This window comes from Proteiniphilum propionicum, assembly GCF_022267555.1.
Classification (GTDB): Bacteria; Bacteroidota; Bacteroidia; order Bacteroidales; family Dysgonomonadaceae; genus Proteiniphilum; species Proteiniphilum propionicum.
In genome coordinates, this window is the sequence record NZ_CP073586.1 from 57,672 (window position 1) to 173,014 (window position 115,343).

General features: G+C 43.3%; 70 protein-coding genes and 2 pseudogenes (1 of these 72 only partly in view). 34 read left to right on the forward strand and 38 right to left on the reverse strand.

What is annotated here, in order from left to right; all coding sequences use genetic code 11:
• The 12 genes from KDN43_RS00230 to KDN43_RS00285 all read left to right on the forward strand — a co-directional run.
• Positions 1-748: the 3' portion of a PorP/SprF family type IX secretion system membrane protein gene (locus tag KDN43_RS00230; protein WP_256448715.1), read on the forward strand. It extends 296 nt beyond the left edge of the window; only the last 748 of its 1,044 coding nucleotides appear in the window; its start codon lies off the left edge, out of view; it ends in the stop codon at positions 746-748.
• Positions 749-928: 180 nt separating this feature from the next.
• On the forward strand, positions 929-2,347 hold the full coding sequence (porK, locus tag KDN43_RS00235) for a T9SS ring complex lipoprotein PorK/GldK (RefSeq protein WP_238867699.1): 1,419 nt from the start codon (positions 929-931) through the stop codon (positions 2,345-2,347).
• Positions 2,348-2,372: 25 nt separating this feature from the next.
• A complete protein-coding gene (porL, locus tag KDN43_RS00240; protein WP_238867700.1) occupies positions 2,373-3,155 on the forward strand; it encodes a type IX secretion system motor protein PorL/GldL in 783 nt (260 codons plus the stop codon).
• Between the two features lie 11 nt (positions 3,156-3,166).
• On the forward strand, positions 3,167-4,717 hold the full coding sequence (porM, locus tag KDN43_RS00245) for a type IX secretion system motor protein PorM/GldM (RefSeq protein WP_238867701.1): 1,551 nt from the start codon (positions 3,167-3,169) through the stop codon (positions 4,715-4,717).
• Between the two features lie 49 nt (positions 4,718-4,766).
• Positions 4,767-5,741 (forward strand): type IX secretion system ring subunit PorN/GldN, encoded by a 975-nt coding sequence (gene porN, locus KDN43_RS00250; RefSeq protein ID WP_238867702.1) that lies wholly within the window; start codon positions 4,767-4,769, stop codon positions 5,739-5,741.
• A gap of 343 nt (positions 5,742-6,084) precedes the next feature.
• Positions 6,085-7,728, forward strand: coding sequence for a tetratricopeptide repeat protein (locus KDN43_RS00255; RefSeq protein ID WP_238867703.1), 1,644 nt, complete (start codon positions 6,085-6,087; stop codon positions 7,726-7,728).
• A 218-nt stretch (positions 7,729-7,946) separates the two neighbouring features.
• On the forward strand, positions 7,947-11,117 hold the full coding sequence (locus KDN43_RS00260; protein WP_238867704.1) for a SusC/RagA family TonB-linked outer membrane protein: 3,171 nt from the start codon (positions 7,947-7,949) through the stop codon (positions 11,115-11,117).
• A 15-nt stretch (positions 11,118-11,132) separates the two neighbouring features.
• Positions 11,133-12,656, forward strand: coding sequence for a RagB/SusD family nutrient uptake outer membrane protein (locus tag KDN43_RS00265; protein ID WP_238867705.1), 1,524 nt, complete (start codon positions 11,133-11,135; stop codon positions 12,654-12,656).
• Positions 12,657-12,972: 316 nt separating this feature from the next.
• Positions 12,973-13,257 (forward strand): LysO family transporter, encoded by a 285-nt coding sequence (locus KDN43_RS00270; RefSeq protein ID WP_238867706.1) that lies wholly within the window; start codon positions 12,973-12,975, stop codon positions 13,255-13,257.
• Positions 13,254-13,856 carry a lysine exporter LysO family protein gene (locus KDN43_RS00275; protein ID WP_238867707.1) on the forward strand — a complete coding sequence of 201 codons (603 nt, stop codon included), beginning with the start codon at positions 13,254-13,256 and terminating at the stop codon, positions 13,854-13,856. The genes KDN43_RS00270 and KDN43_RS00275 overlap by 4 nt, the downstream gene beginning before the upstream one ends.
• Before the next feature lie 15 nt (positions 13,857-13,871).
• Positions 13,872-17,033 carry a glycoside hydrolase family 2 TIM barrel-domain containing protein gene (locus tag KDN43_RS00280; protein ID WP_238867708.1) on the forward strand — a complete coding sequence of 1,054 codons (3,162 nt, stop codon included), beginning with the start codon at positions 13,872-13,874 and terminating at the stop codon, positions 17,031-17,033.
• A 32-nt stretch (positions 17,034-17,065) separates the two neighbouring features.
• Positions 17,066-19,051 carry an MGH1-like glycoside hydrolase domain-containing protein gene (locus KDN43_RS00285; RefSeq protein WP_238867709.1) on the forward strand — a complete coding sequence of 662 codons (1,986 nt, stop codon included), beginning with the start codon at positions 17,066-17,068 and terminating at the stop codon, positions 19,049-19,051.
• A 367-nt stretch (positions 19,052-19,418) separates the two neighbouring features.
• On the opposite strand, the pseudogene KDN43_RS00290 reads toward KDN43_RS00285, so the two are convergent.
• A pseudogene (locus KDN43_RS00290) lies at positions 19,419-19,592 on the reverse strand (IS1595 family transposase); the annotation flags it as partial.
• A gap of 570 nt (positions 19,593-20,162) precedes the next feature.
• On the opposite strand from KDN43_RS00290, the gene KDN43_RS00295 reads away from it, so the two are divergent.
• The gene (locus KDN43_RS00295; RefSeq protein WP_238867710.1) at positions 20,163-21,152 is read left to right on the forward strand and encodes a hypothetical protein; all 990 of its coding nucleotides are present in this window, start codon (positions 20,163-20,165) and stop codon (positions 21,150-21,152) included.
• Between the two features lie 78 nt (positions 21,153-21,230).
• A complete protein-coding gene (locus tag KDN43_RS00300) occupies positions 21,231-21,848 on the forward strand; it encodes an outer membrane beta-barrel protein (protein ID WP_238867711.1) in 618 nt (205 codons plus the stop codon).
• Positions 21,849-22,008: 160 nt separating this feature from the next.
• On the opposite strand, the gene KDN43_RS00305 is transcribed toward KDN43_RS00300, so the two are convergent.
• From KDN43_RS00305 to nifJ, 10 genes and pseudogenes are all read right to left on the reverse strand, one after another.
• A complete protein-coding gene (locus tag KDN43_RS00305) occupies positions 22,009-23,004 on the reverse strand; it encodes a DUF4249 domain-containing protein (RefSeq protein ID WP_238867712.1) in 996 nt (331 codons plus the stop codon).
• A gap of 5 nt (positions 23,005-23,009) precedes the next feature.
• Positions 23,010-25,460 (reverse strand): TonB-dependent receptor, encoded by a 2,451-nt coding sequence (locus KDN43_RS00310; RefSeq protein WP_238867713.1) that lies wholly within the window; start codon positions 25,458-25,460, stop codon positions 23,010-23,012.
• 195 nt (positions 25,461-25,655) lie between these two features.
• Positions 25,656-25,827, reverse strand: a pseudogene (locus tag KDN43_RS00315) (IS1595 family transposase); the annotation flags it as partial.
• 49 nt (positions 25,828-25,876) lie between these two features.
• A complete protein-coding gene (locus KDN43_RS00320; RefSeq protein WP_238867714.1) occupies positions 25,877-27,196 on the reverse strand; it encodes a UDP-glucose dehydrogenase family protein in 1,320 nt (439 codons plus the stop codon).
• A 13-nt stretch (positions 27,197-27,209) separates the two neighbouring features.
• Positions 27,210-28,442, reverse strand: a complete 1,233-nt coding sequence (locus KDN43_RS00325) for an FtsX-like permease family protein (RefSeq protein ID WP_238867715.1) — start codon at positions 28,440-28,442, stop codon at positions 27,210-27,212.
• 14 nt (positions 28,443-28,456) lie between these two features.
• Positions 28,457-28,795, reverse strand: coding sequence for a 30S ribosome-binding factor RbfA (gene rbfA, locus KDN43_RS00330; protein ID WP_238867716.1), 339 nt, complete (start codon positions 28,793-28,795; stop codon positions 28,457-28,459).
• Between the two features lie 6 nt (positions 28,796-28,801).
• Positions 28,802-29,437 carry an O-methyltransferase gene (locus KDN43_RS00335; protein WP_238867717.1) on the reverse strand — a complete coding sequence of 212 codons (636 nt, stop codon included), beginning with the start codon at positions 29,435-29,437 and terminating at the stop codon, positions 28,802-28,804.
• A gap of 46 nt (positions 29,438-29,483) precedes the next feature.
• On the reverse strand, positions 29,484-30,956 hold the full coding sequence (gene pyk, locus KDN43_RS00340; RefSeq protein ID WP_238867718.1) for a pyruvate kinase: 1,473 nt from the start codon (positions 30,954-30,956) through the stop codon (positions 29,484-29,486).
• Between the two features lie 43 nt (positions 30,957-30,999).
• On the reverse strand, positions 31,000-31,428 hold the full coding sequence (aroQ, locus tag KDN43_RS00345; protein ID WP_238867719.1) for a type II 3-dehydroquinate dehydratase: 429 nt from the start codon (positions 31,426-31,428) through the stop codon (positions 31,000-31,002).
• A gap of 138 nt (positions 31,429-31,566) precedes the next feature.
• Positions 31,567-35,151 carry a pyruvate:ferredoxin (flavodoxin) oxidoreductase gene (gene nifJ / locus KDN43_RS00350; protein ID WP_238867720.1) on the reverse strand — a complete coding sequence of 1,195 codons (3,585 nt, stop codon included), beginning with the start codon at positions 35,149-35,151 and terminating at the stop codon, positions 31,567-31,569.
• A gap of 302 nt (positions 35,152-35,453) precedes the next feature.
• Between nifJ and KDN43_RS00355 the strand changes: the two genes are divergently transcribed.
• Positions 35,454-37,622 carry a bifunctional alpha,alpha-trehalose-phosphate synthase (UDP-forming)/trehalose-phosphatase gene (locus KDN43_RS00355; RefSeq protein WP_238867721.1) on the forward strand — a complete coding sequence of 723 codons (2,169 nt, stop codon included), beginning with the start codon at positions 35,454-35,456 and terminating at the stop codon, positions 37,620-37,622.
• A gap of 12 nt (positions 37,623-37,634) precedes the next feature.
• Positions 37,635-38,738, forward strand: coding sequence for a mechanosensitive ion channel family protein (locus KDN43_RS00360; RefSeq protein WP_238867722.1), 1,104 nt, complete (start codon positions 37,635-37,637; stop codon positions 38,736-38,738).
• A 68-nt stretch (positions 38,739-38,806) separates the two neighbouring features.
• Here the strand turns inward: KDN43_RS00360 and KDN43_RS00365 are convergent, their stop codons facing one another.
• The 5 genes from KDN43_RS00365 to KDN43_RS00385 all read right to left on the reverse strand — a co-directional run bounded on the left by KDN43_RS00365 (position 38,807) and on the right by KDN43_RS00385 (position 46,308).
• A complete protein-coding gene (locus tag KDN43_RS00365; RefSeq protein ID WP_238867723.1) occupies positions 38,807-40,600 on the reverse strand; it encodes a glycoside hydrolase family 15 protein in 1,794 nt (597 codons plus the stop codon).
• Between the two features lie 343 nt (positions 40,601-40,943).
• Positions 40,944-41,678: a YebC/PmpR family DNA-binding transcriptional regulator gene (locus tag KDN43_RS00370; RefSeq protein ID WP_238867724.1), complete on the reverse strand. Its 735-nt coding sequence runs from the start codon at positions 41,676-41,678 to the stop codon at positions 40,944-40,946.
• Between the two features lie 57 nt (positions 41,679-41,735).
• Entirely contained in the window at positions 41,736-44,198 is a 2,463-nt protein-coding gene (gene pheT, locus KDN43_RS00375) for a phenylalanine--tRNA ligase subunit beta (protein WP_238867725.1), read from the reverse strand.
• A 320-nt stretch (positions 44,199-44,518) separates the two neighbouring features.
• A complete protein-coding gene (locus KDN43_RS00380) occupies positions 44,519-45,781 on the reverse strand; it encodes a phosphoglycerate kinase (RefSeq protein WP_238867726.1) in 1,263 nt (420 codons plus the stop codon).
• 104 nt (positions 45,782-45,885) lie between these two features.
• Positions 45,886-46,308 carry an OsmC family protein gene (locus KDN43_RS00385; protein ID WP_238867727.1) on the reverse strand — a complete coding sequence of 141 codons (423 nt, stop codon included), beginning with the start codon at positions 46,306-46,308 and terminating at the stop codon, positions 45,886-45,888.
• Between the two features lie 178 nt (positions 46,309-46,486).
• Here KDN43_RS00385 and KDN43_RS00390 point away from each other — a divergent pair, with 178 nt between their 5' ends.
• On the forward strand, positions 46,487-47,530 hold the full coding sequence (locus tag KDN43_RS00390; RefSeq protein ID WP_238867728.1) for an asparaginase: 1,044 nt from the start codon (positions 46,487-46,489) through the stop codon (positions 47,528-47,530).
• Positions 47,531-47,637: 107 nt separating this feature from the next.
• Here KDN43_RS00390 and KDN43_RS00395 read toward each other — a convergent pair whose 3' ends face one another.
• From KDN43_RS00395 to KDN43_RS00430, 8 genes are all read right to left on the reverse strand, one after another.
• Complete coding sequence (locus tag KDN43_RS00395; RefSeq protein ID WP_238867729.1) at positions 47,638-49,212, reverse strand: DUF6850 family outer membrane beta-barrel protein; 1,575 nt, start codon at positions 49,210-49,212, stop codon at positions 47,638-47,640.
• Between the two features lie 18 nt (positions 49,213-49,230).
• Positions 49,231-50,451: a DUF4876 domain-containing protein gene (locus KDN43_RS00400; RefSeq protein ID WP_238867730.1), complete on the reverse strand. Its 1,221-nt coding sequence runs from the start codon at positions 50,449-50,451 to the stop codon at positions 49,231-49,233.
• Positions 50,452-50,510: 59 nt separating this feature from the next.
• Positions 50,511-53,402, reverse strand: coding sequence for a TonB-dependent receptor (locus KDN43_RS00405; RefSeq protein WP_238867731.1), 2,892 nt, complete (start codon positions 53,400-53,402; stop codon positions 50,511-50,513).
• Positions 53,403-53,439: 37 nt separating this feature from the next.
• Positions 53,440-55,596 (reverse strand): hypothetical protein, encoded by a 2,157-nt coding sequence (locus tag KDN43_RS00410; protein ID WP_238867732.1) that lies wholly within the window; start codon positions 55,594-55,596, stop codon positions 53,440-53,442.
• Between the two features lie 495 nt (positions 55,597-56,091).
• Positions 56,092-57,183 (reverse strand): methylmalonyl Co-A mutase-associated GTPase MeaB, encoded by a 1,092-nt coding sequence (meaB, locus tag KDN43_RS00415; RefSeq protein WP_238867733.1) that lies wholly within the window; start codon positions 57,181-57,183, stop codon positions 56,092-56,094.
• An 89-nt stretch (positions 57,184-57,272) separates the two neighbouring features.
• Positions 57,273-57,659, reverse strand: coding sequence for a DUF1573 domain-containing protein (locus KDN43_RS00420; protein WP_238867734.1), 387 nt, complete (start codon positions 57,657-57,659; stop codon positions 57,273-57,275).
• A 71-nt stretch (positions 57,660-57,730) separates the two neighbouring features.
• Positions 57,731-63,637 carry an alpha-2-macroglobulin family protein gene (locus KDN43_RS00425; RefSeq protein ID WP_238867735.1) on the reverse strand — a complete coding sequence of 1,969 codons (5,907 nt, stop codon included), beginning with the start codon at positions 63,635-63,637 and terminating at the stop codon, positions 57,731-57,733.
• A gap of 447 nt (positions 63,638-64,084) precedes the next feature.
• The gene (locus KDN43_RS00430; RefSeq protein ID WP_238867736.1) at positions 64,085-67,063 is read right to left on the reverse strand and encodes a PEP/pyruvate-binding domain-containing protein; all 2,979 of its coding nucleotides are present in this window, start codon (positions 67,061-67,063) and stop codon (positions 64,085-64,087) included.
• A gap of 1,042 nt (positions 67,064-68,105) precedes the next feature.
• On the opposite strand from KDN43_RS00430, the gene KDN43_RS00435 reads away from it, so the two are divergent.
• From KDN43_RS00435 to KDN43_RS00475, 9 genes are all read left to right on the forward strand, one after another.
• Positions 68,106-71,450: a SusC/RagA family TonB-linked outer membrane protein gene (locus KDN43_RS00435; protein WP_238867737.1), complete on the forward strand. Its 3,345-nt coding sequence runs from the start codon at positions 68,106-68,108 to the stop codon at positions 71,448-71,450.
• A gap of 186 nt (positions 71,451-71,636) precedes the next feature.
• Positions 71,637-73,391, forward strand: coding sequence for a RagB/SusD family nutrient uptake outer membrane protein (locus tag KDN43_RS00440; RefSeq protein ID WP_238867738.1), 1,755 nt, complete (start codon positions 71,637-71,639; stop codon positions 73,389-73,391).
• Between the two features lie 458 nt (positions 73,392-73,849).
• Positions 73,850-74,827 (forward strand): lytic transglycosylase domain-containing protein, encoded by a 978-nt coding sequence (locus KDN43_RS00445; RefSeq protein WP_238867739.1) that lies wholly within the window; start codon positions 73,850-73,852, stop codon positions 74,825-74,827.
• Positions 74,828-74,859: 32 nt separating this feature from the next.
• Positions 74,860-77,709, forward strand: coding sequence for an excinuclease ABC subunit UvrA (gene uvrA / locus KDN43_RS00450; RefSeq protein WP_238867740.1), 2,850 nt, complete (start codon positions 74,860-74,862; stop codon positions 77,707-77,709).
• A 118-nt stretch (positions 77,710-77,827) separates the two neighbouring features.
• Entirely contained in the window at positions 77,828-78,328 is a 501-nt protein-coding gene (gene tpx, locus KDN43_RS00455; protein ID WP_238867741.1) for a thiol peroxidase, read from the forward strand.
• Positions 78,329-78,560: 232 nt separating this feature from the next.
• Positions 78,561-81,059, forward strand: coding sequence for an FtsK/SpoIIIE family DNA translocase (locus KDN43_RS00460; protein WP_238867742.1), 2,499 nt, complete (start codon positions 78,561-78,563; stop codon positions 81,057-81,059).
• Between the two features lie 262 nt (positions 81,060-81,321).
• Positions 81,322-81,966 (forward strand): LolA family protein, encoded by a 645-nt coding sequence (locus tag KDN43_RS00465; protein ID WP_238867743.1) that lies wholly within the window; start codon positions 81,322-81,324, stop codon positions 81,964-81,966.
• 147 nt (positions 81,967-82,113) lie between these two features.
• Positions 82,114-83,055 carry a thioredoxin-disulfide reductase gene (gene trxB / locus KDN43_RS00470; protein WP_238867744.1) on the forward strand — a complete coding sequence of 314 codons (942 nt, stop codon included), beginning with the start codon at positions 82,114-82,116 and terminating at the stop codon, positions 83,053-83,055.
• A gap of 67 nt (positions 83,056-83,122) precedes the next feature.
• Positions 83,123-83,830, forward strand: coding sequence for a hypothetical protein (locus KDN43_RS00475; RefSeq protein ID WP_238867745.1), 708 nt, complete (start codon positions 83,123-83,125; stop codon positions 83,828-83,830).
• Here KDN43_RS00475 and KDN43_RS00480 read toward each other — a convergent pair whose 3' ends face one another.
• The 14 genes from KDN43_RS00480 to KDN43_RS00545 form a co-directional block, all read right to left on the reverse strand.
• Entirely contained in the window at positions 83,831-84,280 is a 450-nt protein-coding gene (locus tag KDN43_RS00480) for a GatB/YqeY domain-containing protein (protein ID WP_238867746.1), read from the reverse strand. It abuts the gene before it with no gap.
• A 61-nt stretch (positions 84,281-84,341) separates the two neighbouring features.
• Positions 84,342-85,634, reverse strand: coding sequence for a cell division protein FtsZ (gene ftsZ / locus KDN43_RS00485; protein ID WP_238867747.1), 1,293 nt, complete (start codon positions 85,632-85,634; stop codon positions 84,342-84,344).
• A 19-nt stretch (positions 85,635-85,653) separates the two neighbouring features.
• Positions 85,654-86,982 (reverse strand): cell division protein FtsA, encoded by a 1,329-nt coding sequence (gene ftsA / locus KDN43_RS00490; RefSeq protein ID WP_238867748.1) that lies wholly within the window; start codon positions 86,980-86,982, stop codon positions 85,654-85,656.
• Positions 86,983-87,186: 204 nt separating this feature from the next.
• A complete protein-coding gene (locus tag KDN43_RS00495; RefSeq protein ID WP_238867749.1) occupies positions 87,187-87,918 on the reverse strand; it encodes a cell division protein FtsQ/DivIB in 732 nt (243 codons plus the stop codon).
• 192 nt (positions 87,919-88,110) lie between these two features.
• On the reverse strand, positions 88,111-89,490 hold the full coding sequence (gene murC, locus KDN43_RS00500; RefSeq protein ID WP_238867750.1) for a UDP-N-acetylmuramate--L-alanine ligase: 1,380 nt from the start codon (positions 89,488-89,490) through the stop codon (positions 88,111-88,113).
• A 78-nt stretch (positions 89,491-89,568) separates the two neighbouring features.
• Positions 89,569-90,762: an undecaprenyldiphospho-muramoylpentapeptide beta-N-acetylglucosaminyltransferase gene (murG, locus tag KDN43_RS00505; RefSeq protein ID WP_238867751.1), complete on the reverse strand. Its 1,194-nt coding sequence runs from the start codon at positions 90,760-90,762 to the stop codon at positions 89,569-89,571.
• A 75-nt stretch (positions 90,763-90,837) separates the two neighbouring features.
• Complete coding sequence (locus tag KDN43_RS00510; RefSeq protein ID WP_238867752.1) at positions 90,838-92,229, reverse strand: FtsW/RodA/SpoVE family cell cycle protein; 1,392 nt, start codon at positions 92,227-92,229, stop codon at positions 90,838-90,840.
• A gap of 139 nt (positions 92,230-92,368) precedes the next feature.
• Positions 92,369-93,709, reverse strand: coding sequence for a UDP-N-acetylmuramoyl-L-alanine--D-glutamate ligase (gene murD / locus KDN43_RS00515; RefSeq protein WP_238867753.1), 1,341 nt, complete (start codon positions 93,707-93,709; stop codon positions 92,369-92,371).
• A 2-nt stretch (positions 93,710-93,711) separates the two neighbouring features.
• Positions 93,712-94,971 (reverse strand): phospho-N-acetylmuramoyl-pentapeptide-transferase, encoded by a 1,260-nt coding sequence (mraY, locus tag KDN43_RS00520; protein ID WP_238867754.1) that lies wholly within the window; start codon positions 94,969-94,971, stop codon positions 93,712-93,714.
• Between the two features lie 29 nt (positions 94,972-95,000).
• On the reverse strand, positions 95,001-96,461 hold the full coding sequence (locus KDN43_RS00525; RefSeq protein ID WP_238867755.1) for a UDP-N-acetylmuramoyl-L-alanyl-D-glutamate--2,6-diaminopimelate ligase: 1,461 nt from the start codon (positions 96,459-96,461) through the stop codon (positions 95,001-95,003).
• 15 nt (positions 96,462-96,476) lie between these two features.
• Positions 96,477-98,675, reverse strand: coding sequence for a penicillin-binding protein (locus KDN43_RS00530; RefSeq protein ID WP_238867756.1), 2,199 nt, complete (start codon positions 98,673-98,675; stop codon positions 96,477-96,479).
• A 20-nt stretch (positions 98,676-98,695) separates the two neighbouring features.
• Positions 98,696-99,028, reverse strand: coding sequence for an FtsL-like putative cell division protein (locus KDN43_RS00535; RefSeq protein ID WP_238867757.1), 333 nt, complete (start codon positions 99,026-99,028; stop codon positions 98,696-98,698).
• Positions 99,029-99,211: 183 nt separating this feature from the next.
• Positions 99,212-100,120, reverse strand: coding sequence for a 16S rRNA (cytosine(1402)-N(4))-methyltransferase RsmH (rsmH, locus tag KDN43_RS00540; protein ID WP_238867758.1), 909 nt, complete (start codon positions 100,118-100,120; stop codon positions 99,212-99,214).
• A gap of 20 nt (positions 100,121-100,140) precedes the next feature.
• Positions 100,141-100,593, reverse strand: a complete 453-nt coding sequence (locus KDN43_RS00545) for a division/cell wall cluster transcriptional repressor MraZ (RefSeq protein WP_238867759.1) — start codon at positions 100,591-100,593, stop codon at positions 100,141-100,143.
• A 273-nt stretch (positions 100,594-100,866) separates the two neighbouring features.
• Here KDN43_RS00545 and KDN43_RS00550 point away from each other — a divergent pair, with 273 nt between their 5' ends.
• From KDN43_RS00550 to KDN43_RS00585, 8 genes are all read left to right on the forward strand, one after another.
• Positions 100,867-101,691, forward strand: a complete 825-nt coding sequence (locus KDN43_RS00550) for a 1-acyl-sn-glycerol-3-phosphate acyltransferase (protein ID WP_238867760.1) — start codon at positions 100,867-100,869, stop codon at positions 101,689-101,691.
• Positions 101,692-101,713: 22 nt separating this feature from the next.
• On the forward strand, positions 101,714-102,754 hold the full coding sequence (locus KDN43_RS00555) for a GNAT family N-acetyltransferase (RefSeq protein WP_238867761.1): 1,041 nt from the start codon (positions 101,714-101,716) through the stop codon (positions 102,752-102,754).
• A gap of 501 nt (positions 102,755-103,255) precedes the next feature.
• Complete coding sequence (locus KDN43_RS00560; RefSeq protein WP_238867762.1) at positions 103,256-106,213, forward strand: SusC/RagA family TonB-linked outer membrane protein; 2,958 nt, start codon at positions 103,256-103,258, stop codon at positions 106,211-106,213.
• 13 nt (positions 106,214-106,226) lie between these two features.
• Positions 106,227-107,813 (forward strand): RagB/SusD family nutrient uptake outer membrane protein, encoded by a 1,587-nt coding sequence (locus KDN43_RS00565; protein WP_238867763.1) that lies wholly within the window; start codon positions 106,227-106,229, stop codon positions 107,811-107,813.
• 15 nt (positions 107,814-107,828) lie between these two features.
• Complete coding sequence (locus KDN43_RS00570) at positions 107,829-108,866, forward strand: SusF/SusE family outer membrane protein (protein ID WP_238867764.1); 1,038 nt, start codon at positions 107,829-107,831, stop codon at positions 108,864-108,866.
• Between the two features lie 92 nt (positions 108,867-108,958).
• Positions 108,959-111,058 (forward strand): alpha-amylase domain-containing protein, encoded by a 2,100-nt coding sequence (locus KDN43_RS00575; protein WP_238867765.1) that lies wholly within the window; start codon positions 108,959-108,961, stop codon positions 111,056-111,058.
• Between the two features lie 5 nt (positions 111,059-111,063).
• Complete coding sequence (locus KDN43_RS00580) at positions 111,064-112,893, forward strand: glycoside hydrolase family 13 protein (protein WP_238867766.1); 1,830 nt, start codon at positions 111,064-111,066, stop codon at positions 112,891-112,893.
• A gap of 74 nt (positions 112,894-112,967) precedes the next feature.
• Positions 112,968-115,304, forward strand: coding sequence for an alpha-amylase family glycosyl hydrolase (locus tag KDN43_RS00585; RefSeq protein WP_238867767.1), 2,337 nt, complete (start codon positions 112,968-112,970; stop codon positions 115,302-115,304).
• The last annotated feature ends 39 nt before the right edge of the window (positions 115,305-115,343 follow it).

Sequence of the window (115,343 nt, forward strand, 5' to 3'; positions counted from 1 at the left end):
CAACTCACTGCTGGCAGCTCAGTACTGCCTCAGGCAGCCTGCAGGCAAAGGATTTCTAAACATAGGTTTACAGGCAGGGGTATACAACCTTGCCTTCGATCCGGGAAGCATCAGTATTACCGGCGATCACACCCAACAGGATATGAGGGGCACAGTGGAAGTTTATCGTGCCTCCGGAAAAGTGTTCGACCTAAATGCAGGTATCTCCTGGATAGGGGATAACAGCTTCGCAGGCATATCAGCCATGCACACCGGTCGTCCACGGTTTTCCGTTTTCAGCGACTCCATCACCGGCAATACTCCCATTGCCTCAAATACAGCTAGTATAACCGACGCATCCCCAGGCAACACTAACTACAATGACCTGCAACCCAATTCTAATGACTCTTTTGTTCCGCGCTCCTATATTTTTATTGCCGGATGCAATATAAGACTGTTTTATCCGTTAGAAATAAAACCTATAGTGTTGCTTGAAACCGAACCCGGCGATACACAGGTGCTGACAACAATTCGTCTGGAATATGATAAAAAATACTCCGGCGGAATCTCGTGGCGGAAAGGCGACGGGTATGCCATTTTTACAGGGGCCAACCTTGAAGATCTGGAGTTTGGTTATGCCTGCTCCTTTCATTCTAAGGGAATGGGAAAAGACAGCCGGGGCAGCCACGAATTGTATCTGCGGTACAACATCTCATCCTGCATTTTTAAGTCGGCCCGTCAGCCACATAAAAGCATCAGGCTTTTGTAGAGAAGTGATTTGGCGTAAAGCAAAATCGTTTACTACCCGAATGATACTTCAGATTTGTTGCATAAAAGTGATGTGATGTAAAGAACGTGAAAATAAGGTGAAAACCAGGGTAGCACCGATTTGAGAAGAAACAAAAAGATCTATAAAGGAATTTATAATTGATTTTTAAAAAGATATTGCATGAGAAGATCCATCTTATTATTACTGCTATTCACCACGGTCATTTCCTGTGGAAGGCGCTGGACCTGGAGCAGCACGGGGGGAGAGCTCACAGGCGTACCCGTGGGAAAGGTGTGGAATGAACCCACTCCCTACAACATGGTGCTGGTATCTCGCGGTGCATACAACATGGGCCCGGGTGAGATCGATTCGCTATGGGGGATCACCATTTCCACCAGGGGTGTTTCGGTAGATAACTTCTGGATGGACGAAACCGAAATCACCAATTCACAATACAAGCAGTTTGTTTATTGGGTGCGCGATTCCATTATACGTGAACGGCTGGCCGATCCGGCATGGGCGGGTGATGATTTCTACAAGATTAGCGAAGATGAATATGGAGACCCTGTCACACCCCGCCTCAACTGGTCACTCCCCATTCCATGGACAAGAAATACTGAAGAGGAAGAAGCAGCCATAAACAGCATTTACAAAATACACCCCATCACCGGAAAACGAATGCTCGATGCCAGTCAGCTGAACTTCCGTTATGAGTGGTTCGATGAGGCAGAAGCGGCCAAGCGTGAGCATCGTCTGAATCCGGCTGAAAGGACACTCAACACCGATATTTCAATTAACCCTGATGAGGTGGTATTGATCTCGAAAGATACGGCATACATAGCACCCGACGGACGCATAGTGAATGAGACCATCACTCGTCCGCTGAGCAGCCTCTACGATTTTGTTCACACTCGCATCGTAAATATCTATCCCGACACCACCTGTTGGGTTAACGATTTTCCAAATGCCAAAAACGATTACTATATGCGCAACTACTTTGCCAGCCCTGCATATGCACACCATCCCGTGGTAGGAGTTTCATGGGAACAGGCAACCGCCTTTTGTGAGTGGCGTACTATGTTTTTGAGGAGAAGTATAAACCGGGAAGACATTAAGATTGAAAAATACCGTCTCCCCACCGAAGCAGAATGGGAGATGGCTGCAAGGAATGCCAATTCCGGGAACAGTTATCCTTGGGAAAGCGACGGCACAACAAGCGAAAGCGGCTGCTACCAGGCTAACTTCAAGCCAGGTGACGGAGCTTATGCTGCCGATAATCACCTTATACCGGCAAAGGTAAGAAGTTTTAGCCCAAACAATCTGGGTTTATATGATATGGCGGGAAATGTAGCCGAATGGACATCTACTGCTTATACTGGTTCAGGAAATGAACTGATGGGCGACCTGAATCCCGAATACAGCTACAATGCCACTACAGAAGACCCTTACATGATGAAACAAAAAGTGGTAAAGGGAGGCTCCTGGAAGGATATATCCACCTTTATCCGCTCCGATATGCGCGACAGTGAGTTCCAGAACCGCGGGCGCTCTTTTATAGGATTCCGTTGTGTCAGAACACAGGTGGGAGGAAGCAGATAAAACAGAACATCAACAAAAAAAAGATATGATCGCATACAAAAAATATAAAAACAGGCTAGAAAAGTTCCTTCAAGGTGAACAGGGAAAACGGTTCATCAATTTCGCCTACAGCTTTGGCGCAGCTATCGTTATACTGGGAGCGATGTTCAATCTGCTGCACTTCCCTTTCGGCAACGAGATTTTCTTTTTTGGTATGATCACCGAAGTGGTTGTCTTTATCCTTTCGGCATTCGACACCCCGGTACGCGACTACCGCTGGGAGCAGGTGTTCCCTGCCCTCTCTAATCATAAACCGGAAAAGTATCCCGGCCTTTCTTCACAAACAACAGGCCTTAACGATTCAACAACTGCACCATCACAAACTGGAGTATCAAATCCCCTTGGGTACACCACTAAAGCCAGTGTCCGTCAGAATAAAGATGATGGCAGCGGCATGACTCCCCGAGAACCTGTTTCACAACCTTTTACCCGGGATGCCGAAACAGAGATAACACAAAATCTATCCCTGCATGCCCGTGAGTACAGTAATCAGATAGAAAACCTCAACCGTACCCTGTCGGGGCTAAACTCCATCTATGAGATCCATTTAAGGAGCATCAGCGGGCAAATCGATACCATTGAGCAGATCAATAGAGGGTTGGCCCGTATCAAAACAATGTACAACGATACTATACCCGATGGGTCTGTTATCAGTGAGGAGACAGAAAAAATGGCCGGCAGGCTCAAAGAACTGAACGAAGTATATGCCAGGATGCTGAATGCCATAACCCTAAACAGGAGCAATAACACTGCAAACAACAATCCATAATAACCAACTCCATGGCAGTAAACAGTCCCAATTCCCCTCGCCAGAAGATGATCAACCTGATGTACCTGGTTTTTATAGCCATGCTTGCCCTCAACGTCTCTGTTGAAGTACTTGACGGGTTTAAGCTGGTGGATAACAGCCTTAAAAACTCCTCTGCCACAATGCTAGAGCGGAACCAGCTTATTATGAACAAGTTGTCAGTTTACAATCAGCAAAACCCGGAAAAGGCGGGAGAGTGGTACCGGAAAGGAGTACAGGTGCGTACAATGAGCGACTCACTCACAAGCTATATCAATGAGCTAAAATACCGTATGGTAAGGAAGGCCGATGGAAAGAGAGCAGATATCAGTAATATCAAACACAAAGAAGATCAGGAAGCTGCATCAGTAGTGATGCTGTCCCCTGTTAACGGAGAAGGGAAAAAACTTAGGAGAGCCATCGACAGCTATCGTGAAACGATCGCACTTTTAGTTCCGGACCCCGGCTACAAAGCGATTATCAAAAAAAACCTCAGCACACAATACAAAACTGGGAACAAAAGCTGGGAGGCCTCCCTTTTTGAGCATATGCCCCTGACAGCGGCAATAACCATGTTAACGAAGATTGAGAATGACATCCGCTCATCTGAAGGGGAAGCCCTCACCAACATCCTTAATAGTGTGGATGTAGGTGACATCGGTGTAAATCGGCTAAACGCATATATAATTCCCGAGTCCGGCATAGTGATACGTGGCAGCGCCTACAACGCCAGAGTCATCCTTTCCGCTGAAGATTCTACCAGGCATCCGCGCGTTTTTGTGAACGGCAAGCTGCTGGATGATGCAGATAAAGGATTTGTTTCCATCCCGGCAAACAACGCCGGCACCTTTCCAGTGGAAGGATACCTGGAGATAACCGGTGGCAACGGTCACGTTATTCGCCGCAATTTTTCGGGAAGTTACACTGTGGTCGAACCGTCCGCCACCATTGCCCCTGCAATGATGAACGTTTTGTACGCAGGTATCGGCAACGAGATAGATATCTCCGTTCCTGGAATCGCACCTCAGGATGTAAGCGCTACAATGACCAACGGAACGCTTGCGCGGCGGGGGAACAGCTGGATTGCACATCCAGCGGCAGCAGGACAAAACACCGCCATCACCGTCTCCGCACGTACTGCTGGCGGAGAGCATCGCCGGGTGGCTACCCGGGAGTTCAGGGTACGCACTCTCCCCGACCCCTCCCCATATATCGAGCAGAGCGATGCCAAAGGGAATCTGATAATGTTTAAAGGAGGGAACCTGCCTAAAGCATCCCTGATGAAGGCCGATGGCATAAAAGCTGCTATAGACGATGGCATTCTTTCCGTACCCTTTCAGGTGAGAACCTTCCGTACTGTTTTTTTCGACTCCATGGGCAACGCCATACCCGAGGTCTCCAACGGAAGCCTATTTTCGGAAAGACAGAAAGAGCAGATACGGCGTCTCTCACGTGGAAGCTACTTCTATATATCCGGTGTGAAAGCTACCGGCCCCGACGGTACCGAACGAGAGATAGCGGTAATGGAAGTGAGAGTACAATAAAAAAATGGAGAGTAAATAGAATGACTACAAAGCGTTAGAATAGAATCATATGAGAACAATAACCATTATACTGATCATGCTGCTGGTAGGGGGAATAGAAGCAATATACCCTCAGGAAACGGCAAGGGAGAGGATAGAGCGGAAACAGCAGAGTGAGTCACTGATACAGAGTTCCGCCACAAGTATCCGCATGGAACAGATGAACCGAGGGCAGGATAAAGAGATTGAAAATGCAAAATGGTCGCGTGTCATTTACCGCTATCTCGACCTCTCCCACGAGGCCAACGCACCGCTCTATTATACGGGAGCACATTCAGAAGGCAGAATAGACCTTTTCTCCATGATCTTCCGCCTGCTGCAAGCACAACGTATCCAGGCCTATGAATACCTCGATGGCCGTGAGGAGTTCACGGAGGAGTACCTGACCGATTTTTCGGAACTATTAAGACGGTTCGATATATATCACGATACAGTCAATGGTACAATTGTGGTAAACGATGCCGATGTGCCCTCCAAAGAGGTGCTGGGCTACTATCTGAAGGAGGCATACTACTTCGACAATACAACATCCACACTACGGGTGAAGCCCCTCGCCCTCTGCCCCATCCTTTTCCGGCATGAAGAAGTTGCATCCTCCGCTACCCGCTACCCCCTGTTCTGGATACCATACAGTGAACTTGAACCCTACACCCGCCGTATACCCGTGATGTCTTCAGCCTTCAATAATAGTATAAGCGGCACCATTGACGATTTTTTCAGAAAACGAAGCTACTATGGTGAGATTTACAAGACCATGAACCCCCGTAACCTGGCCATCTCGCAATACACTTCCACGCCAGAAGAGATGAAAGCCGAACAGGAAAGGATAGAAAAAGAGCTGATAGATTTTGAAAAACTCATCCGCAGTGAAGAAAAGGCTGTTACCCTGCCCCGCCAAACAAGCCGCCGCGGCAGCAAGCGTATCTCTGCCGGCACTCCAAGCTCCTCGGGAAACAAACACTCCATGCGCGGCCATAGGTACTGACAAAATCCTTAAGTACATGCTACAAGTCCTGACCGTATCCATGAGACGGAATGACAGCTGCCTCATTAGTTTATTTTCATTTGATTTCAATACCCTGTAGTTTCCTGGAAAATTCCTTATATACAAGATTGGTTCAAGTGAGATACCATCATAAAGTCTCTTGTAATATCTTTGTAGGCAACAGATCAACAGAAAATCGACTGTCCAGTGCGATACCAATGTTCATTGAGGCGGATTTAATCAAATTTCCTGATCTTACTGAAAACGGAAACATTCTAAACCGGATAAAGATAAATATCTCAATATTAATAACTATTTTTGCTGGAATAGTAAATGTATCAGCATGAAACCTTATATTTTTCTAATTGTTATCAATTTTTTTGTTGTACTACATTTAAGTTCTGCTCCAAATGTTTTTGTAAATGACGAAGTGGAAAAGTTGATCGATAAATCAAAGGAGATACTTTTTACAAACCCCGAACAGGCTGTTCTGTATGCGGCAAAAGCAATTAAGCTTGGAGCATCGTACGAAAAAGAGGGGCAAAATAACGACCAAAAGGTTGAGGCGATGCTGGCTTATAGCCTGGCAGAGAAATTATTGGGGAATTTTGATTCAAGCATAAGAATGCTATATGATGCCCTGGAATCAGTTACACCATCCAATAGTACACTGCAGGGTAGAATATATGCACTTATGGGGGGACTCTATTGCAGTCTGACTGATTACAATAAGGCAATTGAATTCAACGACAAAGCTACTTCAATTTTTAAAACTACAGGTGACTCCGCCTCAATTGCATTGTGCTATAATAACCGTGGAATAATACACTACAACCTGGATGAATTTAATATTGCCGAGCAGTTTTTTTTACAAGCATTAAGCATTAACCGCTCGCTAAAGCTTATGAAAGAAGTTGCAGGGAATCTTAACAACCTGACTTTATATAAGGGTGATAATGAAAAGAAAATTGAATATATCAAAGAGGCTATCGTCATCAATAAAAATCTGAACGCTCAATGGTCGTTAGGAGAAAACTACAATAACCTGGGAAAGCAATATTTTTATGCTAATCAATACGATAATGCGTTAAAAGCATTGTCGAAAGCCTTTGAAATTGCCACATCAATTGGAGCAAAAGAACTTATTTGCGACAACTACGAATATTCCTCATGGGTGTATGCTGCCATGGGGGATTATAAAACAGCTTATCAATCGTTCGAAAAACTATACTTGTTAAGTAATGAACTGCAAAGTAGCAACAAACTGCGAAGTGTGGAGCAGGATATTTCAAACAAACGATATTTGAATCAAAAAAGAGCTGCGGAAAATAAAGAGCAAAACTATAAAATAGAATTACTTAAGCGCAATATTTTTATTTTGATAGTACTGATTATTTTGCTGGTAACAATAAGTTTATTTTTCTCAAAATGGTATAAACGAAAGAAATTCATTGAGTTGATGGAGGCACGTTATATGCTGGAGCAATCTAATCGTCAGCTTGCAGAATTGAAATTGAGACAACAGAAAACAGAACTGGAGAATGCTCAAAAATCTCTAAATAACACAAGAAAAGAACTTACAACATTTGCAGTCTTCCTCCAGAGCAAGAATGATCTTTTAGTAAAGTTACGCAATATGATCAGGCAAGGATACAAAATGACCGGCGATGAACTAAGCAATCATTTAAAAAGCCTCAATCTTTTCATTGCCCAATACCAAAGCATGGACAAAGAGAGAAACAATATTTTAATGAACGTAGAGGAGAAAAACATGGAGTTTCTGCAACGGTTAACAAAGCTTCATCCCGACCTAACACAAGGAGAAAAGGACCTGGCATTGTTGCTTTTTATAAATCTATCAACCAAAGAAATTGCATTACTTACCGGGAAAATACCAAAAACCATCAACATGAATCGTTATCGTTTAAGAAAATCTCTTAACTTATCTTCAAGTGACAATATAACCGAATACCTTCAAAACTTGTAAAGTTGTTTTTTGATTATTTCATATTACCAGTTGTAGACATCTGTATTCTCTCATTACACTATATTACAGCCATATATCTTCACTTGATGTAGACAAGTTAATTGGTCTACAAGTCTGGTCTGTAGTTAATTTGTAGTGTTTGATTATTTGCCGACGGTTTTCATCTTTGTTAATTTTACTCAGTGTAAATTTTATATATTTCTAAAAAATTAATTTATATGGGTAAAAAATACTGTTTTTGGAGTTGGACTATGCAGATTATTTTCTTCATACTGTTTATTACTCCTTTTAGTGGAATGGCGCAGAATATTCAACTAAGCGGCTCTGTTTTTGACACAAACAATGAGCCTGTAGTTGCGGCCAGTGTAATAGAAAAAGGAACTGCAAAGGGAGTGGTTACGGATTTTGACGGTAATTTCAGTCTAAATGTTTCGCCAAATGCTACTATTGTAATTTCTTATGTTGGATACATCACTCAAGAAATTAAACTGAATGGAAGAGAAACACTGTATATTATCCTGGAAGAAGATGTTGAGATGTTGGAAGAATTGGTTGTTGTGGGTTATGGATCACTAAAAAAGAGTGATATGACCGGAGCAATTTCATCTGTTAATGTTGAAGAACTTTCAAAACGCACCACGACCAATCCTGCAGAAGCTTTACAAGGAAAAATTGCAGGTGTCAACATTATGAAGTCCGGTGGAAATGCAGGTGCAGGTGTGGAAGTGAAAATACGTGGTGTAAAAACTTTTGGGAACAACCAGCCTTTATATATTATTGACGGGTTTCCCGGTGATATTGAGAATGTTAATCCCCAGGATATTGAGTCGATGGAAGTTTTAAAAGATGGTGCTGCTGCAGCAATTTATGGATCGGTTGCGGCCAATGGTGTAATTATTATAACTACCAAGAATGGTAAAAAAGGGGAAACAAAAATTGATTTCAGCACATATGTAAGTATGGTTGATATCTCAAAACAACTAAAGTTGCTGAATGCTGAGGAATATAAATCCAAACACAAAGAGATGTATGAAAACTGGAACAACCATGTTGAAAATCACCAGGATATTTATGATCCCCAGGGCAATGGATCTTGGAGAAACAGATTGGCAAACCTTCCTGATTATGTGACTAAAAATACAGGAATTGACACAGACTGGCAAGATGCTGTATTGCGCACAGGTTTATCACAAAACTACATGCTGAGCGTTAGAGGTGGGGGAGATGGGTCCTTATATTCAATTTCATACAACCGTGCCAATGATAAGGGGATTTTCCTGGGTAACAAATTCCGTCAAGATAATGCACGTATGAAAATAGAAGCCAAAAAGAACATATTTGATATTGATGCTAATCTTTCTTTTAAATTTACAGATAGCAAACAGCCTGAATATCAGATAAAGGAGATGTATATGATATCACCATTGGTACCAGTTTATAACGAAAATGAAGAATATGGATTTGGCCTTACTAATTTTGATGGATTGCCTAACAACAGGAATATAGTTGCTGACCAGCATTACGAAAAGTCGACAAGTAAACAGTATTATACATCGGGTAATGTGTCTGTCGGGGTTAATTTCACCAATTGGCTCAGTTTTAAAACGGCCTATTCGTATCGTGGTGTAAACGAACGTCAAACGTATCATACTCCCCCTTATATTGCTGATGAAAAATCGAAACGTGATTATACTTTCTATAACGAAACAACTGCTTATTGGGAAGAGAATGTCTGGGATAATGTATTGAATTTCAATAAAGAGTTCAAAGCGCATAGTATTAATGCTATGGCAGGTACATCGATGACTGCACGCAAATATACTTGGAACACAGTAGCTGCAGAAGGTAAAACAACACTATACAAAGTAGAAAATGGCAGCCTGGTCGTTAATGAAATACCAGGCGGATTTCTAGATCCCAATTTTTCAACAATAGGTGCAGGAACAGGAGGGACCTATAGTGGTGATGGATCGAAGTGGGAATACAATCGTGCTTCATTTTTCAGCCGATTGAATTATAACTATGACAACCGTTATTTATTGCAAGCAACTGTCAGGCGTGACGGGTCTTCAAAGTTCGGAGCTGACAGCCGCTGGGGCTATTTCCCATCTGTTGCCCTGGGTTGGAGGATAACCGAAGAGTCTTTTTTCCCTAAGAACGAAATCATTGACAATTTAAAATTAAGAGCCAGCTGGGGGCGACTTGGTAATGAAAATGCTTTGGGCTATTATGATTTTCAGGCTTTAATCAGCACATATAACACTATGTATCAGGGATATGTAAAAGGCAACGGTGATAACGCCTGGGCAGGGAGCATTGCGCGCGGGCTGGAAAACCGTTCGCTGAAATGGGAGACCACCGATACAAAAAATATTGGACTGGATTATGGTTTACTAAATAACAGGCTGTCAGGTTCTTTAAATTATTACTACAATCAGACAGAAGATTTGTTAATCATCAAAGCACTCCCGCCATCGGCAGGATTGACAAACCCTATACTCAATGTTGGCAAAATGCGTAATATGGGGGTAGAATTTGAAGCTAACTGGAGAGAACAAAAAGGGGAGTTCAACTATAACATAGGGTTGAACTTCAGCACGACGAACAATAAAGTTATTTCATTGGCAGACGAAGGTCAAGTGCTCTATGGGGAAGGATTGAAATATGGTACCGAGCACTTCCCTACTCAGACACGGGAAGGTAAACCAATCGGCGCTTTTTATCTCTACAAAACCGATGGTCTTTTCCAAAGTGATGCTGAGGCACGTTCTTATGTAAATGCAGACGGCGAAAAGTACCAGCCATATGCTGATGCAGGCGATATAAAATTTGTAGATACAAATGAAGATGGCACAATTAATGATGATGATAAAATATATTGCGGTTCGGGAATTCCTACCTTTGAAGTAAACCTAAATCTTTCTCTTGATTACAATAGATTCGATCTTTCGGCAGTACTTGGAAGCGCCTGGGGACATAAAATCTATAACGGCAACAAATATTTCTATGAAGGGATGAACTCAGGATCAAACTTTTTATCTTCTTCCCTTCAGTCCTGGAGGCCTGACAATACTAATACTGATGTGCCCCGTGCTATCTATAACGACCCGAACGGCAACCTAAAAGAATCGGACAGATTTATAGAAAAAGGTGATTTTATCCGTCTCCGCCTGTTGCAATTGGGATATTCTTTTCCAAAGAAAACTGTAAATTATTTACATCTTAGCAACTTGCGTTTTTTTGTAAGTGGTGAAAATATATTTACTATTACAGGTTATAAAGGGATTGATCCTGAATTCTCACGCTCAAGCGTTTTAAATGCAGGGATCGATAAATTAATTTTCCCTTTTACCCGCCAATTTTCAGTTGGTGCTCAACTTTCATTCTAAATAAAAAAACATAATATGAAGAAATATATTTATATATCCGCACTCATACTCATGTCGCACATGCTAAGCTCATGTGAAGACTTTTTAACGGTAGAGTCTCCCGATCAATTAACTTCAAGTAGCTTCTGGAGAGGTGAAGATGATGCAGAAGCCGGTATAGCAGCAGCTTATTCTCAACTGGAATATTACATCGATGTATGGGAGTTTGCCGAGGTAAAATGGCCGGTTGAAGCCTATCGCGAAGATATAATTCTTATGGGTAATGACGCACGAAACTATCCTAACTGGGTAGATCTTTATAATTTCACCAACACAAACGGTAATTCACAGGTTAGTAGCTATTGGTGGAATAATTATAAGGGTATAAGCTTTTCAAATCAGGTAATTGAAAAAGTATCACTTATCCCTGATGATAAAATAAATACAGGTGTTCGAGAACAGATAGTGAACGAAGCACACTTCTTGCGGGCTTACTATCATCTGAAACTAATCCTTAACTGGAAAGAGATAATTATTCGTGACAAGTATATTACCAATCAGGAAGATTTAAATAAAGGACTTTCATCACGTTCAGACGCATGGGATTTTATTATATCAGACTTGAAAAAAGCCACTGCCCTTCCGGCCTCTTACAATGCCGATAATCTGGGACGGGCAACCAGGGGTGCTGCCTATGCTTACCTGGGATTTGCCTACCTTACACGTGCATATGAAGAGGAGAGCAATAAAACTGACTTTTTGAAAGAAGCACTTAATGCATTTAACAAAGTGGAGGGTTATGAACTTGAGAAAAATTTCTCAAGTATGTTTGATGGGAGTAATAAAAACTGCAAAGAGTCTGTTTTCGAGCTGCAAACATCAATGAGTACCGCAAATGGAGCTAGCTACCGCACTCAGTTACATCGCTGGATAGGTGTTGAAGAGCTATGGGGATGGGACGAAATACTTCCCTCCAATAAACTTATGGAAACCTACTTTAAGGAGGGGGAGATTGCAACAACCGGTCGCTATGATTCGCGTTTATATGAAACAATTTTCTTTCAATGTGACTATTACAATGATGGAACCGGTCGTGTCTATGGCTATAACTACGACGACTGGTTCAGCGATAGCGATGGAAATGCATATAACCGCCCGGCTTTCAGAAAATTCATGCCTGTTGATATGGACGCTCTTTCAAAAAGCAGATGTGCAATCAACATTCCTCTCATGCGCTATTCCAACGTACTGCTTATGAAAGCTGAAGTATTGAATGAACAGGGAAAACCCACAGAAGCCATTCCCTTGATCAATCAGGTTAGAAGTGTTCACGGCGATATGCCTGGAATGTCGGGCACATCGCAGGAAGATGTACGCAATCAGATAGAACATGAACGAATTGTTGAATTCCCACTGGAGAACTGGCGATGGTATGATCTGCGCCGATGGGGTAAATTAAAAGAAGCAATGACAGCAGTTGGGAGAACGTTCGATACAGAGAAAAACTCATTCTACCCTGTTCCTCTCACAGAGATAAATGCCAACGATCAAATCGACTAACAACTGAACTTTCGTATGAAACAGATGAGTCTCCTCCGATAAGTCTTTTTTCTTGAAAATTTCACAAGATGAACATTGATTTTCAATAAGTTGCAAACCGATAAAATTGGGTTTTGAGGTTTTCGGAGAGAACTCAACAGATATATCTCTAAACAAATAGAGATCTAATGTTTAGCTAATTGCCTTTTAATTAATGGATGCGAAAGTTAAACTAATTACGATTAATTTAAATAGATAGGTCAAGGCGGCATAAATTTTAATAAGTGCCGCCTTGTATATAATCTGAATTATTTGTCAATTCTAAAGCGAAACAACTATGTTTTTAATTATTACACTGATGCTCTCTGGCATTCTCTTTGGGTATATGTTTAGGAAGAAGAGGATAACATGCACAAGCAGAGTGATAACAGTCTTTATATGGATATTGCTCTTTCTGCTTGGAATAGACGTAGGGAGCGACCAGGCTATAATGAACGGGCTTCACACTATTGGGCTGGAAGCACTCGTAATTACTATTGGTGCTGTTTTGGGCAGCGTTGTGGGAGCTCGCTATTTATGGAAATGGATTAATAGGGACACAAAAGGGGAGGCTCATCAATGAAAGGGAGCTTAGTAATAGTGGCTTTCTTTATCTTAGGCACTCTTACAGGGGTGTTCAAACTTATTCCTTACGATTTTGCCCAGAGCAAACTGAGTTATTATGCTCTGGCAGCACTTATGTTTTTTGTTGGCTTTAGTATAGGTAATGATTCCAAAACATTAAAAAGCTTTCGTTCGCTAAATCCCCGTCTGGTGATGTTACCGGTAACTACTATCCTGGGCACTCTAACAGGCAGCGCATTAACAAGTCTTATGCTGCCACATCGTACTCTAACAGATTGTTTAGCTGTTGGGGCAGGATTCGGCTATTATTCGTTATCAAGTATCTTCATAACCGAGTATAAAGGTGCTGAGTTGGGAACAATTGCATTGCTTTCAAATATTTCACGTGAAATAATCACCCTGCTTTTTGCACCGCTACTAGTGAAATACTTTGGCAAATTAGCTCCAATATCGGCAGGTGGTGCAACAACTATGGATACTACTTTGCCTATAATTGCCCGCTTCTCGGGACAAAGCTTTGTCATTGTTTCAATTTTTCATGGTTTTACAGTAGATTTAAGTGTACCCTTCCTAGTAGTCCTTTTCTGTTCAATATAAATATTTCAATTAATTATGAAACTCTCCAATTATATCTTATTTATTTTCATTATCGTCTCTTTTTTGTCAAAAGCCGATAATGTACCCTGGCAAAATCCACTTATCAATGAAATAAATCGCGAGCCAGCTCATGCACATTTTGTACCATACATAAATGAGGCAAATGCATTATTTCAACAATCACTGCATGCATCAAAGCGGTTTGAAATAAACAAAAAGGGAGAACGGAGAGTTTCATTAAATGGCATCTGGAAGTTCTTTTATTCAAAAAACAACGATACCGCACCGACAGATTTCTATAAACCCGAATATAACACAAAAGAATGGGATAATATAAAAGTTCCGGGAAGTTGGGAATTACAGGGATTTGACGCACCGATCTATACCGATGTCGATTATCCTTTCCCCGCAAATCCTCCATATGTACCGGAAGATTATAATCCCGTGGGTGCGTATGTTCGTGAATTTACTATACCCCAAGGATGGAAAGGAATGAATATATTTCTTGACTTCGAAGGAGTGGAATCTGCATTTTACTGCTGGGTAAACGGTGAACTGGCAGGTTATAGCGAAGATAGTCGTCTGCCTGCACGTTTCAATATAACAAAGCTTCTAAAAAAGGGCACCAACAAGCTCGCTATCAAAGTCTTCAGGTATAGTGATGGATCTTACCTCGAGGACCAGGACTATTGGAAATATAGTGGCATTGAGCGTGATGTATATTTGTATGCACGCCCATCAATTCGCGTAAAAGACTTCATATTGACTGCAGGATTGGTAAACAGATATAAAGATGGAGAGTTCAACCTGGATATCAAGTTAAATCAACCTAAAGCGGGAGCGACAGTAGAAGTAAAGGTGATGGATAAAGATAAAGTAATTTATCAACACACCAAGAGAATTAAATCTTCATCAGACACGACTCTGAATGCCCGAAATCTCTTTCCTGCCGTTCACCCCTGGAGTGCAGAAACACCTTATTTATACAAATTGGTTGTTAATACTTTTGATACCAATGGTGAGGCATTGGAATCATTTGTTCATCCGTTTGGCTTCAGATCTGTTGAGATGAAAAATGGCATGCAGTTAATAAATGGTGTATCTATTTTATTTAAAGGGGTCAACCGTCACGAACATGATAAAAACAACGGACGTTCAATCACCGTTGAAAGCATAATAGAAGATATTAGGCTGATGAAGCAATTCAATATCAATGCGGTAAGGACAAGTCATTATCCAAACCGCTATGAATGGTACTCTCTGTGTGATGAGTTTGGATTATACCTTATAGATGAAGCCAACATCGAAAGTCATGGTATGATGAACCACAAAGACAAAACCCTGGCAAACAATCCTGACTGGGAAATGCCGTTTATGCAACGTATGAGTCGAATGGTTCTTCGCGATCGAAATTTTACATCAATAGTTACCTGGTCACTTGGGAATGAATCGGGTTACGGCAAACATTTAGAAACAATTTATGACTGGACCAAAGCCACTGATCCATCCAGGCCTGTGCAATACGAAGGTGGGGGGTATGATTCAAAATCTGACATCTACTGCCCAATGTATGCCCGTATTTGGGCACTGCAACGACATGTAAACCAGCGCGACAGCCGGCCGTTGATATTGTGTGAATATGCACACGCCATGGGTAACAGCGTTGGAAATCTTAAGGACTACTGGGACCTGATCTATAAATACGACCAGCTGCAGGGCGGATTTATATGGGATTGGGTGGATGCTACTTTTGCCATTAAAGATGAGAAAGAAAATAGTATATGGGGCTACGGAGGAGATATGGGCTTTGTGGAAGTACCTAACGATTCAAACTTCTGCGCCAACGGCCTGGTTGCAGCAGACCGTTCACTGCATCCCCACATCCATGAAGTAAAGAAGGTGTATCAATATATTCATTTTGAACCTTCCCCTTTTACATCAGATAAAATAAAAATAACAAACAGACACGACTTTATAAATTTAGACAACTATGTGCTGAGATGGAATATTGAAGCTGATGGTATATGCATAGAAAACGGAGAGATGGAATTTCCTGATATCGCACCACGTTCTTTTGGACTGATATCTTTGCCGATTAAATCAACTCAGATTAATGGGAGAGAGTATTTTCTTAAATTAGAAGCCTATACAAAAGAGGCATCACTGCTTATTCCCAAAAATTACTTATCAGCAATGGAGCAGTGGGCAATGCCTATAATTAATACGGAGGTCCCTGTAAAGGAGGTAAAAGGAGTGCTTAACTCAGAGACTACAACAGATAATTTCATTTTAAACGGGTTAGATTTTCGTATTGTATTTTCTAAAAGTACAGGAGAGATGACAGAGTTGACTTATAATAATAAAAACATCATTAAGGAAGGACTCAGGCCTAACTTCTGGCGCCCTCTAACCGATAATGATGTGGCAAATGGACATTTAAACCGCTGCGCAACCTGGAGACATGCAGCCAGGGACATGCAGCTTAAAGAGATAAATTGTACTGTAGACAGAGACAAAAAGCTTGCAACAATAACAGTTAACTATAAAATGCCTGAACAGGAATCAACCTTTCAGACCACTTATCTGGTCCGTTCTGATGGAGCTGTCAAAGTGTTACTTCACTTTACACCAGGTAGCAAGGAATTACCGGAGATGCCACGTTTAGGAATGAGGATGATACTCAATTCTGAGTATGATATTATGACCTGGTTTGGGCGGGGCCCTCATGAGAACTATGCTGATCGTAAAACAAGTTCTTTGATAGGGCTTTACACAGCTTCAGTCTGGGATCAATTTCATCCTTATGTCAGGGCACAGGAGACAGCAAATAAAACAGATGTACGCTGGGTCGCTCTTCGCAATAATAATGGCGAGGGTGTGCTAATAAGAGGTACCGAGCCTCTGAACGTAAGCGCATGGAATTTTCCGCAAGAGGATATTGATTATGTTCCTTTTAATGTGGAACGGCGCCATGGGGGTAGCATTGAAAAGAAAGATATGGTTTGGTTGAATATCGACCACCGGTTGATGGGAGTAGGAGGCGACAATACCTGGGGAGCTCAGGTACATCCAGAATATACTATTACACCCAAAGAGTGGAAATATAGTTTCACGCTTCAGCCATTAAATGCAAAAGACGATGCAGTACAAGAGGCAAATAATAGTTGGTTTAAATAATAACATTCATCAAGCTACAATAATTCAGAGATATGTTCAATAATAACTTTCTATCTTTTCTTTTTCCAATTTTAATTGCTTGTTTTATAACTTGCAAACCTTGCTCTCACAGGGCTGAAGAGAGGAAAAGATATCAATTCGAAAATATTTTCGATATTGCCTATACCCCTGATTCACTGAAGAATGCTATTGGCTGGTTCACCGATGCCGGCTCCTGGATGGGCTTTACCATTCCCGAGGACAAAAAGTGGGTCAATGGTTTTTGTGGACCTTTCAGCCTCGATATGAATCGACGTCAGTGGCTCGCAAAATCAGCCGTTAAGGTCAGTTTTGCAGACTTTGAAAACGACGTGTTCACTCCAGATTCAACGAATTATTATCCCGGTGAAATCTATTTGTCGGCACTCTCAGCAAATGGCAGAATCAGTCAGACACTACATTTTATAGATGCATCAAATGCACTGTTGACCATTGTTACTGATAAAGACAGGACACTGGCGTTCAGTGGTGATGAGTGGAACGATGAGATGGAAATAGAAACAAACAAGAACTTTGTCGTGGCGCGTCATCACTCAGGCGAAATTGTTTTGCTCACTTTCGGACCAGATATCCTTATCAAAAAAAGTGAAAACAACTACAAGGCTGTCTGCAACGATGCTAACAAGGAAGCACAGGTTGTTATCTCATTTTTTACTTCCGATAAAGAGTTGGCTGTAGGGCTACAGAAGAGTTTGAAAATTTTGAACGATAAGCATATCTGTTTGCTTGAAAATGAGAAAAGATGGAACAGATATCTTACAAAGGTTCTTAGAACCGATATGAAACCGGAATATGATCGCATTGCTGTAAAATCGATTGTTACACTTATATCAAATTGGCGGACTCATCGTGGAGGTTTGTTGCATGAAGGAGTTGTACCAAGTCACGCAGTTGGTTACTTTGTAGGATTTTGGGCATGGGACTCATGGCGCTTTGCTGCAGCACTGGCTAAGTTCAATCCTGAGTTGGCCAGGAATAACATACGGGCTATGTTTGATTATCAACTACCGGATGGAATGATTATTGATTGTATCTATACCAATCCTTCTGAAAATAATGGAAGGAATAGCAAACCACCTCTTGCTTGCTGGGCTGTTGATGAAATTTTCACGAATACAAATGACACTGCTTTTGTCAGGGAGATGTTTCCGCAGCTTATGGCATATTATAACTGGTGGTACGTTAAACGCGACCATGATAATAACGGTATATGCGAATATGGTTCCTCAGACGGTACTCTGGAGGCTGCAGCATGGGAGAGCGGAATGGACAATGCCATCCGATTTGATGATACTGCAATGCTGAAAAATATTCCTTTCGATGATGCATGGAGTATGGATCAGGAAAGTGTAGATCTGAATGCATTCCTTGCTCTGGAATCAAAATTATTAAAGAAATTTGCAATTATTCTGGGTATTCCTTTCGAAGGAGAGATATGCTCAGATAATGTTGCAAACTATTTTTTCGACAAAAGGAATAAGTTTTTCTTTGATCGTCGCCTGCCCGATGGAGAATTCATTGAAGAGTATGGATGTGAGGCTTATGCGACTTTATGGACAAAAGTGGCAACTAAGGATCAGGTGGCTCAAATGCTGCCATTGCTGGAAGACTCAACTAAGTTCTCAACTTATATTCCATTTCCAACAGTTGCAGCCGATAATCCAAAATATAATTCTGAAGGATATTGGCGAGGGCCCGTATGGCTCGATCAGACCTACTTTGCTATTCGTGGTTTGCGTAATTACGGCTACAGCAAAAAGGCAGATGAATATACATTACAGGTATTCGACCGATTGGAGGGCCTAAAAGATAATGCTCCTATTCACGAAAACTATGGTACTAATAACGGTGAAAGATTAAAAGCCCCTCATTTCAGTTGGAGTGCCTCACACTTATTGATGCTGTATGACGACTATGGGAGGGTGCTGAATGAGGATTTTTTTTATCCTCATTTAACAGACTTTCTAAAAAAGGAATGATTGTTTTTTGAAAAACATAACCCATTACTGTGTCTGATTCAATACTTCGGTAATTTTTTTAAAACAGTTCTTATAATTTACTGAATATCAATCGAGTATGACGCTTTTTAAGGATGTGACATAAATTATTGACTGTCAGTATTATAAATGAAGTTTTAACGAAGCATTAATTGAAAAAGCCTCAAAATAAAAGATATGACGTAATAATCACCTGAAAATATAATATCATTTTTTCATAAAAGACTTTTTAAAGTGGACTCATTACTAAATTGTATCTAATGATTATCCGCATCTGTTCCTATTAAAAATTTTTGACTTGAAATAGAGGGTATAGTTTACAGCAGCTATCAATAGCCTATGCCCCCCCTTTGGCCTTTTTTTGACTCCAGCGGCCGCTTTTTAACAGTTTATCTAAGTCCTCAAGGGATATTACGGTGGAAAAGAACGCGTTGTCCAACTCACTGGACACTTCAAGCTTGTACTCATCGTCGCGTTTGCCCATAACGTCGCGCAATTTATTGTCAATTTTCCATATGCTCTGTAATGTATCGTTAATTATATTTATCAAAGCGTAAATTAATTCTTAATAGGTAGTATGTAAGAAAAATATCTTATATTTGTTACAAAACAAAATTTAAAAAGCTGATCAGTCAAATTAAATTTATCAGTAAATCAGAACAATTAAACAGTCGCCATCAAAGGAGGTGGATTTTGTAGAAAAACGGAGGCATTATCTTCAAACGTATTATAAAATGTAGTGGGATTTGTCCAATAACCGAGGTGTTGACTATTTTTATTCTCATTTGTCTTGCATTTTCTGATACTGAAAGGATTTCAAGGAAAGTAAACTACAAACTAATTACCCTTTAACACTACATGACTCTGCTGCTTTTATTCACATAATGTAAAGTTATGTATTACAGGTAAATCCATAAAGCACATTTCCATCTCCAAAGGAGTTGAATTTTTAAATTAGATGAGTCCCCTCCGATAAGTCTTTTTTGCTGAAAATCCCATAAAAAACACCATCGATTTTCAGCGAGTTGCGACCTCTTGAAATCGGGTTTTGGGGTTTTCGGAGCAGACTCAATTAGATTAAATACTAGAAACAATGAAAAAATTATTTTTATTAGAATTAGTGTTAGTAGGGATTTTATTTGCTTCATGCAATAATAATTTAGAAGAAATACAAATTCCCAATCAGGATGTAGAACAAGCAATTATCGGACTTGACAAGGGAATTCTCTCATTCGAAAATGAAACTGCTTTCCAGGAAGCTGTTGAAAAAGTACGTAACAATCAAATACCCTTGACATCCTTAACTCGTTCAGCCGACGGTAGTGGCTTCGAATCTTTGTATGCAGAATTTGTGCAGGCAATGAAAGAAGCCGAATCATATTATGATCGTATTGAAGGATATGAAGAATTTAAAGTGAAATTTCCTGATCTATATTATCCGGAACATGGCGATGACTACTCAGCATACTTGCCAGTTAGTGATGAAGCAATTGCTAAACTTACAAATAGAGAAGGAAAAGTTATTATAGCCGGAGAAGTGAGAGATATGCGTGATGTTTTTACGTATGAAAAATTGGTAGAGCTAAATCTAACTTTAAATGATGGTGATTTTGAAGTAGTATATTTAGATGAATTACCTCAAACTCGTAAAGCAGATTTTGAAGGTGCGATACCAATTCGGGTAACTCCAGGAGTAAGCTATGTAATGAATAAACGAAAGATAAAAGCAGTTACAGGCCGTAATCTGGGTTATAAAGATCAGTATTCTCCATTAACAGGGGAAGTTCACTTGGTTTTCAGAAAAAGAGGAGCACTGAATATTTGGTATAACCATTGGGCATTAACTCGAATTAGAATTTATGCTGGCATTTATAATACACTGTTGCATTCTGGCACCAAGGATGGATATTCTTCTCATAATCATCTATTCGAAGTTCCATATGGTTTTCTCTCTGTTGATCAGGTGAATCCTAACCTATGGCGTAAATGGATAATTACACAAGTCCATTTTACTTATGATGCCATGGATGGATATGTGTTCCTTGTAGATTTAGAACATTTTATGCTTCAAGGTTGGGCATAATGAATTCATATTACATAAATAACTCCTTTTGTACAAATAACTAATTTAAATTAGATGCATAATTTATCAATACAGGAAATGAATACAAAGAATTATTTAACAGTTTTATCAGTGTTATTATTGTTATTATCTAACTACCCTTCCGTTGTAAATGCACAGGGGAACAAAGACTTAAACCTACATTTGGAAACAGGTTATGGAATAAAGTTAGATAAAGGTGATTACAATTCATTTCAAATTTATCTCTCACCTTCATACGGTATTAACAATGTTGTTAATGCAGGAGTCGGTACCGGACTCGTTTTTATGCATAGAAATATATATCATGAAAAAGCGAGGAAGTTGACTTTTGTTCCCGTGTATTTACATGCTAACGTCTCGTTAAACAAACGGAACACTATTACTCCATACGCCGGAGTAAAACTGGGCTATGGAATTTCTTCTAAAAAGTTTAGCGGGCCCTCCGAACAGTCTTCTGCGTGGAATGGAGAGGACATCAATTCTGAAATAAAAGGCGGTGCATTCTTTTCTGTATCATTGGGTATTTTACACACATTGTCAAACAGACATGACTTGTCTTTTTCTCTTGCATATGATTTGCAACGTTCCCATTTGAAAATGGGAAGAGACAATCGAATTCACGAACAGACTTATAATTTGACAGCATTAGCTTTTAAAGTTGGGTACGTTTTTTAGTTCTTTATTTACAGGTTTGCTCCTTTTTTACTTCTACTAAACTTAGTGATGTTGGAGTAAATATTTGGATCAAAGTTTTAAAAAAAATATTTCTTTCTATTATAAGTTTGTCTGATTCTTTCTAATGTAATAAATCAGACAAATTTTTTAAATACCTCAACTAATAACTGTATGAAAAGTATAAATCATAGGGTAAGAATTTCGTTTTAAAACGAGTTTTCAACCTGTAAGAATTGTAGGAACCGAAGATACCAATACCATTTTCAATATTCGTGTACACTCTAAATGGTTCAAAAAAAGGCATATCCTCATTAACCAATGCTTTGTTGACTGAGATTAGATAGTGGTACAGTTCTACCGATATTTCTCCAATCTCTATGATATATTCTATACTCATATCATCATCCAATTCATCGCCGTTAACAGATGTAATAGAGCCTATTATGTCAGATAAGTGAAAATCAAAGAGAATATTTTCACCATCAATTAAGAGATCTGAAAAAAGGTTGGCTGATCTGTTTTTATCCAAATCATTCCCAATAATCTCATTAAAAATGTCCTCATCAATCACATTATTTTTCAATACACTACTGAGATCTAAAGAAATAGGCAATGATAACAAAAGTTTATCTTCCCAATAGTAATTTCGCGCCCCTTTAATGTAATAGTAATTTTCTTCGTTAAATATATCATTCAATTTTAATTGTAACTTTAAAGTTCTGTAGACTGTTTCATTGGCAACAACAGTTCGTGTAGAAACAGTTGAATCAGTCACAGTGATAATGGGTTTATGGGGGATAACGGTTTGGGAGAATATCCGGTTATAACCATCTACTATCACTTCGACTTTAATTTCATCTTTTGGTACTGGGGAATATTCACCCATATAAATACCATCAGACTGGTGGATAAGTTTCTCTTTCATTTCACCATTTACGAAAAGAGTGACATCAGCATCCCTGACAGTGGGGAACGGTTTAAATTCCCCTAGAACGAATTGGCTTTGGGTAAGTTGAATAGAAACTATGGAGTCTGGAGTAAGTGTAGCATTCAGCACCAGCAATGGGTCTGATATGGTTCCTTTGAAATCGATATCCTTTTCGCAGGACATTAAAAATATTGTTACGATGAACAATGGATATATTTTTCGTTTCATTTCATTTAAAATTTAATGGAATAACTTACTGAAGGAATAATGGGAAAAAGAGTAGACTGCCTCAGGAGGTTTATTGTTTTCTGTTCTCCTGTTTCCGGATTTACGGTAGTTTCATCCCAAACATACACATAGAACGGGTTCATTCGGCTGTACGCATTGAAAATACTGATATTCCAGGTGCGCAGGTTCCCACGTTTGGTCTTTTTGTGAAAATTCACGCCAAGATCAAGCCGGTGGTAGTTGCCGTAACGAAAATTGTTTCGTCCTTCAACATGGGGAATCGACTCTGTATAATAACTGTAATTCAGATAAGTTGGGAAACTAGCCGGAGACTCAGCAGGCGCATACCGATGAAGGGCAAAAGTAGCAGCGTTCCCGGTAGCAAATACCCATGAAGCGGATACGTCTATTTTCTCAGAGAGCCTGTGAGAGACGGTAAGACTCACGTCGTGCCTGCGGTCATATTTGGAAGGAAACATTTTTCCGTTATTGACGATATTACCGGACTTATTGAATATCCTGTTGGATTTAGACCAAGTATAACCCAACCATCCGGTTGTATTGCCGAATGATCGCTGGGCAAGGAATTCAATGCCATAGGCAAAGCCTCGCCCCATACTCACCTTCTTTTCCCACTCAGTAGACACACCCGTAAATGAAGCTCCGTCTTTGTATTCAAGCAGGTTATCCATCGTCTTGTAGTAGCCTTCAACGGAAAAGTCTGCTATATTATCGATCGAATAGAAAACTCCAGCAGCATACTGCCAGGACTTCATCGGTTGGATGCTGCCGGTACTTGGAACCCATAAATCTGTCGGCAGGTTGATCGCATTGCTCGACAGCATATGAATATACTGGCTCATGGAGGCGAAACCCGCTTTTACCGAAAAATTATCTTTGAGCAGTAAGCTCAATCCGATACGGGGCTGTAACGAAGTATAGTGTTTGTTTTGGACATGGAACATTGAAAAATGCATTCCAAGGTTGGCCTTAAGTCGTTTTCCAATGGATACATTGTCTTCAATGTATACACTGGCATCGTGTGCGTATACTTTCGGGCTGCCCATGATCGTATCGATATTTTGATCGAATTGTTGAGAATCGGCGATTTTTATCGATTTTACATCAGGACTGAATATATGATACACATAGCCAACCCCAAATTTTACATCGTTATACACATTTGATGTGAAATCGAAATCCGCTTTCAACGTCCAGTCCTGTATGCCAGAACTATAATTCATTCGTGATTCGTCTGATGTTTGTCTATGTTCCTGTTCGGTAAAATCTGAGGTCAATCTTTCATAGACGTTACTTAAATTAGAACGATAACGTGTAAATGTAGCGGTTGTATTCAAAAATAATTTATTATTTAAGATACGGCTCCAACGGAGTGCGGCAATAGCATTACCCCAATTCCAGTCCAGTCTGGAGTAATCCTTTGTCATAAAATTATTTCCATATGTGCGACCATCATCCATTTTATTATATATGGCATCATCACCGATATAGGCGCTTAAATACAGTTTATCCTTATCCGATATTTTATGCGTTAATTTAGTGTTTACATCATAAAAGTAATATCCTGCATTCGCACCATCATCACCTAGTTCTTTAATGAGAGGCTTCGCAATAATATCCAGATAGGTACGTCGTAACGACATGTTTAATGTCGTCTTTTCCTGGATGATAGGGCCTTCCAGTTGAATTTTTGAAGCGATCAGCCCAATGCTTGCTGTTCCATGTATCTTCCTGTCGTCGCCATCCTTCATACGCACATCTACCACCGAAGAGAGGCGGCCGCCAAACCGTGCCGGGAAACTACCCTTATACAGGGTTAAATTCTTGATAGCATCACTATTGAACACTGAAAAGAAACCGAACATATGATTCACATTATATATCGGGACACCATCCAGCAAAAGGAGGTTTTCGTCCGGTCCACCTCCGCGTACATACAATCCGGCTGAGCCTTCTGTCCCTGACTGTATTCCGGGCAATAGTTGCAACGCCTTGATAAGGTCATTCTCACCGAATAAGGTAGGAACATTTTTTATCTGGTTGACAGGAATTTCAATAGCACTCATTTGTGAACTCTTGACTCCCATTCTCGAGAAATCACCGGTAACTGTAACCTCCTGCAAAACAGCATCTTGGAAGAGGCGAATGTTCAACGCCGTATCGGACTGCAAATAAAACGTTTGTTCCGATGTACTATAGCCTACATAAGAATACTTGAGCGATATTTGCCCTGCGGGAATCGTTAGCGAATAGTAACCGAAATTATTCGTTACCGTTCCTTTGGACGAACCGATTTCGAAAATGGATGAAGAAATCAGCGACTCCCCGTTTTCTCCGTCTGTAACATAGCCGCTGATCGTATAATGTTGTGCAGTAAGTTGAAATGATACAATAAAAAACAGCAGCATCAAAAAAGGGAATGTTTGCATTCTCATATAACACGGAAGAATTTGATGTTTACAGTTATTTTTCATAATATGATTATCCGCATCTGTTCCTATTAAAAATTTTTGACTTGAAATAGAGGGTATAGTTTACAGCAGCTATCAATAGCCTATGCCCCCCTTTGGCCTTTTTTGACTCCAGCGGCCGCTTTTTAACAGTTTATCTCAGTCCTCAAGGGATATTACGGTGGAAAAGAACGCGTTGTCCAACTCACTGGACACTTCAAGCTTGTACTCATCGTCGCGTTTGCCCATAACGTCGCGCAATTTATTGTCCATTTTCCATATGGATTGATATCGCTTGTATCCTTCCCATTTGGCCCCTTAGTTCTTTGAGTTTTTTTCTACAGGCTTCCACATCGGGGTAATTTATATCAAAATCCAGGGTATTTAGTGTTTTTGTTGACTTATTTCTGCCCTATACCACTGTAAATAAATCCGAAGGAAGAGAGCTCCTCTCTGTTGTAGATGTTTCTACCGTCTATCACGACATGGTTGTTCATGATTTTCTTCAGTATATCCCAGTTGGGCATGCGAAACTCTTTCCATTCGGTGGGCACAATCAGCGCATCTGTTCCGTTGGCAGCATCGTATATATCCGTGGCGTAATAGACCGATTCGTTAAGATATTGACGTGCCTCCTGCATAGCAGCAGGGTCGTAGGCACGTACAAACACACCTGCATCAATCAGGCTCCTTATGAGTGTGAGCGATGGAGCATCGCGCATATCATCGGTTTCGGGTTTGAATGATAATCCCCATACTGCAACAGTTTTCCCCTTCATATCGCCATTGTAGTGAAGTCTGAACTTCTCAAACAGAATATTTTTTTGCCTGTTATTCACCGCTTCTACGGCTTTCAGTACACCCATTTCATATCCCGCATCTTCTGCCACCTTGATGATTGCGCGTATATCCTTGGGAAAACAACTTCCCCCGTAACCACAGCCGGGATAAAGAAAGCTTCTGCCTATGCGGGAATCGCTTCCCATACCGCGGCGCACCATGTTCACATCGGCCCCTACCCGTTCACACAGGTTCGCAATATCATTCATAAAGCTGATTCGTGTTGCGAGCATTGCGTTGGAGGCATATTTGGTCATCTCCGACGAGAGAATATCCATAAAGATAACACGGAAGTTGTTCAACAGGAAAGGTCGATACAGCCTGGTCATCAACTCCTTCGCCTCTTCGCTCTCAACGCCCACGATAACCCTGTCGGGGCTCATAAAATCGTTCACAGCAGCGCCCTCTTTCAGAAATTCGGGATTGGAGGCCACATGAAACTTCAAATCCTTCAGCCCGCGTTCATCAAGCCGCTTCCTCACCAGATCGCTTACACGATGAGAAGTTCCTACGGGAACAGTACTTTTGGTGACAATCAGCAACGGTTTAACCATATTATCAGCAATGGTGTTTGCTACAGTCATCACATATGAAAGGTCGGCATTCCCGTCTTCATCTGAGGGAGTACCTACGGCAATAAAAACAATCTGCATATCGTTCAGCACCGAAGGAAGATCGGTAGTGAAATGAAGTCGCTCGGCCTCGTAATTTCGTATTACAATACTTCTCAATCCTGGCTCGTAGATGGGTATAGATCCCTTTTTAAGCCCTTCAATCTTTGCACTGTCAATATCTACACAAGTAACATCAACACCCATCTCTGCAAAACAAGCTCCAGAGACCAGCCCCACATAACCTGTTCCTACAATGGCTATCTTCATATAAATGATTTTTTTAATTTGAATTTGAATTGAGTTTATCTTTCAAGCTGTTTACCGGATAAAGCACTGTCAGCAATCCTATAGCACCTACAACAGTAAAAACAACCAATATATCGGCAGGTTGTACAATCACAGGATAGGCATCTATAATGTAAGCACCGGGTATATCACTCAGTCGCAGCAGGCCGAAGTGCTGTTGCAACAGGCATAAAATCAAACCAGTCACAATACCTGCAACAATCCCGATAAAAGTAATGAGCCACCCTTCATACAAAAAGATGCGGGAAATCATCCTGTCGGAGGCCCCCATATTCCTGAGGCTTCTGATATCTTCGAGTTTCTCTACGATAAGCATAGACAAAGAGCCTACCACGTTAAACACAGCTATGAGCAAGATAAATGCCAGAATAAGGAATGTTACCCATTTCTCTATTTGCAGCATTCTGTACGACTCTTTCTGTTGCTCAAATCGATCCTCAACAAGAAAGTCATCTCCCAGTATATGTTCTATCTCCCGCTTTATTCTTTTCACCTGGGTGTTGGGAAGAAGATTCACTTCGAGTGATGTCACCTCGTTTTCGTAGTCGAAAAGGGTTCGTGCAAGCTCAATAGGAATGATGGCCATCTGTTCATCATATTCCGGTGAGTTAAGGCTGAAAACGCCGCCTATCTGCGCATACCCGGAGGTGAATGCTGCAGTAGGATTTGCCAGATTCACCCTTACATTGCGCTTTGGAGAATAGATCTCTATGGGGTTGATAAAACCAGGGCGGGCACCTAACGTCACAGCCAGCCCAGCTCCCAACGTAGCGTAATCCACCACATCCTCACGAAGCTTAAATGAGCCGTCCACTATGAGTTTCTCCATGCCGGCCATCAGTTTAAAGTCTTCCGAAACCCCTTTCACAAGTACGGGCACTTGCCGCCCTTCGAAAACAAAAAGCGCATTCTCTTCCAGAGACTCTGATACTGTCCTCACCCCTTTTATTTCAAGGGCTTTACTAAACTTAGTTGTATGCCAGTCAAAAACCTTTCCCTCCTTTACAGTGATCTTCAGATCGGGATCAAATGCGTTGAACATACCCTCCACTATTCCTCCAAAACCGTTGAAAACCGAGAGCACACATACCATAGCCATAGTGGCTATGGCAATACCGCACACCGATATAAAGGAAATAACGTTGATGGCGTTATGCGACTTCTTGGAAAAGAGATACCTGCGTGCTATGTAAAATGATATGTTCAACGGAGATAGTTTTTTTACAGGTCTTTCAACAATCTATCGATATTCTCTATATAATCGAGTGAATCGTCCACATGAAACATCAGTTCAGGAATGACCCGAAGCTGATTTCTCAAACGCTTACCTAATTCATAGCGGACAGATTTCACATTATCACCGATATTTGTAACCAGTTCCTTAGCCCTTTCTGACGGGAAAACACTTAAATAGATATGTGCTAGCCCCAAATCGGGCGATACGCGAACGGTTGTCACCGAGATCAATACGCCGTTCATCTTCCTGGTTTCGACTAAAAATATTTCACTGAGTTCTTTCTGTATAAGTCGATTTACCTTCTGTTGTCTGTTTGAGTCCATATTCTTCTATTTTTTTCTTATGAGTGTTAGCCCGTCGCGGACAGGCAAAATCACTTTCTCTACTCTCTGGTCTGATGAAAGCCTTTCATTAAAGTTCAAAACACCTTTGGTCGACCAATCGTTGCTTTTCACTTTTTCCACCACTTTACCGTACCATAGCGTGTTATCAGCAAGGATAAAACCACCCTTTCTGATTTTTGGAACAATTGCCTCAAAATAGTCCCAATATAGTTTCTTATCAGCATCAATAAAAGCCATATCGAAGCTTTCATCTTCGAAGCCGGGAATTATCACCATGGCATCGCCAATGTAGAGCTTTATCTTGTGACCGTGCTCTGAAAGTGCAAAATTCTGACGGATATAGTCCTCCAGTTCGTCATCTATTTCGATGGTATGCAGTTCACCTATCTCACCAAGCCCCTCGGCAAAGCACAATGCCGAGTACCCGACAAAGGTCCCGATTTCGAGGATCCGCTGCGGCTGGATCATCTGAGTAATCATTTTCAATAGCCTCCCCTGCAAATGCCCGGCGTTCATATTCGTCTGCAGCATCTTCACATGCGTGTCGCGGTCGATATTTTTAAGCAGGTCCGGTTCTGCATCTATATGGGATAGAATATATTCCTCTAACTTGTTATTCATTGTAACCCTTTGTCTTTATGTTGACGTTCATTGCACAATAGAATCATCACATTGTATAGTCAGGCAAAATATATTTCTCTTTCGCTTCCAGAATTTTCCAAGCCTCGCTTATCTCAAGATATGTTGTACCGCCTGTTTCGCCGAAACTACCTCCCAGGTAAGCAACCCGGTCTTTTGATTCTATCATTTTCTTATCTATCAGCTTACGGATAGCATCAGTAAAATAGGCTCTACGGCTCTCTTTGGTATTACCGTCTCCTTTACCCTGCTGGTACTCTGCCCAAATGCCATATGACAGTGCCAGCTCACGTGCAAGCCTTTTACTTGTGGCAATGGCATAGATGGGACTTCTTCCACGGAAGGCGGCCAGCACTCTGGCTGTTCTGCCAGTATGGCTGTCAGTTACAATAGCTTTAACATTAAGCCGAGCTGAAGATTTCACTGCCTGTTTTGCCAGGAATTCAGTCACTTCACGGTCGTCATCAGTATTGTATGGGACACGTATATCGTTTTCCTCCAGTTTTGTCAACTCCGCTTCATATGCCGTTTTCGCCATAGTACTGACAGCTTCAACAGGATATTTCCCGTAAGCGGTCTCTCCGCTGAGCATCACTGCATCGGTACGATAGTATATGGCGTTTGCTATATCTGTTATCTCGGCACGTGTGGGACGCGGGTGATCAATCATAGAGTGCAACATCTGCGTTGCTACTATCACCGGCTTCTTGTGGTGAATAGCTTGTCTGATAAGTACACGCTGAATGCCTGGAATCTTCTCCTGTGCCACCTCTATACCCAGATCGCCGCGAGCCACCATGATACCATAGGCAACCTCCAATATCTCGTCGGCGTTATCCACACCCTCCTGATTCTCTATCTTGGCTATGATCTTGATAGGGCTCTTCAGCTCATCAAGTATATCCTGCACTGCCAGCACATCCTCCCTGTTTCTGACAAAAGAGTGTGCAATAAAGTCCACCTCGTGCTTCTCTGCCAGTGCAATAAATTTCCTGTCCCTATCAGTAATGGCCGGCAGGTTAATTCTCACACCCGGGATATTTACGCTTTTACGGCTGCCGATGATACCGTCATTCATCACTCGACAGAGGAGATGATCGGTTTTCACCTCAAGAACTTGAAGGTCTATTTCACCGTCATCAATCAGTATATCATCGCCCTCCCGCATTTCTCCGGCTATATTATTATATGTTATACAGATAGAATCGTTAGTAGATACACCGGCGGAATTTCCAACTATTTTTATTTTATCGCCAGTTTTTAGTTTGATTGGATTTTCAGCCACCGTAGTCCTTATCTCAGGCCCTTTTGTGTCGACCAATATAGCAATCCGCTCAGATACTTCCCTTACGTTTCGGATAATCTTTAAAAAACCATCTTCGTCAAGATGAGCCGAGTTAAGCCGAACCACATTCATTCCGGCTTTGAATAGTTGTTCCAGGAAAGCCACATCGCACCTTTTATCGGATATGGTAGCTATAATTTTAGTATGTTTATGCATATTTTTGGCCGTAAGCTTAGTATGTATTATTTAACGTTTATATCTATTTATTGTTTGCCAAAATAATTGCATCAACAGCCAACCGGTAAGAATCGGTTCCAAATCCGGCAATCACCCCTAAACAAACGGGCGAAAGCATTGAATGGTGGCGGAACTCCTCCCGTGCATAAACATTGGAGATATGCACTTCAACCACCGGCGCAACAACCGATTTTATAGCATCACGTATTGCCACCGATGTGTGTGTATAGCCTCCTGCATTAAGAATAATACCTTGGCAAACAAAGCCTGCCTCATGTATCTTATCGATAATTTCGCCTTCGATATTCGACTGGAAATAGTCAATTTCTATCTCAGGATACTCTTCTTCCAGTTCGCTGAGGAAGTCGTCAAACGTTTTGTTGCCATATATACTGGGTTCACGGGACCCAAGCAGATTGAGATTTGGCCCGTTAATGATTTGAATCTTCATACGATCACTATGTTTTGAAAAACAAAGATACAACTATTTATTTTACCATATAGAGAGATGAAACCTCTTTGTGGATCAATGAAGAGAGGGTACCACATAATGTGGCACCCTCAAAAAAAATATAAAAACAATTGATTTTTAATTTTCTCCACCTGCCGGTTCTTCTTCCGCTTCACTTCCTGCGGTAGTATCTGCGAAAGATGCTGCAGCCATACGTTTATAAGAGCGATAGCGCCACTGTGCATTTTCTTTTGCGGCATCGAACAACTCTCCTGCTTGCTGTGGGAAAGATTTTGTCAACTGCGTATATCGCACTTCGCCCATAAGGAAGTCTTTGAATTTGCTCCAGTCAGGCTCCTTGCTGTCGAGCTGGAACGGGTTCTTACCCTCTTTTTCCAGACGGGGATCATATCGCCACAGATGCCAGTAACCACATTCAACAGCAGCTTTCTGTTCGGCCTGAGAAAATCCCATACCCCTTCTCAACCCATGACTGATACAGGGTGAATAGGCAATAACGATTGAAGGGCCGTTGTACGACTCTGCCTCTTTAAAAGCTTTCAGTGTTTGCGACTGGTTGGCTCCCATAGCTACCTGCGCTACATATACATATCCGTAAGTAGTTGCAATCATGCCGAGATCTTTCTTGCGGATACGCTTTCCTGCTGCAGCAAACTTAGCCACTGCCGCAATGGGCGTGGACTTTGACGACTGTCCCCCGGTATTGGAATATACCTCGGTATCAAGCACAAGCACGTTGATATCCTGTCCGCTTGCCAGCACATGGTCGAGTCCGCCGAAACCTATGTCGTATGCCCATCCGTCGCCTCCAAACACCCAGATGGATTTTTTGGCAAGATACTTTTCAAGAGAGAGTATCTCTAGAGCAATCTTTTCAGTAGAACCAGACAGTGATGCCTTTATCTCTTCTGACACTTTTTTCGATTCATCTGTATCATTTTTAAATTCAATCCACCGACCGAACAAACCCTTCTGCTCATCCGTGAATGCATCAGACTGTAGTGCTTTCTGCATAAGGTCCTGGATATGATTACGCATACTTGTGTGAGCAATCACAAACCCGTAACCGAACTCTGCATTATCTTCAAAAAGTGAGTTTGCCCATGCCGGCCCTTTACCTTCTTCATTTTTGGTGTAAGGCGTAGCAGGAGCCGATGCTCCATATATAGACGAACAGCCGGTAGCATTGGCGATCATCATTCTATCGCCGTAAAGCTGTGTAATCAGCTTTATATAGGGTGTTTCACCGCAACCAGAGCATGCGCCTGAGAATTCAAACAGAGGCTTCGCGAACTGCGAGTTTTTCACGTTAAGCTTAACGTCAACCAAGTGTGCTTTACTGGAAACGTTATTAACCATATAATCCCAGTTTTTCTGGTTCTCATATTGCGTTAAAATGGGCACCATCTCGAGAGCTTTCTCTCCCTTTTTACCGGGACATACATCAGCGCAGTTGCCGCAGCCCAGACAGTCGAGCACGTCCACCTGGACACGGAATCCCATTCCTGCAAACTGTTTACCCTGTGCCTTAAGAATATCCACATCTTCGTCCAAACCTTTCTGCTCATCCTCATCCAGGACAAACGGGCGAATAGTTGCGTGCGGGCATACATATGCACACTGGTTACACTGAATACATGATTCGGGCTTCCAAACTGGTACATTCACGGCAACGCCGCGCTTTTCATATTTGGTTGTACCCTGTTCCCATGTACCGTCTTCACGACCACTGAAAGCAGATACGGGAAGGCTGTAGCCTCGCTGAGCATTTACCGTGCGCACCACTTTCCTGATGAATTCCGGTGCATCATCCGGCGTTTCTGCAACAACCTGAATATCGGCCCATTCTTTTGGTATTTCTACCTCTTCCACATCGCCTCCGCGATCGACGGCTGAGTAGTTCATCTTCACCACATCCTCACCCTTCCGGCCGTATGACTTCACTATGAATTTCTTCATCTGATCAACAGCCTGGTCGTAAGGTATTACATTGGATATCTTAAAGAATGCAGATTGCAGTATGGTGTTTGTACGATTGCCCAGTCCAATCTCCTCAGCAATTTCAGTAGCGTTGATAATATATAGCCTGATGTTATTTTTAGCAAAATACTTTTTCACATTATCAGGCAAGTGATTGGGCACCTCTTCCTTAGTCCACAGTGAGTTAAGCAGGAATGTTCCATTTTTCTTAAGTCCTGCGGTCACATCATACAGGTGCAGGTATGCCGGAACGTGACATGCTACAAAGTTGGGCGTATTTACCAGATAGGTTGAACGTATTGGGTTATCGCCGAATCGAAGGTGTGAGCAGGTGAATCCACCGGATTTTTTGGAATCGTAGGCGAAATATGCCTGCACATATTTATCTGTATTATCTCCGATAATCTTTATTGAGTTTTTGTTGGCCCCGACCGTACCGTCTGATCCCAGCCCGTAGAATTTGGCTTCGTAGGTTGTCTCATCCATAGACACCTCCTCTTTAACAGGGAGTGACTTGAATGTAACATCATCCACGATACCGATAGTGAAATCATTTTTCGGCAGCTTCATTGAAAGGTTTTCGAATACCGAGATAATCTGTGACGGAGTGGTGTCTTTAGAAGAGAGCCCATAAATACCTCCAACAATCTCAGGAGCATTCTCTTTGCCATAAAAACTGTCTTTCACATCGAGGTAGAGAGGTTGTCCGGGAGCACCCGGTTCTTTGGTCTTATCCAGTACTCCAATCCGTTTAACCGTTTCAGGAATAACCGACAGGAAAGCATCAGCCTTGAAAGGACGATAGAGATGAACAGCCACCATTCCCACTTTTTCACCGTTGGCATTCAGGTGATCTACAACCTCACGTATGGTTTCGGTTACCGACCCCATAGCAATAATTACTCTTTCGGCCTTCGGATCTCCGTAATAGTTGAACAAACCATATTTACGGCCAGTCACGCCAGCCAGTTTCTCAAGATATTTTTCAACCACCTCAGGAACGGCATCATAAAAGGGGTTGGAAGCTTCACGTGCCTGGAAATAGATATCATCGTTCTGAGCCGTTCCTCTTGTAACAGGATTGTCAGGATTCAAAGCCCTGTCACGGAAAGCCTTCAATGCATCCATGTTGATAAGCGGAGCCAGATCATCGTTTGATAATGCCTCTATCTTCTGGATTTCGTGTGATGTACGGAATCCGTCGAAGAAATGCATAAATGGAACCCTGGATTCAATAGCTGCCAGATGTGCTACTGCAGCTAGATCCATTACCTCCTGTACCGACCCTGTTGCAAAAAGGGCAACACCCGTAGGCCTTGCAGCCATCACGTCCTGTTGATCGCCAAAAATTGACAATGCATGTGATGCGAGTGCCCGTGCCGACACGTGAAATACCCCCGGTAGCAATTCGCCCGCCATTTTATACATATTGGGCAGCATCAGCAACAATCCTTGTGATGCTGTAAATGTTGAAGTAAGTGCCCCTGCCTGAAGCGAGCCGTGCATGGCACCGGCAGCACCGGCTTCCGACTGCATCTCCTGCACCAGTACAGGTTGTCCGAAGATGTTCTTTCTTCCTGCAGCCGCCCACTCATCCACATATTCAGCCATCGTTGATGATGGTGTGATCGGGTAGATAGCGGCCACCTCGCTAAACATATAGGCGATGTGCGCTGCTGCCTGATTACCGTCGCAGGTTAAATAGTTTTTTTGTTTTGCCATAATAATTATATGATTGCTAAAAATTTGAAATTTTAGTTAAGAAATTCCCTGTACAGACTCTTTGAGACCACGAAATTACTACAAAAAAGTGGAAGCTACAAACGATAACCTCTTTTTGTTCACTAACATCAAATTTGGCAAAACAGCAATTGTGAAAATATATTAAACACTAATCTTTCATTTGATTATGACGTTATAGGTATATGTTACGTCAGCAGACAGTTCCTTTTAAACATATCAATTATAAAATTGAATACAGTGTTTATTTCACTTAAAAAGGAATGTCCATAAAAAAATAATAAATGAAAATAATAATCATTGCCAACAGACTACCGGTTAAAATTGAGAGAAAAGAGAAAGAATTCTGTATTACCAGAAGTGAGGGAGGTTTGGCTACCGGCCTCGGTTCACTTGAGACAGAGTCGGAATTATACTGGGTTGGCTGGCCTGGGATTCATACTGAAGATGAAAATGAGAAGCTGGAGATAAGGGAAAAATTGCATGAACTAAACTTCCATCCTGTTTTTTTATCTTCCGAACAAATAGAAAACTATTATGAAGGTTACAGCAACGGCACAATATGGCCGCTGTGTCATTACTTTTTCTCGTTTATTGAATACAGAGGGGAGTACTGGGAGACATATCGCGAAGTGAATGCTCTGTTCTGTAGCGAGGTAATGCCATTCATCGAAAAAGATGATATAATCTGGGTACAGGATTACCAGTTGATGCTTTTGCCTAAAATGATTCGAGACGAAAAGCCAAAAGCCAGCATCGGTTACTTCCACCATATTCCGTTTCCATCATACGAGCTTTTCAGGGTTCTCCCTGAACGTGAAGAGGTACTGGAAGGTTTACTGGGCGCCGACCTTATAGGTTTCCATACACATGAGTACATGAGACATTTTATCAGCGCCATTTACCGGGTACTCGATCTGAATTGCAACCTCGATGAAATAAACCTGCAAGACAGGATTGTTCACGTTGATGCTTTCCCCATGGGCATAAATTATGAACAGTACCACAATGCACCCACACTGCCTGAGGTAAAGGAGAAATCGGAGATGTTAAGGAAGGAGTTAGGCAACAATACCGTAATTCTTTCAGTTGACCGGCTGGATTACAGTAAGGGCATTCTGCACCGTCTTCAGGGGTTTTCCAAGTTCTTGCAACACCATCCCGAATTCCACGAAAAGGTGTCACTAACAATGATAGTGGTCCCTTCCCGCGACACTGTTGATATATATGCAGACCTGAAGACAAAGATAGATCAGGCTATTGGTGAGATAAACGGCAAATACTCAAGGCTGGGTTGGACTCCCATATACTACTTTTACCGCAGCTTTTCGTTTGAAGAGCTTATTGCAATGTATGATATTGCAGGGATTGCCCTAGTTACACCGCTTCGCGACGGAATGAACCTTGTAGCAAAGGAGTACCTTGCTACCAAACGCGAGAAGGCTGGAGTACTCATTCTCAGTGAAATGGCAGGCGCCTCCATTGAGCTGCAGGATGCTATAACAATAAATCCCAATGACACGGTTGAGATTGAGGAGGCCATCTTGGAGGCTTTGAGTATGCCTGAAAATGAGAAAATAGACAGGCTGCAAAATATGCAAAAACGTATCTCAACAGAGACGGTAAAAAAATGGGCAAACGACTTTGTTAAAGAGCTGCGGTCTATCAAAACACAGAACAGAGAGATTTTGCAGAAGATAGTAGGGAAAAGGCAACTCAACCAGATAAAGAGCGCTTATGATGACGCATCTTCCCGTTTAATACTTCTAGATTACGATGGCACACTCGCTCCATTCGTAAAAAACCCCGATGATGCCCAACCTTCGTCCATGCTAATAGATCTATTAAGTAAGATGACTGCCGACAGAAAGAACAAGGTGGTAATAAACAGTGGCAGAAACAGGAGGGTTCTCGACAACTGGTTTAAGCTATCGCATCTCGATTTTGCTGCTGAACACGGCATGTTCTATAAAGAAAACGGAAAGTGGCACAACAACTTGCTTGAAAAAGTGATTTGGGATGATGAGATAATTGATATCATACGGCACACAATTGAAAAGACTCCAAGATCATATATGGAGGAGAAAGATGCAGCCCTTGTGTGGCACTACCGCAATGTTGACATATGGCTTGCCGAACTTCGTGCCCAGCAGCTAATCAACGCCCTTATGGGACCCTGTACAAGATTGAACCTGCAGATAGTGCCTGGTAACAAAGTAGTTGAGGTAAAGCCACCTGATTTCAACAAGGGGAGTGAAGTAGTTCGCAGGCTGGAACAGGACAGCTACGATTTTATAATGGCTATAGGCGATGACACTACCGATGAGGATATGTTCCGGGCACTGCCACCGAGCGGCATCAGCATTAAGGTAGGCAACTTCTCTCCGGCAGCCAAGTACCGCATCCCACTACAATCGTCTGTTATTCCTTTCCTCATCAAACTAATCCAATAAAATCCGAGAAAAATGACATTTATCGATCATCTTCTTTCACCGGAGAACCCCCTCCGACACCCCTTTATTGCGCTGCTGTTCCTGGCACTGTTCGGCATTCTCACAGCCGTATACCGTCAAATCATCAGGCGGTGGCGCAGTCGAGCCCGCAAAAGCAGAAGCCGGATAGACGATTTCATGGTGCGGCTCTTCACCCTGCCAGGCATCTGGTTTATCTTCGCCCTGCTGCTCAACCTGTTCAGCGGCCTGCTCAGTGAAGATAAACAGGTCTACGGTGTATTGCGCAAGATCAGCCAGATCATGCTGATCCTCACTGTCGGCTGGATCGTGGTACAGGTGGTCAGGGCGCTCTTCCACCACTGGCAAAAACAGCTCGACATCCAAAATCCCGACAACCTGGAAGCTAGGAAACGGCTCACGCAGATGAGCATGATCGAGCGCATCACAGTGATTGCCATCATTTTCATCTTCACGGCCATCGCACTGATGACCATTGAGCAGGTGCGCCAGCTGGGGATGAGCCTGCTGGCATCGGCCGGCGTGGCAGGGATTATCATCGGTTTTGCCGCACAACGCAGCTTCGGTCAGATCTTCTCAGGCATACAGATCGCCTTCACCCAACCCATACGGCTGGATGACGTGGTGGTGATCGAGGGGGAGTGGGGACGCATCGAAGAGATACATATCACCTATGCAGTGGTGAAGATATGGGATGAGCGACGGCTGATCGTGCCCATCGACTACTTTCTCAACAACCCGATACAGAACTGGACACGCAGCAGCTCGCAAATACTGGGCACCCTCTTTCTCCCTGTCTCCTACGACCTGCCACTGGAACCGTTGCGCGAGGAGCTGACCCGCATTGTGCAAGGGGATCCCAACTGGGACGGACGGGTGCAGAACATACAGGTGACCGACAGCAGGGAGTGGTATAAGCAACTGCGGGTGCTGGTGAGCAGTGCCGACTCCTCCCGCAACTGGGACCTGCGGGTCTCGGTACGGGAGAAGCTGATTGACTTTATCAATACAAACTATCCCGGCTCATTTGCGAAGATCAACACTTTCGGGACTGCCCTACCGAACACAAACATCCGGAGGAAACAGGGCAATCAGTAAAGAAAGAGGTTTGCAGAAACACAAACTCTCCCCCGGTAACCCTGCCATCCATCCTCCTGCCACAGGTTTTAGGGACGGATAAATTTGGAAAGCTGTTTTTCTTCGGAAAATAGCACTGCCGTATTGATAAATGCCAGGTGGGAATAAGCCTGTGGAAAATTACCCAGCTGCCGCTTGGTCTTAAAATCCAGATCTTCACTGTAGAGCCCCACATGATTGGAGTATGATATCATTTTCTCAAAAATTGCACGTGCCTCTTTCTTTTCACCAATCATAAAAAGTGCTTCTATCAGCCAAAAGGTGCATATGGTGAAAGAGGAGGAAGGCAGTCCGAAATCATCCTCAGACTTATAGCGGTACATCAGCCCCTCGTGATAGAGGTTCTCCTTGATTGCCTTTACTGTTTTCACGTAACGTTCGTTTCCTGGTTCAATAAAATCGTAGAACTGCATCAGGAGTAAAGATGAGTCGTAATCGGTGTTATCATAAGCCTGGGTGAAACATTGCAGTTCTTGGTTCCACCCTTTTTCATGTACTTCGGACTTAATCAGATCGGCCTCGTGGCGCCATTTCGCAGCATAGCTGTCTCTCTGCAGAAGGTTGGCAATAAGAGAAGCTCTATCTAAAGCCACCCAGCTCATCACTTTTGAAAACACAAAATGTTTCTCCCTGGTACGGAACTCCCAAATACTTCTGTCCGGCTTGCGCCAGGAGGCCATTACCGACCGGACAAGGTTCTTTATTATCTCCCATATCTCTTCCACTTCATCAAGAGTACCCGGGAAATAGAGGTAGTATTTATATATCACATCTAGCAGATAGCCTATAGAGTCGTTCTGTTCCTGATAATAAGCGGCATTTCCAATACGTACCGGGCGGGAGTTTTCATAACCACTCAAATGATCCAGTGTCTCCTCAGTCAGCTCTCTTTCGCCCCGAATGCCATACATGATCTGAATTTTCTCTTCACGTGACTTCATAATATGCTTCACAAAGCCGATAAAACGCTCCGCCGCGGTCTTCTGCTTCATAAAGAGCAAGGTATCTATAGACATGGATGCATCGCGGAGCCAGCAAAACCGGTAATCCCAGTTCCGTGTTTCACCGATGCTCTCCGGCAGGCTTGTGGTTACTGCAGCCAGCATTGCTCCCGAGCTCTGATATGATAAAAGCTTTAATACCAGTAGGCTGCGCTTAATCATCGCATCATATTGCAGATAATCTCTGGAACGATTCACAAAATTAAACCAATAAACTTTCGTACGCTCATATTCCAGGAGGATACGGTTGGTATCTACCGTAATAAGCTTCTGGTTATATGACAACAGGAAAAAATGGTGTTCCGTAAGCTCTATCTCCTCTCGGTTGAGCACTTTTTCGAAATCCATGCTGGAATAAAGGTATATCTTATCTTCAGAGTCTTCTGCAGAATAGGTCTTGATGTAGTTCCCTGAAATTTCGTGCTTCACCTCCTCGCGGGCATAATTGATTTTCGGGTCGTAAATTACCCTTACCACAGGTTTTCCCTTTATTACGCGAATATACCTGTGAATCTCAGGCGGCATGTAATGACGCAGTTCAGATGTTCTGTAGCGGGGCATATAGTCAAAAACTATGAATCCGTTTTCCGGCGACTCAAACCTTGTAAGGAGAATATTGGTGTTGCCGTGATACTCTTGCCTTATTGAGTACTCATCCGAAACCTCGAAATGGAAGCTGCCACCCTTTTCTTTATCAAGCAACTTTGCAAAAATGGAAGGAGAGTCGAAATCGGGCAAACACAACCAATCGATGCTCCCCCCTTTAGAAACCAATGCTGCGGTACGGCAATTCCCTATTATCCCGTAATCTAAGTTCTTCATATAAAATCAATCTTATAGATTCCCTGCAATGCCACTATAAAATACAATTAGTACAGGCCAATTATCCAAGGAGACCGTTATTAACGATCCTCTTTTCAGAGCAACAACAAGACATCTATTCTGACTGGTATTTTGAATCAGTTATCAATCAGATGACGCTTCTTCCTGTGACGCCTGCATCGAAATCTACAGTTCTTCTTGTGTGTATAAACAAATATAAGAATTACAGCCCAGAAAAAGAAAAAAAGCAAAGCAATAACGGTAAGATTACGAAAAAAGTATTAGTTTCATAGAATTTAGATTTCAAAAATTGACGGTACAAACATAATATTTCTTTGCCGGTTTACTCCTCTTCACCTTCACCGCTCTCTTCCATGTTGTGGAAAACATTTTGCACGTCCTCATCCTCTTCAAATTTTTCGAGTAATTTTTCAATCTGCCCCCGTTGTTCTTCATCGAGGATTTTTGTATCGTGCGGTATGCGCTCAAACTCGGCAGAGTGGATCTCAAAGCCATTCTCTTCGAGGTATGACTGAATTTCGGCATAAGATTTAAAGTCACCATACAGGATGATATCTTCTTCGTCAACTTCCACTTCATCAACACCGTAGTCTATTAGCTCCAGCTCAAGATCCTCAAGAGCGACACCTTCTTTCTCCGCAATTTTGAACACACATTTATGATCGAACATAAATTCAAGGCTACCGGTAATACCTAGCGATCCGCCATGCTTGTTGAAATAACTCCTGACATTTGCCACGGTGCGCGTAGGGTTGTCTGTGGCGGTTTCCACTACTATTGCAATTCCGTGAGGCCCATATCCTTCATAAACAACCTCTTTGTAGTCTGATGCTTCTTTGTCTGTCGCTTTCTTTATTGCTCGTTCCACATTTTCTTTCGGCATATTCTCTTTTTTTGCCTGCTGTATAAGTACCCTCAAACGTGGATTTGTGGCTGGATCGGGGCCTCCCGACTTAGTGGCTATGGTAATCTCTTTCCCCAGCTTTGTGAAAACGCGGGCCATGTTTCCCCAGCGTTTAAATTTTCGTGCTTTGCGATATTCAAATGCTCTTCCCATAATATATAATTTGGCTTGTTTTTTGATACATGTTATAACCGGTAACAAATTAATCGGTTACCTTAGTTGTGCGCCCAGCTCTTTTTCAAGATTCTGCCGGATCTTCTGCATCACCGAATCAATCTGTTTGTCGTTGAGCGTCTTTTCTTTGTCTTGTAGCAGAAAGTTCACCGCATAAGACTTTTTGCCCTCAGGCAGGTTTTTACCTTCGTATACATCGAAAAGTGAAACCTGTTTCAGCAGCTTTTTCTCTGAGTCAAGAGCTATCTGTCGTATCTGGGCAAAGGTTATGTTTTTATCGATCAACAGTGCAAGATCCCTGCTTACAGCTGGAAATCTGGGAATCTCCGAAAAACTTACCGACTGTTTTTCTGTCTCTTTTATCAGCATATCCCAGTTCATCTCCGCAAAAAACAGACCGGTCTCTATATCAAACGTTTTCAAAATAGCCGGCGAAACAATTCCAAAGCTGCCAATTTGTTGTTTCTTCGTCTTTATGCCCATTCCAGTGGAGAAAATATCGTTCTGCAGCGGTTCATACTGCACCTTATTTAAATTGACCCCCAGTCGCTTCAAAATATTTTCAAGATGCGCCTTCAGTTCAAAAACAGAACTCCGTTCTTCGGCCGCAGCCCAGTTTTTATGGTTGCGCATGCCGCAAATCCATAATCCCAGATGTGTCTCCTCGGAATACTCTGCGAGTATTTCGCCTTCTCTCTTTTTTGTTTTATCAAAGAAATAGCAGTTGCCGAATTCGTAAAAACGTATATCGCCATATTTACGGTTACGGTTATAGGCGATGCTTTCAAGTCCCCCAAAAAGAAGTGTCTGCCGCATTACGCCCAGATCGTTACTAAGTGGGTTCAGCAGCGCTACACAGTTGTTTGCCGGAAAGCTCTCAAGCTTTTCGTAATAGTTTTTCTTTGTGAGCGAATTGTTCATTATCTCATTGAAACCGTTAGCCGAAAGCTGTTCGGATAATAGTGTCTGCAACTTATGCTTGCGGTCAGCAGGTGTCTGGTTCGATAAGCTCGATTGCAGCGAATCGCTTATCTCCACGTTATTATATCCGTAAATACGGAGAATATCTTCAATCACATCCACATCTCGTGTAACATCAACCCTGTAAGTAGGAATACGCAGCGTGAGTTCAATCTCCGTTTCATCTTCAATTTCAATCTCCAGGCTGTGAAGAATTTTTTTTATGGTCTCTTCGGGAATCTCTTTTCCTGTAAGGGAATATATTTTTTTGTATGGCAATACCACCCGTGGCTTTTCCACAGGGTCAGGATAGATATCTCTTATCTCACCTTCAATCTCGCCACCAGCCAGCTCCTTTACAAGCATTGCTGCACGTTTCAACACATACACAGTATTGTTGGGATCGGTACCCCTTTCAAATCGGAACGAAGAATCAGTGTTAAGTCCGTGGCGGCGGGCCGTTTTCCTCACCCATGTGGGGTGGAAACAGGCAGACTCCAGAAAAATATCTTTTGTCTCCTCTGTTACACCTGAAACAAGCCCCCCGAAAACCCCGGCAATACACATACCCTCTTCAGCATTACAGATCATAAGGTCTTTTTCATTCAGTTCATGTTCCTGTCCGTCAAGTGTTACAAATCTGGTTTTTTCGGGCAAAGTGCGTACCACCACCTCATTACCTTTTATGTATGACACATCGAAAGCATGCATTGGGTGCCCCGTCTCATACATTACAAAGTTGGTGATATCCACAATATTGTTGATTGGACGGAGCCCGATAAGCTGAAGTTTGTTCTTAAGCCACCCCGGACTCTCCTTCACTGTTACACCGTGTATTGTCAGCCCTGAGTACCTGGGACAGGCCTCCCTGTTCTCCACTATCACTTCTACGCCGCCTTCTTTTTTATCAACGGTAAATTCCTCAACAGATGGTTTTGTAAGCTTGTATGGTTTTCCTGCATGTTTGAGCCATGCAGCGAGGTCTCTGGCTACACCAAAATGCGATGCTGCATCAACGCGGTTGGGAGTGATATCTATCTCCAGCACGTAATCGCTTTTAACGTTGTAATACTCACTGGCTGGTGTACCCTCCAAAACTTCGTCTGGCAAGACAATAATTCCGTCATGTGATGTGCCTATCCCTATTTCATCTTCGGCACAAATCATCCCGAATGATTCTTCTCCGCGTATTTTGGTGCGTTTTATTGTGATCTCATCTTCGTCGAAATAAAGCTTAGTACCTACTGTAGCAACAACCACTTTTTGACCTGCTGCCACGTTGGGTGCACCACAAACAATCCTCAGTGGTTCTCCGCCATTGCCTATGTCAACAGTTGTCAGGTTCAGATGGTCAGAATTTGGATGGTGAACAGAGGTAAGTACCTTACCTATAACCAATCCTTCCAATCCGCCCTTTATGGTTTGAATCTCTTCCACGCTTCCGGTTTCCAGGCCAATGGATGTGAGCGCATCGGCGGTCTCCTGTGGTGATAAATCGAATTGCAGATACTCTTTTAGCCAGTTGTACGAAATATTCATTCTGCCAAGATTGATGTATATTGAGACAGACCGAATTTACACTAATTCTTTTTCTGTCAAAATATTAAATTTGTTTTTAAATAAAGCCTCAAAATTACAAAAAAATGGTGAGAATACATAGATTGGGCTGAGTAATGTTTTTTGCTGTTGTAGTTTTCTACCTGATAACTCACTCTCTGAATTATATGTATGGATGGATTTATTTGAATGAAGGGAGCACCGGAAGGCGTAAAAAGGTAAAGTCAAATTTAAAAAATTGAGGATGATATCACATTGTGATTCACCCTCATAATCCCATTCCGCTAATAAGTTACAAGAAATCAATAACCGCGGATTGCCTTGATACCAGGAAGAACTTTTCCTTCAATCATTTCAAGCAGTGCTCCACCTCCAGTTGAAACATATGACACATTTCCGGCCTGTCCGAATTTGTTAACACATGCCACAGAGTCGCCTCCTCCCACTAGAGAGAATGCCCCTCTACGTGTTGCTTCCACAATTGCATCTGATACGGCACGTGACCCTTTGTCGAAGTTGTCGAACTCGAATACCCCAACAGGACCGTTCCAAAGGATGGTCTTTGAGTTCCTGATTACCTCGGCGAAAGCTTTTTCAGACTCGGGGCCGATATCGAGGCCTTCCCATCCGTCGGGTATTTCATCCACTGGAGCAAAATCGGTTTTTGCGTCGTTGCTGAAGCTGTCAGCAATTTTGGCATCAGTTGCCAGTACCAGGTTCACCCCTTTCTCTTTTGCCAGCTCCACAAGTTCCTTAGCAAGCTCCAGCTTATCTTCTTCAACTATAGAATTACCAATTTTGCCGCCGAAAGCCTTGGCAAATGTGAATGTCATACCCCCGGCAAGGATCAGGTTGTCAACCTTGTCAAGCAGATTTTTGATAATATCAATTTTCGTGGATACCTTTGATCCGCCCATGATAGCCGTGAAAGGACGTTCCGTTTCGTTCATCACTTTTTCCACTGCAATAATCTCATTCTGCAGAAGATAACCGAAAAGTTTGTGATCAGCATCAAAATAGTCAGCAATAAGAGCTGTAGATGCATGTGCACGGTGTGCCGTTCCAAAAGCATCGTTCACATATACATCGGCATAAGATGCCAGTTTACCTGTAAACTCTTTCTGCGATGCTTTTATCTCTTTCCTAGCTTTGTCTGTCTGCTCCTCAGAAGCATCAGCAGCCAGACTGCGAGGTTTCCCCTCTTCTTCGGCATAGAAGCGGAGATTCTCGAGCAACAATGCTTCACCAGGGCGCAGTGCAGCTGCCTTGGCTTCGGTCTCTTCACCTATGCAGTCGTTGGCGAATTGCACATCAGTACCCAGCAGTTCAGAAACGCGAGGGAGAATGTGTTTGAGTGAATATTTACCTGTCGGTCCTTTCGGCCGGCCCAGGTGTGATCCTATGATAACACTTCCACCATCTTTCAAAATCTTTTTCAAAGTAGGTATAGCTGCACGAATACGAGTATCGTCAGTGATATTAAAATTATCATCAAGCGGGACATTGAAATCCACACGAACGAATGCCTTTTTATCGGCAAAATTAAAAGAGTCCATTGTTTGCATAGTTCTTTATATTTTTATGAATATTGTCCAATGAAGTTCTATTGATAAACCTGCTGCAAAGTTATTAAAAATATGGAAATTTTTCCGTAATGATGCAGGAAAGTTTACAAATCCTTCAAAACGACATCATACGTTACAGGGACTCCTTTTTTGTACATTGCCAATACGCCGCAATATTTGTCGAACGAAAGCTGACAGGCGCGTTCAAGTTTATCTTTAGGCAAGTTATCTCCTTCAAACTCATAAATAACCTTCATTGAAGTGTATTGTTTGGGGTGCTCTTCCGTCATTTCAGCATCTATTCGAATACCAAAATTTTGCAGATCGATATGCATTTTACGGGCAATAGACACAACATCCAGGCCCGTACAGCCTGCAGCAGCAACCAGCAACAGCTTCTTTGGCACGGGGCCTGCATCATTTCCGCCCGCACTTTCCGGCAGGTCAATTGTCACGGTATGCCCGTCGAGCTCCGTATCAAAAATATTATTCTCTCTCCAAACCGTTTTGATTGAATGTGTCGTCATATTTGTATCATTAATTGTTTATTTTGTATCATTCTAAACAAATTATTGTCAATTTGGTTCGATGAATGGGAAAAGTATAATAGTCAAAGAAAAGAAGACAAATGAGACACAAGAAATATTGTATCTAATGGATAGTATATGATTACATTTTGCTACATTTGCATAAAAAATATGCAGTATGATAGATAGTAATGCAAAAGTGCTTTTAATATATACCGGTGGGACCATCGGGATGGTTGAGAATATTGAAACGGGTGCTCTGGAGCCTTTCAACTTCAGTCACCTCCGCTCAAATGTTCCAGAAATAAAACGTCTTAACTTCAATGTTGACACCTTCCTATTCGATCCTCCAATAGATTCGTCAGATGTGTCGCTCCCTATCTGGCAACAGATGATCCAAGTAATTCAAGATCATTATGACAAATACGATGGATTTGTTATTCTTCACGGTACAGACACAATGGCATATACAGCATCGGCACTTAGCCTTATGCTGGAGAATCTCAACAAGCCCGTTATCCTGACCGGCTCACAGCTGCCTATCGGCAAACTAAGAACAGATGGCAAGGAGAACCTTATCACGGCACTTGAGATCGCAGCCGACAAAGATGCTTACGGCAATCCTGCTGTCCCTGAATTGTGTATCTACATGCAGAACTTGCTGATGCGCGGAAACCGCACCACCAAAGTCAACTCCGAACATTTCAGCGCATTCAACAGTCCCAATTATCCATACCTTGCCGAGGCCGGTCTGGATATTCGCTATAACGACCGGTTCATCCTGAAGCCCGATTATTCTGTGCCTGTTCTTTTCAATTACGACATGGATCACCATGTAATAATATTGAAACTGTTTCCTGGTATCACGGAAGAGGTTGTGAAAGCACATCTCACAATTCCGGGACTGAAAGGTGTGGTTCTGGAAGCCTATGGAACGGGGAACTCACCAATCTATCCATGGTTTACCGATCTGCTTCGCGATGCCATGGAAAAAGGAATTGTAATCGTCAATGTCACTCAGTGCCTCTACGGGTCTGTTGAGATGCATCGCTACGAAAATGGGCAAAGGCTGGAGAAGCTGGGCGTTGTGAGCGGTTATGATATTACTACCGAGGCAGCTCTCGCCAAACTGATGATACTGTTCGGCCAGGGCAAGACACCTACCGAGGTAAGCCGGCTCATGTCTGTTTCACTCCGCGGCGAACTGACGGTAAGAAGTTAGGTGTATCAGTTCCATGAAATTGTCATAATCTGATAAGCTATTTGAACATAGCAAACAGTTATAGCGATTCAAAAAGTCAAATTCAAGGACCATATTACACTATTATTTTAAAAGGTAAGTCCCATCCCCAGTTGGGTAACCACTCTCTTTGCTTCACCTTCAGTTGGTCTGTAATAATCGGCTGATAGCCTTAGGAACAGACCGCTGCTCTTTTGGAGACCAACAGCAGAAAAGTAGCTGACACTACCTCCCACCTTGTAATAATCTTGTTTCAAATATACCACATCTGGATTCATAAATTCCGTGATAACAGCAGATTCGGAATCGGCTCCTCCATAGAGGTAGCCACCTTCACGGTTCGCCTTCCGAACAATATTGGCTCCAAGCACCCAGCGGGAGCTGCGTCCTGAGGGAAGATTTACCTTTGCATTGGCACCAAGGTAGAGATCCCTGATCTTCATGTATGACGCCGGCATAATATAGTTGTCGTCCGTCACCGTGTAAAGCGCATGGAGGCCCGCTTTCCAGCTGTACTCCTGCCCCACATTGCGGTAAAAATCGTACGACAGGCGGTAGGTATCGCGCCGGTATGTGGAGCGGACGCTGCTGTAAATATCGACCCATTGCTGCACCTCATAGGTGTTGTCCAGCACCTGTACAAACTCTATACCATCCGTTCGACTGCTGCGGTAGGAGAGGACCACCCGGTTCAGGTTCACTCCTTCATGCAGCAGTGCCGCATGTCCATAGAGTTCCTGCTGGCGGACAGTTCCCTCTTTCCGGGGTTTGGTGATGTCCCTGACCGCCTCTTCCACGCGGAAGCTGTATCCCCCTTCTGCGAAAAAACGAAGAGCTTGTTGTTGCCAGCCGTACTGCAGGCCGGCACCCTCTTTGTTGGCATCGTAAACAAAACTGCCCAAAGACTGCAGGCCTCCGATCACAGCTGTATAGTGGTTGCCCAGCCCCCGCATCACAAAAACATCCTGATTAACCTGGTCATCGCTGTTGCTATGGCCCCGCGTCTCCTGGATCATATTCTCATACTCCAGGTTCAGTCCCACACGATGGGATCCGAATATCGCAATAATGCCCGGCTTCACATTGATTGAATAGAGGTAAAGTTCCGAACGTGGATCTACCTGCTTGGCTCCCGTTTCGGCTGTATAGTCAGCCCGGATACCCAGAAGGTAACGATCGAATAACGGTTTCGATGACACCCTCATCTGCAAGTTGTAATTCTGCTTCTTCCAGTCACTCAGGTTGGGATCTACCGGATAATAGGGCACTCCCCGGTAGGGATCAAGCATCGCCGTGTTGAATCGTGTATCGCGAAGGGTCTCGTTGTGATAGGAAAAGCGACCCCAGGCATAAGCATTGCCAAGCTGTTGTCCACCCTCTGTCTCCACACTGAGCTGGCGCTCCTTTTCGCCCTGCTGTACCCTTTTGAATTCACCGTCGGTCATCTGATATCCGGCCTCGAGAGAGCCATAACTCCTCAGGCTGTCCAGACCTATTCCGGCACCGTTGTTGCTCTCAAACCAGTTGGCACGTGCCTTCCTCATCTCAATAGTGAGGGGGGATGAAAATGTTCTCTGCTCCTGTGCCGTGGTGTAGGTCATCAACTGAAGGGCTACAGCCGTCAGCAAAAGCCCTTTGATAGATTGTTTATATACGCTGTTCATAATCGTTCCTCTTTTTTGCTATTTCCAGGTGTTCCAGGAGGGAGCCTGCGCATCGTATCTCCTGATCTGCGGGAGATCCATCACCTCAAAATCTTCGGTACTGTTGTTGGTATCCTGCAGGATGACCCTTCCATCGGGACGTGTCTCCTTCACCTTCCTGGCCACACTCTTGGCCACATAGGTCCCATTCACCGTGGCAGCACCGGCATCCAGTACAGCCGGCATCCGCTTCAGCTCCATCTGGTTGGTATTCCCCACGTTCTCCAGGGCATCCACCACCGATTCGATGGGGATTCGGTAGCTCTGTACGGTTGAACCCACAGGACTCACCACCTCGCTGGGACTGTTGGGATCAATCGGTTCAGTGGGGATAAAAAGGACAAATGCCCCTCCGAAAACAGTGGTTAGCCACTGATTAGTAGGTTTTGGCCAAAAAGCCATTTTCATGTTGATGGCAGGGTTGTCCTGTATAAGAGAGGTTGTCTTGACTAATGTTTCAAACTCGGCACTCAGCAGGTTGACCGGTGCTGTGGGGTTGAGGTTGGCTTTTGTATGGTCATCGGCCATCTGGGCGATGATGATCGACTCACCCGGTTGCAAGGGAAAATCGGTCGTGTCGGGTACCTGCCAGATATGCAAGGCATAGACATACTGGTCGGCATCCTCTCCCGGCCAAACAGGCAGATTGGCTGTAGCAGTCTGAGGGTTGATAAGGGCAATGGCGAGTCCCCGTATGTTCTGCTCGAGGTCGCTGTTGTTGTAGATCTCATAGAACTGATCGCGGAAGTAGGTACCTCCGGTGGGGGTTCGTGATCCGCAGTAATAGACCTCCTTGAAGAGGAGCGCTCCCGCTTTGGCTGCACCCACATCGATGGTGATCGTCTCCTGATTGTCTACGATCCCCACATTTACCACGTTGCCATTGTAGTTGTAGGTAAACCCATCCTCGCTCTTCTCCGCACTCACCGTGATGGTGTAGATGCCGGGGATGATGTTCTCTACCGTGACCGGCTGATTGGGCGTCATGGTGGCGGTCAGCTCATAGCGCTCGGCAAAATTGACCAGCTTCACCTGCAGCTGATCGGGCAGTGGCGCCGTACCCAGATTGAGATTCACCTTGATGGTGGCACTCAGGGGAACCATCTCTTCCGTACCGGAGACACTCCGGAACTGCTCACAGGAGAGCAGTGCCAGCATCAACGGAAGGAGAAGGATGTATATTCTTATTTTCTGATTCATATGATTTCTTGTTGTTGATCTAACGAAATAAATGGTATGTATCTATTGAGCACTGCTTTCTATTTCAATTGCAGGGCCAGCTCAAAACCAAAATACATGGGGATGTTGAGTCGTGTAAATGAACCGGGGGTTCGCTTGCTCTCATAGAGCGGCCTGCTGTTGAACATGTTGTTTGCATAGAACGATGCTTTCAGATTCTCACCGATCTCCTTGGTCAGGTGGAAATTGATCAGCAGCACCGGAAAGTAGGATTCCGCGATAAAACGGGTGGGACTCCTTGTTTCGAAGAGATAGGCAAACTCGGGATCATCTCTCTTGGAGTCATCGAAAGGCTTCACCGATCCGTCCTTCCGTGAGATATAGGCGACAAAGGTGGTGTCGTTACCGTAGTTGGTCCAGTACTTGTTCATCCAGCTCACCTGTGCAGTTGTTGTTAGCACAAATCCGATAGATGGAATGTTATGGGTAGCCCGTATGGTGGTTGTTAGACGCTCTCTTTCATATTTCTCTTTACCTTTCTCATAGATGCCGATATTTCTCTCCAGCTCATTCAGATTCTTCTTGTTGCTGAAGCTGTGGCCATCATTCCAGTCGGTGGAGCGCATATAGGCCCCATTCAGCACGAAGGAGGTGCGGATGGCATGGATCCTGCCGAAGTCAAAATCGAACTCTACCCCCCTGTTGTGCGACCGTCCGTCGTTGGTGGGGGTAGCATGGGAGACGAAGATATTGTGTCGTTCCTTCTCCCGCAGAGTGGGTATTGTGCCGAGGTTCTGTACGGCCTCCTCGTAAATGATGTAATTCAGCAAATGGTAGGAATCGATGGTGGTAGCCAGGTTGTATCCGTTCTTGAGCTGCTCGTTGTAGGCCGTCACGGAAAAACGCATCCTGTTAACCATCAGGTCAAGCCCGATTTCCGCCTTCTGGTTGGCAGCCATTTTCAGCTCCCTGTTCCGGGTGTTGAACACCCGTGTTGTGGAAAGGAACAACTGCTCATTTTCCGGCACCGATGAGGAGTTGAGGCTGTTGAAGTGAACCAGGTCGAAGTAGGCATTTTCCGGGTAGAGATAGAGTGTTGTCGGCGCTTTGGCTGTCACCCCGAAGCCACCCCTCAGCCACAGCTTGCGGGGCAAGATATCGAACGAGAGATTGGTGCGGGGGGTGACGATGCTCTTGCTGTTTACCAGGTCGTAGCGGAGACCTGCCTGTGCCAGCAACTCCCTCTCACCCATGCTCCATGTGAGGTTCTCCTCTCCATAGAGCGACAACTGGTTGATAAACGGAATGGAAGAATACTTTCTGGGGCGCGGCGACGAGTTCTCCGCGCTCTGGCTGCGATTCGGAGGGTTATAGGGATCATACACCTTCCCGTCGCCCAGGTTGCCGTCGCTTCTGAAGTTGGTACCCAGCAGGATCCGGTTGTTCACCGCTCCCAACGTCTTTGAAAAGGAGGCATTCAGGTTGGCGAAGAGATTTACCTCCTTGCCGTAGATATCGTACCGGCTGAAGTACTCATTAGGAAGATAGGTGGCGATCAGGCTGGCCTCACCGGCGGGGATATTGGTCAGTTCACGTCCCTCGTTGTCATACACCTTCTGACCGGGGCGGTTGCTCAGTACGGCTCCGTCGGTATTTGACATGGAATAGGCGGCAAAAGCATTGCCCAGCAGCTTCTTCTGATAGGAGTGCTTGTCGCGGTAACTACCCGAAAGCGTATACTTCACGTTGCTCAGCCATCCCTTGCGGATGTTCCAGGTGCCGTTGGTGTTGAACCGCAGGCCAATGTCGCGTGCACCCGTTTCGAGCTGACTGCGTTCATCATCGGGGTTTCTCTCCCGTGTATCTTTGCCCAGCGAGAAATCGAAGGAGGTGTTGCTGGATAGTTTGTTGAAACGATTGGAATACATTGCCCGAGCCGTTGCGCGCTGATAATAGGCATACGACTCCTTGGCATCCTTTATGCTGTAGGCGTAATCACCGCTTACATTCAGGTTTCCCCTCTCTTTACCCAGGCTCACGCCCTTGCTCACAGAGGCCTGGTAGATGCTGGGGTCTGTCTTCAGACGGATGGTGAGTGGTTCCCTGCCCGCTTTCGATTTGATGATCACCGCACCGGAGGTGAGGTCGCCATGTTCAACCGAGGGGATGCCGCGGATCACCTCCACCGACTCAATGTTATCGGTTGAGATGGAGCGGATGTCGAGACCCGAGTTGGGTGATGAACCACCTCCTATAGAACCGCCACCACCGCTGATGGCCGGTGAGAGCGTCTGCAGGTTGGCATTGTTCGACAGGGGAGCACCGTCGATCACGATGGCGGTCCCCATGCTGTTCATATTGGCAGCATCGGCCGGTACCGGTATCCCCTGGTTGAGCGGGTTGGCTCCCAGGCTGCGGATATTGAAGGTCTTGGCCGATGAGAGACCACTTTCATAAGAAGTGATACCACCGGGTAGTAACTGCATGATATCGCTCAGCGAGCTGGTCTGCAGGTGATCCATCGCCTGGCGGGAGACAAGGGAGGCGGTGGCTCTGCCGGCCTTGCTCTCCTGTGCCACCACGGTGATCTCTGTCAACCGGAAGGTGCTCTCCTGCATCTGAAAGGAGATCTCCAGATGCTTTCCGGCACCAAGGGTAAAAGCGGTATCGATCGGTTCCATCCCCAGAAATTCGATCTTCAGGTTGATACGCCCCGGCGAGAGACGATCGAAGAAAAACTCACCTTTGTTGTTGGTGGTGGTGGCTGACCCTTGCGGGAGCACCTGCACCGTGGCAAATTCAACCGGCACAGAGGGATCATTCTGCTCTACCACCCTTCCTCTCACGGAAGAGAGGAGTTCTTGCGCGGAGAGTTGTTCCGCACCAAGGATAAACAGCCCCAATATGGAAAGGATGGACAAAAGCAGTCTCCTTGGTGATATAATTGGATTAAGTATAAGATTTTTTATCATACTGTATGCTCCTTAATAGAAAAATCAGGTTACATAATTAGTCCGTCAAGCGTTTTACGGTACGCAACAGTTCATTTTTAACAACTTCGTCTGTCTCAACCGAAGCCTGTCTTTTACAAAAATCGACAATCTCGCACTTTTTCCAGGAACGGGTATACCAGCCAAATGCTTCGGCCAACAGTAGTCTAAGGCTTTGATCATCTGATTCCTTCATAAACTGGAAAAGTGAATCAAGATAAGCTGTTTGGTTGGAGTTTCGCAGAGCAGTGATGTTAAATCGCTTGCTACGTTGCTCCACCTTTGGATCGAGCAGTTCCATCATATTCTTCTCGTTTCCAGCAAGAACTCTCTCCAAGTTGGCTTTCTCCTCCCTCTTCTGTTCATACCAGACACCACGCCTACCTTCCAGCTGCTTGTCATAGGCAACTAGTGCTGCTTCTACGGGATATAGCTCGGCAGCTCGCCTGATCTGAAAATCAACTCGCTTGGTGATGCCTGGAGAAACCCGCAACAGCATGATATCATCAAGAAGAGCAGGCGATTGATTCTTGGAAGCATCGATTCCAGCAAAACGGCGTAAAAGTTCATAATTGTCATACAATCCGGCTTTGATGGAGGGAACTATCATATCACTACCACTTTGCTGTATGAGTTGATAAGCCATCAGTCTTACGGTAGGACGAGCATCGCTGGTCTGTATCACATACAATTGATCAGGGTTCATTACACCCTTTTGGAAAAGGATTTTCATGGAGAGTGCTTTGATTTCTGGATGCTCCTCCTTTGCCATTTTCTTCCAAAAGCGGACTTCATCTCTCCGGTGTGCAATGGCATAGTTGAAGTCATGCCCCTTTTTCCGGCTACTTACATACCGGAAGGTGGGATCACCAATCAGGTGTGATTCAAGAGTGAACTGTTCCTTAGCCCAGTTTCCCACACTCACACCAAGCTCCAACAAACCGATCAACTGGTTGGACCAGATATCCTGCAGGGTATTTACCGAATTAGCTTTGACCACTACAGTATGTCCCGGATTGAATATGTAATGACCACTGATATAATCTTCCAGATGAAAGGATCCATTGAAGCATGCATCCAGCATAATAAAGCGGGCTCCTGGTGTAAAACCTTCAAGATCTGCAATATGAATATCCATTGCGGCGTCGATCAGGCTGTCCTGTTTCATCCTTTCAGGATCGAATGCGTCAGCCACCCATGATTCCGGCACATTGTAGTTCTCAATATAGTACTGTTTGGAGGCAATTGTATCCCTTGCACTCCGGATCTTTCCCCGGAAAAACTTACGCGCCATATCCAGCCATCGGTCCGCCATGCTTGCATACGGGCTGGCATTCAGATACTGCGTATCCTCGGCACCATGATGATGCAGAATAGCCAGATCAAGATCCTCTCTTGAGAGCTCTGCCATAAGGCGCCATTTAACCGATTCATCGAATGTATGATCGATATAGTTGAGATGGCCTTTTCCTTGGGCCAATACGGGAAATTGGTCTATTAACGAAATTCTTTCATCAGCCCGTGCTACCATGCTATTGGAGTTGTATCCTTGTCCAGCAAAATAAGTGATACGGCTAATCTCCCGTACTGATTCTTTCTCTCTTACCACCTTCTCCAGATAGGCATCAATAAGCTCAAAGCGTGTTTTACCCTTGTATTTGGGTGGTTTAATCCGTGCGCTGTAGATGTTGCTATTCACCGATTGAGCTCCTTCGGATGACAAACTGTAATAGTAATACAAATGGTTAACCGAATCTCTTTTGAGGTAATCGAACTTCAAATTAAAATCATCATAGAATCTGTCAGAAGGGACTGAAGAGTACTCCCAAGGACGTTGCTGATTCATCTTAAATGCAGTTGTCAGATGCTGCCCGTCTCTGATCATGGGTACAGGAATATTTCCTATAAATACAGCTCCCTCTAAACCATCAGTCTTATATAGAGTATACAATACCGTTCTGATGGAATCAGGGATATTCCATCTGTCAACAATAATATGTGTTTTAAGTCCATCTGCTTCTACTGAAGCAGCATACTTTTCTAAAGCACTCTTACAGTTATCCATCACCTCCTGATCAACAATAACGGCGAAAGAGGGTTCATTTTTTCTCGCAAATGTGTCGATGTACACAAATGCTAACAACGACACCGTTAAAACAAAACAACGATATTTCATTTTTCCTTAATATTATATTTCAAATTATTCAAATTCGCGGTAAAAATAATACATTATAACACTAATTCCTAATTTTAAAGAATGAACAGCTCTTTTAATGAATACAAAGGTCTCTAACAATTACTAAGTAACAAATATAATTTAGTAAGGATTATTTGATGATTCGCTCATTATTTAGAGATATGCATAGTTTATTTTAAGGCATGTTGAGCTTATGGTGAGTTTACCTTTAAGAATAATTTATTTTCCGGAGAGACCTACAGAAAAAAGCTGTAAAGAACAACTAAAAAAGTTAGATGTATGGATGTATGAAAGTTATAATTAGAACAAACGTATGATGGTATTAAGTTTCGAAAGTAGCGCACAGCGGAATCGAACCGCTATTCATTGCCTGAGAAACAATTTTCCTAACCGTTAGAAGAGTGCGCCTTCTTGTATGGTGTTGCAAAATTAAGTAAAAAAGTTGTACCGTTGTACATAATCAGTGAAATTTTTTTATTTTTTCCGCTGATAATACCTGTCAAGCGCCTCCTTGGCTGCCACAAATGAGCTTTTACGGTCGCAAAGCACCTCTTTTTCAAGGTCAGATAACAATTTTGCAATCTCCGGATCACGATAGAAACCGTTTCTTAGCTGCTCGTTAATGCTTTCAAACATCCAGAACTTAGCCTGCTCCTTTCTTTTGCGGTCGAAATATCCGTTCAGCTTCACAAAATCAACATACCGGTGCACCATATCCCAAACCTCATCTATCCCAATATCATAAAATCCCGAATAGGTAAGCACTTCGGGTATCCATCCCGATTCAGGAACCGGGTAGAGATGCAGTGCGTTTTTCAGTTGCCGCTGTGCCATCTTTGCCTTATCGATATTATCTCCATCGGCTTTATTTATTACAATACCATCAGCCATCTCCATAATTCCCCGTTTAATACCCTGCAGCTCATCACCTGTGCCGGCTAACTGAATCAGCAGAAAAAAATCTACCATGGAATGGACTGCAGTCTCCGACTGGCCTACTCCCACAGTCTCCACAAAAAGGTAATCGAATCCGGCTGCTTCACAAAGGATAATCGACTCCCTTGTTTTGCGTGCTACGCCCCCCAGAGATCCAGCCGAGGGAGAGGGGCGTATAAAGGCATCATGCTCGCGGGAGAGCTTTTCCATCCTGGTTTTGTCTCCTAGAATACTCCCTTTCGAACGTTCACTTGAAGGATCAATGGCAAGCACTGCCAGTTTATGCCCGTTCTTAAGTAGATGTATCCCGAAAGCATCGATGGATGTGCTTTTCCCAGCTCCGGGAACACCTGTGATGCCCACACGGATAGAATTCCCGGCATATGGCAGGCATTTCTCGATAATAGCCTGTGCCATATCCTGATGTTCCGGGCGTGAACTCTCCACAAGTGTTACAGCCCTGCTCAGTATCACTCTGTCACCAGACAAGATGCCTTCCACGTATTCAGTGACCGAAAGCGTGCTGCTCCTCAATGGTTTCTTCATATAAGGATTTACACTTGGTGGTCGAGAGATACCTTTATTTACCATAAGTCCGCTATATTTGGGGTCGTTTTCGGGGTGTTCCATTGTTGCTTTATCAAAAATTGAAAAAACCGGATGAACTCTTTATACAAAGATAATTCATTCGGCTTGTATAGACAATCAGAAAGTCTATTTTATCTTTTTGGAGTCACATTACCCTTGATTGTGAGTATGTAAACTGTGTCGGGTACATTTGTATAAACGGTTATAGTCTTGTTAAATGTGCCAGGACGACGTACTGTGGAATACTGCGCGGAAATTACTCCTTTTTTACCGGGCAAAACCGGCTCTCGTGTATATCCGGGCGTAGTGCACCCGCATGATGTTGTCACCCTATGTATGACAAGGGGGCTATTACCTTTGTTGGTAAACTCAAATTGAGTGGTTACTGCACCTATCTCCTCTTTGATAGTACCAAAATTATGCTCAGTCTTCTTAAATTCCATATCAGCCTTCGACTGTGAAAAGACTGCTCCGCTAATCAGAACGGTAAATACGAATATTAAACTCAACTTTTTCATTTGAATATTTCTTTTCGTTTCCAATAATTTTTTCAGACACGATAATAACAAAATAGTTTAACCCTTGTTTACTATTTAACAATTATTCGGCTTCCCCCGGTATGAGAGATAAATTCAGGTGCATACATGCTTTGAATTGTAGTGATGCCGCTGGAATAGCTGCCGGTACGGTTTATATAAACCGCATATTCAAACAACCAGGTACCACGCGGCAATAAGTTGAAATAAAAATTGGAAGAAGCATCTTTACTGGTTTGATAGTAGGGTATCCCGTTTTGCCAACTCATACCGGAGACCTGATTGGCAGGTTCAAAAGCGGCTGCACGCATATCCTTCAGATTTACAAATTCCATGTCGCGGTCCGTCCTGACAGTGATACGCACAACAACTTTATCACCAACATTCAGTGGAGTCTCTTTCGTGATACGAACCAGTTCCGCTCCCGACGGCCCTGACTGTTCTACAAAAAGGAGTTTTTCAACATCAAGAGAGGCGTCTGTTTTGGTAATCTTATCCATATCTTCATAGTACTGCCAGTATAGTGCTCCCCAGGCAGGGGCATTACCCTTATGCTCGACTGTTACTTTTCCCATTTCGGGATTTATCTCTGAGATACTCCAGGATTGACTGAAATATCCAGTTCCAAACTCACTGCTATCCGGCTTAACACGCCGCTTGCCAATAGTTACAACAGTTTCTCCCTGTGAAGAGATCCAGTCGCTCCCCGTACTAAGCAAAGCATATACAGCATCGGCAGTAGCGTTAGTAGTTTCCCATATCTGTGTCTGTTTTTGCTTGAGCAACCATCGCTTCATCTTATCCATCTCTGTTTCTGATGCACCTCCAGCACGAAATGCCTCCATGATAAAGGTATGGGCCGAAATGGCTGATTGCGACATAAACACATGACCGCGATTATTAGCCCAGTACATTCCCTCTTCCTCTGATACGGTTGCATGTTCCCTTAAGGAGTCCAGTATCTCCGCTAAAATGCTAAAATTATTCTCACGCTTCATCAGCAGAGCGATAAGAGACTGCTCGTATAAGCTATAGAAGGTCCGGTTTTTTTGTATCACTGAGAGATAGAAATCGGTCATCTTACGCACCTCAGAGTCCATAATAAAGTCGCTGTATTCCGAACGTACATAGAGGTATTCAAGATCTGTTACCGAGATAGTTTTCATCTTTCGCCAATCTTTATGGTATTTTTTAACTGATTCAAAACGGCGTCTGGCTTCTTCATCTATAAATTCGATTGCTTTCGACTGCATTACAAGGATATCTGGCGTAAACTCCACAGCATTAAGCTTCCTGAGTTGCTGAAAACCATACAGGATATATTGCGTGATGCTTACACTCGGACTGAAACCCTTGAACCAGCTCCAGCCACCCTGGTTGGTTTGCAGTTCCCGTAATTTATCCAACGCAGAGCTTGTAAGGTTCATACTCCGGTTAAGGTCGAACAACAACCATAACTTTTCCTTCTGCTCCGATTCATTCTTTGCTTTCATCACCCAGGGAGTTTCCTCAAGCAATACATTTTTCAACTCCTGATTTTTTTCAAGGTTTGAAAGGAAAGTCTCCTTGGTCCCACCCTCCATCTTCCAGGCTGAAACCATAGCCGTCACTTTAGGATATAACTTTCCTATATGAGCGCCCAGGGTATTAGCATAATAAGAAGAAAACCACGAAACTGCATTGTCACTTCCAGGGTTACTCAACACGGGGAGCGCCTGAACAGCGTACCACGCAGGATTAGACGCAAACTCGAGCGAGAGGCGGTAACTTTGCGCGGTTGCAGATATCTCTTTCGTCAACCGCTCCATGAAAAATGATTTTGTCTCGTTACCATTCACATCCATTCGCATACTCTCGGTCACCAACATCCGATTGGGAAGCACCGCAAGGGCATGTTGTTCTCCATCCGAGAAATCTTCAGCTTGTGCGATAATGCGGATACCTATCACGTCGTGATCATACGGCACATCAAAAATCCACGAAGCATCGGAAGAAGAGCCACTTGAAAGCTGGAACGACTGGGAGGCATTTGAAACCGAAATACCGGAAAAGAGTTGTTCCGTTAATGGGTCAAAAAGTTCTATCTTCACCATTCCATCAATGTCATGCTCCGACAGGTTGGAAATCTTTGCAGAGATACTTACCCTGTCGCCCTGACGCAGAAACCGGGGCATATTAGGCGTCACCATAAGCTCTTTTTGCGAGACAGTATAAGCTTCCGCCTTCCCGCTATTCAGTTTCTTATCGTGAGCCAACACACGAAAACGCCAACGGGTATTGCTCCCGGGTACGGTGAAAGCAATTTGTGTCTCTCCCTTATCGTTGGTTCTTAGCTGCGGATAAAAAAAAGCGGTTTCATTAAAATTACGACGGATCTGAGGTACAACATCCATGCAGGTATCTTCTGCCATTATAGGGGATTGTGGCGCATACGGGGAACGACGGGCACTATCTCTCTCATTCTCCACGTCCACACCCTTCAAAGCACTCTCACGTACAACCATATCTTCGTTTACCATAACCTGTTCTGAAGATGCTTCATAATTCTCAGTCTGTATACCTCCCGCCTTGGCACTCCGAAACATTACCCTGCCTGAATACAACAACGAGTATCCATACCAGTTAAAACGATCGAACTGGAAAGAGATAACCTCTTTGAACGGTCGGCTAAAATAGCCACTGCCAAACCCGGGGTTAAAAGAGAGGTCTCCCTGATACTTTGGGCTATAGCCTTGTGAAAGGAGCGAAAAATAGTGGTCCCCCCATCCCTGGTTAGGATATATTTTATCGAGCGACACGTCATACATTGATGCAAGGACCTCAGCTACAACAGGTTTCCCAACAGCATCTAATACTGACAGACGCCACTCCTCCCCCGATCCGGGGCGGATTCTGTCGCGAAACACATCTAACTTAACCACCAGTTCCCTAACCTCTTTTTTCGGAGTTAGCGCTACACGATGCGCATGAAACTGCTCGTTTTTTACGTAGGTAAGCATCAGCTCTACTCCCTCTTTGTACTCCGGTTTATAAGGCAAAGAAAACAACCGGGTTTCATTGTTCAGCTTAATCCATTTTCTTTCCAACACTGTTTCATCATGCCATAGCTCATACAGCACATTTACATAATCGGAAGCACCAAGTATCACTTCAGCCGGCTCTCCATCGGCGAATGTTTTGTTTTTTTCGATCAGCCAATCGTTGGTTTTCACAGGGGGCCGCTTATCTCTATATGAAAAAAGTATAAAGTCTTTTTCCGTTTCAACCGGGTTATTCCGTTCATCTTCAGTAAGCAGTTTCAACCGATATTTACCAGAAGAGAGCAGGGCAAGCTGTTTTTTCAACGTTTCCTGTTTTCCGGTCACAAAAGTACCCATCAACACTTTATCTGCAATGGAATCGTTTTCAGAAACTGTGTACAACGAATAAACACCTGATGCCATAATTTCCTGTCCATCCAGGTTTTTCGCAGAGAACAGAGGTTCTTCAGGGTTGTTTCTCTCCCATCGGTCATTCATGTCGATATGCAACAACATCGATATATCTCCTACAGTAACACTATATACACCTGCTTGTGTCTCTCCATTGCTATCGGTTACAGTTGCTTCCACATTAAACGTGTAAATACGTTTGCGACCCTTTTCGCCATCAGGTTTCCGGGGCGTGAATGTAATGGCGAATCTCCCATCATCACCTGTAGTTGCACTACCGGCAGTGAAATATTCAGGCAAGCTGGCCCATCTCCACCAATAAGTGTGTTGTCTAGTGATTCGGTAGGTTACCGTAGCATTTTGCAGTTTTATCCCGGAAAAGTTTTCCGCCTTTCCTTTGAGCGTGATCTCTTCACCAAATTGATAGGTTCCCTCTATCTTATCGAAAGATACCCCAAAAGTAGGACGTTTATACTCTTCAACCTGAAAATTAACTGTCCCGTTTTGAGAGGTGATCGCAAAATTTCCAGAAAGAATGCCGTGAGGCAATACAAACTCACCCGCCACAGAGCCAAACTCATTGGTTGTAAGGGTCTGCTTGGAGATCTCTCTGTAATTGGCATCTCTCAGCACAAGTTCGATAGTCTCCCCTGCTATAACGGACTGCTCCTTAATACCTGTACGAACCTGTATTGCCTTAAAGAAAACGGTTTGTCCGGGCCTGTACAAACTGCGATCGGTAAAGATACTTGTCGTTTTCCGCGGTTCACTTTTTAGGTCGGAAAAATCATAATAATCCAAAGGCAGCGGACTCAACATCGAGCCGTTGTCATTTTTTAAAACAGCGTGATAAAATACATCGTTGTTCGGAATCTTTTTATCATACACTGCCAGTCCCAAATTGTTGGAAGTAATGGACTGATCAAGAGCAAGCTGCGAATTACTCCAGTTACCTGGCAGCTTATAAATATTTATTTCTGCTCTGGGTACTGGTGTACCGGTGGTTCTGTCCACAACAAAAAACTCATACCTGTTATCGGATGCTTCACGGGCAAAAATCGCCAGATCGGAAACTGCGAAATAATATTCCGATTCTCCGCTATAATCTGTTTCTGGTGAAGTACTGAAAGTCAACATATAGGTTCCGGGGGCTCCGGCGTTCAGCACGAACGATGTTTCCCCTTTCCAATATTCAACCGTTTCGGGGATACATATACTGAATTCTCTTAAAAACTCACGTTTGTCTGCTATTTGGCTTCTGATTTTTGACCTCTCTGTCAGCACATCAAGGGGTGAATGGATTCTATAGAGTTTTGCTGTTAGTGAGCGGATGTTCCGAAAGTCAACTTTCAGCCTTTTTTCTCCTTCTATAGGAAAAGTACTCGCTCCTGAGATTGTGAAAAACGGCTGTGTAAGTTGCGACAACCTGTTTTCAAGTATGGAAATACGTTCATACTTTGGAAAAATGGAAATTGTATTTTTCAGCAATTCATACAGCTCCCCGGTCTTCTCTTTTGCCTGGATAGAATCTGCTGGATCCATCAAATCTATCTCTTGCTGATAAAGCTGGGAAAGCTTGTCGATGACCTCAACACTAATATCGTTCCCTTCCCATTTTTCCAGGAGATTCTCCAGCGCGGGCCTTGCCGCAGAAGTGTGGGCTGAGGAGAGTTTTCTCAGGTAATCAAACATTTCTAACTCCGTCAGTAGAAGAGACTCGTCCATGCTTCGTTGTTTCAGTGAACCCAGTAGCTTTCTATAACTTTCCAAAGCCCAGAGATTGTACTCTCTGAGTTCGGGATTGAATGGCAGTTTTACAAAATCCTCAACTGGAGAGAAGAGAGACTCCTGTGTGATATTCCGTTTTGCCAGAGTATAACTCAAGTCCTCACCGGTATCAACCTGCCCAAAAAACTCAATAGCTCGACGAGCCAGAAAATCGTACAACGAAGGGAAAAACCGTCTCGAATCATTTCCCAGCTCTACTACGTCAGTATAGGATTCAACTTTTGCATTTATCAGTTCCCCCTCTGGAGCAATAGAAGCATTCAGATGCTCTATTACCTTATCATAGAAAATATTACGTGTCCACTCCTTTATATCGGTCGGTACAAAGTCCCCCAATCCAGTCCTTTGATTAATATTCCACGAGTCTTTCCGATAATATTGCAAATAGAGTTCTCCCAACATAGAGTGCAATACGGCGCGCTCCACCATATCATTACTTTTGAGGAGCATTTGTCGCAAATTGCGGAATATAAGTGAATCATTTTGTGCATCAACCGCCAGATCATATTTTCCCAGATGTATCACTGCTTTAATAGCCTGGGGGCTATTTTCTTCTTCAATTGCCTTACTCAATATCTCATCCACCACTTTCGCCGCTGATTGGGGAAGCGACTTCTTTTCGAATTCGGCAACCCGTATCCAATCTTTTACATAGTGCTTATTATTAACAGTTTGACTGTTCTGTGTATATATTCCGAAAACATGAACAAGAAACAACAGCGTCAGGAAAATTTTTTTCATATGATTAATTATTTTGTAGTTAAACTCACCTGCATCAGAAACACATTGCTTTATGATAATCGAACTGATAAGAGTGTTAACACAAATGCAACTTCGGCGTATCGATCGAGCATTGACTTATGATAATCAGGGCTTTGGGCAGGATTGATTGATTTACTCTTCACATGAGGGCTATATTAATGAGGTGACGTATTAACTATCTACTAAACAGTTTTATGGACTTTTTGTTTTGATTAAAAACTCTAATAGTATGATATGAAATCTCAAGTATACATTGCAATAGACGAATGGAAATCTCAAACGCTGCATCAATACGATTTATTTAATCATTATTAATAATAATAAACTATTTAACCGGAACAGTTCCTTTAAAAAAAACAAATAAAAAATATCCCGGTAAAGGGTTGCTTTACCAGGTAAACAGTGTGTTTTTAATGATTAAAAATGTCATAGAACTGGTTTCATGACCACTCCGATCCTTTTTTTTCCATTGATCTTGATGACAAGAGGTTTCTCAAATTGCACATGACGTATATATTCGGTTTCGTGAATAGCAGGCTGTTGATTCAAAAACATTTCATCGAAGTAACCGTCATTTTCCAAGAATGGATTCACTGTAAAGTATCCCACACCGAAAGATGTAAGGTTCTGGAAGAAATGTGTGCCCTGACTCGGTTCTATGCGGTAATTCTCCATACCCGACTCCACTATCAAGCGTGCCTGACATATATGGGGCCATTTAACCGGGATACCCAACCAAGGATCGGAAGAGCCCCATCTACCCGGGCCGACAAGCACATAATTTGTCCCGGTTTCTGCAAACATGCTGTTCAGGGACTCAATTTCACGGGCTATCTGAGGATTTTTGGATGCAGAGAAAGACTCAGTCTTCACATATACCACATCGAATACATCGTTTGATATTCCATTTCCAAGTGCATTTTTTGACATTAACACTGAATCTTTTACATTTATATTTTCCAGATCTTCATACACCACCTCTCTGTTGTCGACAATCGGCCGAATTTGCAGTACATAAAATGTAGCAAACTTATGATCTCTTATATCCACGGCAAACTCTATCTCCACAGGCCGTCCCATCTCTTTTTGCCCTACCTTCAACAGCTTGTCGAGGATCTCTGACAACGGGAACATACCATGCTGAAGGATATTTGCGAAAGATACAATCTTGCGCCCTCCCTCATAGAAACCATCACGAATAACCTGATCTTGAGGATCGTATGTAGAGGCGACATATCTGAGCGGCCCATCTTTTTCAGCCTCTTTAAGCCTAATGCTCAATAGATTGAACCCATCATCAACTGTAAAATCTTTTGATACCGAATCGAGATCGAGAGCGTAAAACCTTGTTTGTGTATCCCTTAGCGCCAGATCGAGAGTGCTCAGTTGCAGAATCCCGGATGCATGCAGTGGTGAGAAACGAAGTCCGAGATTCCCGTCGATAATATACTTTCCCAATCCCAAAGCCATATCAACAATACCATCCTCAGTAGATTCGTTTCCAATAGGATAGTAGTTAATTGAACGCGCAACGCCCGATATAGCAGGATAAAACAACTTACCATACTGTGAACCAGCCATCTCCTGAAGAACTATCGCCATCTTCTCCTGATCAATCAGATTCTGCGTGGCAGCCATATAAGCTTTGCTATCTTTATAAAAAACCGATGCATAAACTGCTTTGATTGCGTTGCTAAGAAGGCGTACCATCTCATATTTGTCTTTCACATAAGGAATCATATATGTAGAGTATATTCCGGCAAAAGGCTGATATTGTGAATCTTCCAGCATACTCGATGAACGGATGGCAATTGGTCCTTCGATAGCTTCCAAAAAAACAAAAAAGTCGCTAACCAGCCTTTTAGGCAGCTTGGCAGCAAGAAAATGCTTCAGGATATCCTCATCTTTCCTGTCAGAAAGTGCCACTATGTAGAGATTGTTAGCTTCTATAAATTCATCGAAAATATCGGTACACAGTACCACCGTTTTAGGTGTTGTAACGGGAAAGTTGGGATTTTTATTCAGCTCCATATGCGTTTTCACCATATATCCAATAAATGCAAGCCCCCTTCCTTTCCCTCCCAGCGACCCCTCGCCAATACGGGCAAAATTTGAGTATTGGTCGAATCGGTCTTTCTCGAACACAGCCACTACACCTGTATTTTTCATCAGTCGGTACTGCACAATTGTGGCGTAAATTAGTTCGCGTGCATCATCCATGCTCGCATACTCGGAAACATCAATTTTTTTCAGCATCTCTGCCACCGGGAACATGGCACGTGAATAGAAAAAGCGTGAGAAATGATTACGTGAAAGGTGATAATAGAGGGCATCATCAGGAATATTACGGATATTCATCTGCAACTCCTTAAGATTCTTGATGCGGAAAATCTCCTCTTTTTTGTTTGGAGATGTAATAATAAAATCTCCGAAACCCAGGTTCTCTTTGATAGCCTTGCGGAGATCCTGCGGAAAAGTTTTGGAGTTTTTATCGATAAACACCGCATCTGCTTCACAAGCATATTTAATGTTTTCCGATTCGGAAGATGTGTAGATAATTGGAATATAACTATCTTTTGTTCTGATCCACTCAGCCAGGCGTTTACCTCCCAACCTGTCTTTCTCTCCCCCCACGCTGAAACTCATATCGGTAATAACACCCAGCATATTGTCACCATATTTCTTGTAGTAAGATACCGCCTCTTCGTAGTTTCGTGCAAGTAGTATTTTTGGGCGCCCACGCATTCTAAGCATTCGCAGGTGATCGTTTAGCGCCTCCTTTGAGAACTCTTTCGATTCGTAAAGAACAAACTTATATAGCAACGGAAGTACCGAGGAGTAGAAACGGACTGAGTCTTCAACCAGCATTATTGTTTGCACTCCCACTGTCTTCACATCGTGCTCAACATTCATATAGTCCTCAATAATCTTTATGATTGCCAGCAAAAGGTCAGTGTCACCCAACCAGCTAAAAACATAATCTATCCCGCTCAGATCCTCCTTACGCAACGATTGGGTCACCGCTTTGGAAAAAGGGGTGAGAAGCACAATCGGTATTTCGGGATAACGTGATTTTATCTGTTTTGCAAGTTCAAATGTATCACTGTTGTCCATGTTAGGCATGCAGATAATCAGCTCATAGTGATTCTGTTTTAGTTCAGCCAGTGCCTCTCTGCTGTTACTTACCTGATTAAAGCGGGGTGGATAACGCAGATTAAGGGATGTGTACTCGTTGAATATCTGCTCATCCACACGTCCATCGTCCTCAAGTATAAACATGTCGTATCTAGATGCAACCATTAGGATGTTGTAAATGCGTTTGTTCATAAGCTTCACGAACGGCGTATCGCGAAACCTGAGCTGACTGATATCGTGAGCTTTTACTACCGATCTGGGAGTTTTCATTTCAAATAATTTAATTAATGAACAAAGAGTCAATTCAGCTGATATTAAGTTGAAACTTGTGCAAAAGTTTTGCACACAACACTAAGTGATATCCTGAAGGCAACGAGCAATGTTCAATGTGAAAATAACAGCATAACTTTATTACGTGCGCAATGTAAATATCTATAAGAAAATCAATACACAACGCAACTACAAATTTAAATATATTTGATGATATGCAGAAATAGTCTTTTTGTTTTCACTGCTTAATTCGGATAATTATATATTGTGGCGAAATATATGTTTATTTTAATATATTTTCATACTTGGGATTTTTTTTATTTAAAAAATCTGATTTAATTTGAATTATTTTTAATAACGTATGTAAAGCAAACAACGGTTTGCTAAAAAAGTTTCAATGTAAAGCACAATCCATTAATTATAAATAGACTAGAAACCGCTGGAACTTTATAGCGCTTCTTTGTGATTGTCAGCTATTTAAATGATTATTTGCCTAATTATTACAAGAAGGGGGGTGTGTACAAAAATATACAAAATAATGAATTCTGGATTTAATTATGCTCACTTCGAAAGTTCGGTATTTTTTCTAGGTGATTATTCATAATTAATTAACTATTAGCAATGAATACACTTTAAAAAAACCAGTATAATCATGAGACATTTTTAATATTAAGTAAAAAAATCGCCGAACTATACTTATTTATGATTCCACATTTAAAGTTATTGAAATTTCGCATGTGTCAATACAACTCAAATATAATTAAATAGATGATGCTTCGCATGACACGCGTTGTACACCAAAAGCATTCTGTTTTTTAACGATCAGGACCAGAACTGGCCGTAAAACTTTACCTCTTAAAAAAAGTTTTAGCTGTAATCGAATCAAATGCGAAAGTTGAATTTATTATTCCATACCCAGTGACCAGATAAAAAGTAAAAAAAAATAATAAATCCGATGACTTTTTTTAAAGCTTAAAATTACCGCATTTTTAAAAAAAACATTTTTTAAAATTAAAAAGCTTAATCAAATAACAATTAATTAATGATGAAAAACAAAAAAACAAAAAATGGCAAATCAATAGAAAAGGCGTCATTTGCTTCTTTTTTATTGTTCGGGCAGTTTAAAGCAATCCTGCTTTTTGTATTTGTAACCTGTTCTTTGACTGTTTTACCTGAAACAGCTGATCAACAGCAGAAAAAACATTTATCCGGGACGGTAAGTGATGCGTCAGGTGCACCAATTATTGGCGCAAATATTGTAGAAACAGGTACTACAAACGGAGCTATAACTGATGTGGATGGCAATTTTTACATCGAGGTGGCGTCTAATGCAATTATCAGGATATCATATATTGGATATCTGGAACAGAATATTAACACTACCGGATTAATAAAAATCAACATTACGCTGATTGAAGATACAAAATCGCTTGAAGAAGTTGTGGTAGTAGGATATGGAGTGCAAAAGAAAGTTAACCTGACCGGTGCTGTTGAACAGATAACCAGTGAAGTTTTCGATAATAGGCCAATGTCAAACGTTACTCAAGGATTACAAGGAGTAATTCCAAACCTAAATATCTCACTGGCTGACGGAAAACCAGATCGGAGTGCCTCTTATCAGGTAAGGGGGATTTCTTCAATCGGGCAGGGCGGAAGCGCCTTAGTCCTTATTGATGGCGTAGAAGGCGATCCTACCATGCTGAATCCCAATGATATTGCAAGCGTTTCCGTTTTAAAAGATGCTGCATCGGCCGCAATATATGGAGCACGCGGAACTTTTGGTGTTGTATTGATTACAACCAAAAATCCAAGCAAGGAAAAGACATCGGTTACATACAGCAGTAATTTCATGATGAAATCCCCAACTATAGTACCTGATATGGTGACTGATTCATATATTTATGCCAATATGTTTGTTGAAGCCTATTCATCATACTATGATTACGCGCGTTCTCCCTCTACATTCCATAAATCGGTCCCTTACACACAGGATTGGCACAACGAGATGGCAAAAAGAAGGCCGGGATCGGGAAAACCTGAAGTGGAAACAGATTCTAACGGAAACTATTTCTACTACGCTAACACAGACTGGTACGATTTATTGTATAAAGATCGCACATACGGTACCGATCACAATCTCTCCGTACAGGGAGGTACAGAGAGGGCTGATTTTTTTGTTTCAGGACGTTTCTACCAACAGGATGGAATTTTTAATTACAATAGTGATGATTATTCAATTTACAATGTTCGGGCAAAAGGATCAGCAAAAATATCTGATTGGCTGAGGGTTGAAAATAATATGGGATTGTCTCAAAAGGATTATTTTAATCCTCTTACGGTTGCAGACGGTAACGTCTGGTATGGATTAGAGAGCGAAGCTGAACCGATGAGCCCGATGTTTAATCCTGATGGAACATTGACCATGGCAGCTGCTTATAGTGTGGGTGATCTCTGGTATGGTAAAAGCGGATCAAAATCCAAGAAACGATCGATAAGCAACACAACATCTTTATTTGCTTCGTTTTTGAACAATTCACTCCGAGTCATTGGCGACATAACTTATCGCAATACCGACAACAGAGAAGTTACTCGCCGTGTACCTGTGCCTTATAGTCCCCGGGAAGGTGTCATCGCATATCTGGGTTCTTCAACCAACGATTATGCAGAACGCAATTCAACAACTAATTATATTGCAACCAATCTTTATGCTGAATATGAAAAAACCTTTAATGGTACCCACTATTTTAAAGGTATGCTGGGTAACAACTATGAACAATCAACATATAATACTATAAATACAAGAAGAAACGGACTTATTTTTGAAGATGCCGACGATATAAATATGACAAACGGAAATGGAATAACGATAAGCAGTAATTATGAAAAATGGCGTATCGCAGGAGGTTTTTTTAGGTTTAACTACGGGTTTAAAGATAGATACTTACTGGAAGTAAACGGACGATTGGATGGATCAACAAAATTTCCTGTCGATAAGCAATGGGGCTTTTTCCCATCAGTTTCAGGCGCTTGGCGTGTTTCGGAAGAACCTTTCTGGCAATTGAACAATAAAGCAATTTCCGATTTAAAAATACGCTTGTCTTATGGTTCGCTAGGAAATGGGAATATTGCCTCATATGCATATCGCGAGCTATTTAATATAAGCCAGATGAGCCGACTGATAAATGGTACATTAAATCAGAAAACCTCTGTACCGGGAGTCATTCCCGATGGATTAACATGGGAAACAGCCACAACATCTAACATAGGAATCGATATGGGACTTCTTTATGGTAAAATGCGTTTTACAGGAGATGCTTACATACGTAAAACCAAAGATATGTTTACAGTCGGGATTGACTTGCCGGCAGTTTTTGGAGCAACTCCTCCAAAAGGCAACTATGCTGATATGACCACAAAAGGTTGGGAACTAAGCTTGAGCTGGCAGGACAAATTCAACATTGCAAGCAAGCCTTTCCAATACAACATACGCGTTACAATGGCCGATTATCTCTCTAAACTTGATAAATACAATAATCCTGAAAAAGACCTGGGAGGATATCTTGATGCAAGGGTAAATTATTATGAAGGAATGACCCTTGGCGAAATTTGGGGTTATGTAACCGAAGGGTTTTTTACCTCTCTGGATGATGTAAACAATCACGCATCACAAAGACTTTATTTTGCTTCCAACTCGGGAACATGGCTTCCTGGTGATATAAAATTCAAAGATTTGAATAACGACAAGGTTATCGATTACGGAACAAATAAAGTAGGGGATCCAGGAGATAGGAAAGTGATCGGAAATACTACTCCACGCTACACTTACAGCATTAACTTGGGAGCTGAATGGAACGGAATTTTCTTGTCCGCCTTTTTCCAGGGAGTGGGGAAACAAGATTGGTGGCCGGGTACGGATAATGCACTGTTTTGGGGACAATATAATCGTCCTTACAATAATATCCCTTCATCAATGATAGGCAATATATGGTCAGAAGAAAAACCAGATACCTATTTCCCAAGGTATCGCGGTTATGTAGCCCTGCAAAGCACACGCGAATTATCGGTTGTACAAACTAGATATTTACAAAATGTAGCTTATATAAGATTGAAGAACATGCAGTTAGGGTACAATTTCCCAAGAAAAACATTGTTGCCACTAAAGATGGAGGTAGCCCGTCTATATCTTACTGCAGAAAATCTCTGGTGTTGGTCTCCGCTTTACAAGCATACAAAGAATTTTGATGTTGGTAATATTTACGGAGAAGATATTGAGGCAAAATCAGCTGCAGGCAGCGGTGGCACTAATTCAATTATAGGTAATGGAGGTAATTCTTATAATTATCCGATACTTAAGAGTATTAGTGCCGGATTGTCTATTACATTTTAATTGATCTTTCGTTTTATAACATTTCGAAAAATAAAGTTCAAACTATCTCCTGTGATTGAGTCCACAATAAAAATCAATAGAAATAGAGTCCGTTTTTTAAACACTGATTACTGATTCAAGTTTTCATCTGTTTTTCAATAAAAAGACTTTTCACATCCAGAATTATAATTTATTAAATAAAAAAATATGAAAAAAATAATATTCTTTATACTAGCACTTTCATTATTTTATGCCTGTGATATGGAAGAACTACCAAAAGCTCAGGTATCAAAAAAGCCGGTTTTTGGCAGTGAGACAGGGTTAAAAATGTATACTAACTCTTTTTATGAAGTATTTCCTGGTGCAACCACCATATATTCAAATTCATATTATATTGCTCTAAATCAGGTAATCAAATATTTTACTGAAAACGGATTTAGCCCTGAAGAAAGCAGTGGGTGGAGTTGGGGAACTCTCAGAAACATAAACTACTTTATTGTTAATTGCTCCGATGAGTCAGTTCCATTGGATATTCGCAATAACTATATTGGAATTGCCAAATTCTTCCGGGCCTATTTTTATTTTGAGATGATGAAGCGATTCGGAGACCTTCCGTGGATTGATCATCCACTGGGAGTTGATGATCCATTGTTGTATGCGAGCCGCGACAAACGTTCAGTGATTGTTGAAAAAATAAAAGAGGACCTCGATTTCGCCATTGATAACATCAAGACTAAACGGGATCAGTCATGCTCTACAATAACTTCATCCGTTGCTGCCGCCCTGAAATCCCGAATTTGTCTTTGGGAGGGTACTTATCGTAAATATCACACTTCAGCAGGTTTACAATCCAGCGCTGACCAATGGCTGCAGGAAGCAATAAATGCTGCACAATATGTGATGAATTCCGGATATTCTATCTATACGGATGCAGGTATAGACAAATCGTATCGCCAATTGTTCGTCAGCAAGGTACCCATTTCAAGTGAAGTACTATATGCAGTTACTTTTAATGGTTCTTTGGGTATTGTTCATTCTGGCAACAGAAGATGGACATCAGTAACATTAGGATCTTGTCCTTCGTTGACACGTTCTTTCGTCAACACATATCTGATGAAAGATGGTACAGCATTTACAGATAAGGTTGATTATGCGGCGATGCCTTTTACGGAGGAGTGCAAAAACAGAGACACGCGGCTTTCCCAAACAATAATAACTCCTGGATATACGCGCATCTCGGGAGGGAGAACCATACAAACTCCACCGAATTATGCTTATGCCATAACGGGATACCATACCTGCAAGTTTACCCTGGATGACACTCAGTACGACAATGTTGACATCTGTGATAACAATGTAATATTGTTCCGTTACGCGGAGGTATTGCTGAATTATGCCGAGGCAAAAGCAGAGATGGGAACATTAACTGACGACGACTGGAGCAAAACAATTGGTAAACTTCGTTCACGTGCTGGTATAACGGGTGGACTGAATCAAAAACCGACAAAGGTTGATCAATATTTAAAGAACCGTTTTTTTTCAAATATCAGTAATCCGGAAATCCTGGAAATTCGTCGTGAGCGTGCCATTGAACTTTCTTTTGAGGGATTCTCATGGTCTGATATTTGCCGATGGAAAGTTGGAGAGCTGGTTACCAATGTTTGGGATGGAATTTACGTTCCTGAACTTGATGTTCCCTATGACATGAATGGAGATGGTACGTTAGACGTTTGTTTTACAAAAAATTTAACTCCTAATAAAATACCTGGCGTATATTATCTGTATGTTGGTGAAAAACTGGCTAACGGAGCAATCAATAACGCTCAACTTGATAGCGACGGGCATACATTGGTGTTTATGAAGGACCAAAAGCGAACCTGGAATGATAAATTATATTTCTATCCAATTCCAGCCGTTGATCTTGTTAAAAATCCAAATCTCGGTCAAAATACGGGATGGTAAATAAGTCATTTGGTTTTCGCTTGTATAATTCAGTAAAAAAAACCCCTTACACTGCAAGCTAACCAAAATTTGTATAATATAACATGCGAATGTTTAATTGAATATTAACCTGCTCTGTAAAAGAAGCTGAGAAAAGAGAAACCTTCATGTGCAAATGACGGTTTGGATAAAAGTTTGGCTCTTCTATCTATTTCGTCATTTGCAAAAGGTTAAGTAATGCAAAATTAACAATATTGCCAAGCAGGTAATTTCGTTATTAATTCACTATAAAGCACGAGAATTGTACTTTATATTTGTCATATTAAAATATTCAGAACCCATCTATTAAGATTGACGGATTTCCATATTTATCATATTGTAGATTTTTCCGAAAAATATTATCTTTGTTCAAATCAATAGATGTTCCGGCAAGTTAATTGCCAGATATATATTTTAAGAACCGGCAAAGCTGCAATAGAATGAAAAAATCGACGTTAGTAATCTCTTTTTTAATATTAATAACAGGACTTGGTGCTCTTGTACTCTCTTTTTTGTCTGTAAACGATATCAACAGGACCAAAGCGGAAAGACCGCTGGTATTATCTATGACCGCATCGGTAGATGTTCCTGAAAACATGGAGTTCGCTGGAGAGAAGATCTCCTTCGACCGTTACGATAGACGGGAAAGGATGGACAGGGAGCTAAACAGTTTTACCTATTTTCATTCCACCACCCTCTTACTTTTCAAGCGTGCAAATAGAATTTTCCCTGTTATTGAACCAATTCTTAAAAAAGAGGGAATACCGGATGACTTGAAGTATCTGGCAGTAATTGAAAGCAGCCTCGACTACAGAGCTGTTTCACCGGCTCGGGCAGCAGGATTATGGCAGTTCATTCAAAGTACAGGCAAACAGTACGGACTGGAGGTAACATCAGATGTGGATGAACGGTATCACGTGGAAAAATCTACTGCTGCCGCCAGCCGCTACCTTAAGGATGCATATCGCAAATATGGTTCATGGAGCGGTGCGGCGCTATCTTATAACGGCGGACAGGCACGCATTACAGGCGAGCTGGACAAACAGGGGGTGGACAACCCGCTCGACCTTTGGCTGGTGGAGGAGACTACGCGATACTACTACCGAATGCTGGCTATCAAGCTTATTTTTGAAAATCCCCAGAAATATGGATTTGTAATAAAGCCCGAGCATCTCTATAAGCCGGTAAAATTCAAGGAGGTGAAAGTATCATCATCGATACCTGACCTGCCAGATTTTGCCAAACAGCACAGCATAACCTATGCGCAGCTGAAAGATTTCAATTCGTGGCTGAGAAGTACCAGGCTGAGTAATGCTTCAGGAAAAACCTACACCATACTCATTCCTGACCGTGAAAGTCTATATTACAGGAAAGGAGAAAAACCGAAAGTACATGATCCTGCATGGATTGTTCAGTAAACTTTTTTGGTTATCACTTGTTTAAAAAAATTATGACTCCTGAAAATGAACAGATACATGTGTACGGCGCACGCGTGCACAATCTAAAGAATATTGACGTAACCATTCCGCGCGATTCTCTTACGGTAATCACGGGACTTAGCGGAAGCGGTAAATCGTCTCTTGCTTTCGACACCATCTTCGCCGAAGGACAACGCCGCTATATTGAAACATTTTCGGCATATGCCCGCGGATTTCTTGGTAAGATGGAACGACCCGATGTGGACAAGATCACCGGATTGAGCCCCGTTATCTCTATCGAACAAAAAACCACCAACAAAAACCCGCGTTCTACCGTGGGTACCACTACAGAAGTGTATGACTTCCTTCGCCTGCTATATGCACGTGCAGGAGAGGCATACTCCTACATAACAGGTGAGAAGATGGTGAAATATACCGAAGAGCAAATACTTGAACTGATCCTGGAAAAGTATATCGGGAAAAAAATATATATCCTTGCCCCGGTAGTTAGAAACAGGAAAGGGCATTACAAGGAGCTTTTTGAACAGATCCGCAAAAAAGGTTTTCTCAACGTGAGGGTCGACGGGGAGACCAGGGAGATTATTCCCGGCATGCGTGTGGACCGTTACAAAAACCACAATATAGAGATCCTTATAGACAAACTGGTTGTCTCCAACAAGTTCGCAGACAAGCTTAAATCGAGCGTACGCACTGCAATGAAGCAGGGATCGGGACTAATACTCATACAGGATGTAGACGCTGGCGATGTACGCCATTACAGCCGTAGCCTTATGTGCCCTACTACGGGATTGTCATACAATGAGCCGGCACCCCATAACTTTTCATTTAACTCTCCACAGGGAGCTTGTCCCAGGTGCAAAGGTATGGGGACAGTTGATCAGATTGACCTGGAAAAAATTATTCCCAACCCGGGACTGAGCATCGGCGCAGGCGGAATTGTCCCTCTTGGGAAGGAGCGTCCCAGCATGCTCTTTTGGCAGATAGCTGCCATATGCGAAAAATATGGTGTCACGCTGAAAACGCCCATTAAGGATATTCCACAGGAGGCAATTGAAGAAATCATGTACGGTACCGCTGAGCGACTTAAAATAAAAAACGAATCGCTGGGGAATTCAAATTACATGGTTTCCTACGAAGGGGTTGTCAAATATATTGAGATGCAGCAGGATGAAGATGCATCGGCAACAGCTCAGAAATGGGCCGGGCAGTTTATCACCACCTCGGTATGCCCCGAGTGCAACGGCCAACGTTTGAACAGAGAGGCGCTTCATTTCATGATTAACGGAAAAAATATTGCGGATCTGTCTGAAATGGATATCCGGGAACTTTACGACTGGTTCAAGGGCTTTCAGGCTAAGGTGTCTGACAAACAGCGACTCATTTCCGAAGAGATAAGAAAAGAGATCCTCACACGCCTGCAGTTTCTGCTGGATGTGGGGCTGGGCTACCTTTCGCTATCGCGAGCATCGGCATCCCTTTCGGGAGGAGAAAGTCAGCGCATACGCCTGGCCACGCAAATTGGCTCGCAGCTGGTGAATGTGCTTTATATCCTTGATGAACCGAGCATCGGCTTGCATCAGCGAGACAATCACCGACTTATAGATTCATTGAAAAAACTGCGCGATTTAGGCAACTCGGTCGTAGTGGTGGAGCACGACAAGGAGATGATGCTCGCATCCGACTACATAGTTGATATGGGCCCCTTCGCGGGTCAGAAAGGCGGCGATGTGGTATTTGAGGGCCTTCCATCGGAAATGCTTAAAAGAAACACGCTAACCTCTAACTACCTTAACGGAAGGCTTGAAATTGCCGTCCCCAAAAAAAGGCGTGAGGGAAACGGAAAAAAATTCATAATCGCAGGTGCAACAGGCAACAACCTTAAAAGTGTGACAGCGGTTTTTCCGCTTGGTACATTAATATGTGTGACAGGCGTTTCTGGAAGTGGAAAATCGACATTGATAAATGAGACACTGCAACCAATCCTAAGCCGTAAATTTTACCGGTCACTTAAAGAACCTCTTCCCTACAGTTCCGTAAAAGGTATAGAGCATCTTGATAAAGTAGTAAGTGTGGACCAGTCGCCAATAGGCCGTACCCCCCGCTCCAATCCGGCCACCTATACAGGTGTTTTTTCCGATATCCGTTCTCTTTTCGCCGGAATGCCGGAAGCCAAGATACGTGCATACAAACCTGGACGGTTTTCGTTTAATGTGAAAGGAGGCCGGTGTGAAAAATGCAATGGCAACGGTTACAAAACCATTGAAATGAATTTCCTGCCCGATGTGATGGTACCATGCGAGGTTTGTCACGGGAAACGCTACAACCGTGAAACGCTCGAGGTGCGCTTCAAAGGAAAATCTATTGCAGATGTGCTGGATATGACCATTAACCAGGCGGTTGAATTCTTTGAAAATGTACCCAACATTCTGCACAAGATAAGGGTTTTACAGGAGGTTGGATTGGGCTATATAAAGCTTGGGCAATCCTCCACTACACTATCGGGAGGGGAAAGTCAGCGAGTAAAGCTGGCAACAGAGCTGGCGCGAATAGATACTGGCAATACGCTATATGTACTTGATGAGCCTACCACGGGACTCCATTTCGAAGATATCAGGGTACTGCTGGGGGTACTTAACAAGCTTGTTGACAAAGGCAATACGGTGATAGTGATTGAACACAACCTCGACATAATCAAATGTGCCGATCATATTATCGACATGGGACCCGAAGGGGGCGAAAAGGGTGGCGAGATACTCTTTTCGGGAACACCTGAAGAGATCATAAGCAGTAAAAAGAGCTACACAGCATCTTATCTAAGAAGTGAACTGCATCAGGCTGCTGTTGAAATTGTAGAAAGTTAAAAACAAATTCACCATGAACATTTAGTTAGAGTCTTTGTTTACTATCAGAGAGAGAGGAAGGTACAATATAGAAAAAAAGTATTTTATTATTAATAATTATTTTAAATTATAAATATATATGGCAAATATCACATTTAAAGGCAACCCCGTTCATACTACAGGTGATATGCCCGCAATAGGGATATCAGCTCCGGGCTTCACACTAGTAAAAAGCGACCTTACAGAGGCTAAGTTATCGGATTTTAGAGGAAAGAATGTTGTACTCAATATCTTCCCGAGTCTTGATACCGGTGTATGCGCAGCCTCGGTACGCCGTTTTAACAAAGAAGCCGCGTCGCTCGATAATACGGTGGTGCTTGGTATTTCTGCCGACCTGCCTTTTGCAGCAGGAAGATTCTGTTCTGCAGAAGGCATAGAAAATGTTGTTACACTTTCCGCTTTCCGTGATACTGCGTTTGGCAGTGATTACGGATTACTGATGACCGATGGACCTTTGAAAGGCCTTTTAGCACGCGCTGTGGTTGTGGTAGATCCAAACGGAAAAGTAGTATATACGGAACTGGTTTCTGAGATTGCACAGGAGCCGGATTATCATTCTGCAATCAACTCGATAGTGTAGTTTGTTTCATGAAGATTGTGTTAACAAGAGAGGTCTGCGAAGTGATTCGCGGACCTTTCACTATTTAGATCCCTGGCATCTGTAAAGGTATAAAATAATCGTCCACAAAATGTTAAAGCTACGTTTCTTTTTATTACTTTTGCAGTAAACGTGATAATTATATCAACCATTCAAATTGCTATTATAACAGGTTGATCGAAGTCGGCATGGCAAAGCGCGAAAAAAATTAAACATGGCTAAAAAGAAGAAAAGGACTTTAAGAAAAAAAACGACATCCTCCCAAAAACAGGAAAATGAGTTTATTACATTTTTGAAAAGTGAACGCTTACGATTCATTATGGGGGTAGTTGTCGCTTTCATCGGCATTTTTATGCTGCTGGCGATAATTTCGTTTTTCTTCACGGGTGCCGCCGACCAGAGCAAGGTGCTCAATAAATCATTTATGCAGCTTATACGTTCAAATGTTCCGGAGGTGGACAACTGGACAGGTGCAGGCGGAGCCTATATTGCCGAGATTCTTGTAAACGATTGGTTTGGTATTTTCTCGACGCTTATTCCAATATTCCTTATTTATATTGGATTGCGTATGATGAAGGTATCAGATTTATCTTTCCTGAAAGCACTCTTCATTACCACGTTTGGCGTTATTTCAGGTTCCATAGCCAGCGCTTTTATCCTGGACCGCATCTTCCCCGGGACACACATTAAATGGGGCGGAACGCATGGTATCCAGATTGAACAGATTCTTGACAGCAGTGTAGGATGGCCTGGTATTGTTTTGATTATACTCCTGTTTATTGTGATTGTAGCAGTGCTCATCCGCAAAAGCTCCATGTACAAGATCCAGCAAAAGCTTGTAAACAGCAAACCTTCATTTACCATGCTAAATGATGAAGAGCAAACTTCCACAGACGAATGCGAAATTCCTGAATCAGATGAAGAAAAAAAAGCTGGATTGATTAAACGGTTCTTTGCTTTTTTGAAAAAGTCAAAACGGAGAGAAGTTGAATCGGCAGAAGATGAAAATGAGGGGTTAGATATTGCGGCCCCGGCTGCAACGGCCTCTGCATCCAGGTCGAAGACGCATACAGGAAAAGACCAGCACATAATGAGTGATGAATTCGAAGTGATTGTCCCTGGCGATAATGAAGCAGCTGTAGCCTTCCATCCGGAAAATGATAAAGAGCCCTCTGAATACCTTGAAGATGATAAGAATGAACCTCTTGAGGAATACGATCCGAAAAGGGATCTCTCATCTTTCAAATTCCCCACACTTAACCTTCTTAAGGTTTACAATACAGGTGACAGGGGCGTGGATATGAAAGAACAGAATGAGAACAAGGATAAAATCATTAATACACTACGCAATTATGGAATCGAGATAACCTCCATAAAAGCGACGGTAGGACCCACCATCACTCTCTACGAGATTGTTCCTCAAGCAGGAGTCCGCATCTCAAAGATTCGAAATCTGGAAGATGATATCGCGCTAAGCCTTTCGGCATTGGGTATTCGCATTATTGCGCCCATGCCAGGAAAAGGGACCATCGGTATTGAGGTTCCCAATAAGGAACCACAGATAGTTTCCATGCAATCGGTCATCTCCTCCAAAAGATTTCAGGAGTGTAGTTATGACCTACCGGTGGCATTGGGTAAAACCATCACAAATGAGGTGTTTATCTTCGACCTCACCAAAATGCCGCACCTGCTGGTAGCCGGCGCAACTGGTCAGGGAAAGTCGGTAGGATTAAATGCTATAATCACCTCACTACTATACAAGAAGCATCCTTCTGAGATGAAGATGGTGCTTATTGACCCCAAAATGGTGGAATTCAACATATATTCTACCATAGAAAAACACTATCTGGCAAAGCTCCCCGATGAAGAAAAGGCTATCATTACCGATGTGACAAAGGTGACGCAGACATTGAATTCACTGACCAAGGAGATGGACGACCGCTATGAGTTGCTTATGAAAGCACATGTTCGCACGGTAAAAGAGTATAACGATAAGTTTGTCAAAAGAAGGCTAAATCCGGAAAAAGGGCACAGATACATGCCATATATTGTGGTGGTGATTGATGAGTTTGGCGACCTGATAATGACTGCCGGCAAAGAGATTGAAATGCCCATCGCACGAATTGCCCAGAAGGCGCGAGCCGTGGGTATACACATGGTGATTGCAACACAACGCCCCACCACCAACATCATAACCGGAACCATAAAAGCTAATTTTCCGGCGAGGATGGCTTTCCGTGTAACATCACAGATCGACTCGCGAACCATTCTGGATATGAGCGGTGCCAACCAGCTCATCGGACGCGGTGATATGCTATTTTCACAAGGCAGTAACCTTATCCGTATTCAATGCGCATTTGTAGATACTCCCGAGGTAGAAGAGATTGCACAATATATTGGCAAACAGCAGGGTTATGATAAGGCATTTCCTCTGCCAGAAGTTCTCACAGATGCTGAAACGGTTCCAGGGGCGGTTGACCTAAACGACAGAGATGTACTCTTCGAAGAGGCAGCAAGGCTTATTGTAGTCCAGCAGCAAGGCTCCACATCACTTATTCAAAGAAAATTCTCCATAGGGTACAATCGCGCGGGAAGGCTGATGGATCAACTGGAAGCTGCCGGCATAGTTGGAGCCGTTCAGGGCAGTAAGCCTCGTGAGGTGTTTATCCAGGACGAATATTCATTGGAGAAGCTTCTTGATTCGCTACGTTGAACTGCATTTGAAGGAGGGTTCATTTAAAAATTAAACCACAGCTTCGCTTTTTTGTCTACCTTTATAACATCGGTTAAACGTTCTATTAAATAACCGCTCATGATTGTATTAATTACTATAGTTTAGCGTGATGAATGATTTCGACTAAACTGTCAAGCTGCCGGTGTTTGGCTACCCGTTCCGGCACACGTCCAACTAAAGTTAGATATTTAAATGTTGTATAACAATTGACTTGAATTTTCATATAAAAACAGAAAAGATAATGAAAAAAAACATCCTAACAGTTGCTGTTTTCTTTTTTGCTCTCACTGCCTACCCCCAAAACTCAGGAGAAGCAAAAGCTATTCTGGACAGAGCATTTGCCGCCTTTGAGGCATCAGCCGGCATTAAGTTATCGTTCAAGTCGGCTACCGTAGACAAAGACGGAGCAGAGTATGAAACACAGTCGGGTGAAGCCATTATAAAAGGAAACCGGTTCAAAATACAGACGGATGCAGCGGATATATGGTTCGATGGTGAAACTCAGTGGATTTTGATAAAAGAGGTGAATGAAGTAAACATAATCAACCCCACAGGGCAGGAGTTGGCATCAATCAGCCCTTTGGCACTGCTTGGAATGTACAGAAACGGGTACAAGTTGAAAGCACCTGTATCGAAAACAGTGAACGGTAAAAAAGTTAATCAGATAGATATGGTACCTGTAACCGGGAACAACGATTTCAAAGCTGTTTCCATAGCTGTTGACATGGCCTCAAACAACATTGTTCAGATAATTCTCACCATGGGTAACGGGATGAAAAACAGGATAGAAATCTCTGAGTGCAACTCAAATTATAAATTCATTGATTCGGAGTTCAGGTTCGATAAAAACAAGCACCCCGGAGTTGAAATTGTTGATCTAAGGTAAGGTGATATTTTCCATCTAACTCAGATAGATAATGGTAATATCAGTTTCAAGAATAGAAGAATAGTTGTATCTTTGAACCAATAATTAACCCTTAAGCCTCTTCTCTTTTTAACATTGAGAGGGGCTTTTTAAACATAAACATATTATATGAGAGATAAAGTTCGCTGTCTGATCATCGGGTCGGGACCTGCTGGGTATACGGCTGCTATTTACGCTTCACGTGCAAACCTGGAACCTGTTATTTACGAAGGAATGGAGCCGGGAGGACAACTAACAACCACCACCGAAGTGGAAAATTTCCCAGGCTATCCCGAAGGAATTACCGGTCCGGAGATGATGGAAGACCTAAAGAAACAGGCACAGAGATTTGGCACTGAAATATTCCCGGGAAGGGCAACAGCGGTAGATTTCTCTGTACGCCCCTTTAAGGTGACTATCGATAATGAACATGTGATAGAGTCTGATACTGTCATAATAGCCACCGGTGCTACCGCAAAGTACCTCGGGCTTGACGATGAAAAGAAGTATGCAGGGCAAGGCGTATCGGCCTGTGCAACCTGCGACGGGTTTTTCTATCGCAAGAAAAAAGTAGCTGTTGTGGGTGGAGGCGATACTGCCTGTGAAGAAGCCAGCTATCTATCGGGCCTGGCCGACAAAGTATATATGATTGTACGCAAACCCTATCTGCGTGCATCAAAAATTATGCAGGACCGGGTGATGAACAATCCAAAAATTGAGATCCTTTTCGAACACAACACTATTGGCCTCTTCGGTGAAAGAGGGGTGGAAGGAGCTCATCTGATCAAGCGGATGGGTGAACCCGGGGAGGAAAAAGTTGATATTGCCATTGACGGTTTTTTCCTTGCCATTGGACATACTCCAAACACCAAAATTTTTAAAGATTATCTTGAACTTGATAATGCAGGATATATCAAGATAGACAATCCATCATCGAAAACCAATATCGAAGGTGTTTTTGCCGCAGGAGACGTTGCCGACCCGCACTACCGTCAGGCAGTTACTGCTGCCGGCATGGGTTGTCGTGCTGCTATCGATGCTGAACGGTATCTGGCCGAAAAGGGATTATAATATCACTTCTATTGCCGACACAAAAAATTTATATTACATTTGCCTGCAAATAGTGCTTTTCCGGGTCATGAAAAAATTTATACCATTTACATATATGTTGTTATGGGGCGTTTCTCTCTTTGCCCAGCAACTGGAAGGAACGTTTAAAAACGGATTGGATTCTCTCACGTTCGATGGTGAGAATATAGTGTTCCGGATAAGTGGATTCGGCGGGTTATCTTCAGCTCAGGTGGGTGAAGGCTCTTATGAGTACAACGACGATTACCTCTTTATTCACACAAGAGATTTTTCAGGGGAAAGATCTGTTTTTCAGGAGCTGGAAGGTTCCAGAACAGATACCTGTGTGGTAAAAGTGGTAAGCTTGTACAATTACCCGATTGAAAATATTTTAGTTGAGTCACTCAACAAATCCGATAAAAATATTGAGGCAAAAGTGACCGGTGACGACGGGAAAATTATTTTGACTCAGAACAACAAGATATCTTCAATAGCCGCCTCATCGATAGGTTACAACTCAATCTCATTCAATTACACACAGGGAAAAGATTACCTGGTAAGGCTCGCGGAACATGAAATAGTTGAGAATAGAACAGTTATTTTCAAAATTCAGCCCATTGATGATGAAACTATATCCGTTCTGTTGTTAACGGATAATTTTGATGAAGGAAAGAACAGGGACAAGGAACTGAAAAAGCTGGAGAAAAAAGCCATGAAAAACAACATGCTTGATAAAAGGCTGAAAAAGGTATATATACCCCATAGAATGATTCATTAGCTACGACAATATTTTTTTCACCATCTCTGAAATGGCCCTGCCCTCTGCCCTCCCTGCTAACTGTCTGGATGCCACACTCATCACCTTGCCCATCTCCTTTAAGGAAGTTGCGCCGGTTGCTGAGATAATTTCCTTCACGGCTGCCTCCAGTTCTTCCAAAGAGAGCTGGGCAGGAAGAAACTCACGGATCACATTCATCTGAGCAATCTCGCTTTCTGCAAGATCAGCCCTGTTTTGTGAAGAATATATGCTGGCACTATCGTTTCGCTGTTTCACCATCTTTTGTAAAATTGATAATTCGGTTTCGCTGGTTAGTTCACCTGTTGCGCCTTTAGCTGTTTTAGCTTCCAGCAATTCTTTCTTTATTCCTCTCAATGCTTCAAGCCTGATCTTATCTTTTGCCAGCATCGCTTTCTTTATCTCTTCGCTAATAGTTTCAAAAAGTGACATATTTCTCTGTTTTTTAATAAAATTGATATCCAGTTATTATGGTTTTGTATTCTCAGGTGAGTCAATCGAAAAGCGAGGATGACTGTTGATACGCGTCAGATTGAAATACACGTGGATTGAAGCCTGGCTCGCGTTTAAATACCGGGGTTTTCTCAAGCGCTTCCAGCACCTTGTCATCATCCAGCTCATCAATGGTAAGAACAAAAGGATCGAGTTTGGATTTAACTGCTGTAAGCGCTTTCAGGCCGGTCTTCCCATAATATTTTTCAATAAGCTCCTTGTCTTTCTTCTCCTGAGCCAGTTTTGCATCCCTTTCAATCTGCAGGCGTATCACCTCCGATCTGGACTGTTCTTCCTGCTGCTCTTCAATACCCGGGACATTTGCTATCGAGAAACCGGTAGCAAGCAGAGTAACCTTTACCTCTTCAATAAGCGACCCGTCAACGGCTGCCCCCCAGATAACCTCTATCTCCCTACTGAACTTCGACATAAAGTCGTGCAGCGAGTTCATCTCTTCCATCATCAGCGGACATTCCTCACCAAACGAAAGATTAATCAGTATTTTCTTGGCACTGAATACATCGTTATTATTGAGCAGCGGAGAGTGCAATGCATTCTTTATAGCATCGTTTACCCTGTCACCACCCTTACCTAGGCCACTACTCATTATGGCTACTCCTCCATCTTTCAAAGTTGTATTCACATCGGCAAAGTCGAGGTTCACATGACCGTGAACAGTAATGATCTCAGCTATACTTTTCGCTGCTGTTGCCAGAGTATCATCAGCTTTGGCAAAAGCGTTCAGCATCGTCAGGTCGCTGTAGATATCACGCAGGCGCTCATTGTTTATAACCAGCAGTGCATCCACATTTTTTGCCATCTCTTCTACTCCCTTCAATGCCTGCACAATTTTTCTCGGGCCTTCAAACATAAAGGGAATGGTAACTATACCCACCGTAAGAATACCCATATCTTTTGCTACATGTGCAACCACGGGTGCAGCACCTGTTCCGGTACCTCCTCCCATTCCGGCGGTGATAAAAACCATCCGAGTGCCATCATGAAGCAGTTCCTCGATAAGATTAATACTCTCTTCGGCAGCTTTTTTTGCAATTTCAGGTTTATTACCTGCGCCCAGCCCACCAGTAGTGTTTCCCCCCAGCTGAACCTTTACAGGGACAGGGGACTCCATCAGTGCCTGATTATCGGTGTTGCACAATGCGAAAGAGACATCATGTATGCCTTCCTGAAACATATGATTCACCGCGTTACCTCCGCCACCTCCCACACCTATAACCTTTATGATAGCATCAGTGCGGTTCTCTATCTGAAAATCCAATATATCGTCATTCATCTCTTACTGTAAAACGCTGTTATTCATCATCCTCTTCAGTAAAAATACCTCCGAAAACATCTTCCATCATTGAAAGGAATCTTCCCTCCTGCTTTGTCTTTTTATCCTTCTTCTCGTTTTTTTGCTTTTTCTTTTTCCCTCCAAACCAACCGGAAGATCCGGTCTCGTCATCTTCCAGTTCTCCTTTTTCAGGTGAAACAGATACATTAAGCTCACAATCTTCATCACCAAATATAAGCATACCAAGCGCCTGTGTGAAAGACGGGTCACTGACAAGATCGGGCGAGTTATTGATAAATGTCTTCCTAGCTGTACCATTACGTACCGGCATTTTTAATTTTTCCGCAAGATAAAGATCAAGATTCTTAAGTTGCGATGCCCCGCCAGTAATAATCACACCTGACCCAAGCCTGCCTTCATAACCCGACAACGATACCTGTTCCCTTATATTAGCGGTTATCTCATCGAGACGCATCACAATAACTTTGTTCAGTTCGGCGAGGTCGATATCAGGTTTAGCTGTTGAAGAAAAGGGAGATGCTAAAACTGTTCCTTCTTGTTTCTCCATCGCTTTGCCGAATTTTTTCTTCAACTGTTCTGCATCATTTTCAGTAAAGTTAAGTGCACAGATATCTTTTGTGATGGTTCTTCCCCCAAAGGGAATTACCACCATCCTGCGCAATATTCCGTCTTTATATACTGACAACGTGGTTGTTCCCGCGCCGAAATCCAGAAAAACGCAACCCAGCTCTTTTTCTTCATCGCTTAACACGATAGAGGCTGAAGCAATTGTACCTACAATATAGTCAGCTATCTCCAGCTCGGTCTTTGATGCGATACTCTTCTCAATATTTGAAAGAAGATTGGGACGCCCTATAATCAGTTCAAACCCGGCCTCAATCTGTGAGCCGGTTACCCCAACAGGATTGCGTTCCGGTTTATCGTCTATATAATATTCTACATCGGCAACACTGTAGTTGCGTTTTAGTTCAGGTTGAAATTTTTCAGCTGCTTTGCGCAACTGTGCCACAATCACTTCAGTTACCATACCTGAAGAGAGGTTCAACATTTCATTGAATTCAAGCGTATGCAATGATTGTCCCGCAAGAGAGACATACACCTTGCCTATTTTTCGCCCCATACTGTTCTCCAGCATCATAACCAGCTTCTGCAGATTAGCACCTGCCTGTTCAATATTGTACACCATGCCTCTGCGTATGGAATTGTCGGAGTCTATTGAGCCACTTGCTAAAATGGAGATGACCCCATTATCATTTCTGCGCCCCACAACTCCCTTTATTCTGGAGGTTCCAAAATCAATTACAGCTATAAATCCTGATTGCGTCATATTTTCGATCGATAATCCTTATGGTTATATCATTGTTTAACAAACATTCCAGCTTTATCTTTTGTTTGCATTTTAACATCATTTGCAAAGATAAACTCAATAATTCCTACATATAAAGAAAGGTCCGAAACCGGTGTTGATATTTTTTCAAATATACACTCAATAATTGCTACCCCGCAATAAACACCGAGGCATGAATTCATACTACTTCCTTGTGCAAACTACCTGGTTGTCATATTTCAAATTAATTTCAGAGTAACGGTTCCATCCCAATACGTTTAGACCGCCATCCACAAAACGTGAAAATTTAGCCAGTTTTGCAGGATAATCGTCCAGGCTGCCCATTATTATCCTGAAATCTCCTGCACGGGGGATCAACTCAACATCTCCGTTCTGCCGTACCACTATCTGGTCTACCCATGCATTCCAATAGCGATTGGCATTAAGAAACATCGCAAAATCATACAGGTCGTTTTGTGCAAATTCCTCATCAATAGCTCCAGTAGCGACAGGCACATAAACTGCAAAGTTGACAGATACCGGCATTATCTGCCTGTCGTCATCAACATAGTAGCTTCCGTTCACATCTGATATAACCCTCAACACCGGTTCACGTTGATATATTGCAGCCACAATGAAACCTCTTGACGTGGTAAACACCTCTGCCGACTCCACCAGCTTGTTGGTAAGTATTGTATCGCGGATTGACAGGGTGTTTATCTCCCTGAATGTTCTTCCTACTGGATACAGATCGTATCTTTTTACCAGGTTCACGATATCCTGCTTACGCACGAACTGTGTTTCGGAACTGTCTTTAATGATCACTTCAAAACCCTCACACAACTTGTTACGCGATGAAACCCTGAAATAAGAAACTGAAAAAATCAGGTAACCTATTACCACCACGGCTGCAAGAATGAGAAGAAATTTTTTCATTGATCACATTTTAAGAGTTTATATCTTTTTATATGTTTGATGCCAATTATACTTCTGTAAATATTTATTTAACTCCCAGCAAACATAGATTAACAGTGTAAAGTCTCCATAAGTCATAATACACATATAATTAGCAGATTACATATATTATTGCAACTTCTTTTCCATACTGTTGAATAAACTCAATAAATATCAAGCTCCAATCAAAAACCTCTTTTTCAGCAACCTGTCTATATCAGGAAGCAACCTGTCAATATCTCCCGCCCCAAAGGTAACCAGTACCTCAAGAGGCTTATTACCCAACAACCCAAGAAGCTCTGACTTTTTGCAAAGCACCTTCTCCGGAGAGCTTATTTTATCGTAGATTATCTGCGATGAAACTCCATCAATTGGCTCTTCTCGTGCAGGGTATATATCAAGTAGTATAACATCATCAAGCAACGATAAACTTTTTCCGAAATCATCGGCAAAGTCGCGAGTACGTGAATATAGGTGAGGTTGAAAAACGGCTGTCACCTTCTTTCCCGGATAGAGTGCCTTGATTGACTGAATTGCTGAAGACAACTCCTTGGGATGATGAGCATAATCGTCTATGAATACAATACTTTGCGTCTTAATCCGAAAATCGAACCGTCTTTTTGTACCATCAAAAGAGGAGATTGCTGCACGAATCTCTTCGGGTTTAACTCCACACAGTTCAGCAGCGGCGATAGCTGCCACGCTGTTCTCAATATTTACCATTACCGGCACACCAAGTGAGATATCTCTGATTGTCCCAAAAGGGGACGTATAATCGAACAATATCTCTCCGTTCGCTGAACGAATATTCCCAGCGTGGAAGTCTCCTTCCGATCCGGAGTAGCTCCAGACCTTCACTGTGTCGCCGGTACGGGGAGTCACCAGGGCATCTTTTTTCAAAATCAGGTGCCCGTTCGGACGTATCAGCGATGTAAATTTCTCAAAGCTCTCTCTGTATGCCAGTTCCGTACCATATATATCGAGATGGTCGGGGTCGGCTGAAGTAACAATAGCTATCCATGGATTCAGCCAGTGGAACGAGCGGTCATACTCATCGGCCTCAACAACAGTAATATTGCTCTTGCCGGAGAGCAGCAGATTATTATTGTAGTTTTTCATAATCCCGCCAGTGAAAGCACTACAATCCACATGCGACTGCCTCAACAGATGGGCTGTCATTGCCGACACGGTTGTCTTACCATGAGTCCCGGCTACACATACAGCATCACTCGATGAAGTGATCAATCCCAATAGTTGTGCACGTTTCATAACGTTATATCCATTTTCCCTGAAATAGAGCAGTTCCTTGTGGGAAGCAGGTACAGCAGGTGTATAGACTACAAGAGTTTTCTCTTTACAGGTAAACTCTTTGGGAATATCATCCACATTCTCCTCATAATGCACAAAAGCGCCCTCCTCACGAAGTGAAGCTGTAAGCACAGTCTCTGTGCGGTCATAACCTCCCACTCTCTTCCCTCCAGAAAGAAAATAACGGGCAAGGTTACTCATGCCAATGCCTCCGATACCTATAAAATATATTGATTCATAACTCATACTACTTCGCTTAATTCGACTCTTTATGATTGTTGGTTTACAGCGTTCATGCTGATTACGGAAGATTGTTCTGAATGTTTACTCTGAATGTTTATTGTGACCCAATCTGTCCCGAAAAACTATCTTCTCTATTTCGTCAACGATGCGTTCAGCCGAATCGTGCTGAGCCAGCTTTAAGATATTATCTCTCAGGCTTTTCAACTGCCTGTCGTCTCTGACAAGGGAAATTGCCACACCGAACAGTAGATCTGTAGCCTTGTTATCCGGCACCATTACTGCGGCATCTTTGTCTACCAGAGCCTTGGCATTTTTTGTTTGATGGTCTTCAGCTACATTGGGCGAAGGCACCAAGACAACAGCTTTGCCAAGCAGGCTGAACTCCGACACCGATCCTGCACCGGCACGTGATATCACCAGGTCTGCCACTGAATAGGCCAATTCCATCCTGGAGATAAAATCCATAAGATGCACGTTAGGTGGGATTTTCCCTTCAGCCTGCAGTATCTGCATCTCTTTATAGTAATACTTCCCGCATTGCCAAATCACCTGCAGATCATCTACTTCAGCCAGTTCAGGCAAAGCACCTGCAATGCTTTGGTTCAGTGTGCGTGCACCCAGGCTACCGCCAACCATCAGAATGGTTCTCTTACCGGGATCGAGACGGAAAAACTTATATCCCTCTTCTCGGTTCTCTTCCGTAGTCACCAAATCCTGACGGCAGGGATTTCCGGTAAGCACAATCTTTTCTTCCGGGAAAAACCTCTCCATACCCTCATAAGCAACGCAAATAGTAGCTGCATGTTTTGCCAGTATTCTATTGGTTACGCCGGCATATGAGTTCTGTTCCTGCAGCAATGTGGGTACTCCTTTCCCCGAGGCTGCCTTCAGTATGGGACCACTGGCATATCCTCCAACACCAACAGCAATATCGGGTTTAAAGTCATAAATGATACGGCGGGCCCTGTTCATACTTTTTAGCAGTTTTAATGCGACGGGAATATTCTTTAGTGGGTTTTTACGGTTAAAACCCGAAACAGGCAATCCAATAATTTTGTATCCGGCCTCCGGAACCCGCTCCATCTCCATACGGTCAACAGCGCCCACAAAAAGTATTTCACTGCCAGGCCATCGTTTCTTTACAGCGTTTGCTACAGATATTGCCGGAAAAACGTGCCCTCCAGTGCCGCCTCCGCTCACTATTACCCTGGGTGCCGGTTGAAAGTTCTCCGGAACAGCGTCTGAATCAGGTTTCGACCTGTATGAATTGCTCATTAAGATTTCTTTTTAAGAAAAGGATGTACAAAGTTACGAAAAAAGTAGTAATCCCTTGTCCTATTATTCCGCCCATCACACCTGAATAATTTCAAACTCGACCTTATCTTCCAGTTTATCAATCGATTCGTTCATCTTATCAGATATCGGGTTGTCATACCCCTCATCATCATCTGACTGTCCGTAATCTGTTTTGTTTTTGTCAGCTCCTAGCTCTCCATCTTCCTTTTTTCCAATTCCAAAACGGTCGGCACTCAAAATAAGCCCAAAGTACGCACATGTAATGAGTGTAGAGGTCCCCCCCCTGCTCACTAAAGGCAATGGCTGCCCTGTTACCGGGATTAGGTTCACGGCTACCGCCATATTAATAAAAGCCTGAACCGAAAGCATCAGCGCCGATCCAAGAACAAGATACTTTGGGAAAAGCTTCTCCGTTTTCCTTGCAATCATACCTGCCCTGATAAGGATAACCACATATAGAAGCAGTACAAAGATCCCCCCCAGCAGCCCCATCTCCTCAATAATAATTGCATAGATAAAATCGGAATAAGCCTGCGGCAGGAAATCGCGCTCGGTGCTGTTACCTGGGAAAACACCCAGTAAACCTCCGTTAGCAATTGCAATCTTGGCGTGTGCTACCTGGTAATTATCGTCGGTAATAATATAATATTCCTCATCCTCCGGATTTTTATCCGCGCCAAAACCGGATATTCTGTTCTGCCATGTCCCGAGACGGCTTAAAGGGCCAGAATCGGTCCAGCTCGCTGGAATAATGTTCAGGAACAACACGAACAGCAGCACTGCAGCTATACCTGTCCCTGCCACCTTAAGCAATCGCAGTAGCTTCACATTACCTATGAACATAAGCAGATAACATACTCCAAAAAGCAGTACTGCCGTTGACAGGTTATCCATGGCAATAATTACACACACAACAACCATCAGTCCTATCATCCACTTGAAAAGGATCCCGTCGTTTGTCCCGTTCTGCTTACTGAGCAGAAAGGCGATTGTTCCCATCAGTGATATCTTTGCTATTTCAGAAGGTTGTATTGTAAACCCCATAATGGATATCCAGCGATCGGCATTATTTATGCTTTTACCTATAAACGGTGTCAGTATAAGCAGAACGATTGCTCCCATCAGGACAAATATCAATAATGAAAAAAAACGGTAAGGGATGTTGTGAATGAGTAAAATAACCCCCACTCCACCAATCAAGAACATAGCGTGGCGCAAAATCGGATCCCATTGGTTTTGTTGACGGTATACAATGGTGCTGGTAGCACTAAAGATCTCTATCAGTGAGATCATCCAAAGAATAATAAACACAACCCAGATCACTTTATCTCCCTTGAAGATCTTACTCACAAAATCTTTTAGAGTAGATCCCGTTTCGGCAATCTCTTCAAAAGATTGTACAGGGTCAGTAAAATTGTTGGTTTCGTTGAGCATAATTCTTCTCATTTATTATTTATTATCCTATCCGGAAAATGTGATCAATAACATTTTGAAATCAGTTAAATCGTGATATTGCGGGTCCGCTCTGGCAAACCGTGCATATTTTTTGCTTCTATTTGTTATACTTAATCCATAAACTCATAGACTAAAGTCTTCTTACGCACTCCTTAAACTGATCTCCACGGTCTTCGTAATTTTTAAACAGGTCGAAACTGGCACAACAAGGTGACAGCAGAACCGTATCTCCCTTTTCAGCAAGTTTATAAGCGATATCTACAGCCTCCTTCATTGAGCCTGCATTACGTATAATATTAATTTTTCCGTCGAAGAAGGCATGAAGCTTACTGTTATCTTTCCCCAGAAATATCAATGCCCGCACTTTTGATAGCACCACCTCTTCTATCTCGCTATAATCATTTCCTTTGTCAGTACCTCCAAGAATCAACACTGTTTTCGAGCGCATGCTCTGAAGTGCGTACCAGCAAGAATTCACATTTGTAGCTTTAGAGTCATTCACATACAAAACGCCACGAACGGAAGCCACCTTTTCGAGTCTGTGCGGAACACCTTTGAAATCGGACAGCGACCTGCGCAATTGTTCATCACTGATATCCATTAATTTTGCAACAATCCCTGATGCCATTGAATTATACACATTATGAATGCCCTCCAGGGCCAGTAGTTCCAATTCCATATTGAACAGATGTTCTTTAGCGTGAATATATAACCTGCCGTTCTCTGTATAGGCAGCAACATTTTCTCTTTTTACTTCACCAAACGGATAGCGTGTTGCTTCCGGTTTCAGCCTCTCTATCTCTTTAGTAACAATAGGGTCGTCAATCCAGTAAATAAACGCGTCATCAATTTTCTGATTCCTAACGATCCGCATTTTCGCATTCACATAGCTCTGCAGGTTATGATCATAGCGATCAAGATGATCTGGTGTGATATTCAGAAGTACAGCAATATCTGCCTTGAAATTATTTACTCCCTCCAGTTGAAAGCTGCTTAATTCCAGAACATAATAGTCGTAATTCTCTTCGGCCACCTGTCGTGCAAAGCTCTGCCCTATATTACCACCCAGTCCGACGTTCAATCCGGCAGATTTTAAAATATGATATATCAGGCTAGCTGTGGTGGTCTTTCCGTTACTTCCGGTGATACAGATCAATTTTGCGTTTGTGTACCTGCCTGCAAATTCAATTTCCGAGATAACGCGAATACCTTTAGACAAAATTTTCTGTATCAGGGGCGCCGTGTCGGGAATACCAGGACTTTTAATTATTTCGTTTGCCTGAAAAACTCTCTCTTCGGTATGTCCTCCCTCTTCGTAATCAATTCCATATGCTATTAATGTCTCTCTGTTTTCGTCTGTCAACGTGCCGTTGTCAGATAGAAACACATTAAATCCTTTTTTTTGAGCAAGTATTGCGGAGCCCACCCCGCTTTCGCCACCACCCAGAACACATACAAGTGTTGTTGTCATAACTATCTCATTTTAAGCGTTGCCAATGCAAGTACAACCAGGATCATCCCTACCAGCCAGAAGCGGGTTACTATCTTGGGCTCGGCAAGTGGTACCAGCGGCCTTTGAATAATTGCGTTGATACTTCCATTGCCGGGCTTCTGATAATGGTGATGCAAGGGAGTCATCTTGAAGATACGCCTGCCTTCACCAAATTTTTTCTTCGTAAATTTAAAATATGTTACCTGTGCTATCACAGAAAGTGCTTCCGCGAAAAATACGCCGCAAAGGATAGGAAGTAGCATTTCCTTATGTATCAACACTGCAAAAACGCCAATTATACCCCCCAGGGTTAAACTTCCCGTGTCGCCCATAAAGACCTGTGCCGGGTATGCATTATACCATAGGAACCCCACGCACGCACCCACAAAGGCAGAAGCATACACCATAAGCTCATCGCCACCGGGTATATACATGATATTCAGGTAGGATGCAAAATCGACACGTCCCGATACATAGGCAAGGACTCCAAGCGCCACACCTATTACAGCCGAAGATCCGGAGGTCAGCCCATCAAGTCCATCCGTTAGGTTTGCACTGTTTGATACTGCAGTCACAATAAGTATCACCATAAGAATAAATACAATCCATACCGCTTCGTCGGCATATTGCCCCATCCAGCCTACAAGCCACTTATAATCGAAGTTATTATTTTTTACGAAAGGAATAGTCGTACTGGTAGTCTTTACATCTTCATTTTTATAAGTCACCTCTTCGATTATATTATTCACTCGTATCTCGGTATTTTCACGCACAACAATTTCCGGGCTGAAATAGATGGTAAGTCCTACAATAAGTCCCAATCCCACCTGAGCAATAATCTTGAATTTTCCTTTCAATCCATCTTTATCCTTCTTGAACACCTTTATAAAGTCATCGGCAAAGCCGAGTGTCCCCAACCATATTGTACTAACAAGCATTAGTATGATGTAAATATTTTCAAGCTTTCCAAATAGGAGAGTCGATACAAGTATGGATATAATTATTATTATCCCTCCCATGGTAGGTGTTCCCCTCTTACTGTATTGCCCTTCAAGTCCAAGGTTGCGGATTGTTTCACCTATCTGTCTCTTTTGCAGCCTAAATATAATTCGTTTACCGGCAAAAATACTTATCAGCAACGACGTCACTGCAGCCATTGCAGAGCGGAACATCACAAACTGGAACATACCTGCTCCTGGAAAATCGAGTTTATCTAAATAATCAAAAAGATAATATAACATACAATTAGAAATTTGCTTTACAGTTTAGGCTATTTAGCCGGGAAGAATAATTTCTCCACCTCTTCCTTATCATCAAAATGGTGCTTTACACCCTTTATTTCCTGATAATCCTCATGCCCCTTTCCTGCAATAAGAACCACATCTCCCGGCTGTGCCAGGGCACAGGCAGTTTTTATTGCCTCTCTCCGGTCCACTATAGTAATTACACCATTTTTTTCCTCTTCAGAAAGTCCGTCGAGCATATCCTGAAGTATTGCTTCAGGTTCTTCAAACCTTGGGTTATCGGAGGTAAATATAGCTCTATCGCTGAGCTTTAGCGCCTCACGGGCCATAAGAGGCCGCTTGGTCCTATCGCGGTTTCCGCCGCAACCAACCACTGTGATTACCCGTCCCTTTTTGTCGAGCACTCCATGTATTGCATCCAATACATTAGAAAGTGCATCAGGTGTATGGGCATAGTCAACAATTGCTGTAATTTTTTGGGGTGAGCTGATTGTCTGGAATCGCCCTGCCACCGACTTAAGTAAAGAGAGTACGCGCAGCACATCGTCGGGATATAGTCCCAGGAGGATGCCTGCACCATACACTGCCAGGAGGTTATAAACATTAAAAACGCCAACAAACTGCACTGTAAGCTCCTTGCCGTTTATCTCAATATCAGTACCCTCGAAATGCTTCTCGAAAATACGTGCTTTGAAATCAGCCATATTCTTAACCGAATAGGTATATTTGGCAGCAGAAGTATTCTGCAGCATCACCTGCCCGTTCTTGTCGTCAATATTGGTTAACGCGAAAGCTTCAGCTGGAAGGCTGTCGAAAAATGCTTTTTTCACGTTGCGGTAATCAAGCATATTTTTATGGTAGTCCAGATGGTCCTGTGTCAGGTTTGTAAAGATGCCACCTGCAAAATTAAGTGCATGCACCCTTTTCTGGTGAATTGCGTGAGAGCTTACCTCCATAAAGGCATATTCACAACCTGCTTCCACCATCTTCTTCAGGAAGGCATTCAGAGTAATCGGTTCGAGTGTGGTGTGAGTAGTTGCATACTGCTCATCATTCACATAGTTGGCAACTGTTGAGAGCAACCCTGCGGGATAACCAAGTTTGCGGAACAACTTATACAACAGTGTCGCGATGGTTGTCTTCCCGTTGGTGCCTGTTACACCCACCAGTTTAAGCTGTTGTGATGGGTTCCCGTACCATTCCGATGCTATCTGTGCCAGTGCCTCGGCACTGTTTTCTACCTGCACGTAGGTAACACGTGAGAAGAACTCCTCTATCATCGGCTTATCATAAACCACAACCGCAGCTTCCTGTTCTATTGCTTTACCTATGTAGGAGTGTCCATCGGTACAAATTCCCTCAACCGCGATAAACAAAGAACCCTGTTTCACTTTACGGGAGTCGGATGTAATGGAATCGACTTCCGTCCCGGCATTGCCGCGAATGGCAATAACATTGCATTTATCGATCAACTTATTCAGTCTCATACTTCATAAAAATTTTTACCGCAATATAATAGTAATTGTTGTTCCTTTAACCAGTCTCTGTCCTGGCGGGAACGACTGCGACACTACTTTCCCCGAGCCGCTCAGGTGGACCCTCAGTCCCGATTTTTCAAGCAGGTAAACTGCATCTCGGGCACCCATCCCATGTACGTCAGGGATTAAAGAACCTTTTAAAGCAAGCGGTTGCGGTTCATATACTTTATTATTCTGTTTCATCTTTACCCAACCAGCTGCTTCGGAAAGATCACCTGCGGGTAACTTCAATGCATCCAGCAGGGCCAGGTTAAAATCCCAGTTGCCGTTTTTCAGCACCGGATTCTTTATCAGTGCAGAATCCACATCACAATCATTTACTGTCAGCTTCACTTTCCTCAGGTAGGTCTGCTCAGCAATATTTTTAAATACCATACCTGCCATACCTCCACCCGACGGCACCCCCTTTGGCTTTCTGAGTCCGACGAAAATTGTGTAAAGGGGTTGTTCGGCAGGAAAATATCCGCAAAAGGAGACATAATAATCGCTATACCTGCCACCGGAAGCGATCTGTGCCGTTCCAGTCTTCCCGGCAATATTAAAGTAGTCTGAAGCCACAACTCTTGCGGTTCCCTCATCAACCACTCCTCTCAACATCCGGTGTATTTGCTCAAGGGTTGTCTCTTTGCACATCTTCTGATTCACCACTTCCGCCTCAATATTCTCTATCACTTTTCCGTCTTCAATAAACTGTTTAGCAATAAAGGGCTTTATCATCTTCCCGCCATTTGCAATACCATTATAAAACATAAGCATATAGATAGGAGGAACTTGCGTTTCATACCCGAAGGACATCCATGGAAGTGTTGTCTTTGACCAGTAATTACTTTTATCATCAGGAAAGCGAATGGATGAAGTGCCCTCTATTCCGCTAAGCGGCACATCCCAGGCAAGCTGCTTCCTGAGTCCTATCCTGTCTATTCCCTCTACAAATTTAGCAGGATTATTTTCATATCCCTTCAAAATCATTTTACTCATCACAATGTTTGATGAGACTGCCAACCCTTCTTCAACCGTTAGATAACCGCGGTCACGTCCACGTCGCCAGTAATGGTCTCTAACCCATCTTTTGTTATATTGAAAAAGGCCTGTTCCCACATAGAACGAGTCGATGGGTGTTACAACACCATCATCAAGGGCAACCATTGCCGATACCGTTTTGAAAGTAGAGCCTGGTTCGTTCATATATGAGAACGCGTTTGGATTTCCTTCGGCGTAACTACCGCCACCCATTCTGTCTAAGTTTACAATTCCTTTAATCTCTCCGCTCTTCACCTCCATTATGATTGCAGTACCCGATTCAGCTTCGGTTTCAATAAGTTTATCGCGAAGTGAACGCTCGGTGATATCCTGAATGGTAGCATCAATGGTTGTAACGATATCCCATCCCTCTTTGGCCGGTTTTTCCACCACATCAATCCACTTACCATGAATCTTCTGACGAAACTTTACTCCGGGAACGCCCTTAAGCAACGAATCGTACTTCAACTCCAAACCGCTTGCACCTCCTTTTTCCAGGTCCTTATAGACACTTCCAACAGTACGTGTGGCAAGATTACCGAATGGTTTTTTTCGTGCATTGCGTTCTTCAGCTATAAGTCCGCTTTTGTTGGAGCGTTTATTCCAGAAAGGATAAGTGCGAATTTCCTTAAGGTCGACGTAAGATATATCTTTGCGCAATATTTTCACATAACGAGAGCGTAGAGAAACCTTCCTGTCAATCCCTTTCGCCTCATTATCACGTATTTGGCGCTCCTCCTTTTCGCGCATATTCCATCCATTCATGATCAGGCCCTTATATTGCGCAGCAGACCTATCCGGAAACTTCCCTGCAAGGGCTGCCGACAGGGGACCCACATATTTCAATAGTGTATCCTTTTCAATACCATCGGCCCAGAAATCCATATATATACTGTAGAGCGGCTCGGTAGAAGCCAGCAGTTTTCCGTCGCAAGTATATATATTACCACGTTTAGGCAGTATCACACGATCCCTTATTACTGTCTCTTTCTCACCTACTTCACGCCACCTTTTCCCTTCTGTGGTAAACGCTATTTTTGCAGCTGAGAATATGACCATAAAAGCAAACAGCATAAGTACAGTCACAATTAGCCCGTACCTTGCAAGAATACCTTTTTTGTTTTTCTGTTTTTGTTCTTTCATTTTCCGAATGAACAGATGAATTATTTACCTATGTGATAGACAGGTTCATTAATCACCTTAAGATCCAGCCCCTCCTCCTCAACCCGCCGTTCAATCTCTCCCTGCCTGCTTGCTTCAGTAAGGCTCGATGAGATTGTCAGCGACTCATATTTCACATCGGTCAGCACCTTCTGCAACCGTTCTATTTCAGACATTCTCTGCAGTACCGTATAACGGTGACTTATGAACAGAAACATTATTAGTACGATAATGAGAATAAATCTCATGTTTTTGAGGAAGAGATCTTCAGTGAGAACGCTTCCTCCAAAAACATGGACAAACGATTTGCGTATGTTATCGAACTTTATTTTCATTTCATTTTAAACTGATCTTTATACGATCTCCATCTGATCTTTATACGATTTTTTAATTTCAGTCTTCGCTCCAATTAAATCATTTACCACACCTCTTGCTCTATTACCACTCCTCTTGCTCTATTATTATGGATGCCTTACTCTTAACAGTCATTTTTATTTCCGGGCGGGAGTCACATTTGCTTATACCTGTTTTTTCTCTGCAATACGCAGCTTTGCACTTCTTGAGCGGGGGTTTTGATGCTGTTCTTCTTCCGATGGGACTATCACCTTCCTGTTGATCAATTCAAAGGGAGTGTCGGGATTGCCATAAAAGTCTTTGACCTGCACCCCTTCAAAATTACCTGTCCTGAAAAAGTTCTTCACCAGACGATCCTCCAGCGAGTGGTATGATATCACGCTAAGACGTCCCCCTGGCTTAAGGACCTGCAGAGACTGCATCAACATTTCGGTAAGCGCTTCCATTTCGCCGTTCACCTCAATACGAAGAGCCTGGAAAGCTTTTGCAAGAATCTTTTTTTCTTTTTCACGAAATGTGAACGGCTCAATGATTGTAAGCAGGTCTTCCACCTTTTCTATCTTTTTTGCAAGTCGGTATTCCACCACAGACGAGGCTATCCTGCGTGCGTTCTTTAACTCCCCATATTTAAAAAAAATATCCGAAAGGTGCTCTTCCGAATACTCATTAAGGATATCAGCAGCCTTCTTCGGGGCATTGCGGTTCATCCGCATATCCAGGCCACCTTTAAACCTGAACGAGAACCCTCGCTCTGAATCATCAAAGTGATGCGACGACACACCCAGATCGGCCAGTATACCATCAACCTGCTCCACATTGTAATAGCGAAGGAAATTCTTTAAAAAACGGAAATTGCTTCTTACAAACGTGAAGCGACGGTCATCAATAATGTTTTTTGCAGCATCTTCATCTTGGTCAAAGGCAATAAGCCGCCCATTCTTCCCAAGCCTATCAAGTATTTCTCTGGAATGGCCGCCCCCGCCAAAGGTGACATCAACATATACTCCGGAAGGACAGATATTCAATCCCTCTAAGCTTTCGTTAAGCAATGCCGGTATATGATAAGCTGTCATCTTTACTTTGTATTACGCGGTCAGTAATTTCGCTCCATAAGCTGCTGTAGTTTCGAAGAGAACTCTTCCGGCTCAATAAGCGGCTTATCCAATTTGTCTTTTGCCCAAATCTCAATGGTCTCATCAACTCCAAGGAAACGTATATCGCTTTCGATAGAGGCCATCTGCAAGTAACGTTTGGGTATAAGCACCCTACCGCTTGCATCCATTTCAAGCCTTTCGGCATCAAGTACGAACTGGCGAAAAATCTGCTGTTGCTCCCTGTTCCACTTGTTTAACCTGCCACGAAGCATCTCGATCTCTTTTTCCCAAACGCTCCCGGGATAGAGCACAAGGCACTCCTGGAAAATATCTTTACGAAGCACAAGAAACTCCTCGCCCTCGCTCTGTAAGCGTTTACGAAAAATGGCAGGTACAAAAATTCGCCCCTTTGCATCTGCTTTTGCTTCGATATTTCCTAGAAACTGTAGCATGTTTGTTACAAATTCAAGCAATCTTTGTTATTTCAACGACGTAAAAGTACAAAATAAACCACTTTTCCCCACATTTCTACACCATTTTTTCTTAAAAAGTTATCAACAGGTGCCTAAAATATATTAAGCTATTGATTATCTGCCTTTTCGTAAAAAGAGCAAGTCGGAAGGTTTTTCTCAAATATTATTGAAAATAAGATTTTTGTATTGTTTGCAATCTTTTACCTACTATTTTTGTATTTTTGCGTCAAATAAAAAGTAGAGAACAATGGAATGAGTCATAATAATGCATTTAGAATAGACATTGACAGCATTTTAAAAGACAAAGCGCGCAAATATTACAGTAAAATTCCAAAATTTCTTATAAACTATCTTAAGCGTACGGTTCACCAGGATGACATCAACGGTATTCTTGAACGGAACCAGGGTCTGGAAGGGGTAGAATTCATGCGTGCCCTTGTTGATAATGAGTTCAATCTGGACTTGCACACCAAAGGGGAAGAGAATATTCCTGAGACAGGCAGATTTATTTTTGCATCGAACCACCCTCTGGGCGGTCTCGACGGTATTTGCCTCTCTGCGTTATTAGGCGAAAGATATAATGGGAAGATCAAGTATCTGGTAAACGATGTTTTATATTATATTGAACCTCTGAAGCCCATTTTTATTCCAATCAACAAGTACGGTTCACAGGCAAAAGATTCAGCAAAAGCAATAAACGAAGCCTATGCGTCGGACAATCAAATCATAACCTTTCCTGCCGGATTGTGTTCAAGAAAACAAAAGGGAAAGATTAGAGACCTGGAATGGATGAAAAATTTCATTGTAAAAGCGGTGGAGTATGAAAGAGATGTTATTCCCGTTCACTTTGCCGGAAAAAATTCCAATTTCTTTTACAATTTCGCGAATCTGCGTAAATTTTCCGGCATGAAATTCAATATAGAGTTGATCTACCTGCCTGACGAGATGTATAAAAACAGTAAACAAACGTTCACAATTACGTTTGGCAAACCTATCCCCCGGCAGATGTTTGACAAGTCCAAAACACCTGCTGAGTGGGCACAATATGTAAAGGATGCGGTTTACTCCATGGAGTGACAAAAACCATTTTATAATAAATATGGAAAAGATAATAGACCCGGTAGACAAAAATCTGATAAAAAGTGAACTGACCGTTCAAAAACGAATAAGGGCCACCAACAAGGCCAACAACGAAATATACGTTTTCACGGCTCACGACTCACCAAACCTTATGAAGGAAGTTGGGCGGCTACGTGAGATTGCCTTTCGTCACTACGGTGGCGGAACAGGGTTAGAGGCCGACATAGACAGATACGACACAATGGATGTGCCTTACAGGCAGCTGATCGTATGGGATCCCGAAAATGAAGAGATACTGGGTGGTTACCGTTTTATCTATGGTTCTGATGTCGAATTCGATGAGAACGGCAAACCTATGCTCGCTACTGCTCACCTCTACAATTTCTCAGAACAGTTTATAAAAGAGTTCCTTCCAAGCACAGTTGAACTTGGACGTTCGTTTGTCTCGCTGGAGTATCAATCAACACTACTGGGCAGAAAAGGCATTTTTGCACTCGACAACCTGTGGGACGGACTGGGTGCTCTGACAGTCATAGATCCTGGAATCAAATATTTCTTCGGTAAGGTAACCATGTACGGCACATACAATAAAGATGCCCGCAACATGATACTCTATTTCCTTAACAAACATTTTCCTGATGAACAGAAACTTGTAACACCAATAGAGCCTCTTAAAACGGATACTAACATGATAAGGATGAGTAATCTTTTCCATGGAAAAAAATTCAGCGAAGATTACAGAATCCTAAATAAAGAGGTGCGTTTGCTCGGTTACAATATTCCTCCGCTTATCAATGCCTATATGAGCCTCTCGCCAACCATGCGTTTCTTCGGTACGGCCGTGAACGATGAATTTGGCGATGTAGAAGAATCAGGAATCCTTATCGAAATAGAGCAGATTCTGGAAGAGAAGCGCGCACGTCACATCGAATCGTACCTTAAAAGCAATCCCAGTAAGCGTTTCCTTTTGAAGTTAAGAAGACGAATAACTTCCAATTCCACAAAAAGGAAGGTGATAATGCCAAAATCAAAAGCAGAAGGGAAACCGACAGAACCCTAAAAAGGTAGAAAAATAAAAAGAACATCAGTTTCTGGAAAATTCTTTACTGAATTAATCCGGTTACCCCAAAAATCACCCTTATTTCACCTTGTTCATTAACAAGGTAAATAACTGATATTTTAACCCATATACCTGAAAATGCAATCGTTTGCACACCCATGAGTAGTTAATTAAGCTCTTTTCAGTAGTATTACATATATGTTGATCTATATTTGTATTAGTAGTTCGGTAAAAAAGTATCGAAACTCCATGTAATACATTAATTTTCAGCAGAATAGACTTTGCCGAAGCTCTGAGATCTTTCTTTCTGATTGTCAGGTGTTTAAATAAACATTTACCGAAATATTGTTTGTAGCAGAAGTAAAAATGAAAAATATTGAAAAAGTTTCATCAACATTACATTTTTTACTAATCTTTTCCGTAGTTATATGTAAGTGATTATTATTCAGTTAATCTTATAATGTTAGCAATATGTATGTAAATTTCAAAAAAACTATTAAAGTGTTCCTGACAACAATGTTATCAGGCATGCTAATGATTTTATCGGCTAACGCCCAAACAGGTGCGACAATAAATGTGCGTGGAACGATAAAAGATGTTACCGGCGAACCTATTGTTGGCGCCAGTATTCTTTTGCAAGGAACAACATCGGGTGTGGTAACGGATTACAATGGAAACTTCTCCATTCAGGCTCCGGGTAACGGAACCCTTGTAATCTCTTATGTGGGTTATTTAACACAAACAATTTCCATTAATAACAGAAACATCATAAGCATAATCATGCAAGAAGATACTGAACTATTAGAGGAGGTTGTCGTGATTGGCTATGGAACAGCCCGAAAAACCGACTTGACTGGTTCTATAGCGACAATTGCTGAAAAAGACTTTCAGAAAGGGATGATTACTGACCCAGCATCATTGATTTCAGGGAAGGTTGCCGGCGTACAAATTACCTCCAACGGCGGACGTGCAGGGGGCGGCGCTACAATTCGCATCCGCGGCGGTGCATCGCTGAATGCCAGCAACGATCCGCTGATCGTAATCGATGGAATGCCTGTGGAGACAGGAGTTATTTCAGGATCGAGCAACGCTTTATCGATGATCAACCCCAACGACATCGAGACGATGAACATCTTGAAAGATGCCTCAGCAACCGCTATTTATGGTTCCCGTGCCTCCAACGGGGTCATCATCATCACCACCAAGAAAGGACGATCGGGGAAAGTGAATATCGGGATCAATTCCCAAAACTCGCTAGGCACGGTAGCCAAACGTATCGAGGTACTGACAGGAGACGAATTCCGGGAGTTGGTAACAAACAATCCGTATGCCGATAAAAAATATACCGATATGCTGGGCACGGCCAATACCGATTGGCAGAAAGAGATTTACCGCACGGCCTTTACTACGGACAACAACCTGAACATAAGCGGCACCGCGGGAAAATCATTCCCTTACCGCGTTTCGGTCGGCTTCCTGAGCCAGGACGGCACCTTGAAAACCGACAATGTGAAACGTACCACGGCAGGATTAAATCTTAATCCTTCGTTACTTGACGATCACCTGAAAGTCAACCTGAACCTGAAAGGCACATACTCGCACTCCCGCTTTGCTGACGGGGGTGCCATTGGAAACGCCTTGCGCATGGATCCCACCAAACCCGTTACGGCCGACGGATTTAACGAGCTCAACGGATACTGGGCATGGATGTATCCGTCGGGAGATTTAAATACGATGGCCACCCGAAACCCGGTGGCTTTGCTATATGGGAAAGACGATCAAGGCGATGTGGTTCGCAGCCTGGGAAACATTCAATTGGATTACAAGCTGCACTTCCTTCCCGATTTACATGTCAATGTGAACATGGGTTATGATATTTCCAGAGGTAAAGGAGATGTGATTACACAGCCATGGTCACCCGCCTTCTATACGAAAGGGCAGCCAAGCGGCGAGCGTTCAAAGTATAAGCAGGAAAACAGGAATTTACTGTTTGAAGCTTATCTCAACTACGCCAAGCAACTAAATTTCGCCAACCGGCTGGAACTTATGGGCGGATACAGTTATCAGGACTGGCTGACAACCAACCACAACTATCCGGTCTATTACTTCGACGGGACGACCGAAAAAACAAGACCCACCTTTGAAACGGACAAACCGCAGCATACGCTGATTTCGTTTTATGCCCGCGCCAACTATAACCTGCTGGACAAATATATGCTTACCGCAACAGTCCGAAGAGACGGCTCTTCCAGGTTCAGTAAAGATAATCGCTGGGGAACGTTCCCATCACTAGCATTTGCCTGGAGAATTAATGAGGAAGGATTCTTGAGAGATGTGGATACACTCTCCAACCTGAAACTTCGTTTGGGATGGGGGCTTACCGGGCAGCAAGAGATCGGGAATTACGAATATCTGGCAAAATACAGCTATTCCGAAAATACCGCACGTGTTCAGTTAGGGGACAAGTTTTACAACATGTACCGCCCCGACGGTTACGATTCAAAACGCCGCTGGGAGTCGACAACCACTTCCAATATTGGGTTGGATTTCGGATTCATCAACAACCGCATCAACGGAAGCATCGACTTTTACAATAAGAACACCAAAGACCTGTTGAACGACACGCCGCTGGCCATGGGAGGTAATTTTATCAACAGCATCGTACAGAACATAGGAAAAATGAACAACAAAGGGGTGGAAACGAACATCAACTTCGTGGCCGTTGACAACCGGGAGATACGTTGGGATTTAGGACTCAATTTTACTTATAACAAATCCGAAATTACACAGTTGACGCTGAATGATGAAAATCCCGATTACGTAGGTGCCATTTTCGGAGATCTTTCGGGAGGTTCCGGAAATCAGGCAATGATACACTCCGTGGGATACAGGCCGAGCATGTTTTATGTTTACAAACAGCTTTATACCCCTGAAGGGAAACCTATTGATTACGGGTATGCCGACCTCAACGGCGACGGTGTGATCAACGACAAGGACCGGTATCACTTCCACTCCTCCTCGCCCGATTACTATATGGGTTTCAACACCTCGTTCACCTATAAACAATGGACGGCGGCCACTTCGCTTCGCGCCAGCGTGGGAAACTATATTTTTAACAACACGAACTTCGACTTGGGAACGTTAGGGCAGGTATTAAACCCCAACAGTTTCTTGATGAACAGCTCCACCGACCTTAAAAATACTTTGTTCCATATACAACAAATGGTGTCGGACTATTTTGTGGAAAATGCCTCTTTCTTAAAGATGGATTATATCCAGCTGGGGTATGATTTCGGAAAAATTGCCAACGGCGTCGGATTACGCTTGAACGGTACGGTACAGAATGTATTTACCTGGACAAAATATACCGGTATCGACCCGGAAATTCAGGGAGGCATCGACAACAACTTTTATCCCAACGCCAGGACATTCACGCTGGGTTTGAATCTTAACTTTTAATGGACTAAATAGTATGAAAAAGAATATTATATATATTATAACGGTTGTTGCCATAGCGCTAACATCCTGCTTCGACGACCTGGACAGGTTCCCGGCAAATGACACAACCTCCGAGGTGGTCTATTCCACTTTCGACGGCACCAAAGAAGCCCTCGCCAAAATATATGGCGCTTATACTTTGTCGGGTCAGGTAGGGCCGGGCGGGAAACCCGACATCGTAGGCCTGCGGGAAGACCAGAATGCCGATTTCCTGCGTAACTGGTTCAACCATCAGGAAACGCCCACCGATGAAGCGCATTGCCGCTGGAATGATGCGGGTATCCCTGAACTGAACTATATCAAATTCACCCCCACCGCCTCGTTCACAATCGGTTTATACGACAAGTGCATCTTACAAGTGATGTACGCCAACGATTTTCTTCGAAACACCGATGGAAGAGACTACGGCGCACAACAGGACGAAGTCAACTACTTCCGCGGAGAAGCCCGTTTCTTGAGGGCATTTGCCTATTGGGTATTGATAGACAACTTCGGCAATCCTCCCTTTGTGACCGAGAAAGATGATTTAGGCATTTTGCCCGATCAGATACAGCGTGCCGACCTCTTTAAGTATATCGAGGACGAGCTGTTGGACTTGGCCAATAATCAAGGAGTAAAAGAGGCACGCGCCAACGAATACGGACGAGCCGACATGGGCGCCGTCTGGGCGCTCCTGGCCCGCATCTACCTCAACGCCGAGGTTTATACCGGCACGGCCCGGTGGACGGAAGCCATCACCTACAGCAAAAAAGTGATTGACGCCGGATATGACCTGCATAAGAACTACGAACATCTGTTCCTGGCCGATAACAACGTGAACAATCCCGAAATGATTCTTCCCATTGCCTACGACGGTCAAAGCAGCCGGGTAAATGGGGGTGTCACGTTCCTGATCAATGGCGGATCAAGAGACGAATATCAAGTCAAATATGCTGACAAACTCATCCATTACGGGATATTTAGCAACGCCAACTGGAACGGATACATGGTTCGCAAGCAGTTTATCGATAAATTCGATGAGGGAGACAAGCGTTTTCTCTTTGTGGGAGAGAATCCCTCGTTGGGTAGCGATCCGAGTGACAAGGACAACGGATTACAAACCTACAAATACCGGAACATTACTTCGGCATCGACGAAAGACAAACCAGTTTACGGATCGGACATCACATTCGCCGACAATGATTTCCCGCTTTTCCGTCTGGCAGAGCAATACCTGATTTACGCCGAAGCGGTGGTCCGCGGCGGAACGGGCGGCTCGATGGATTTAGCGGTAGAATATTTCAACAAACTGCGCGAACGGGCTTTCGGCAACCAAAGCAAAAATGTGGCAAACCTGACGGCGCAGGACATACTGGACGAACGTGCCCGCGAACTTTACTGGGAATGTTTCCGTCGTACAGACCTGATCCGATACAACCAGTTTACCTCCTCGGCGTACATCTGGGAATGGAAAGGAGGCGTGAAAGAAGGACGTGCCGTGAGCGACCACTACAACCTGTTCCCGCTGCCGTCGCAAGACCTGCTGGCCAATCCCAAGCTGAAACAAAACGACAAATACTAATAAGGAGACAATATAATGAAAAAATTAAATTTATTTATAATTCTCATTGTAACGGTACTACTCTTCTCCTGTGAAAAGGAACAGGATATGTATCGGGTGCTGCCCGCGGAACAAGCTGGAAAACCGGTGCTGGCGGCGCATGATGACATCGTCATCAAGTTGGATAACCTGGAGAGCACAACCACATTTAAATGGAAAAAAGCCGATTTAGGCGTACCTGCTGCACCTGAATACACGCTCTATGTGAAAACAGGGGAAGATAAAGATGCTCAAAGGGTTTCTTCCGCATTTGCCGACTCGCTTGACGTTAAATTGGAAGATTTGAACAAACTGCTGATTGCCGCGGGCTTGGAGCCGGGCAAAGCCGCAGATGTCAATTTTTTCGTGGAGGCCTCTCTTTATTCAGAATATAAAGTAACTTCCGAGCTCATTAAGTTAAAAGTAACTCCATTCAAACCTGTCTATCCCGATGCTGTATATATGATCGGTCAGGCTTTTGGTGGATGGGACTGGGGCAATCCGAAGATAGTAGAAATGACACCGGTAAACGGTCATGCGGGTAAATTCTGGGCGGTACGGCATTTCGCCAACCCTGGTGACGGTTTCAAGTGGAACACAAAGAAAGACTGGGGAGGAGACTTCTTCTCATTGGGTAAAGATGTCGGCTTTACAACTGAAGGAGGCAATGCGTTTGTTTCAGAAGCAGGATTCTATATTGTGCTCATCGATTACACTATCAACACCATTACCATCGAACCGGCGCAGGTTTACGGTATGGGCGATTGCTTTGGCGGATGGAATACGGGCAAATATCCGTTTACTGCCGATGGCAATGAAATGAAAATTACAACCGCTAATAGCGGCGATTTGAGAATATATGCTAATTCTTCGGCGGCAGGTGTAGGTGGCGATTGGTGGCGTATGGAGTTCATCCTACGCGATGGGAAAATCGAATACCGCGGCAACGGCGACGACCAGGAACCGCGCGTGAACGTGGGTGCCGGGAAAACGGTAACACTCGATTTCAATAGCGGAACGGGAACCGTCAATTAAATTTAACCGCATCAAGGTCGGGGTAAAATGAGATATTCGGATTATCCCGACCTCTTTGATTCTCCCAAAATACAAACAATAAAACTAATTCTATGAAGTATTTAAAAGTAAAACGCATATTCCTGTTCTCTTTATTTTTCAGTATTCTGTTCATATCTTCAAACGCCTGTTCTGACGATAAGATCATATCCGATGGATTTGACAAGGCAAACATGGGGACAAGTGAAATACGTTCAACGCAGAACTCCACCCTCAACGATGTCCTGATGCAAGCCTTCTATTGGGACGTACCGGTTGATGAAATAAACAAGAACGGGAATTGGTGGAATACGCTCAAAAACCAGGCAAACGATCTGAAAAACAGTGGGATTTCCGGAATATGGGTTCCAAGTCCCTCAAAAGGAAATTGGGGAATTATAGATAACGGCTACGGCATTTACGACCATTACGATTTGGGGAACTACTACCAAAGGGAAACCACAGAAACCCGTTTCGGCAGCCGTTCGGAACTGGAGCAGATGATTGCCGCGATGCATGAGGGCCCTAAAATTGAGGTGTATGCGGATGTCGTATTAAACCATATATATTCGAACGACACCAATGAGGAAGTAAATCCCGCCGTTAAAGCCTATGTTTTTGGAGAAGCGCACGAAGAACAACACAAGCCCTATCCCGCCGACGAAATCCGCTGGGTTATCCCCGACGCAACGCCCGGAGATTATTATATCCAAATAAAAGGATACGGCTTACCGTGGAACTCTTCCGTTACTGAAAGGGGATATGACGTCATGATCAGATGGGACAACAGCCCTGTAACGGAAAGCAATCAATGGGAAAACGAACCGAACAACGGAAACGGCAGCTACAATATTTTTCCCGGTTCGGGTAAAATAGTAAGGGCACATATAGGACATTCGTCCGATATTGACGAATATAAAATAACCGTCCCTTCTGCACACGAAATCGAAATTCGTTTGACGGCCAAAAGGGAAACAGGAAATCCGATGCAATGGGTAAATGCCGGTTCCATGTCAGGATACTATCCTGCGGCTGTTTGGCATAATGGAAATAACCTCGCCTCCTCAACTCTTCAAGCAAAAACCAACACACACATATCCTATGTAAACCATACGGGCACTGGAGAACCAAATTATGCCTGGCATTACAATCATTTTCATCCGGCAGATGCAAATGACTGGCTGGGAGGTTACGGCTCCGATGAGATTATTACCAACACCAAATTCTTCGGAAACGACTTGAATACATTTGACCCGGTTGTTGCATCCCGATTAAAGGATTGGGGGGTATGGCTGGTCAATACGGTGGGGTTCGACGGATTCCGATTGGATTTTGTCCGCGGATTTCAGGAATCTTTTGTCGCGGATTGGGTGAACAACCTCCCCGCGGTAAACGGCAAGCAGCCTTTTATTGTCGGAGAATATTGGGGAGCCGATTACAGGATAAAGGACTGGGTAAACACCGTAGCCGGTTTAGGTGCGGATGTCGACGCTTTTGATTTCCCCTTGAAAAATACATTAACGGCAATGTGCAATGGCGACGGCTCCTTCGACATGGCAAACCTAAATCATGCTGGGATGGTCAGGAATAATAACGGAAACTCCTTACCGGGCACCTCGGTCGTCACATTTTTAGACAATCATGACACGGGAAAAGAGCATGACAAATGGGTCACGAAAGACTTTCATTTAGGATACGCCTATATCCTTACGCATGAAGGAAAACCCTGCGTCTTTTATCCTCACTTTTACGCTATCACACAACAGGATGCGCATGGAAACAGCGCCACCGTAACCGCACCCCAATGGCTGAAAAACAGCATACGGCAATTGATCCAGATCCGTAAAAATTATCTGGGAGGTGTTATTACCGTATTGAGCCAATCGGGCAACCCCTATCCCCCCGCACATACGGGAAATGTATATATTGCCCGCAGACAGGGGAACGGAGTAAAAGACGGAGCAATCATCGTGCTGAACAATCATGCCGGTGAGACCAAATCCATGTGGGTTTCGGTCAATGCACAGGGTTTTTCCGACTGGACAGGACAACGGTTAGTAAACGTGCTGGATACAACGGAAAAAATTACGGTACAGGCGGACGGGAGAGCTGAATTTTCCGCTCCGGCAAGAGGTTACAGCATTTGGGTTAAAGAGACGGATTTAATACAATAGACACTATGAAACGGACAACACTTTTCTCCCTGCTCCTGTCGCTGACCTGTGCGCTGCAAGCCCAACAGGTAAAGGTCGAACCCGCTTTCTGGTGGAGCGGCATGCAGGAAACCGAGCTGCAGCTGATGGTCTCCGGCAAGGACATCGCATCGTATAAGGCCGCGGTCACGGCAAAAGGGGTGTACTTGAAAGAGACGGTTACGCTGGAAAGCCCCAACTACCGGATTTTGTACTTGGATATTTCCGACAGTGCTCCGCAAAAGTTCGAAATCGTTTTTACCAACGGAAAGCGGGAAATTACCCATAACTACGAACTCAAACCGCGAGACCCGGAACGGCTGAACATACAAAGTTTCAACTCGTCCGACGTGCTCTACCTGATCATGCCGGACCGGTTTGCCAACGGCAATCCCGATAACGACCAAATTGCTATGCGGATGCCCTACAAGGTGGACCGCAACGACCCCAATGCCCGCCACGGCGGCGACCTGAAAGGTATTTCCGACCGTTTGGATTACCTTGCCGACCTGGGCGTAACCGCCATCTGGCTCAACCCGGTGCTGGAGAACGACATGGAGGGCGGTTCGTACCACGGATACGCCACCACCGATTACTACCGCGTGGATCCCCGGTTCGGCACCAACGAGGAGTACCGTCAACTGATAAGCGACGCTCATGACAAAGGGATGAAGGTGGTGATGGACATGATTTTCAACCATTGCGGCAGCGATCACCCTTGGATGAAAGACGTGCCCTCACACGATTGGTTCAACAACATGGGTGAATATGTGCAGACTTCGCACATGAAAGAGATGTATTTCGATCCCTACGCCTCGGAATACGATAAAAAGAAAATGACCGACGGCTGGTTCGTGCCCACCATGCCCGACCTGAACCAGCGCAACCGGCACGTGGCGAAATACCTCATCCAGAACAGTATCTGGTGGATCGAATATGCCGGGGTGGACGGCATCCGGCAGGATACCTACCCCTACGCCGATTACGATATGATGGCCGACTGGTGCAATGCTGTCTATAAAGAATATCCATCATTCAATATCGTGGGAGAAGCGTGGTTGAACAATACCATAGGAACAGCTTTCTGGCAGAAAGACAGCCCCCTCAACCCAAATAACACCCACCTCAAATCGGTGATGGACTTCCGTTTCATGGGACTGTCACACACAGCCTTCTTCGAAGAAACTACCGAGTGGAACGGGGGGCTGCACAATATCTACGATCACATGACCTACGACTTCATCTATCCCGATATCTGCAACGTTCTCCGTTTCTTAGATAACCATGATACAGACCGCATCCTGAAAGAGTATCCTTTAGATCTCTCAGCCTGGAAGCAGGCGATCACCTTCCTGCTTACCATGACTGGCACCCCACAGATCTACTACGGCACCGAATTACTGATGCACGGCAATAAAAGCCGCAGCGACGGGGACATCCGGCACGATATGCCAGGTGGCTGGCCCAGTGATACGACAAATCATTTCACCCGTGAAGGACGCGATGACATCCAGAACGAAGCTTTCGACTTTCTAAAAAAAGTTTTGCACTGGCGACAAGGGAAAAAGGTAATATCCAGCGGTGGTATGAAACATTACGTGCTCCAAAAAGGTGTCTATGTCTATGAACGGTTTTTGAATGATGAGAAAGTGTTGGTAGTGATGAACGGCACGTCAGGAGAGGTCACAATAGACCTTGGCCGTTATGCTGAGTCTATACAAGGCAAAAGCAGTTGGAAGGAGCTCCTTTCTGGAAAAACAGTCACTTTTGGTGAAACGCTGACACTCGCCCCGAAAGATGTGCTTATACTAGAATAACCAAGCAATGGTTTCTAAAGGTGTGTGAACCCAATCTACCACACTGAAAATATTAATTTTTAAAAAAAACGACAATGCAGATATCTTCAAAAGTAATTTATTTGCTATTTTTCCTGCTCCTTGCCCTCTCATGTGGGAAGGACCCTGTGGTACCACCGGAACCACCGGAACCACCAGTCACCATCAAAGAGGGGCTTTCATGGAGCATTGCAACACCAGATGCTGACAAGGAGCTGACTATCTGGTTCAAGGCTTCTGCAGGCTCACCTCTCTACAACTATACAGGTGATGTTTATATACATACCGGCGTGGTGAGTGAAGGAACCTGGCGATATGTCCCTGCAGAATGGAATGAAAATATCGCGAAATGCAAGATGACCAGTGTTGCAAACGAAAAATTCACCTGGAGCATCAAGCTGGGGCCAACCATCCGTGAATGGTTCAGCTCAGGAAATACCCCTGTAAATAAGATAGGGATTGTAATACGAAATTCCGATGGGACAAAGAAGGGATTCCAGGAAGATAAGTTCATAGAAAATATTACCGACAACAAATTCAAAACGTTTCAGCCTGGTGCCGTAAAAAACGGGACTATGCCTGCAGACATGGAGTATGGCATCAACATAGTGGATAACTCAACAGTCACTCTGGTACTGTATGATAAAGACAAAAACGGGGCACGCAAAGATTATGCACATGTGACTGGTGATTTCAACAACTGGACACTTAGTAACGACGAAAAATCACAGATGTTCCGCGATGAGGCGGCTGGGTGCTGGTGGATAACTCTCACCGGCCTGGATCAGGAGAAAGAGTATGGATTCCAGTATTACATTGGGGACAGGGAAAGAGAACCGATTCGTGTAGCCGATCCTTATACCCGCAAAGTGCTGGATCCTGATAACGACCACTATATACCCTACTCTACATACCCGGAAAACAAGATCTACCCTGAAGGAGCTAACGGCATAGTATCTGTTTTTAAAATCCGACAGGATAACTACAACTGGCAGGTGCCCGATTTCAAAACGCCCGCTACCGACAATCTGACAATTTACGAACTGCATTTCCGCGACTTTACAGCCTCCGGCGATATCAACGGCGCCATGGAGAAACTGGATTACCTGCAATCGCTCGGCGTAAACGCCATCGAACTGATGCCCGTGCAGGAATTCGACGGGAACGACAGCTGGGGTTACAATCCCTGCTTCTATTTCGCGATGGACAAAGCCTACGGCACCGACCGGATGTACAAGCAGTTTATCGACGCGTGTCACAAACGGGGTATGGCCGTCATTTTCGACGTGGTCTATAACCACGCCACCGGTGCCCATCCGTTTGCCCGGATGTGGTGGGATGCCGAAAACAACAAGACCGCCGCCAACAATCCCTACTTCAATACGGATGCTCCCCACCCCTACTCCGTTTTTCACGACTTCAACCACGAATCGCCCCTGGCGCGCGCCTTCGTGAAACGAAACCTCCGGTTCCTGCTGGAGGAATACCGCATCGACGGCTTCCGTTTCGATTTGACCAAAGGATTTACTCAAAACCGAAGCACCGAGGCCACAGCCGGCAACTACGACGCTTCGCGCGTGGCCATCATCAAGGATTACAACAGCGCCATCAAGGAGGTCAAAGCGGATGCGCTCGTGATTCTCGAACATTTTTGCGATAATATGGAAGAGACCGAACTGGGCGACGCCGGCATGATGGTTTGGCGCAATATGAATTGGGCTTATTGCCAATCGGCAATGGGATATCCGAGCGAGTCGGGATTCGACGGGACCTATTACAAAACCTCATCCCGCCCGGCAAACAGTCTGGTAAGCTACATGGAAAGCCATGATGAAGAACGAGCGGCTTACAAACAGAGTCAATGGGGGAATGGTATTATTAAAACCGACCTGGCCGCACGGATGAACCAGCTGGCAGCCAACGCCGCCTTCTTCTTCACCGTGCCCGGTCCAAAGATGGTGTGGCAGTTCGGAGAGATGGGTTACGACGTAAGCATTGATTATAACGGCCGTACCGGCAAGAAGCCGGTCAAATGGGACTACCTGAATAATGCCGAACGGAAGCAGTTGCACGATGTGTACACCCGGCTGATCAGACTGCGCAATACCCATCCCGAACTGTTCAATGCCACCGCCACGCTGGAGTGGAAAGTAACGCCGTCGTTCTGGGACAACGGCCGCTTCCTGACGCTCTCCTCATTCGGAAACGCCAAGCAAATAGTGGTCACGGGCAATTTCACCAATGCCCCCGTCAACACCACCACCTCATTTCCGAAAACCGGCACCTGGTACAACTATCTGAACGGATCGGAAACGCTGAATGTGACGGAAACGACAATGAACATCACCGTCCCTGCCAACAGTTTCAGAATATTCTCCACATTCACGGAATAACATCAGACAAGATACTCCCCATTAAAACCCGTTCGCCGT

What these genes read in the sequence shown, in the direction of transcription:
- uvrA (WP_238867740.1), top strand. Translation starts at nt 74,860, where the DNA reads ATGACTCCTGAAAATGAACAGATACATGTGTACGGCGCACGCGTGCAC.
- porK (WP_238867699.1), top strand. Translation starts at nt 929, where the DNA reads ATGAGAAGATCCATCTTATTATTACTGCTATTCACCACGGTCATTTCC.
- KDN43_RS00285 (WP_238867709.1), top strand. Translation starts at nt 17,066, where the DNA reads ATGTTCAATAATAACTTTCTATCTTTTCTTTTTCCAATTTTAATTGCT.
- trxB (WP_238867744.1), top strand. Translation starts at nt 82,114, where the DNA reads ATGAGAGATAAAGTTCGCTGTCTGATCATCGGGTCGGGACCTGCTGGG.
- KDN43_RS00585 (WP_238867767.1), top strand. Translation starts at nt 112,968, where the DNA reads ATGCAGATATCTTCAAAAGTAATTTATTTGCTATTTTTCCTGCTCCTT.
- KDN43_RS00495 (WP_238867749.1), bottom strand. Translation starts at nt 87,918, where the DNA reads ATGAAAAAATTTCTTCTCATTCTTGCAGCCGTGGTGGTAATAGGTTAC.
- KDN43_RS00570 (WP_238867764.1), top strand. Translation starts at nt 107,829, where the DNA reads ATGAAAAAATTAAATTTATTTATAATTCTCATTGTAACGGTACTACTC.
- porM (WP_238867701.1), top strand. Translation starts at nt 3,167, where the DNA reads ATGGCAGTAAACAGTCCCAATTCCCCTCGCCAGAAGATGATCAACCTG.
- KDN43_RS00435 (WP_238867737.1), top strand. Translation starts at nt 68,106, where the DNA reads ATGATGAAAAACAAAAAAACAAAAAATGGCAAATCAATAGAAAAGGCG.
- KDN43_RS00565 (WP_238867763.1), top strand. Translation starts at nt 106,227, where the DNA reads ATGAAAAAGAATATTATATATATTATAACGGTTGTTGCCATAGCGCTA.
- KDN43_RS00405 (WP_238867731.1), bottom strand. Translation starts at nt 53,402, where the DNA reads ATGATAAAAAATCTTATACTTAATCCAATTATATCACCAAGGAGACTG.
- KDN43_RS00270 (WP_238867706.1), top strand. Translation starts at nt 12,973, where the DNA reads ATGTTTTTAATTATTACACTGATGCTCTCTGGCATTCTCTTTGGGTAT.
- KDN43_RS00335 (WP_238867717.1), bottom strand. Translation starts at nt 29,437, where the DNA reads ATGAATAACAAGTTAGAGGAATATATTCTATCCCATATAGATGCAGAA.
- aroQ (WP_238867719.1), bottom strand. Translation starts at nt 31,428, where the DNA reads ATGAAGATTCAAATCATTAACGGGCCAAATCTCAATCTGCTTGGGTCC.
- KDN43_RS00410 (WP_238867732.1), bottom strand. Translation starts at nt 55,596, where the DNA reads ATGAAATATCGTTGTTTTGTTTTAACGGTGTCGTTGTTAGCATTTGTG.
- KDN43_RS00255 (WP_238867703.1), top strand. Translation starts at nt 6,085, where the DNA reads ATGAAACCTTATATTTTTCTAATTGTTATCAATTTTTTTGTTGTACTA.
- murC (WP_238867750.1), bottom strand. Translation starts at nt 89,490, where the DNA reads ATGAGTTATGAATCAATATATTTTATAGGTATCGGAGGCATTGGCATG.
- KDN43_RS00390 (WP_238867728.1), top strand. Translation starts at nt 46,487, where the DNA reads ATGATAGATAGTAATGCAAAAGTGCTTTTAATATATACCGGTGGGACC.
- murD (WP_238867753.1), bottom strand. Translation starts at nt 93,709, where the DNA reads ATGACAACAACACTTGTATGTGTTCTGGGTGGTGGCGAAAGCGGGGTG.
- KDN43_RS00380 (WP_238867726.1), bottom strand. Translation starts at nt 45,781, where the DNA reads ATGCAAACAATGGACTCTTTTAATTTTGCCGATAAAAAGGCATTCGTT.
- KDN43_RS00445 (WP_238867739.1), top strand. Translation starts at nt 73,850, where the DNA reads ATGAAAAAATCGACGTTAGTAATCTCTTTTTTAATATTAATAACAGGA.
- KDN43_RS00370 (WP_238867724.1), bottom strand. Translation starts at nt 41,678, where the DNA reads ATGGGAAGAGCATTTGAATATCGCAAAGCACGAAAATTTAAACGCTGG.
- pheT (WP_238867725.1), bottom strand. Translation starts at nt 44,198, where the DNA reads ATGAATATTTCGTACAACTGGCTAAAAGAGTATCTGCAATTCGATTTA.
- rbfA (WP_238867716.1), bottom strand. Translation starts at nt 28,795, where the DNA reads ATGGACTCAAACAGACAACAGAAGGTAAATCGACTTATACAGAAAGAA.
- mraY (WP_238867754.1), bottom strand. Translation starts at nt 94,971, where the DNA reads ATGTTATATTATCTTTTTGATTATTTAGATAAACTCGATTTTCCAGGA.
- pyk (WP_238867718.1), bottom strand. Translation starts at nt 30,956, where the DNA reads ATGCATAAACATACTAAAATTATAGCTACCATATCCGATAAAAGGTGC.
- KDN43_RS00310 (WP_238867713.1), bottom strand. Translation starts at nt 25,460, where the DNA reads ATGAGAATGCAAACATTCCCTTTTTTGATGCTGCTGTTTTTTATTGTA.
- KDN43_RS00555 (WP_238867761.1), top strand. Translation starts at nt 101,714, where the DNA reads ATGGAAAAGATAATAGACCCGGTAGACAAAAATCTGATAAAAAGTGAA.
- KDN43_RS00305 (WP_238867712.1), bottom strand. Translation starts at nt 23,004, where the DNA reads ATGAAACGAAAAATATATCCATTGTTCATCGTAACAATATTTTTAATG.
- KDN43_RS00320 (WP_238867714.1), bottom strand. Translation starts at nt 27,196, where the DNA reads ATGAAGATAGCCATTGTAGGAACAGGTTATGTGGGGCTGGTCTCTGGA.
- KDN43_RS00365 (WP_238867723.1), bottom strand. Translation starts at nt 40,600, where the DNA reads ATGAAGAACTTAGATTACGGGATAATAGGGAATTGCCGTACCGCAGCA.
- KDN43_RS00475 (WP_238867745.1), top strand. Translation starts at nt 83,123, where the DNA reads ATGAAAAAATTTATACCATTTACATATATGTTGTTATGGGGCGTTTCT.
- KDN43_RS00525 (WP_238867755.1), bottom strand. Translation starts at nt 96,461, where the DNA reads ATGAGACTGAATAAGTTGATCGATAAATGCAATGTTATTGCCATTCGC.
- KDN43_RS00480 (WP_238867746.1), bottom strand. Translation starts at nt 84,280, where the DNA reads ATGTCACTTTTTGAAACTATTAGCGAAGAGATAAAGAAAGCGATGCTG.
- KDN43_RS00280 (WP_238867708.1), top strand. Translation starts at nt 13,872, where the DNA reads ATGAAACTCTCCAATTATATCTTATTTATTTTCATTATCGTCTCTTTT.
- porN (WP_238867702.1), top strand. Translation starts at nt 4,767, where the DNA reads ATGAGAACAATAACCATTATACTGATCATGCTGCTGGTAGGGGGAATA.
- KDN43_RS00265 (WP_238867705.1), top strand. Translation starts at nt 11,133, where the DNA reads ATGAAGAAATATATTTATATATCCGCACTCATACTCATGTCGCACATG.
- KDN43_RS00465 (WP_238867743.1), top strand. Translation starts at nt 81,322, where the DNA reads ATGAAAAAAAACATCCTAACAGTTGCTGTTTTCTTTTTTGCTCTCACT.
- KDN43_RS00385 (WP_238867727.1), bottom strand. Translation starts at nt 46,308, where the DNA reads ATGACGACACATTCAATCAAAACGGTTTGGAGAGAGAATAATATTTTT.
- KDN43_RS00425 (WP_238867735.1), bottom strand. Translation starts at nt 63,637, where the DNA reads ATGAAAAAAATTTTCCTGACGCTGTTGTTTCTTGTTCATGTTTTCGGA.
- KDN43_RS00395 (WP_238867729.1), bottom strand. Translation starts at nt 49,212, where the DNA reads ATGAACAGCGTATATAAACAATCTATCAAAGGGCTTTTGCTGACGGCT.
- tpx (WP_238867741.1), top strand. Translation starts at nt 77,828, where the DNA reads ATGGCAAATATCACATTTAAAGGCAACCCCGTTCATACTACAGGTGAT.
- KDN43_RS00580 (WP_238867766.1), top strand. Translation starts at nt 111,064, where the DNA reads ATGAAACGGACAACACTTTTCTCCCTGCTCCTGTCGCTGACCTGTGCG.
- murG (WP_238867751.1), bottom strand. Translation starts at nt 90,762, where the DNA reads ATGAGCAATTCATACAGGTCGAAACCTGATTCAGACGCTGTTCCGGAG.
- KDN43_RS00430 (WP_238867736.1), bottom strand. Translation starts at nt 67,063, where the DNA reads ATGAAAACTCCCAGATCGGTAGTAAAAGCTCACGATATCAGTCAGCTC.
- KDN43_RS00510 (WP_238867752.1), bottom strand. Translation starts at nt 92,229, where the DNA reads ATGAGAAGAATTATGCTCAACGAAACCAACAATTTTACTGACCCTGTA.
- ftsZ (WP_238867747.1), bottom strand. Translation starts at nt 85,634, where the DNA reads ATGAATGACGATATATTGGATTTTCAGATAGAGAACCGCACTGATGCT.
- ftsA (WP_238867748.1), bottom strand. Translation starts at nt 86,982, where the DNA reads ATGACGCAATCAGGATTTATAGCTGTAATTGATTTTGGAACCTCCAGA.
- KDN43_RS00460 (WP_238867742.1), top strand. Translation starts at nt 78,561, where the DNA reads ATGGCTAAAAAGAAGAAAAGGACTTTAAGAAAAAAAACGACATCCTCC.
- KDN43_RS00535 (WP_238867757.1), bottom strand. Translation starts at nt 99,028, where the DNA reads ATGAAAATAAAGTTCGATAACATACGCAAATCGTTTGTCCATGTTTTT.
- KDN43_RS00300 (WP_238867711.1), top strand. Translation starts at nt 21,231, where the DNA reads ATGAATACAAAGAATTATTTAACAGTTTTATCAGTGTTATTATTGTTA.
- KDN43_RS00545 (WP_238867759.1), bottom strand. Translation starts at nt 100,593, where the DNA reads ATGCTACAGTTTCTAGGAAATATCGAAGCAAAAGCAGATGCAAAGGGG.
- KDN43_RS00275 (WP_238867707.1), top strand. Translation starts at nt 13,254, where the DNA reads ATGAAAGGGAGCTTAGTAATAGTGGCTTTCTTTATCTTAGGCACTCTT.
- KDN43_RS00360 (WP_238867722.1), top strand. Translation starts at nt 37,635, where the DNA reads ATGACATTTATCGATCATCTTCTTTCACCGGAGAACCCCCTCCGACAC.
- KDN43_RS00355 (WP_238867721.1), top strand. Translation starts at nt 35,454, where the DNA reads ATGAAAATAATAATCATTGCCAACAGACTACCGGTTAAAATTGAGAGA.
- porL (WP_238867700.1), top strand. Translation starts at nt 2,373, where the DNA reads ATGATCGCATACAAAAAATATAAAAACAGGCTAGAAAAGTTCCTTCAA.
- KDN43_RS00550 (WP_238867760.1), top strand. Translation starts at nt 100,867, where the DNA reads ATGAGTCATAATAATGCATTTAGAATAGACATTGACAGCATTTTAAAA.
- meaB (WP_238867733.1), bottom strand. Translation starts at nt 57,183, where the DNA reads ATGGAACACCCCGAAAACGACCCCAAATATAGCGGACTTATGGTAAAT.
- nifJ (WP_238867720.1), bottom strand. Translation starts at nt 35,151, where the DNA reads ATGGCAAAACAAAAAAACTATTTAACCTGCGACGGTAATCAGGCAGCA.
- KDN43_RS00260 (WP_238867704.1), top strand. Translation starts at nt 7,947, where the DNA reads ATGGGTAAAAAATACTGTTTTTGGAGTTGGACTATGCAGATTATTTTC.
- KDN43_RS00440 (WP_238867738.1), top strand. Translation starts at nt 71,637, where the DNA reads ATGAAAAAAATAATATTCTTTATACTAGCACTTTCATTATTTTATGCC.
- KDN43_RS00575 (WP_238867765.1), top strand. Translation starts at nt 108,959, where the DNA reads ATGAAGTATTTAAAAGTAAAACGCATATTCCTGTTCTCTTTATTTTTC.
- KDN43_RS00400 (WP_238867730.1), bottom strand. Translation starts at nt 50,451, where the DNA reads ATGAATCAGAAAATAAGAATATACATCCTTCTCCTTCCGTTGATGCTG.
- KDN43_RS00295 (WP_238867710.1), top strand. Translation starts at nt 20,163, where the DNA reads ATGAAAAAATTATTTTTATTAGAATTAGTGTTAGTAGGGATTTTATTT.
- KDN43_RS00530 (WP_238867756.1), bottom strand. Translation starts at nt 98,675, where the DNA reads ATGAAAGAACAAAAACAGAAAAACAAAAAAGGTATTCTTGCAAGGTAC.
- KDN43_RS00420 (WP_238867734.1), bottom strand. Translation starts at nt 57,659, where the DNA reads ATGAAAAAGTTGAGTTTAATATTCGTATTTACCGTTCTGATTAGCGGA.
- rsmH (WP_238867758.1), bottom strand. Translation starts at nt 100,120, where the DNA reads ATGACAGCTTATCATATACCGGCATTGCTTAACGAAAGCTTAGAGGGA.